The 110,621-nt window shown below is 68.3% G+C and carries 119 protein-coding genes, 1 tRNA gene and 3 pseudogenes (1 of these 123 running past the window's edge); 62 read left to right on the top strand and 61 right to left on the bottom strand.

The features are described from left to right. Positions 1-1,626, bottom strand: the 5' portion of a protein-coding gene (locus E0H75_RS37025) for a bifunctional metallophosphatase/5'-nucleotidase (RefSeq protein ID WP_131518382.1). 153 nt of this gene lie to the left of the window's left edge; only the first 1,626 of its 1,779 coding nucleotides appear in the window; its start codon is at positions 1,624-1,626; its stop codon lies off the left edge, out of view. 117 nt (positions 1,627-1,743) lie between these two features. Between E0H75_RS37025 and mshD the strand changes: the two genes are divergently transcribed. Next, positions 1,744-2,661, top strand: coding sequence for a mycothiol synthase (gene mshD / locus E0H75_RS37020; protein ID WP_131518381.1), 918 nt, complete (start codon positions 1,744-1,746; stop codon positions 2,659-2,661). Positions 2,662-2,790: 129 nt separating this feature from the next. On the opposite strand, the gene E0H75_RS37015 is transcribed toward mshD, so the two are convergent. Further along, on the bottom strand, positions 2,791-3,846 hold the full coding sequence (locus E0H75_RS37015; protein WP_238163501.1) for an alpha/beta hydrolase: 1,056 nt from the start codon (positions 3,844-3,846) through the stop codon (positions 2,791-2,793). A gap of 93 nt (positions 3,847-3,939) precedes the next feature. Here E0H75_RS37015 and E0H75_RS37010 point away from each other — a divergent pair, with 93 nt between their 5' ends. From E0H75_RS37010 to pstB, 7 genes are all read left to right on the top strand, one after another. Continuing rightward, positions 3,940-6,099 (top strand): RNA degradosome polyphosphate kinase, encoded by a 2,160-nt coding sequence (locus tag E0H75_RS37010; protein WP_131518380.1) that lies wholly within the window; start codon positions 3,940-3,942, stop codon positions 6,097-6,099. Positions 6,100-6,108: 9 nt separating this feature from the next. After that, positions 6,109-6,987, top strand: coding sequence for an NUDIX hydrolase (locus tag E0H75_RS37005; RefSeq protein ID WP_131518379.1), 879 nt, complete (start codon positions 6,109-6,111; stop codon positions 6,985-6,987). A 152-nt stretch (positions 6,988-7,139) separates the two neighbouring features. Next, on the top strand, positions 7,140-7,613 hold the full coding sequence (locus E0H75_RS37000; protein WP_131518378.1) for a bifunctional nuclease family protein: 474 nt from the start codon (positions 7,140-7,142) through the stop codon (positions 7,611-7,613). A gap of 255 nt (positions 7,614-7,868) precedes the next feature. After that, positions 7,869-8,981 carry a phosphate ABC transporter substrate-binding protein PstS gene (gene pstS, locus E0H75_RS36995; protein WP_131518377.1) on the top strand — a complete coding sequence of 371 codons (1,113 nt, stop codon included), beginning with the start codon at positions 7,869-7,871 and terminating at the stop codon, positions 8,979-8,981. Positions 8,982-9,142: 161 nt separating this feature from the next. Next, complete coding sequence (gene pstC / locus E0H75_RS36990) at positions 9,143-10,228, top strand: phosphate ABC transporter permease subunit PstC (protein ID WP_131518376.1); 1,086 nt, start codon at positions 9,143-9,145, stop codon at positions 10,226-10,228. Further along, a complete protein-coding gene (pstA, locus tag E0H75_RS36985) occupies positions 10,225-11,145 on the top strand; it encodes a phosphate ABC transporter permease PstA (protein ID WP_131518375.1) in 921 nt (306 codons plus the stop codon). Before pstC ends, pstA begins: the two co-directional genes overlap by 4 nt. 22 nt (positions 11,146-11,167) lie before the next feature. Then, entirely contained in the window at positions 11,168-11,944 is a 777-nt protein-coding gene (pstB, locus tag E0H75_RS36980; RefSeq protein ID WP_131518374.1) for a phosphate ABC transporter ATP-binding protein PstB, read from the top strand. Between the two features lie 52 nt (positions 11,945-11,996). On the opposite strand, the gene E0H75_RS36975 is transcribed toward pstB, so the two are convergent. Beyond that, positions 11,997-12,410 (bottom strand): hypothetical protein, encoded by a 414-nt coding sequence (locus tag E0H75_RS36975; RefSeq protein WP_131518373.1) that lies wholly within the window; start codon positions 12,408-12,410, stop codon positions 11,997-11,999. A 101-nt stretch (positions 12,411-12,511) separates the two neighbouring features. On the opposite strand from E0H75_RS36975, the gene E0H75_RS43785 reads away from it, so the two are divergent. Continuing rightward, positions 12,512-13,156, top strand: a complete 645-nt coding sequence (locus E0H75_RS43785) for a DUF4190 domain-containing protein (RefSeq protein ID WP_202873366.1) — start codon at positions 12,512-12,514, stop codon at positions 13,154-13,156. A 44-nt stretch (positions 13,157-13,200) separates the two neighbouring features. On the opposite strand, the gene E0H75_RS36965 is transcribed toward E0H75_RS43785, so the two are convergent. Further along, positions 13,201-13,641: a DUF2752 domain-containing protein gene (locus E0H75_RS36965; RefSeq protein WP_238163500.1), complete on the bottom strand. Its 441-nt coding sequence runs from the start codon at positions 13,639-13,641 to the stop codon at positions 13,201-13,203. A 105-nt stretch (positions 13,642-13,746) separates the two neighbouring features. Between E0H75_RS36965 and E0H75_RS36960 the strand changes: the two genes are divergently transcribed. Both E0H75_RS36960 and E0H75_RS36955 read left to right on the top strand, forming a co-directional pair. Continuing rightward, positions 13,747-14,448, top strand: a complete 702-nt coding sequence (locus tag E0H75_RS36960) for an RDD family protein (protein WP_131518371.1) — start codon at positions 13,747-13,749, stop codon at positions 14,446-14,448. A gap of 82 nt (positions 14,449-14,530) precedes the next feature. After that, the gene (locus E0H75_RS36955) at positions 14,531-15,154 is read left to right on the top strand and encodes an RDD family protein (protein WP_131518370.1); all 624 of its coding nucleotides are present in this window, start codon (positions 14,531-14,533) and stop codon (positions 15,152-15,154) included. A 3-nt stretch (positions 15,155-15,157) separates the two neighbouring features. On the opposite strand, the gene E0H75_RS36950 is transcribed toward E0H75_RS36955, so the two are convergent. From E0H75_RS36950 to thiC, 3 genes are all read right to left on the bottom strand, one after another. After that, positions 15,158-15,712: a hypothetical protein gene (locus E0H75_RS36950; RefSeq protein WP_131518369.1), complete on the bottom strand. Its 555-nt coding sequence runs from the start codon at positions 15,710-15,712 to the stop codon at positions 15,158-15,160. Beyond that, positions 15,709-16,266, bottom strand: coding sequence for a transposase (locus tag E0H75_RS36945; RefSeq protein WP_165554308.1), 558 nt, complete (start codon positions 16,264-16,266; stop codon positions 15,709-15,711). Before E0H75_RS36945 ends, E0H75_RS36950 begins: the two co-directional genes overlap by 4 nt. Positions 16,267-16,512: 246 nt before the next feature. Continuing rightward, positions 16,513-18,132 (bottom strand): phosphomethylpyrimidine synthase ThiC, encoded by a 1,620-nt coding sequence (thiC, locus tag E0H75_RS36940; RefSeq protein WP_131518367.1) that lies wholly within the window; start codon positions 18,130-18,132, stop codon positions 16,513-16,515. A gap of 160 nt (positions 18,133-18,292) precedes the next feature. Between thiC and E0H75_RS36935 the strand changes: the two genes are divergently transcribed. Next, entirely contained in the window at positions 18,293-19,039 is a 747-nt protein-coding gene (locus tag E0H75_RS36935) for a lysophospholipid acyltransferase family protein (protein ID WP_131518366.1), read from the top strand. Positions 19,040-19,183: 144 nt separating this feature from the next. Next, a complete protein-coding gene (locus E0H75_RS36930) occupies positions 19,184-19,708 on the top strand; it encodes a hypothetical protein (protein WP_131518365.1) in 525 nt (174 codons plus the stop codon). 2 nt (positions 19,709-19,710) lie between these two features. Here the strand turns inward: E0H75_RS36930 and E0H75_RS36925 are convergent, their stop codons facing one another. The 9 genes and pseudogenes from E0H75_RS36925 to E0H75_RS36885 all read right to left on the bottom strand — a co-directional run bounded on the left by E0H75_RS36925 (position 19,711) and on the right by E0H75_RS36885 (position 25,910). Beyond that, positions 19,711-19,944 carry a hypothetical protein gene (locus E0H75_RS36925; protein WP_131518364.1) on the bottom strand — a complete coding sequence of 78 codons (234 nt, stop codon included), beginning with the start codon at positions 19,942-19,944 and terminating at the stop codon, positions 19,711-19,713. Between the two features lie 139 nt (positions 19,945-20,083). After that, a pseudogene (locus E0H75_RS36920) lies at positions 20,084-20,695 on the bottom strand (inorganic phosphate transporter); the annotation flags it as partial. A 149-nt stretch (positions 20,696-20,844) separates the two neighbouring features. Then, positions 20,845-21,843 (bottom strand): inorganic phosphate transporter, encoded by a 999-nt coding sequence (locus tag E0H75_RS36915; RefSeq protein WP_131518362.1) that lies wholly within the window; start codon positions 21,841-21,843, stop codon positions 20,845-20,847. Positions 21,844-21,845: 2 nt separating this feature from the next. After that, positions 21,846-22,478: a DUF47 domain-containing protein gene (locus E0H75_RS36910; RefSeq protein ID WP_131518361.1), complete on the bottom strand. Its 633-nt coding sequence runs from the start codon at positions 22,476-22,478 to the stop codon at positions 21,846-21,848. A 139-nt stretch (positions 22,479-22,617) separates the two neighbouring features. After that, on the bottom strand, positions 22,618-22,926 hold the full coding sequence (locus tag E0H75_RS36905; RefSeq protein WP_165554306.1) for a DUF202 domain-containing protein: 309 nt from the start codon (positions 22,924-22,926) through the stop codon (positions 22,618-22,620). Beyond that, complete coding sequence (locus tag E0H75_RS36900; RefSeq protein WP_131518359.1) at positions 22,923-23,267, bottom strand: YidH family protein; 345 nt, start codon at positions 23,265-23,267, stop codon at positions 22,923-22,925. The genes E0H75_RS36905 and E0H75_RS36900 overlap by 4 nt, the downstream gene beginning before the upstream one ends. Next, on the bottom strand, positions 23,264-24,505 hold the full coding sequence (locus E0H75_RS36895; RefSeq protein WP_131518358.1) for a glycoside hydrolase family 3 N-terminal domain-containing protein: 1,242 nt from the start codon (positions 24,503-24,505) through the stop codon (positions 23,264-23,266). Before E0H75_RS36895 ends, E0H75_RS36900 begins: the two co-directional genes overlap by 4 nt. 2 nt (positions 24,506-24,507) lie before the next feature. Continuing rightward, a complete protein-coding gene (locus tag E0H75_RS36890; RefSeq protein WP_131353177.1) occupies positions 24,508-24,993 on the bottom strand; it encodes a MarR family winged helix-turn-helix transcriptional regulator in 486 nt (161 codons plus the stop codon). Further along, positions 24,972-25,910 (bottom strand): DMT family transporter, encoded by a 939-nt coding sequence (locus E0H75_RS36885; protein ID WP_131518357.1) that lies wholly within the window; start codon positions 25,908-25,910, stop codon positions 24,972-24,974. The genes E0H75_RS36890 and E0H75_RS36885 overlap by 22 nt, the downstream gene beginning before the upstream one ends. 38 nt (positions 25,911-25,948) lie before the next feature. On the opposite strand from E0H75_RS36885, the gene E0H75_RS36880 reads away from it, so the two are divergent. Continuing rightward, positions 25,949-26,380, top strand: a complete 432-nt coding sequence (locus E0H75_RS36880) for a TetR/AcrR family transcriptional regulator (protein ID WP_202873365.1) — start codon at positions 25,949-25,951, stop codon at positions 26,378-26,380. A gap of 3 nt (positions 26,381-26,383) precedes the next feature. Then, complete coding sequence (locus E0H75_RS43780; RefSeq protein ID WP_202873364.1) at positions 26,384-26,569, top strand: hypothetical protein; 186 nt, start codon at positions 26,384-26,386, stop codon at positions 26,567-26,569. On the opposite strand, the gene E0H75_RS36875 is transcribed toward E0H75_RS43780, so the two are convergent. Together E0H75_RS36875 and E0H75_RS36870 are read right to left on the bottom strand one after the other, a co-directional pair. Further along, a complete protein-coding gene (locus tag E0H75_RS36875; RefSeq protein WP_131518356.1) occupies positions 26,566-27,228 on the bottom strand; it encodes a potassium channel family protein in 663 nt (220 codons plus the stop codon). The two genes, E0H75_RS43780 and E0H75_RS36875, sit on opposite strands and share 4 nt — an antisense overlap. Further along, positions 27,225-27,743, bottom strand: coding sequence for an acyl-CoA thioesterase (locus E0H75_RS36870; protein ID WP_131518355.1), 519 nt, complete (start codon positions 27,741-27,743; stop codon positions 27,225-27,227). The genes E0H75_RS36875 and E0H75_RS36870 overlap by 4 nt, the downstream gene beginning before the upstream one ends. 133 nt (positions 27,744-27,876) lie before the next feature. On the opposite strand from E0H75_RS36870, the gene E0H75_RS36865 reads away from it, so the two are divergent. Continuing rightward, positions 27,877-28,839, top strand: coding sequence for a hypothetical protein (locus tag E0H75_RS36865; protein ID WP_131518354.1), 963 nt, complete (start codon positions 27,877-27,879; stop codon positions 28,837-28,839). 196 nt (positions 28,840-29,035) lie between these two features. Further along, entirely contained in the window at positions 29,036-29,503 is a 468-nt protein-coding gene (locus E0H75_RS36860) for a hypothetical protein (protein WP_131518353.1), read from the top strand. Positions 29,504-29,599: 96 nt separating this feature from the next. Here the strand turns inward: E0H75_RS36860 and E0H75_RS36855 are convergent, their stop codons facing one another. Beyond that, on the bottom strand, positions 29,600-30,223 hold the full coding sequence (locus tag E0H75_RS36855) for a flavin reductase family protein (RefSeq protein WP_131518352.1): 624 nt from the start codon (positions 30,221-30,223) through the stop codon (positions 29,600-29,602). Positions 30,224-30,244: 21 nt separating this feature from the next. Here E0H75_RS36855 and E0H75_RS36850 point away from each other — a divergent pair, with 21 nt between their 5' ends. The 3 genes from E0H75_RS36850 to E0H75_RS36840 all read left to right on the top strand — a co-directional run bounded on the left by E0H75_RS36850 (position 30,245) and on the right by E0H75_RS36840 (position 33,070). Further along, positions 30,245-31,189, top strand: a complete 945-nt coding sequence (locus tag E0H75_RS36850; protein WP_337589526.1) for a phosphotransferase family protein — start codon at positions 30,245-30,247, stop codon at positions 31,187-31,189. A 93-nt stretch (positions 31,190-31,282) separates the two neighbouring features. After that, positions 31,283-32,317: an L-glyceraldehyde 3-phosphate reductase gene (mgrA, locus tag E0H75_RS36845; protein WP_131518350.1), complete on the top strand. Its 1,035-nt coding sequence runs from the start codon at positions 31,283-31,285 to the stop codon at positions 32,315-32,317. Between the two features lie 96 nt (positions 32,318-32,413). Then, positions 32,414-33,070, top strand: a complete 657-nt coding sequence (locus tag E0H75_RS36840; protein WP_131518349.1) for a hypothetical protein — start codon at positions 32,414-32,416, stop codon at positions 33,068-33,070. A 181-nt stretch (positions 33,071-33,251) separates the two neighbouring features. Here E0H75_RS36840 and E0H75_RS36835 read toward each other — a convergent pair whose 3' ends face one another. Then, complete coding sequence (locus tag E0H75_RS36835; protein ID WP_131518348.1) at positions 33,252-34,229, bottom strand: TAXI family TRAP transporter solute-binding subunit; 978 nt, start codon at positions 34,227-34,229, stop codon at positions 33,252-33,254. Then, on the bottom strand, positions 34,226-36,289 hold the full coding sequence (locus tag E0H75_RS36830) for a TRAP transporter permease (protein ID WP_131518347.1): 2,064 nt from the start codon (positions 36,287-36,289) through the stop codon (positions 34,226-34,228). The genes E0H75_RS36835 and E0H75_RS36830 overlap by 4 nt, the downstream gene beginning before the upstream one ends. Positions 36,290-36,407: 118 nt before the next feature. On the opposite strand from E0H75_RS36830, the gene E0H75_RS36825 reads away from it, so the two are divergent. Together E0H75_RS36825 and E0H75_RS36820 are read left to right on the top strand one after the other, a co-directional pair. Further along, positions 36,408-37,073, top strand: coding sequence for a response regulator transcription factor (locus E0H75_RS36825; RefSeq protein WP_012918592.1), 666 nt, complete (start codon positions 36,408-36,410; stop codon positions 37,071-37,073). 36 nt (positions 37,074-37,109) lie between these two features. Next, complete coding sequence (locus E0H75_RS36820) at positions 37,110-38,450, top strand: sensor histidine kinase (protein WP_131518346.1); 1,341 nt, start codon at positions 37,110-37,112, stop codon at positions 38,448-38,450. Positions 38,451-38,475: 25 nt separating this feature from the next. Here the strand turns inward: E0H75_RS36820 and E0H75_RS36815 are convergent, their stop codons facing one another. Further along, positions 38,476-39,510 carry a TAXI family TRAP transporter solute-binding subunit gene (locus E0H75_RS36815; RefSeq protein WP_238163499.1) on the bottom strand — a complete coding sequence of 345 codons (1,035 nt, stop codon included), beginning with the start codon at positions 39,508-39,510 and terminating at the stop codon, positions 38,476-38,478. Between the two features lie 188 nt (positions 39,511-39,698). Between E0H75_RS36815 and E0H75_RS36810 the strand changes: the two genes are divergently transcribed. After that, a complete protein-coding gene (locus E0H75_RS36810) occupies positions 39,699-42,719 on the top strand; it encodes an alpha-mannosidase (RefSeq protein WP_131518345.1) in 3,021 nt (1,006 codons plus the stop codon). 55 nt (positions 42,720-42,774) lie between these two features. On the opposite strand, the gene E0H75_RS36805 is transcribed toward E0H75_RS36810, so the two are convergent. The 3 genes from E0H75_RS36805 to E0H75_RS36795 are packed head-to-tail and all read right to left on the bottom strand — an operon-like array spanning position 42,775 to position 45,454. Next, positions 42,775-43,626 (bottom strand): ABC transporter permease, encoded by an 852-nt coding sequence (locus tag E0H75_RS36805; protein ID WP_131518344.1) that lies wholly within the window; start codon positions 43,624-43,626, stop codon positions 42,775-42,777. Then, a complete protein-coding gene (locus tag E0H75_RS36800; RefSeq protein WP_131518343.1) occupies positions 43,623-44,435 on the bottom strand; it encodes an ABC transporter permease in 813 nt (270 codons plus the stop codon). Before E0H75_RS36800 ends, E0H75_RS36805 begins: the two co-directional genes overlap by 4 nt. After that, complete coding sequence (locus E0H75_RS36795) at positions 44,432-45,454, bottom strand: ABC transporter ATP-binding protein (RefSeq protein WP_131518342.1); 1,023 nt, start codon at positions 45,452-45,454, stop codon at positions 44,432-44,434. Before E0H75_RS36795 ends, E0H75_RS36800 begins: the two co-directional genes overlap by 4 nt. A gap of 316 nt (positions 45,455-45,770) precedes the next feature. Between E0H75_RS36795 and E0H75_RS36790 the strand changes: the two genes are divergently transcribed. Then, positions 45,771-47,108, top strand: coding sequence for a cytochrome P450 (locus tag E0H75_RS36790; RefSeq protein WP_131518341.1), 1,338 nt, complete (start codon positions 45,771-45,773; stop codon positions 47,106-47,108). 74 nt (positions 47,109-47,182) lie between these two features. Here E0H75_RS36790 and E0H75_RS36785 read toward each other — a convergent pair whose 3' ends face one another. Continuing rightward, on the bottom strand, positions 47,183-47,686 hold the full coding sequence (locus tag E0H75_RS36785) for a DUF5709 domain-containing protein (RefSeq protein ID WP_131518340.1): 504 nt from the start codon (positions 47,684-47,686) through the stop codon (positions 47,183-47,185). A gap of 67 nt (positions 47,687-47,753) precedes the next feature. Between E0H75_RS36785 and E0H75_RS36780 the strand changes: the two genes are divergently transcribed. Beyond that, positions 47,754-48,908: an FUSC family protein gene (locus tag E0H75_RS36780; protein WP_238163498.1), complete on the top strand. Its 1,155-nt coding sequence runs from the start codon at positions 47,754-47,756 to the stop codon at positions 48,906-48,908. Positions 48,909-48,970: 62 nt separating this feature from the next. Further along, complete coding sequence (locus E0H75_RS44740) at positions 48,971-49,093, top strand: hypothetical protein (RefSeq protein WP_272948959.1); 123 nt, start codon at positions 48,971-48,973, stop codon at positions 49,091-49,093. A gap of 224 nt (positions 49,094-49,317) precedes the next feature. Here the strand turns inward: E0H75_RS44740 and E0H75_RS36775 are convergent, their stop codons facing one another. Both E0H75_RS36775 and E0H75_RS36770 read right to left on the bottom strand, forming a co-directional pair. Continuing rightward, entirely contained in the window at positions 49,318-49,767 is a 450-nt protein-coding gene (locus tag E0H75_RS36775; RefSeq protein WP_131518338.1) for an OsmC family protein, read from the bottom strand. A 7-nt stretch (positions 49,768-49,774) separates the two neighbouring features. Next, positions 49,775-50,944 (bottom strand): phosphatidylinositol-specific phospholipase C1-like protein, encoded by a 1,170-nt coding sequence (locus E0H75_RS36770; protein WP_131518337.1) that lies wholly within the window; start codon positions 50,942-50,944, stop codon positions 49,775-49,777. A gap of 125 nt (positions 50,945-51,069) precedes the next feature. Here E0H75_RS36770 and E0H75_RS36765 point away from each other — a divergent pair, with 125 nt between their 5' ends. Continuing rightward, entirely contained in the window at positions 51,070-51,687 is a 618-nt protein-coding gene (locus E0H75_RS36765; protein WP_131518336.1) for a TetR/AcrR family transcriptional regulator, read from the top strand. Between the two features lie 75 nt (positions 51,688-51,762). Here the strand turns inward: E0H75_RS36765 and E0H75_RS36760 are convergent, their stop codons facing one another. Together E0H75_RS36760 and E0H75_RS36755 are read right to left on the bottom strand one after the other, a co-directional pair. Then, positions 51,763-52,170: a DUF3592 domain-containing protein gene (locus tag E0H75_RS36760; protein ID WP_238163497.1), complete on the bottom strand. Its 408-nt coding sequence runs from the start codon at positions 52,168-52,170 to the stop codon at positions 51,763-51,765. Positions 52,171-52,305: 135 nt separating this feature from the next. After that, positions 52,306-54,198 carry a DUF5107 domain-containing protein gene (locus E0H75_RS36755; RefSeq protein ID WP_131518335.1) on the bottom strand — a complete coding sequence of 631 codons (1,893 nt, stop codon included), beginning with the start codon at positions 54,196-54,198 and terminating at the stop codon, positions 52,306-52,308. Between the two features lie 88 nt (positions 54,199-54,286). On the opposite strand from E0H75_RS36755, the gene E0H75_RS36750 reads away from it, so the two are divergent. After that, positions 54,287-55,942, top strand: a complete 1,656-nt coding sequence (locus E0H75_RS36750; RefSeq protein ID WP_131518334.1) for an FAD-binding dehydrogenase — start codon at positions 54,287-54,289, stop codon at positions 55,940-55,942. Positions 55,943-56,017: 75 nt separating this feature from the next. Further along, entirely contained in the window at positions 56,018-57,181 is a 1,164-nt protein-coding gene (locus E0H75_RS36745) for an alpha/beta hydrolase family protein (protein ID WP_131518333.1), read from the top strand. Here the strand turns inward: E0H75_RS36745 and E0H75_RS36740 are convergent. The 3 genes from E0H75_RS36740 to E0H75_RS36730 all read right to left on the bottom strand — a co-directional run bounded on the left by E0H75_RS36740 (position 57,165) and on the right by E0H75_RS36730 (position 60,444). Beyond that, the gene (locus tag E0H75_RS36740) at positions 57,165-58,103 is read right to left on the bottom strand and encodes a serine protein kinase RIO (protein WP_131518332.1); all 939 of its coding nucleotides are present in this window, start codon (positions 58,101-58,103) and stop codon (positions 57,165-57,167) included. The genes E0H75_RS36745 and E0H75_RS36740 overlap by 17 nt on opposite strands. A 149-nt stretch (positions 58,104-58,252) precedes the next feature. Then, a complete protein-coding gene (locus E0H75_RS36735) occupies positions 58,253-58,978 on the bottom strand; it encodes an NIPSNAP family protein (protein ID WP_165554301.1) in 726 nt (241 codons plus the stop codon). A gap of 35 nt (positions 58,979-59,013) precedes the next feature. After that, positions 59,014-60,444: an aminotransferase-like domain-containing protein gene (locus E0H75_RS36730; RefSeq protein WP_131518331.1), complete on the bottom strand. Its 1,431-nt coding sequence runs from the start codon at positions 60,442-60,444 to the stop codon at positions 59,014-59,016. Between E0H75_RS36730 and E0H75_RS36725 the strand changes: the two genes are divergently transcribed. From E0H75_RS36725 to ku, 4 genes are all read left to right on the top strand, one after another. Then, complete coding sequence (locus E0H75_RS36725; protein ID WP_131518330.1) at positions 60,443-61,345, top strand: DMT family transporter; 903 nt, start codon at positions 60,443-60,445, stop codon at positions 61,343-61,345. The genes E0H75_RS36730 and E0H75_RS36725 overlap by 2 nt on opposite strands. Before the next feature lie 127 nt (positions 61,346-61,472). Further along, entirely contained in the window at positions 61,473-62,273 is an 801-nt protein-coding gene (locus E0H75_RS36720) for a sigma-70 family RNA polymerase sigma factor (RefSeq protein ID WP_238163496.1), read from the top strand. A gap of 20 nt (positions 62,274-62,293) precedes the next feature. Continuing rightward, positions 62,294-63,160, top strand: a complete 867-nt coding sequence (locus E0H75_RS36715; RefSeq protein ID WP_131518328.1) for a hypothetical protein — start codon at positions 62,294-62,296, stop codon at positions 63,158-63,160. Positions 63,161-63,198: 38 nt separating this feature from the next. Then, positions 63,199-64,071, top strand: coding sequence for a non-homologous end joining protein Ku (gene ku / locus E0H75_RS36710; protein ID WP_131518327.1), 873 nt, complete (start codon positions 63,199-63,201; stop codon positions 64,069-64,071). A 1-nt stretch (position 64,072) separates the two neighbouring features. On the opposite strand, the gene E0H75_RS36705 is transcribed toward ku, so the two are convergent. Both E0H75_RS36705 and E0H75_RS36700 read right to left on the bottom strand, forming a co-directional pair. Beyond that, positions 64,073-64,738 (bottom strand): hypothetical protein, encoded by a 666-nt coding sequence (locus tag E0H75_RS36705; RefSeq protein WP_238163495.1) that lies wholly within the window; start codon positions 64,736-64,738, stop codon positions 64,073-64,075. A gap of 114 nt (positions 64,739-64,852) precedes the next feature. Continuing rightward, positions 64,853-65,170, bottom strand: coding sequence for a hypothetical protein (locus tag E0H75_RS36700; protein ID WP_238163494.1), 318 nt, complete (start codon positions 65,168-65,170; stop codon positions 64,853-64,855). A 182-nt stretch (positions 65,171-65,352) separates the two neighbouring features. On the opposite strand from E0H75_RS36700, the gene E0H75_RS44735 reads away from it, so the two are divergent. Both E0H75_RS44735 and E0H75_RS36690 read left to right on the top strand, forming a co-directional pair. After that, the gene (locus E0H75_RS44735) at positions 65,353-65,484 is read left to right on the top strand and encodes a hypothetical protein (RefSeq protein WP_272948958.1); all 132 of its coding nucleotides are present in this window, start codon (positions 65,353-65,355) and stop codon (positions 65,482-65,484) included. A 39-nt stretch (positions 65,485-65,523) separates the two neighbouring features. Next, positions 65,524-67,626: a thiamine pyrophosphate-dependent enzyme gene (locus E0H75_RS36690; protein ID WP_131518326.1), complete on the top strand. Its 2,103-nt coding sequence runs from the start codon at positions 65,524-65,526 to the stop codon at positions 67,624-67,626. On the opposite strand, the gene E0H75_RS36685 is transcribed toward E0H75_RS36690, so the two are convergent. Further along, positions 67,619-68,101 carry a DnaJ family domain-containing protein gene (locus E0H75_RS36685; protein WP_131518325.1) on the bottom strand — a complete coding sequence of 161 codons (483 nt, stop codon included), beginning with the start codon at positions 68,099-68,101 and terminating at the stop codon, positions 67,619-67,621. The genes E0H75_RS36690 and E0H75_RS36685 overlap by 8 nt on opposite strands. Before the next feature lie 86 nt (positions 68,102-68,187). On the opposite strand from E0H75_RS36685, the gene E0H75_RS36680 reads away from it, so the two are divergent. The 3 genes from E0H75_RS36680 to E0H75_RS36670 all read left to right on the top strand — a co-directional run bounded on the left by E0H75_RS36680 (position 68,188) and on the right by E0H75_RS36670 (position 71,672). Next, the gene (locus E0H75_RS36680; protein ID WP_202873363.1) at positions 68,188-68,769 is read left to right on the top strand and encodes a hypothetical protein; all 582 of its coding nucleotides are present in this window, start codon (positions 68,188-68,190) and stop codon (positions 68,767-68,769) included. 201 nt (positions 68,770-68,970) lie between these two features. Beyond that, positions 68,971-70,515, top strand: coding sequence for an aldehyde dehydrogenase family protein (locus tag E0H75_RS36675; protein WP_131518324.1), 1,545 nt, complete (start codon positions 68,971-68,973; stop codon positions 70,513-70,515). Then, complete coding sequence (locus tag E0H75_RS36670; RefSeq protein WP_202873362.1) at positions 70,515-71,672, top strand: NAD(P)/FAD-dependent oxidoreductase; 1,158 nt, start codon at positions 70,515-70,517, stop codon at positions 71,670-71,672. The genes E0H75_RS36675 and E0H75_RS36670 overlap by 1 nt, the downstream gene beginning before the upstream one ends. Here E0H75_RS36670 and E0H75_RS43775 read toward each other — a convergent pair whose 3' ends face one another. From E0H75_RS43775 to E0H75_RS36655, 3 genes are all read right to left on the bottom strand, one after another. Next, positions 71,673-72,323, bottom strand: a complete 651-nt coding sequence (locus E0H75_RS43775) for a hypothetical protein (protein ID WP_202873361.1) — start codon at positions 72,321-72,323, stop codon at positions 71,673-71,675. A gap of 247 nt (positions 72,324-72,570) precedes the next feature. Beyond that, positions 72,571-73,908, bottom strand: coding sequence for an aromatic amino acid lyase (locus tag E0H75_RS36660; protein WP_131518323.1), 1,338 nt, complete (start codon positions 73,906-73,908; stop codon positions 72,571-72,573). A gap of 1 nt (position 73,909) precedes the next feature. Beyond that, the gene (locus tag E0H75_RS36655; RefSeq protein WP_131518322.1) at positions 73,910-74,923 is read right to left on the bottom strand and encodes an ornithine cyclodeaminase family protein; all 1,014 of its coding nucleotides are present in this window, start codon (positions 74,921-74,923) and stop codon (positions 73,910-73,912) included. A 64-nt stretch (positions 74,924-74,987) separates the two neighbouring features. On the opposite strand from E0H75_RS36655, the gene E0H75_RS36650 reads away from it, so the two are divergent. Next, positions 74,988-75,704, top strand: a complete 717-nt coding sequence (locus E0H75_RS36650) for a YqeB family protein (RefSeq protein ID WP_131518321.1) — start codon at positions 74,988-74,990, stop codon at positions 75,702-75,704. A 1-nt stretch (position 75,705) separates the two neighbouring features. On the opposite strand, the gene E0H75_RS36645 is transcribed toward E0H75_RS36650, so the two are convergent. The 3 genes from E0H75_RS36645 to E0H75_RS36635 form a co-directional block, all read right to left on the bottom strand. After that, positions 75,706-76,092: a pilus assembly protein CpaE gene (locus tag E0H75_RS36645; protein WP_131518320.1), complete on the bottom strand. Its 387-nt coding sequence runs from the start codon at positions 76,090-76,092 to the stop codon at positions 75,706-75,708. Between the two features lie 64 nt (positions 76,093-76,156). Beyond that, positions 76,157-76,528 (bottom strand): hypothetical protein, encoded by a 372-nt coding sequence (locus E0H75_RS36640; protein WP_131518319.1) that lies wholly within the window; start codon positions 76,526-76,528, stop codon positions 76,157-76,159. Positions 76,529-76,555: 27 nt separating this feature from the next. After that, positions 76,556-77,272 carry a M15 family metallopeptidase gene (locus E0H75_RS36635; protein WP_131518318.1) on the bottom strand — a complete coding sequence of 239 codons (717 nt, stop codon included), beginning with the start codon at positions 77,270-77,272 and terminating at the stop codon, positions 76,556-76,558. 177 nt (positions 77,273-77,449) lie between these two features. Here E0H75_RS36635 and E0H75_RS36630 point away from each other — a divergent pair, with 177 nt between their 5' ends. Both E0H75_RS36630 and E0H75_RS36625 read left to right on the top strand, forming a co-directional pair. Continuing rightward, entirely contained in the window at positions 77,450-78,811 is a 1,362-nt protein-coding gene (locus tag E0H75_RS36630) for a sensor histidine kinase (protein ID WP_238163493.1), read from the top strand. Next, positions 78,808-79,553 (top strand): annotated as a pseudogene (locus E0H75_RS36625) (response regulator). Before E0H75_RS36630 ends, E0H75_RS36625 begins: the two are co-directional and overlap by 4 nt. 144 nt (positions 79,554-79,697) lie before the next feature. Here E0H75_RS36625 and E0H75_RS36620 read toward each other — a convergent pair. Next, positions 79,698-80,669 (bottom strand): GlxA family transcriptional regulator, encoded by a 972-nt coding sequence (locus E0H75_RS36620; RefSeq protein ID WP_131518316.1) that lies wholly within the window; start codon positions 80,667-80,669, stop codon positions 79,698-79,700. A 92-nt stretch (positions 80,670-80,761) separates the two neighbouring features. On the opposite strand from E0H75_RS36620, the gene E0H75_RS36615 reads away from it, so the two are divergent. The 3 genes from E0H75_RS36615 (at position 80,762) to E0H75_RS36605 (ending at position 82,825) form a co-directional block, all read left to right on the top strand. Further along, positions 80,762-81,574, top strand: a complete 813-nt coding sequence (locus E0H75_RS36615; protein ID WP_131518315.1) for a dienelactone hydrolase family protein — start codon at positions 80,762-80,764, stop codon at positions 81,572-81,574. A 37-nt stretch (positions 81,575-81,611) separates the two neighbouring features. Next, positions 81,612-82,259, top strand: a complete 648-nt coding sequence (locus E0H75_RS36610) for an MSMEG_1061 family FMN-dependent PPOX-type flavoprotein (RefSeq protein WP_131518314.1) — start codon at positions 81,612-81,614, stop codon at positions 82,257-82,259. Between the two features lie 242 nt (positions 82,260-82,501). After that, positions 82,502-82,825 carry a hypothetical protein gene (locus tag E0H75_RS36605; protein WP_131518313.1) on the top strand — a complete coding sequence of 108 codons (324 nt, stop codon included), beginning with the start codon at positions 82,502-82,504 and terminating at the stop codon, positions 82,823-82,825. Positions 82,826-83,398: 573 nt separating this feature from the next. On the opposite strand, the gene E0H75_RS36600 is transcribed toward E0H75_RS36605, so the two are convergent. After that, complete coding sequence (locus E0H75_RS36600) at positions 83,399-83,740, bottom strand: MmcQ/YjbR family DNA-binding protein (RefSeq protein ID WP_131518312.1); 342 nt, start codon at positions 83,738-83,740, stop codon at positions 83,399-83,401. Between the two features lie 78 nt (positions 83,741-83,818). After that, positions 83,819-84,547, bottom strand: coding sequence for a GAF and ANTAR domain-containing protein (locus E0H75_RS36595; RefSeq protein WP_131518311.1), 729 nt, complete (start codon positions 84,545-84,547; stop codon positions 83,819-83,821). Positions 84,548-84,608: 61 nt separating this feature from the next. Here E0H75_RS36595 and E0H75_RS36590 point away from each other — a divergent pair, with 61 nt between their 5' ends. From E0H75_RS36590 to E0H75_RS36580, 3 genes are all read left to right on the top strand, one after another. Then, the gene (locus tag E0H75_RS36590; RefSeq protein ID WP_238163492.1) at positions 84,609-85,733 is read left to right on the top strand and encodes an alpha/beta hydrolase; all 1,125 of its coding nucleotides are present in this window, start codon (positions 84,609-84,611) and stop codon (positions 85,731-85,733) included. Next, on the top strand, positions 85,693-86,439 hold the full coding sequence (locus E0H75_RS36585; RefSeq protein ID WP_131518309.1) for an esterase family protein: 747 nt from the start codon (positions 85,693-85,695) through the stop codon (positions 86,437-86,439). Before E0H75_RS36590 ends, E0H75_RS36585 begins: the two co-directional genes overlap by 41 nt. Positions 86,440-86,501: 62 nt before the next feature. Beyond that, positions 86,502-87,737, top strand: coding sequence for an ATP-grasp domain-containing protein (locus E0H75_RS36580; RefSeq protein ID WP_131518308.1), 1,236 nt, complete (start codon positions 86,502-86,504; stop codon positions 87,735-87,737). Here E0H75_RS36580 and E0H75_RS36575 read toward each other — a convergent pair. Further along, on the bottom strand, positions 87,734-88,144 hold the full coding sequence (locus E0H75_RS36575; RefSeq protein ID WP_238163491.1) for an ArsR/SmtB family transcription factor: 411 nt from the start codon (positions 88,142-88,144) through the stop codon (positions 87,734-87,736). The genes E0H75_RS36580 and E0H75_RS36575 overlap by 4 nt on opposite strands. A 98-nt stretch (positions 88,145-88,242) precedes the next feature. Here E0H75_RS36575 and E0H75_RS36570 point away from each other — a divergent pair, with 98 nt between their 5' ends. From E0H75_RS36570 to E0H75_RS36560, 3 genes are all read left to right on the top strand, one after another. After that, complete coding sequence (locus E0H75_RS36570; RefSeq protein ID WP_131518307.1) at positions 88,243-89,109, top strand: amidohydrolase family protein; 867 nt, start codon at positions 88,243-88,245, stop codon at positions 89,107-89,109. 134 nt (positions 89,110-89,243) lie between these two features. After that, entirely contained in the window at positions 89,244-89,693 is a 450-nt protein-coding gene (locus E0H75_RS36565; protein ID WP_131518306.1) for a MarR family winged helix-turn-helix transcriptional regulator, read from the top strand. A gap of 44 nt (positions 89,694-89,737) precedes the next feature. After that, positions 89,738-91,462: an MFS transporter gene (locus E0H75_RS36560; protein ID WP_131518305.1), complete on the top strand. Its 1,725-nt coding sequence runs from the start codon at positions 89,738-89,740 to the stop codon at positions 91,460-91,462. A 3-nt stretch (positions 91,463-91,465) separates the two neighbouring features. Here E0H75_RS36560 and E0H75_RS36555 read toward each other — a convergent pair whose 3' ends face one another. Continuing rightward, a complete protein-coding gene (locus E0H75_RS36555; protein WP_131518304.1) occupies positions 91,466-92,473 on the bottom strand; it encodes a TRM11 family SAM-dependent methyltransferase in 1,008 nt (335 codons plus the stop codon). A gap of 202 nt (positions 92,474-92,675) precedes the next feature. Between E0H75_RS36555 and E0H75_RS36550 the strand changes: the two genes are divergently transcribed. Further along, the gene (locus tag E0H75_RS36550) at positions 92,676-93,395 is read left to right on the top strand and encodes a class I SAM-dependent methyltransferase (protein ID WP_131518303.1); all 720 of its coding nucleotides are present in this window, start codon (positions 92,676-92,678) and stop codon (positions 93,393-93,395) included. A gap of 108 nt (positions 93,396-93,503) precedes the next feature. On the opposite strand, the gene E0H75_RS36545 is transcribed toward E0H75_RS36550, so the two are convergent. Further along, positions 93,504-93,932, bottom strand: a complete 429-nt coding sequence (locus tag E0H75_RS36545) for a VOC family protein (protein ID WP_202873360.1) — start codon at positions 93,930-93,932, stop codon at positions 93,504-93,506. A gap of 162 nt (positions 93,933-94,094) precedes the next feature. Between E0H75_RS36545 and E0H75_RS36540 the strand changes: the two genes are divergently transcribed. Then, positions 94,095-95,906 (top strand): glycoside hydrolase family 2 protein, encoded by a 1,812-nt coding sequence (locus E0H75_RS36540; protein WP_131518302.1) that lies wholly within the window; start codon positions 94,095-94,097, stop codon positions 95,904-95,906. On the opposite strand, the gene E0H75_RS36535 is transcribed toward E0H75_RS36540, so the two are convergent. Next, the gene (locus E0H75_RS36535) at positions 95,891-96,910 is read right to left on the bottom strand and encodes a YeiH family protein (protein WP_238163490.1); all 1,020 of its coding nucleotides are present in this window, start codon (positions 96,908-96,910) and stop codon (positions 95,891-95,893) included. The two genes, E0H75_RS36540 and E0H75_RS36535, sit on opposite strands and share 16 nt — an antisense overlap. A 227-nt stretch (positions 96,911-97,137) precedes the next feature. On the opposite strand from E0H75_RS36535, the gene E0H75_RS36530 reads away from it, so the two are divergent. After that, positions 97,138-97,911: a GntR family transcriptional regulator gene (locus tag E0H75_RS36530; RefSeq protein ID WP_131518300.1), complete on the top strand. Its 774-nt coding sequence runs from the start codon at positions 97,138-97,140 to the stop codon at positions 97,909-97,911. Here the strand turns inward: E0H75_RS36530 and E0H75_RS36525 are convergent. Further along, complete coding sequence (locus E0H75_RS36525; protein WP_131518299.1) at positions 97,880-98,101, bottom strand: hypothetical protein; 222 nt, start codon at positions 98,099-98,101, stop codon at positions 97,880-97,882. The two genes, E0H75_RS36530 and E0H75_RS36525, sit on opposite strands and share 32 nt — an antisense overlap. A gap of 68 nt (positions 98,102-98,169) precedes the next feature. Between E0H75_RS36525 and E0H75_RS36520 the strand changes: the two genes are divergently transcribed. The 3 genes from E0H75_RS36520 to E0H75_RS36510 are packed head-to-tail and all read left to right on the top strand — an operon-like array spanning position 98,170 to position 99,784. Next, the gene (locus E0H75_RS36520) at positions 98,170-98,568 is read left to right on the top strand and encodes a nuclear transport factor 2 family protein (protein ID WP_131518298.1); all 399 of its coding nucleotides are present in this window, start codon (positions 98,170-98,172) and stop codon (positions 98,566-98,568) included. A 10-nt stretch (positions 98,569-98,578) separates the two neighbouring features. Beyond that, positions 98,579-98,974: a VOC family protein gene (locus E0H75_RS36515; protein ID WP_131518297.1), complete on the top strand. Its 396-nt coding sequence runs from the start codon at positions 98,579-98,581 to the stop codon at positions 98,972-98,974. Positions 98,975-98,998: 24 nt separating this feature from the next. Further along, positions 98,999-99,784 carry an arylamine N-acetyltransferase family protein gene (locus tag E0H75_RS36510; protein WP_131518296.1) on the top strand — a complete coding sequence of 262 codons (786 nt, stop codon included), beginning with the start codon at positions 98,999-99,001 and terminating at the stop codon, positions 99,782-99,784. On the opposite strand, the gene E0H75_RS36505 is transcribed toward E0H75_RS36510, so the two are convergent. Further along, positions 99,747-100,379 carry a flavin reductase family protein gene (locus E0H75_RS36505; protein ID WP_131518295.1) on the bottom strand — a complete coding sequence of 211 codons (633 nt, stop codon included), beginning with the start codon at positions 100,377-100,379 and terminating at the stop codon, positions 99,747-99,749. The two genes, E0H75_RS36510 and E0H75_RS36505, sit on opposite strands and share 38 nt — an antisense overlap. Before the next feature lie 65 nt (positions 100,380-100,444). Here E0H75_RS36505 and E0H75_RS36500 point away from each other — a divergent pair, with 65 nt between their 5' ends. Together E0H75_RS36500 and E0H75_RS36495 are read left to right on the top strand one after the other, a co-directional pair. Next, positions 100,445-101,146, top strand: coding sequence for an ArsR/SmtB family transcription factor (locus E0H75_RS36500; protein ID WP_131518294.1), 702 nt, complete (start codon positions 100,445-100,447; stop codon positions 101,144-101,146). A gap of 62 nt (positions 101,147-101,208) precedes the next feature. Then, positions 101,209-101,448 carry a hypothetical protein gene (locus tag E0H75_RS36495; protein ID WP_131518293.1) on the top strand — a complete coding sequence of 80 codons (240 nt, stop codon included), beginning with the start codon at positions 101,209-101,211 and terminating at the stop codon, positions 101,446-101,448. Positions 101,449-101,850: 402 nt separating this feature from the next. Here the strand turns inward: E0H75_RS36495 and E0H75_RS36490 are convergent, their stop codons facing one another. From E0H75_RS36490 to E0H75_RS36480, 3 genes are all read right to left on the bottom strand, one after another. Beyond that, a complete protein-coding gene (locus E0H75_RS36490) occupies positions 101,851-102,513 on the bottom strand; it encodes an anti-sigma factor family protein (RefSeq protein WP_131518292.1) in 663 nt (220 codons plus the stop codon). Beyond that, positions 102,510-103,019, bottom strand: a complete 510-nt coding sequence (locus tag E0H75_RS36485) for a sigma-70 family RNA polymerase sigma factor (RefSeq protein ID WP_131353244.1) — start codon at positions 103,017-103,019, stop codon at positions 102,510-102,512. Before E0H75_RS36485 ends, E0H75_RS36490 begins: the two co-directional genes overlap by 4 nt. Positions 103,020-103,133: 114 nt before the next feature. Continuing rightward, positions 103,134-103,559 (bottom strand): MarR family winged helix-turn-helix transcriptional regulator, encoded by a 426-nt coding sequence (locus E0H75_RS36480; protein WP_238163489.1) that lies wholly within the window; start codon positions 103,557-103,559, stop codon positions 103,134-103,136. Between the two features lie 52 nt (positions 103,560-103,611). Here E0H75_RS36480 and E0H75_RS36475 point away from each other — a divergent pair, with 52 nt between their 5' ends. The 3 genes from E0H75_RS36475 to E0H75_RS43345 are packed head-to-tail and all read left to right on the top strand — an operon-like array spanning position 103,612 to position 104,850. Continuing rightward, positions 103,612-104,199, top strand: a complete 588-nt coding sequence (locus E0H75_RS36475) for a TIGR03086 family metal-binding protein (protein WP_131518290.1) — start codon at positions 103,612-103,614, stop codon at positions 104,197-104,199. A gap of 54 nt (positions 104,200-104,253) precedes the next feature. Further along, positions 104,254-104,634 (top strand): hypothetical protein, encoded by a 381-nt coding sequence (locus E0H75_RS36470; protein ID WP_131518289.1) that lies wholly within the window; start codon positions 104,254-104,256, stop codon positions 104,632-104,634. Positions 104,635-104,682: 48 nt separating this feature from the next. Next, positions 104,683-104,850: a hypothetical protein gene (locus tag E0H75_RS43345; protein ID WP_165554299.1), complete on the top strand. Its 168-nt coding sequence runs from the start codon at positions 104,683-104,685 to the stop codon at positions 104,848-104,850. Positions 104,851-104,863: 13 nt separating this feature from the next. Here the strand turns inward: E0H75_RS43345 and E0H75_RS43340 are convergent, their stop codons facing one another. The 3 genes from E0H75_RS43340 to E0H75_RS36460 all read right to left on the bottom strand — a co-directional run bounded on the left by E0H75_RS43340 (position 104,864) and on the right by E0H75_RS36460 (position 107,210). Next, complete coding sequence (locus E0H75_RS43340) at positions 104,864-105,520, bottom strand: G5 domain-containing protein (RefSeq protein WP_165554297.1); 657 nt, start codon at positions 105,518-105,520, stop codon at positions 104,864-104,866. A 157-nt stretch (positions 105,521-105,677) separates the two neighbouring features. Further along, complete coding sequence (locus E0H75_RS43335) at positions 105,678-106,448, bottom strand: hypothetical protein (protein ID WP_165554295.1); 771 nt, start codon at positions 106,446-106,448, stop codon at positions 105,678-105,680. Between the two features lie 102 nt (positions 106,449-106,550). Beyond that, complete coding sequence (locus E0H75_RS36460) at positions 106,551-107,210, bottom strand: hypothetical protein (protein WP_131518287.1); 660 nt, start codon at positions 107,208-107,210, stop codon at positions 106,551-106,553. Positions 107,211-107,374: 164 nt separating this feature from the next. Here E0H75_RS36460 and E0H75_RS36455 point away from each other — a divergent pair. Next, positions 107,375-107,447: transfer RNA gene (locus E0H75_RS36455), tRNA-Lys, on the top strand. Between the two features lie 518 nt (positions 107,448-107,965). Here the strand turns inward: E0H75_RS36455 and E0H75_RS45140 are convergent. The 4 genes and pseudogenes from E0H75_RS45140 to E0H75_RS36435 form a co-directional block, all read right to left on the bottom strand. Next, positions 107,966-108,106 (bottom strand): annotated as a pseudogene (locus E0H75_RS45140) (DNA-processing protein DprA); the annotation flags it as partial. 162 nt (positions 108,107-108,268) lie between these two features. Further along, positions 108,269-109,006, bottom strand: a complete 738-nt coding sequence (locus E0H75_RS36445) for a MerR family transcriptional regulator (RefSeq protein ID WP_131518286.1) — start codon at positions 109,004-109,006, stop codon at positions 108,269-108,271. Positions 109,007-109,047: 41 nt separating this feature from the next. Then, entirely contained in the window at positions 109,048-109,968 is a 921-nt protein-coding gene (locus E0H75_RS36440; protein WP_131518285.1) for an alpha/beta fold hydrolase, read from the bottom strand. Between the two features lie 183 nt (positions 109,969-110,151). After that, entirely contained in the window at positions 110,152-110,514 is a 363-nt protein-coding gene (locus E0H75_RS36435) for a winged helix-turn-helix transcriptional regulator (protein ID WP_131518284.1), read from the bottom strand. Positions 110,515-110,621 lie beyond the last annotated feature (107 nt).

Genomic DNA, 110,621 nt, shown 5'->3' with positions numbered 1-110,621 from the left:
GTTGTTCGTGACGATCCGGTACGTCGTCGCGTCCACCAGCGGCTGACCGGCGATCATGATCGATCCGCCCACCACCTTCGAGCCCGCCGCGGCGGCCGGGTTCCAGGTGTAGGTGATGCCGGCGACCTGGAGCACCTTGAACTTGGCCGGCTCCGGACCGTTGACCCCGGAGAACTGCTGCTCCAGCAGGGCCTTGATCTGGGTGCCCGTCATGTCCATCGACACCAGGAAGTTGTTGAACGGCTGCACGGTGAACGCCTGCCCGAAGGTGACCTGACCGCCGGTCGATGCCAGGTCGGCCCGGATGCCGCCCGGGTTCATGAACGCCACCACCGACGTCTTCCCGTCCGTCACCACCGACGGATCGGCCAGTTGCGCGTCCGCGATCAGGTTGCCGAGCGGTGACTCGAGCGAGTCGTCGGGAGTGCGCACCACCGACGGGGTGGTGAGGTGGCCGATCACCTTGTTCGCGATCGGGTCGACCAGCGTCTTGTACTTCGCGATCAGCTCGCTGGTCTTGCGGTCCTGCGGCACGTCCTGGGTGACGATCTGGTTGTTCGCCATCGTGTTCAGCCGGTCGACGTCACCGGTCTTGTTGTCGATGCTCAGCCGGACATCGGTCACCAGCCGCCCGAACGACGAGGCGCTGGTGACGAGCCGCGGCTGCTTGGCGCTGTCCATCAGCGTGCAGTTGTACGCCTGGTGGGTGTGGCCGGAGATGATCGCGTCGATCTCCGGGTCGAGCCCGGCGTTGATGTCGACGATCGGTCCGGAGATGCCCGGGCAGCTGTTGTAGGCGCGCGGGTCGGCCGGGAAGCCACCCTCGTGCAGCAGCACGACGATCGACTCCACGCCCTTCTTCTTCAGCGCCGGGACCAGCGCGTTCGCGGTCTCGACCTCGTCCTTGAAGGTCAGGCCCTCGATCGCGGACCTGGTGACGATGTTCGGCGTGTTCTCCAGCGTCATACCGATGAACCCGACCTTGCGGCCGTCCTTGAAGCTCTTGATCGTGTACGGCGCGAACAGCGTCTTCTGGGTGTTCTCGAAGAACACGTTCGCCGACAGGTACTTGAACTTGGCGCCCTTGAACGGGTGCTTGGCGTCCGGGCAGGAGTTCTGGTTGTTCTGTCCGTCGCCGTCCGGCAGGCAGCCGCCGGTCTGCATCCGGAGCAGCTCGTGCCAGCCCTCGTCGAACTCGTGGTTGCCGACCGAGGCGGCCTCCAGGCCCATCCCGTTCAGAGCCTCGATCGTGGGCTCGTCGTGGAACGCGGCCGACAGCAGCGGCGAGGCGCCGATCAGGTCACCAGCCGCGACCGTGACCGAATCCTGGCCCTTGGCCTCCGCGGCCGCCCGCAGCTGCTTCAGGTGCGTGGCGAGGTAGGCCGCCCCACCGGCCGGCGTGCCGTTGATGTTGCCGCTCGAGCCTGTCGCCGGCTCCAGGTTGCCGTGGAAGTCGTTGACGGCGAGCAGCTGGATCTGGGTGTGCGTCGGCTTGGGCTTCGCCGGCGCCGCCTGGGTCACGGTTCCCCCCGTGGCCAAGCCGAGCGCAGCGACCGCCCCGGCGGCGACCAGCCCGAGGGCCCATCGCTTCCTCGGCCACGTCTTGTCTCGTCCTGTCAAGGCCATGTCTTCTCCGTCGTCGTTGCGATCACCTTTGATGCGCGGTGCCGCGAAATTACCCGACTCGCCCGGCCGCTGAAAGGACTCGAGCATGAACTCGTCCGGACCTTTTACGGTATTCGGGTGACTCTCGAAGCCGTACCCTCACCGTTGCCCTCGGCCACTGCCGCCGCCGTCACAGAGCTCGCCCACGCGGCGGCACAGAGCGACGGAGTCAACCCGTTGTCGGAGCGCACGCTGCTCCATCTCGACGGCGAGCACTCCGGCGACGTCCACGTCCTCGCGTACGAGGGCGAACCCGGCACCATCGAGGTCTCCGGCCTGCAGAGCGCCCGGAACCTGATCGGGTACGGCGCCCTGGCCCCCGACGGCTCCGCCGAACTGGTCGTCACCCCATCGGCACGACGGCAAGGCACGGGTACGGCGCTGCTCCGGATGCTGCTCGACCACGGTGGCGACCGGATCCGGGTCTGGGCCCACGGACGGCTGCCCGGCTCCGACGAGCTCGCCACACGGCTGGGTCTGGAGGTCACCCGGGAGCTCTACTTCCTCCGGCGTACCCGGGCGGCACTGCCCGACCCGGTGTGGGCCGACGGCATCGACGTACGGACGTTTGTGGAGGGGCAGGACGACGCGGCCTGGCTGCAGGTGAACGCGCGGGCGTTCGCGGACCACCCGGAGCAGGGCAGCTGGACGGCGGAGGATCTGGCCGAGCGGCTGCAGCAGCCGTGGTTCGATGCCGCTGGGTTCTTCCTGGCCGTGGATGCCAAGAGCGGCGATCTGGCCGGCTTCCACTGGACGAAGGTGGAGGACGGGGTCGGAGAGGTCTACGTGGTCGGGGTCTCCCCCGACCACCAGGGCGGCGGGCTGGGCAAGGCGCTGACGCTCCAGGGCCTCCACTATCTCCAGGAGGACCGCGGCCTCGATGCGGTCGTCCTGTACGTCGACGGCACGAACACCGCGGCCCGTCGTCTCTACACATCCCTCGGCTTCACGACAGCCGCGCTGGACGTCCAGTACGCACCCTCCGCCACCCTGTGAATGACGTCACAGCGAAGTCGCCGGCTCACATCGCGTCATAAACCGCGGCCGGACACGTCACACCATCAACCAGGAGCCGTCCGTGCCTCTTACCCCCCAGCCGGGCGGCTCCTGGCCCCCAACCATCGATCAGCGGAGCACGGCCCTGAGGTGATCGGTGAGGTGAGCGCGTGCCTCCTGGACCGCGCCGGGGACGGCGAGGAGATTCATGAAGCCGTGGGTCAGCCCTCTGTGGCAGATGTGGGTGACCTCGACGCCGGCTGACTTCAGGGCATCGGCGTACTCGTTGCCGTCATCGCGGAGGGGATCGAAGCCGCCGGTGGCGATGTAGGTGGGGGCCAGACCGGTGAGGTCGGGAGCCAGGATGGGCGAGACCAGCGGGTCCGGCCTGACCCCGGGGTCAGGGGTGTAGTGGTCCCGGTACCAGATGATGTCGTGCTCGGTGATGATGAAGCCGTCCGGGAACAGGTCCCGGCTGGGGCGACGGTGGACGAGGTCGAGCCCCGGATAGAGGAGGACCTGGAGCGCCGGACGTGGGAGGTCGCGGCTGACGCACTGCTGGGCGACCACGGCGGCCAGGTTGCCGCCGGCACTGTCGCCGCCGACAGCGACCAGGGCCGGATCGACTCCGAGGTCCTCGGCGTGGTCGACCGCCCAGGTGAAGGCCGCGATGGCGTCCTCGGCGGCCGTGGGCGCCGGCGCCTCCGGGGCGAGGCGGTAGTCCACCGAGAGGATCCGGATACCGGCCTCGTCGGCCAGCGCCCGGCACAGACAGTCGTGGGTGTCGAGATCGCCGACGACCCAGCCGCCGCCGTGGAGGAACACGAGCAGCCCACGGCCGGCGTCCTTGGGCACATACAGGCGGGCGCCGAGCTGGCCATCGGCACCGCGGACGGTGAGCTCGGTCACACGGTGTAGTTCCCGCGGGTTGCCGGCGACCAGTTTGCACGCCGTACGCAGATGCGCACGGGCCGTGGCCACGTCCGATTTCGTTGTGCTTGGCAACAAACCGTCGGCGCGCAGGAGCAGCTGCACCTCGGGGTCGAGGGTGTTGCCGTCGATCTGGATCGGTGCACCGGCCAGCCGCCTCCGGACGGCCGTCGGCAGCGCGTACAGCGGCTTGACCGCGTTCGCCTGTACGGCGGACACCGCGGAGCCGAGCAGCGAGTCCAGTCGTGGGTTCACAAGGCGAGACGCTAGCAACAGCGGCCGGTCCAGGGCGGTACCGGCTGGGATTCGGACATGCCCGTGGCTACCTCCCGTTCACCAAAGGGTGGGATGCTGGACAACGTGGCAGGAGACTTGCTGGCGTCCCACAACCGGGAGTACGACGTCGAGCCGCCGTACGACATCACGGCGGCCGGCGACCTCCCGGAAGACCGTTTTTCCGATCGCGAGTTGAGCTGGCTCGCGTTCAACCAGCGCGTTCTCGAGCTGGCCGAGAACGACCGGATCCCGCTGCTCGAGCGGGCCAAGTTCCTGGCCATCTTCGCCAACAACCTGGACGAGTTCTACATGGTCCGGATCGCCGGTCTGAAGCGTCGCATCGCGGCGGGTGTCGCGGTGAAGGCGGCCAGTGGCCTGCTCCCGCGCGAGGTGCTCGACCGCAGCCTGGCCCGCAGCCGAGAGCTGATGGACCGGCACGCGGAGACCTGGCGGAAGGCGGTCCAGCCGGCGCTGACCGAGCAGGGCATCGACATCCTGCGCTGGGAGGAGCTCGCGCAAAGTGAGCGCGAGGAGATGACCCAGTTCTTCCGGGAGCGCATCTTCCCGGTGCTGACACCGCTGGCGGTCGACCCGTCGCACCCGTTCCCCTACATCTCCGGCCTGTCGCTGAACCTGGCGGTCGTGGTCCGCAACCCCGACACCGGCGGCGACCACTTCGCCCGGGTCAAGGTGCCGCCGCTGCTGCCGCGGTTCGTGCAGGTCGCCGAGGGCCGGTTCGTCCCGCTCGAGGATGTCATCGCGACCCACCTGGGACAGCTGTTCCCCGGCATGGAGGTCACCCAGCACCACACCTTCCGGGTCACCCGCAACGAGGACCTGGAGGTCGAGGAGGACGACGCCGAGAACCTGCTGGCCGCGCTCGAGAAGGAGCTGCTGCGCCGCCGGTTCGGTCCGCCGGTCCGGCTCGAGGTGGAGGAGTCGATCGACCCGCAGGTGAAGGCGCTGCTGCTGTCGGAGCTTGGCGTCACCGCTGCGGAGGTGTTCGAGCTGCCCGGCCCGCTGGACCTGCGTGGCCTGTTCAACATCGCCGGGCTGGACCGGGCCGAGCTGAAGTACCCCGGTTTCGTGCCCTCCACCCACCCGCACCTGGCGGAGGTGGAGACGGCCAACCCGGCGGACATGTTCGTCGCCCTGAAGCAGCGCGACGTACTGGTGCACCACCCGTACGACTCGTTCTCGACCAGCGTGCAGCGGTTCATCGAGCAGGCCGCCGCGGATCCGCATGTGCTGGCGATCAAGCAAACGCTCTACCGGACGTCGGGTGACTCCCCGATCGTGGACGCGCTGATCGACGCGGCCGAGGCGGGCAAGCAGGTGCTGGTGCTGGTGGAGATCCAGGCCCGCTTCGACGAGCAGGCGAACATCAAGTGGGCCCGTCAGCTCGAGCACGCCGGCTGCCATGTGGTGTACGGCGTGATCGGCCTCAAGACCCACTGCAAGCTGTCGATGGTGGTGCGTGACGAGCCGGACGGCCTGCGCCGCTACGTCCACATCGGCACGGGCAACTACCACCCCAAGACCGCCAGGCTGTACGAGGACCTCGGCCTGCTCACGAGCGACCGCGTGGTCACCGAGGACATCGCCCACCTGTTCAACCACCTGTCCGGCTTCGGCCGCAGCTCGGGCTACCGGCGGATCCTGGTCGCACCCCAGTCGGTGCGGCGGGGCCTGATGGAGCGGATCGAGCGCGAGGTGCAGCACCACCTGGCCGGCCGGCCCGCGAAGGTCCGGATCAAGGTGAACAGCCTGGTCGACGAGGCCCTCTGCGACGCGCTGTACCGGGCGTCGCAGGCCGGCGTACCGATCGAGCTGTGGATCCGCGGCATCTGCACGCTCCGGCCCGGTATCCCCGGCCTGTCCGAGAACATCCAGGTGCGCAGCATCCTGGGCCGGTTCCTCGAGCACAGCCGGGTGTTCTACTTCGAGAACGGCGGTGAACCTGAGGTGTGGATCGGTTCGGCCGACCTGATGCATCGCAACCTGGACCGCCGGGTCGAGGTGCTGGTGCAACTGAAGCAGCAGGACCACATCGCCGAGCTCGACGAGCTCTTCGACCTCGCGCTCGACGAGGACACCCAGTCGTGGTGGCTGCAGGCCGACGACACCTGGCAGGCGAAACTGACCGGACCGGACGGAGAGCCGCTGCGCGACTTGCAGGAAAGACTCATCGCCACGCGTGGCCGACGCAGAACCGCTGACCCGATTACCTAGGCTGACATCATGAGCAACCCGGCGACGGTCATCGCCGCGGGTGGTGTCGTGTGGCGCGAGCGCCGCGACACCCGGCAGGTGCTGCTGGTGCACCGTCCCCGGTACGACGACTGGTCCCTGCCCAAGGGGAAACTGAATCAGCACGAGCATGTCCTGCGTGCGGCCGCCCGCGAGGTCGAGGAGGAGACGGGACTCCGGGTCGTGCTCGGCCCACCGGTCGGCGTGCAGCGCTACACGGTCCGCAAGAACGGCGGGACCGCGCCGAAGCTGGTGCACTACTGGTCCGCCACACCGGTCGACGACGGCGACTTCCGCCCCAACGACGAGGTGGACGAGGTCGCCTGGCTGCCGGTGGACAAGGCCCGCACCAAGCTCAGCTACCCGCGCGACGTGGACATCCTGGACAACCTCGACCGGGTGATCCCGGTCGTCGCCACCCTCGTCCTGGTCCGCCACGCCGAGGCGGTGAAGCGCAAGGACTGGGACGGCAAAGACACCAACAGACCGCTCAACGACACCGGTACGGCGGTTGCCGAGCGGCTGACCGACGTACTGGCCGCCCTGGGAGTGGACCGGGTGATCAGCAGCGATGCGGAGCGGTGCGCCGCGACCCTCACGCCGTACGCCGCTTCGATCGGACGGCACATGCACCTGTGGCCGGAGATCTCCGAGCGTGGGTACGACGCCGATCCGGACGGGATCCGTGGACTGGCGGACCGGGCCTGGAAACAGGGCAAGGTGACGGCCGTCTGCTCGCACCGGCCGGTGCTCCCGGCGCTGGCCCGCGAGCTGGGGCTGAGGGTGGGCAAGTTCTCCCCCGGCGCCTTCGTGGTGGCGCACCAACTGGCCGACGGGCAGCTGGTGCACGAGCGCTTCAGCGCCCCCTGACCGTGATCGTTGACACACCCCGGGCACGGCTCGGTGACGATCCAGGCACAGCGGCTGGGGCATCGGGGTGACACTGGTAGTGCCGGGTATGTTCCTACCGAGGAACCGGCGCCCCACCGGGTGCCGGTCTGAGGAGAGGTTCGGGGCGCACCATGACGATGATGCGAGAACTGACACTGATCGGGATCCGGATGGAATCGCCCAACCGGGCCCCGGTGATGATGCTGCGCGAGACCGAGGGCTACCGCTACCTGCCGATCTCGATCGGCTCGGTCGAGGCGACCGCGATCGCCTACGAGGAGCAGGGCCTGCGCCCGTCGCGTCCGCTCACCCACGACCTGATGCGCGACCTGATCGAGGCCTTCGGCGTGCAGATCGAGGCGGTCGAGATCGTCGAGTTGCGCGACGCGGTCTTCTACGCCGAACTTGTCCTCGGCAACGGTGCCCGGGTCTCCGCGCGGCCGAGCGACTCGGTCGCCCTCGCGGTCCGGCTCGGTACGCCGATCCGTTGTACCGAACAGGTGCTCCGCGAAGCCGGCGTGGCGACGCCGGAGGAGGAGCAGGCCGAGCTCGAACGCTTCCGCCAGTTCCTCGACGGCGTGGCCCCGGAGGATTTCTCCAGCTGAACCAGACGCCGGTTGTTCACCTGCGGCGGTGTGCCCAGCGTCACCGAAATGTGGGCCAACGAGCGTTTGGTTCTACGCAGAGTCACGGCTCTTAACGCAGTTCACCTGCTGGCCGCCTGGCGGCACGCCAACCGTCGCACACGCTATTGGAATCGTTCACCGGTCGTTCACCGGCGACGGACCGGTCGGTCACCTGGTCTCCCTACCGTCTGTGGAAGTTCAGAAGTCTGATTCCCGCAGAAGGGCAACACTCTCGTGTCCGTCAATCGTCTGCTCCGCGTCGGCTCCGTCGCCGTGGCATCCCTCGGTGTGCTCGCTCTGAGCGCCTGTGGCAGTGACCCGGAGCCGTCCGGCTCCTCGAACCCGAGCAGCTCGGATTCCTCGGCCGCCGCCGACTGCCCGCAGGGCACCCTGAACGCCGAGGGTTCCTCGGCGCAGAAGAACGCCATCGACGAGGTCATCAGCAAGTACAACGAGAAGTGCGCCGACGTCACGGTGAACTACAACCCGACCGGTTCCGGTGCGGGCATCAAGCAGTTCAACGCGTCGCAGGTCGACTTCGCCGGCTCCGACTCGGCCCTCAAGCCCGAGGAGATGACCGCGGCCACGAAGCGCTGCGCGAACAACGCGGCCGTCGACCTGCCGATGGTCATCGGCCCGGTCGCGATCGCCTACAACGTCGAGGGCCTGGACAAGCTGGTCCTGGACGGCCCGACCGCCGCCAAGATCTTCCAGGGCACCATCAAGACCTGGAACGACCCGGCGATCGCCAAGCTGAACTCGGGCGCCACTCTGCCGTCGGCTCCGATCTCGGTGTTCTTCCGCTCCGACGAGTCCGGCACCACCGAGAACTTCTCCAAGTACCTGGCCGCCTCCGGCGCCGGTGCCTGGACCGGTGAGCCGGCCAAGAAGTGGACCGGCACGGGTGCCGGCAAGGAGAAGTCCGCGGGTGTGGCCGAGGGCGTGAAGAGCACCAAGAACTCGATCACCTACGTCGAGTGGTCGTACGCCGTCGACAACAAGCTCGGCATCGCCCAGATCGACAACGGCTCGGGCACCCCGATCGAGCTGACGGCCGAGTCCGCCGGCAAGGCGCTGGCCGCCGCGAAGCCGGCCGGTACCGGCTCGGACCTGGCGCTGAAGCTGGACTACGCGACCAAGGAGGCGGGCGCCTACCCGATCATCCTGGTCACCTACGAGATCGCCTGCACCAAGGGTCTGCCGGCCGAGAAGACCGCGCTGGTGAAGAGCTTCCTGACCTACTTCTCGAGCAAGGACGGCCAGGCGTCGCTGACCGACCTGAACTACGCGCCGCTGCCGGAGGAGATCCGGACCAAGGTCGACGCGGCCATCCAGTCGATCAGCTGAGTCAGTCGATCAGCTGACGACGAAGCAGCACTGATGCGAGCCCCGGCCGGTCCGAGTCATCGGAAGCGGCCGGGGCTTCGCCTCGTCGGACCCGGGAGCGGGACCGGCGTGATTCTCAGTCCGGACCCGACCCCACGACCAAGGCGCTTGGAGCACCATCGATGAGTAGTCCAGACGGTACGGAACCGCCCGGCCGGCCGGCGGAACCCGCCGCCGTGGCGGCAACCGGCGACCAGGCGGGACCGAAGCTCGATCTCGGCCCGGTCGGCCACCTCGGCGACCGGCTGTTCAGCAGCCTGGCGCACGGCTCCGGCGCCCTGGTGATCGCGATCGTCTCGTTCGTCGGCATCTTCTTGCTGGCGCTGGCGATCCCGGCACTGGCCGACGACCAGAGCAGCTTCCTCTTCTCCCGGATCTGGGAGCCCGGCGGCGACCAGCCCCGGTTCGGCATCGCGGCGATGTTCTACACCACCGTGATCAGCTCGATCATCGCGATGATCATCGCGGTCCCGATCGCGGTCGGGGTCGCGCTGTTCGTCACGTACTACGCGCCGAAGCGGCTGGCCACGCCGGTCGCGCACGCGGTCGACCTGCTCGCCGCGGTCCCGTCGATCATCTACGGCCTGTGGGGCATCCTGTTCTTCGCACCGATCCTGCGGCCGGTGATCAACGGTCTGGCCGCCGCGCTCGGCTGGCTGCCGCTGTTCGAGAAGCCGCCGGGCGACAACGTCGGCGTGGTGTTCACCGCATCCGTCGTACTGGCCATCATGATCCTGCCGGTCGTCACCGCGATCAGCCGGGAGATCTTCACCCAGACCCCGGTCGCGCATCGCGAGGGCGCACTCGCCCTCGGGGCGACGAAGTGGGAGATGATCCGGATGGCTGTGCTGCCGTACGGCCGGTCCGGCGTGGTGAGTGCCTCGATGCTCGGCCTGGGCCGGGCGCTCGGTGAGACCGTCGCGGTGCTGATCATTCTGTCGGTGCCGAACGCCAACGACCCGTGGAACTCGTCGATCTTCGCCGGTGGCGAGACCTTCGCGTCGAAGATCGCCAACAACGCCGCCGAGTTCGACTCGCCGGAGAAGACCGGCGCCTACATCGCGGCCGGCCTGGTGCTGTTCGTGGTGACGTTCCTGGTCAACTCCGCGGCCCGGCTCATCGTCGCCCGCAGCGGACCGGGCGGGAAGCGGACACGACGCAACCGCAGCGCCGGCGGAGCCGCCGCGAAGGAAGGAGCCGTAGCGTGACCACGCTTGCAGCCAACAAACCGGCGTACGACGGGCAGGCGCTGGACCTGACCGGGAAATCGGGCGCGCGGGCCTTCAAGAACACGCTCGCCACCGTGCTGATCACGCTCGCCTTCGTGCTCGCGATGATCCCGCTGATCTGGATTCTGTGGACCGTCGTCAGCAAGGGCTACCACCTGCTGTTCGACGCCGGCTGGTGGAGCGAGTCGCAGCGCGGGATCACCGTCCGGCGCGAGGGCGGCGGCGCCTACCACGCGATCATGGGCACCCTGATCATGGGCCTGATCACGGCCGTGATCGCGGTCCCGATCGCCATCCTCGGCGCGATCTACCTGGTCGAGTACGGCAAGGGCACCCGGCTGGCCCGGGCGGTCAGCTTCATGATCGACATCCTCACCGGTGTCCCGTCGATCGTCGCCGCGCTGTTCATCTACGCGGTCTGGATCACGATCTTCGGCTTCAACCGGGTCGGGTTCGCGGTGTCGCTGTCGCTGGTACTGCTGATGCTGCCCGTCGTCCTGCGCTCGACCGAGGAGATGCTGAAACTCGTCCCGGACGAGTTACGGGAAGCGTCGTACGCACTCGGCGTACCGAAGTGGAAGACGATCCTCAAGGTGGTCGTGCCGACCGCGTTCGGCGGCATCATCACCGGCGTGATGCTCGGCCTGGCCCGGGTGATGGGTGAGACCGCGCCGCTGCTGATCCTGGTCGGCTACTCCAAGAACATCAACCTGAATCCGTTCGACGGGTTCATGGGCGCGCTGCCGACGATGATCAACCAGGACCGGACCGAACTGGCGCTGCAGCCGGCCGCGGACCGGGTCTGGGCGGCGGCACTCACCCTGATCCTCCTTGTCCTGGCACTCAATCTGCTGGCCCGGTTCGTTGCCCGGTTCAGCGCCGTCAAGTCGAAATAGTCACGAGAGGTTCTGAGTCGATATGGCCAAGCGCATCGAGGTCAGTGGCCTCAACGTCTACTACGGCGACTTCAAGGCCGTCGAGGACGTGTCGATGACGATCGAGCCCCGCTCGGTCACCGCGTTCATCGGTCCGTCCGGGTGCGGCAAGTCCACCTATCTGCGGACCCTGAACCGGATGCACGAGGTGATCCCCGGCGCCCGGGTCGAGGGCAAGGTGCTGCTGGACCAGCAGGACCTGTACGGCTCCGGCATCGACCCGGTCGCCGTCCGCCGGGTGGTCGGCATGGTGTTCCAGCGGCCGAACCCGTTCCCGACGATGTCGATCTTCGACAACGTCGCGTCCGGGCTGAAGCTGAACGGCGTCAAGGACCGCAAGCGGCTCACCGAGACGGTGGAGAAGTCCTTGCACGGCGCGAACCTGTGGAACGAGGTCAAGGACCGCCTGGACAAGCCGGGCGCGGGTCTGTCCGGTGGTCAGCAGCAGCGGCTGTGCATCGCCCGGGCGATCGCGGTCGAGCCCGAGGTGATCTTGATGGACGAGCCGTGCTCGGCGCTGGACCCGATCTCCACGCTGGCGATCGAGGACCTGATCGAGCAGCTGAAGGACCGGTTCACCGTGGTCATCGTCACGCACAACATGCAGCAGGCGGCCCGGGTCTCGGACCAGACCGCGTTCTTCAACCTGGCCGCGACCGGCAAGCCCGGCCGGCTGATCGAGATGGGCGCGACCAAGCAGATCTTCTCCAACCCGACCGAGAAGGCCACCGAGGACTACATCACCGGCCGCTTCGGCTGACCCGTTCCACCCAACGGCACGGCCGCCGCTCTCGCGGCGGCCGTTCGCCGTTTCACAGGCAGACGGTCCGCGCGTAGTTCACGCGAGCAAGCACATCGGCAGCCTGGTGCGCGGAGCTCACCCGGACGTGGGTGGTGTGCGTGCGGCCGCCACTCTGAACGCTGACCTGCACGAACCCGGTCGTCGTACGCTCCTTGCACAACAGGAACAACAAGCCGAGCAGGCAGGCCAACGCGAAGACGATGGCCAACGCGATCGCCCAGCCCGGGATCCGCTCCTCCGTCCGCGACATGTCCATCGCCCACCAGTTCGCCCCACGCGTAGGCAACACCCCCGCCGGGCTGACGATCCGGAACTGCTCCACGGAGATGTCGCCGATGGTCACGAGGACCGGTCCGCCGGGCAGCCGCTGCGAGGACTGCTGATGCGGGACAGGCACTGGGAATGGCATCGGGCTCTCGGTCACCCACTCAGCGTAGGGGGCTGGGGAGCGGCGCGGGGGCGTGACCAGGAACCTGTGGAAAAGATAGCCTGCGAGAATTCCTAGACGTCTCAGAAGGGACTGCGGTGAGTACTCCGACGCCTCCCCCCGGCGATGATCAGAACGACCAGAACAGGCCGCAGGACACTCCCGACGAGAGCGGGAACGACCAGCCGAGCCAGTACGGCGAGCAGCAGCAGGATCCCTACGGCCAGCAGCCCGGCCAGTACGGTCAACAGCCTGGGCAGTACGGGCAGCAGCAGCCAGGGCAGTACGGCCAGCCTGGGCAGTACGGGCAGCCGGGGCAGCAGGGCTATGGGCAGCAGCCGGGATACGGCCAGCAGCAGCCAGGGCAGTACGGCCAGCAGCCCGGCCAGTACGGTCAACAGCAGCCCGGGCAGTACGGGCAGCAGCAGCCAGGGCAGTACGGCCAGCAGCCTGGACAGTACGGTCAGCAGCCCGGTCAGCCGGGTCAGTACGGCCAGTACCCGGGCGGGGCCTACGGGTACGGCGCTCCGGCCGCACCACAGAACAACACCCCGCAGGTGCTGTCGATCATCGGCATCGTCTGCTGGTTCTGCTGCGGTATCGCCTCGGTCGTCCTCGGTCTGGTTGCCCAGGGCAAGTTCCGTGAGCAGGGCAAGCCGGACACGCTGGCGAAGGTCGCCTGGATCGGCGGCATCGTCTCGATCGTGCTCTCGACGATCTACACCATCACGCAGTACAGCTGACGGCTCGTCGCGGGCGGCGGCGGTGGTCCGCCCGCGACGCCCTCTCAGTTCAGGTTGCGGGCGACGCCGTACACGATCAGGATCACGGCCAGCGCCTTGGTCAGCCAGCCGACTGTGCGCGGGCCGATCGTCAGCCGGGGCAGACGGATCAGCCGCAGCGATTCGAGCGCCCAAGCCAGCATTTGGTAGCCGATGGCAACACCGATGAGCGGGCCGATCACCAGCACCACCGGGTTGAAGTGCCAGGCCGCGTCCAGATCCCCACGCAGCAAGGCGGCTGCCATCCGGGTCGAGCCGCAGAACGGGCAGTTCAGACCCGTGGTCGCGTGCAGGATGCAGGGAATGCCGATCCGCTGGCCGGACAACTGGTACACGGCCGCGAGGGCGAATCCGCCCACTCCGACGGCCGCCGCGCCGAGCACTCGGCGGTCCAGCGGGCGGACCGGACCGGTCGGCCGGAGTACGACGCTCAGCGAAAGACTCACCGGACAACGGTAACTCTCATCGCGTGGGATCCGTAGCCGGAGCTGAGCCGTCAGACCGTTAGCCTGCAACTCACTCCTCATCTGTATTCACTAGAAGGGATCGTCGTGAGCAATCCGACGCCACCGCCGGGTTACGGCCCGCAGGACCCCCAGCAGCCGGGTCAGTACGGCCAGCCAGGCCAGTACGGGCAGCCCGGGCAGCAGCCGGGCCAGTACGGGCAGCAGCAGCCCAGCTATGGCGGCCAGCAGCCGGGCTACGGGCAACAGCCTGGGCAGTACGGTCAGCAGCCTGGCCAGTATGGGCAGCAGCCTCAGCAGTACGGGCAGCAGCCGGGTTACCCGCAGTACGGCGGTCAGCCGGGCTACCCGCAGCAGTACGGTCAGCCGGGCGGGTACGGCGTACCCAGCAACCTGGCGGCCTGGCCGAACCGGGTCGGCGGCTGGCTGATCGACGTACTGATCATCGGTGTGCCGTACGGCATCGGCGTGGCGCTTGCGAGCGGCAACAACTCGGGCATGGCCATCCTGGCGCTGCTGTTCTACCTGGTCGGCATCGGCCTGGGGATCTGGAACATCGTGTTCCGGCAGGGCACCACCGGGCAGACGCTCGGCAAGTCGGCGCTGGGCCTCAAGCTGGTGGACGGGATCTCCGGCCAGCCGGTCGGTCCGGGCAAAGCGTTCCTGCGCCAGCTCACCCACATCCTGGACGGCGCCGCCTGCTACATCGGCTACCTGTGGCCGCTGTGGGACGAGAAGCGGCAGACGTTCGCGGACAAGATCAACAACACCTACGTCATCAAGCTCTGACGTTTCAGGCTTCATCCGGACGCCGTGGCCTGTTCAGGCCGCGGCGTTCGGCGTTCCCCGCGCCAGCCAATACGATGCCGCAGTGAGTACACCGATGCCACCGCCGTACGGGCAGGACGGCCGGCCCTACCAGGGTGGTCACCAGCAGCAGGGCTACGGCCCGTACGGTCAGCAGCCGTACGGCCAGCCGCCGCCCTACGGGTACGGGCAGATGTCGCCGCCGTACGGGCAACCGCAGTACGGCTACGGCTACGGACCTCAGGTGCCGTTGGCCGACTGGGGCCCGCGGGCCGGCGCCTTCCTGATCGACTCCCTGATCAGTTCGGTGCCGATCCTGATCGGGTACGGCGTGCTCATCGCGAACATCGCGACCCGCGAGAACAACACCTATCCCGATGACGACCCGCAGGCCTCCGCGATCATCGTCTTCCTGCTCGGGATCGTCGCGAGCATCGGCCTGACCCTGTGGAACCGGGTCTTCCGCCAGGGCCGGACCGGACAGAGCGTCGGCAAGAGCGCGCTGCACCTGCGGCTGGTCGACTCCGCGTACTTCCAGCCGGTCGGCGCCGGCAAGGCGTTCCTGCGCGAGTTCCTCAGCGGGGTCTTCAACAACGCCTGCTTCCTGAACCTGCTGTGGCCACTGTGGGACGACCAGAAGCAGACCTGGCACGACAAGGTCATGTCGACGTACGTCCTCAAGGACTGAGGGTCAGCGCGACAGCAGGAAGCCGGCGCAGGTCACCGCCCACAGCACACTGGTGAAGGTGCCGATGATGAACCGCTCGGCGACCGCCTGCGGCGTGACCGAAGCCGGCTGGTCGGGACTGCGCAGCTCCGGATAGCGAGCCAGACCCTTGATGGCCAGCACGACCGCCAGTCCCTCCGGCCAGCCGGCTACCAGTGCCGCGTAGATGGCCAGGCGCTCGAGCGAACCGATCAGAGCGCCGCCGCGGAGCACCTCACCGGCCTTCTGCGTCGACTGCGCTCTCGTGTTGCCCCGGTCGACGAGAGCCAGCACAGAGGTCGTCAGCGGGCCGCCACCGGTCACTGCGAGCCCGCCGGCCAGCAGGAGCAGCACGTTCCACCAGCGCTCGCGCCAACCCTCGACTCCGTCGCCGGCCAGCAGCAGGACGCCGACGGTGATCAGGCAGGCCAGCATCACGCCGCTGAGCACGATCTCCAGCGTCGACCCGGCCTTGGGGACCCACGCCAGAACCGCGAGGATCAGGCCGGCGGCGGTGAACGACAGGATGAGCGCCGTCACGCGGTGGCCCCAGCGTCGAGTAGCTCGGACGCCAGCACTCGTCCACGTTGTTCCTCGGCGAATCCAGCTGCCTGGGCTCGCTGCGTCACCGCGGACTGACTGATGCCGAGCTTCACACCGATCTCGCGCCGGGTCAGCCCTTCGGCCAGCAGGTCGGCGACAGCCCATCCACGTTCGCTCCGACGCCGCAGCACCGACGCCATCAGCCACAGCACCGTCTCGACCTGCTCGGCGCAGTGCGCGTCGGAGCCGACCACGTTGACGTGGTGCGGGCTCGACTTGGCCCGGTTCACCGCCTCCCGCGCGAACACGAACGCGTCCCCGCTGCCGGCCCGCGTACTGCGAGGCAACGGTTGCGCGACCTCACCGACCCCGAGCCCGACGTACCAGATGTCGGCGCGCAGCAACTCGACGATCACCTCGATCGTGGCGCGCGCCTCCGACAGAACGCCCTGCACCTCGTCGCCGGCCGTCCGCTCGAACTTGCGGAGCAAACCGGTCCGCCGCGGCCGGCGGTTCAGGATGTTCAGTAGCTCGGGTACGAGATCGGTCATGCTTCGGCTGCCGCGCTGATCTACGGTGAGAACGAAGACCACTGTGCTGCACCTCCTTCCCGACGCTGTTAAGGCTACAGTCTTATTCACGTAGAGTGAAGGAAAAAACCTGAATCGGTTCACCCGATCACTCCCCGTGATCGTCCGGCGAGAGCGCCGATCCCCTAATTCTCCGCTGGATCCGGGGGTCGAGGCATCTCGACTCGCCCCCCGGATCTCACCGAGAGTCAGCGTGAAACAGGACGCTCACTCCGCCAGCGGCAGGTACAGCTTCTTGTCGTGGGCCTTGAAGGTCTCCGACATCTCGGCGAAGCCGGCCTCGATCGCCTCGGTGGACGTCAGGCCGTGTTCCTCGGCGTACGCGCGGATGTCGGCGGTGATCCGCATCGAGCAGAACTTCGGGCCGCACATCGAGCAGAAGTGCGCGGTCTTGGCCGGCTCGGCCGGAAGGGTCTGGTCGTGGAAGGACCGCGCGGTGTCAGGATCCAGCGAGAGGTTGAACTGATCCTCCCAGCGGAACTCGAACCTTGCCTTCGACAACGTGTCGTCCCAGGCCTGCGCACCCGGGTGTCCCTTGGCCAGATCCGCCGCGTGGGCAGCGATCTTGTACGTGATCACGCCGGTCTTCACGTCGTCGCGATCGGGCAGGCCGAGGTGCTCCTTCGGCGTGACGTAGCAGAGCATCGCCGTACCCAGCCAGCCGATCTGGGCCGCGCCGATCGCGCTGGTGATGTGGTCGTACGCCGGTGCCACATCAGTTGCCAACGGCCCCAAGGTGTAGAACGGCGCCTCGCCGCACAGCTCCTCCTCGAGCCGGACGTTCTCGGCGATCTTGTCCATCGGCACGTGACCCGGACCCTCGATCATCACCTGCACGTCGTGCTCCCAGGCGACCTTGGTGAGCTCACCCAGGGTCCGCAGCTCGGCGAACTGCGCCGCGTCGTTGGCGTCCGCGATGCATCCGGGCCGCAGACCGTCGCCGAGTGAGAACGTCACGTCGTACTCACGCAGGATCTCGCACAGTTCGCCGAAATGCGTGTACAGGAAGGACTCCTGGTGATGCGCGAGGCACCAGGCGGCCATGATCGACCCGCCGCGCGAGACGATCCCGGTGATCCGCCGCGCCGTCAGCGGGACGTATCGCAACAGCACGCCCGCGTGCACGGTCATGTAGTCGACGCCCTGCTCGCACTGCTCGATCACCGTGTCGCGGTACACCTCCCACGACAGTTCGGCCGGATCGCCCTTCACCTTCTCCAGCGCCTGGTACAGCGGCACGGTCCCGATCGGCACCGGCGAGTTGCGCAGGATCCACTCCCGCGTCTCGTGGATGTTCTTGCCGGTGGACAGGTCCATCACCGTGTCCGCGCCCCACCGGGTGGCCCAGACCAGCTTCTCCACTTCCTCCTCGACCGAGGAGGTCACCGCCGAGTTGCCGATGTTCGCGTTCACCTTCACCAGGAACTTCTTCCCGATGACCATCGGCTCGCTCTCCGGGTGCCGCCGGTTCGCCGGGATCACGGCCCGGCCGCGCGCGACCTCGGACCGGACGAACTCCGGGTCCATGCCCTCCCGCAGGGCGACGTACCTCATCTCCTCGGTGATCGTCCCGGCTCGCGCGTGCGCCAACTGGGTCAGCGGAGCACGCCCGGCGATCCAGTCCCGCCGCAGTGCGGGCAGACCGGCCTGTACGTCGATCCGCGCCGACGCGTCCGTGTACGGACCGGACGTGTCGTACAGGTCGAAGTGTTCGCCGTTCGTGAGGTGGACGCGGCGGGCCGGGACCTCCAACTCGCCGCGATAGATCTTCTCCGAGCCCGAGATCGGGCCGGTGGTGACAGTGGGTCGAATCGTGCTGACAGTCACTGTGCTGCTCCCTACGCCGGAATTACCCGGACAGGTTCGGCGGTCGGCGGCGCCGGTCTCCCAGCCGCCCTCTCAGCCCGCTACGGTGCGAGCTCCCGCGATCTCCAATTGTCACCGTCACTCTAACCTGACGTCTTGACCGGGCCGGTAGCGTCGGGGGATGCGAGACCTCGTGTACCCGCCCGTGATCGGCTTCGCGAAGACCGCGTTCAAGGTGCTGGACCTGAAGATCCGGCTGACCGGGACCGAGAACGTTCCACGGACCGGCGGCGCGGTGATCGCGCTGAACCACATCAGCTACGTCGACTTCATCCTGGGCGGATTCGGTGCGGTGCCGAGCAAGCGGCTGGTCCGCTTCATGGCCAAGGACGTGCTGTTCCGCAATCGGTACTCCGGTCCGCTGATGCGCGGCATGCACCACATCCCGGTGGACCGGTCGGCGGGTACGGCGTCGTACCGGGAGGCGATCCGCTACCTGAGCGACGGCGAGATCGTCGGGGTGTTCCCCGAGGCGACGATCAGCCGGTCGTTCGAGCTGAAGGAGTTCAAGTCCGGCACGGTCCGGATGGCCGCCGAGGCCGGCGTACCGGTGATCCCGCTGATCCTGTGGGGGACGCAGCGGATGCTGACGAAGGATCATCCGCGCGATTTCTCCCGGCACCGCGCGATCGCGATCACCGTCGGCGAACCGACCACGGTCGGCACCGACGACGACCCGGCCGAGGCGACCGCACACCTGCGGACGACGATGGCCGGGATGCTCGATCGGACCATCCGCGACTACCCGGAACAGCCGGCCGGCGCCTGGTGGCTGCCCGCGTCGTACGGCGGCGGTGCGCCGACCCCTGAGGAGGCGGAACGCCTGGACCAGGAGGAGCTCGCCCGGCGGGCGGCCCGCCGCAAGTAAGCACACCGTCAGTAACGCGGACAAGACCTTGACCCCCGGGTGACCGCGAGGGTACGAAAGGCTCTTGTTGACAGTGCAGGAAACCTGGGGGGTCCCTGTGACGCCGGCCGGTCGGCGGCGGTACTCGGGTAGGCGGGGTAGGTTGTGTTCGATTCACCGGAAGAGCTGCATCTCTTCGAACCGGGGATGCTGGCGGTGGCGCCGCATGTGGCAGAGCACATCCCGGACGCCGGCGTCTACTTCGTCGACTGGGCCATCCACGACCTGCCGGCCGACCGCGCCCGCGAGGTCGAGTCCGCGGTGAACGGCAGGCGCTGCCAGAACGGCTGGTTCCCGCTGGAGAGCCTGGACAGCATCGGCAGCCGCGGGTACTGGCGCGGTCCGCTCACCTACCTGGCCCGGATGACGGCCGACGACACGACGATCCTGCAGGAGTGGTCGACCAACGGGCTCACCGGCGACGACCAGAGCCGGATCGAGGCGACCGTGAACCACCTGCTCTACCAGCAGGGTCACGCGGCCGCGGCGACCTGGGCCGTCGCGGTCCGCCCGAAGACCTACCTGGACGCAGAGCTGCTCGGCGACCGGCTGGCCGCCGCCTGGGAGTACAACCTCGGCTCGATCCGCTCCAAGGACGTGGCCAGGTCGGTACGGCGCTGGAACCGCTGACGTCAGTGGAACTGCGGAATGATCAGGTACAGCCCGTAGAACACGGCCGCCAGGCAGGCCGCGAAGCAGAGCCCGGCCACTGACGTGTCGACGATCGACGGCAGCTTCTTCTCGGCGATCGCCACCGCCCTCCGCGCCATCGCTGCCACTCCGAGCGCGAACACGACAGCCACCCCGACCCCGAAGATCAGGCTGACCAGGGCCACCTCACCGAGAGCACTCCAGTCGACGTGCATCGCCGTACTCCTCTCAGGCCGCCGCGGCCGTGGTGGCCGGGTACTCGTTGACGTTGTCCGACGTCACCGGGCGGCGGCGGGACGCGAGGTAGATGCCGCCACCGGCCACGATGGCCAGGAGGGCGATGATGACGACGCCGAGGTTGCCGGAGCAGACCTGGGTGGTGGACAGCGGGAAGCCCAGGTGGGCCGAGATCAGCAAGGTCGCGGTCGAGCTGGTCTCCGCGGAGAAGCCCTGCGGCGACTCGATCTCGGTCAGGCCCTCGCCCATCGTCCGGATGATCCGCCAGCCACCCAGGTAGGTGCCGGCGGCGATGGCCAGACCGGCCGAAAGGATCACCCACACCGGCGGCCCGCTAGGTGATCTTGTAGGCCAGGAACGTGCCAGCAGGGCCACGACGCCGGCCACGATCGGTGCGGCCACGGCAGGGACGATGACCTTCTGCACCACCGTGCCGAAGTGCACCGCGCTGCTGCCGGCCGCGATCCAGGTGGCGCCGCCGCCGAAGATGACCGGGACGGTGATCTTGGTGTCGTCGACGAGTCCGCTGGAGATGGTCTTGGCCACCTCGGTGGAGATGAAGGCGCCGACCAGGTTCAGCACTGCCGAGATGGCCACCGCGATCTTGGGTCTGAGCGCGCCGGTGGCGATGGACGTCGGCATCGCGTTGGCGGTGTCGTGGAATCCGTTGGTGAAGTCGAACACCAGTGCGGTGATGATCACCACGACGACGAGGAACGAGAGGTCCATGCGATCACTTGGGGGCGGACGATCAGCAGCGACGATCGACCGTAGGCCGGGTGAGTGAACGTGGAATGAACCCAGCCTGGGAACTGAGAGGGCGTCTGAGAACTCTGCGCCTACTGCGGGGTACTAGGCGCAGGGTTCTCAGACGCCTCTTACTCCAAGATCAGGTGAGCCAGTCCGTAGCAGGCCGCGGCGACCAGGCCGGCGGCCGGGATGGTCACGATCCAGGCCACAACGATGCCTCTGGCAACGCCCCAGCGGACGGCGGACAGCCGCTTGGTCGCGCCGGCGCCCATCACCGCGGAGGTGATCGTGTGGGTGGTGGAGACCGGCGCGTGCAGGCCGATCGCCATCACGTACAGCACGGTCGCGGCGACCGCCTCGGAGGCGAAGCCCCGGGCCGGGTCCAGGTGGATGATCCGGCGGCCCAGGGTGCGCATGATCCGCCAGCCGCCGGAGTACGTCCCGAGCGAGATCGCGGTCGCGGCGGAGAGCTTGACCCACAGCGGGATCCCGTCGCTCTCGTTGACGTGACCGGTGGTCAGCAGGGCGAGGAAGATGACGCCCATCGTCTTCTGCGCGTCCTGCAGACCGTGGCCGAGCGCCACGGCCGCCGCCGACAGCGACTGCGCCAGCCGGAAGCCGCGGGTGACCTTGCCCGGATTGCTGCGCCGGAACAGCCAGAGGATCGCGAGCATCAGCACGAAGGCGCCGAGGAAGCCGACCGCCGGCGACAGCACCATCGGGATGACGACCTTGTCGAGAATCCCGGACCACAGCACCACGCTGCCCGAGGCGATCCCGGCGCCGACCAGACCACCGATGAGCGCGTGCGAGGAGGAACTGGGCAGGCCGAGGCGCCAGGTGATCAGGTTCCAGGTGATCGCGCCGATCAGCGCCGCGATCACGACGACCAGGCCGTGCTGCCCGCTCGGTGCGCTGATGATGCCCTCGCCGATGGTCTCGGCCACCTCGGTGCCGAGGAACGCCCCGAGGAAGTTCATCACCGCCGCCATGGCGAGCGCGACGCGCGGGGTCAGCGCCCGGGTCGAGACCGAGGTCGCGATCGCGTTCGCCGCGTCGTGGAAGCCGTTGGTGTAGTCGAAGACCAGCGCGATGACGACGACCGCGATGACGAGCGTGAACTCCACGCTCAGCTCTCCTTGACGGCGATCTGCTCGACGGTGTTGGCCACGTGTTCGAAGGCGTCGATCCCGGCCTCCAGCAGGTCCACCACGGTCTTGAACTTCATCACGGTCAGCGCGTCGTACTCGCCGCTGAACAGCTTGGCGATGATCCGGCGGTGCACCGCGTCACCGGTGTTCTCCAGCCGGTTGATCTCGATCCAGTACTCGGCCAGGTCCTTCATCGTGCGCAGCCGGGGCATCGTCTCGGCGGTCAGCTGCGCCATCCGCTGGAGCACCTCGATCTGCTCGGCGACCTCCTCCGGCAATTTCTCCAGGTTGAACAGGTGGACCGAGTCGACGGCCTCCTCCATGAAATCCATCACGTCGTCGAGATCGGAGGCCAGCCGGTAGATGTCCTCGCGGTCGAACGGGGTGACGAAGGTCGAGTTGACCCGGCGGATGATCGAGTGGGTGGTCTCGTCGGCCGCGTGCTCGGCGTCCTTCATCTGGGCGGCGATCTGGTGGCTCGACGACAGCCCGGTTCCGGCGGTGCTGCCGAGCAATTCGGCCAGGATCCGGGATCCGTCCACGAGGTGGTTGGCGGATTCGGTGAAAAGGTCGTAGAACGTCGGGTCGTTCGGACGCAGACGTAACGGCACTTCAAGCTCCGGATGAACGAGGGACAAACCGTGAACATGCTAGGGGGAACTTGCGGTTGACGGCGCATCCGCCCGGTCAAGGTAGCGCGTCGGAATGAACTGCCCCAAGGGGACCTGACCGGAGAGTAACCGAATCGTTTCAACGAGTAATCACGGCGTACAGGTCGAAAAGACCCACCACGAGCACCAGTCCGGCCGCGATCCGGAGCACCCGATCGTGGCCGAGGGCATGAACCGCGGCACCCCCGGTACGCCGGTAGACGGCGCTCACCGCCGCCCAGCAGGACAGGGACAGCACCAGTACGACGATGCCGAGGCCGGTGCGGACGTCCGACGTACCGTGGCCGGAGGCAAGCAACAGGACGCCGTTCGCGATCAGGCCGAGGGCGGTCCGGCGCCAGGCGAGCAGGGTGCGCTCGGGCTGCAGCCCGGGATCGGGTGTGCTCATCGCCACAGTGAGAAGATCAGGCCGATCAGGCCGACCACGGCGATCGTTGCCCCCAGCATCAGCGGCAGGCGGGTCAGCGGGAGCGGCCCACCGCGGCGGATCGCGGCCAGGTTCTGCTGCCAGCGGCGGAAGGCGCCCGCCGTGGTGATGATACCGACAGTGACCAGAACGACACCGATGATGCGGGCCGGCCAGCGGTCCGGACCGAGGTCCAGGAACTGCACCGCGGACAGACCGCCGGCGTAGCAGGCCAGTGAGGTCCGCAGGTAGGCCAGATAGGTGCGTTCGTTCGCCAGGGTGAAGCGGTAGTCGGGTTCGCGCTCTTCGTACTCCTCCGTCATCCGCAGCTCACCAGGCCGTTCTTCTGCTTCAGTGTCAGCACACGCCTCACGCTACTGCTCACCTGTGCGGCGAACGTCTTGTCCTGCTCGGCCTTGGACACCAGCGCGTTCACCATGGTGGCGGTCTGCGACGCCGTGGCGTTGATCACGATGTCCCCGCCGGCCGCCACGAACCGCGTCGCCCGCTGCCCCACCGGCACCGACTTGACCTCCGCGGCCGCTCCGACGTCGTCGGTGATGACCACTCCGGCGAACCCGAGGTCCCCGCGCACCATCCCCTGGATCACGGTCCGCGAGAACACGGCACGGTTCTTCGGATCGATCTTGGCGTAGGTGACGGTGGCGATCATCACCATGTCGCTCCCCGCCCGGACGCCGTCCGCGAACGGCTTGAGGTCGGCATCCCCGCGGACGGTGACGTTGTCGACCACTCCGGACGAGAAGTCCGTGTTGCCGCGCACCCGGCCGAGCCCCGGGAAGTGCTTGACCGAGGTCATCACTCCGGCCGACCGCATGCCGCGTACGAACGCCTGGACCGGCGGGCCGACCTCGGCCGGGGTATTGCCGTACTCACGGTCCAGACTGCCGATCGGCGCGTTCTGACTCTTCAGAGAGCTCGGTACGACGTCAGCCACCGGAGCGAGGTTGAGGTTCACACCGGCCTGCTTGAGCTGGTCGCCCCAGTGGTCCGCGTTGCTGGTGAGCTTGGAGCTGGACCAGGTGCCCTGCACGGTTGCCGCAGGGATGCGGTCGAACCCGGGGCCCTTGAGGCGCTGGATCTGTCCGCCTTCCTGGTCCGCAGCGATCAGCGGCCGAACGCCCTTGACCGTGGCGGCAGTCCTGGCGGCAGCCATCGCCGTACGCGTGTGGGAGAGGCTGCCACCGGTGCCGAGCAGGAGTACGCCGCCGGGCTTCTCCTGCTGGACGATGGAGCGCTGGCTCGAGGTCATGCCGTTGGCGCTGATGCCGGTGAGGATCAGCTGGGCCGCCTTCTCGCTGAGCGTGAGGGCTTTGAGCTTCTGGTCGACGCAGCTCGCCGGTGTTGCTGTCGGCCTGGGAGTCGGGGTTGCTGACGGTGTCGGCGTCGTGGGTGACTCGGTGGTCGGCGGCTGGGTCGTCGGCAGCGGTACCGACGATGAGGGCGCCGTACTCGGACCGGCCGTGGGTGGAGAGTCGGTGTCGCTGCAGCCTGCGAGCAGGAGAGCCGTCAGCAGGACCAGAGCGGCTGGATGCCTCATTGTCAGCGTCGCTCCCAGGCGGCGCGGTCGACCGTGTCGCCGGAGTGCCGGGCGAGCGTCGCGCAGAGGTCGTAGAGGTGCTCGACCTGCTCCTCGCTGAGCGCGTCGAAGATCGACTTGCGGACTTCCTCCACATGACCGGGTGCGGTCTCGACCAGCTTCTGCCGGCCGAGGTCGGTGATGATCGCCACCTGACCACGACGGTCGGACTCGATCGCCTCCCGCCGTACCCATCCGGTCTGCTCCAGCCGGTTCACGGCGTGCGACAGGCGGCTGCGTGAACCAAGGGTGGCGACCGCGAGCTCACTCATCCGCAGCCGGCCGTCAGGTGCGTCGGACAGCCGGACCAGGATCTCGTAGTAGGTGTGCGGGATTCCGGCATCGCGTTGCAGTTGCTGCTCGATCCGGGTGTTCACCACACGCTGGGCCGCGATGAACGCTCGCCATGCCTGCTGCTCTGTCTGGTTCAGCCACCGGGGTTCCGCCATCCCCGCAGCGTAGCCAGTACGGCTCCGTCACGCTCGTTCAGCCTAATCAGCAGTACGGCGGCCGCACAGACCAGCATGCCGATCACCGCCAGCGCACCGATCGTCTCGTCGAACATCAGGTACGCGATCACCATTGTGGTCGGCGGTACGAGGTACAACAGACTGCTGATACGAGTGGCACCGGACAGCTTGAGGTTGACCAGGTAGAGGCCCCAGCCGCCACCTGTTGCCAGCAGCACCAACCAGAACACGGCACCGTAGAAGCCCGGCTCGTTCGGCACAGTCAGTTGGTCGGTGGTCACGGCCAGCGCGACGAACAGCACAGTGGAAACGAGGCTCTGGATGCAGAGCGCGTCGAGCGAACTGGTGGCGGGCTTGCGGCGGCGTTCCAGACACGTGCCGACGACCATGCCGAGCACACCTCCCAGTGGCACCAGGAAGAGCACCGGTGAGAGGTGGCCGGCGTGGAGGTCGTCCGCGACGACGAGAGCGACTCCGGCGAGGCCGAGTGCCAGACCGATCCACTGACGTCGATTGACGGGTTCGTTGAGCAACGGTCCGGCGACTGTGGCGATCAGGATCGGTTGGAGCGAGCCGATGAGGGCAGTGACGCCCGCACTGATGCCATGGTCGATCCCGGTGAAGATGAGGCCCAGATAGACGAACTGGGTGAGTACCGCCATCCCCACTTGGGTCACCAGGTCCCGTTTGGTCACTCGTGGGCGGCGGATGGCGAGGATCACCAGAGCCAACGCGCCCGCAACCACGTAGCGCCAGGCCAGCAGGTCGAAGGCGGTCGTGTACTGCGTCCCCCACCGGGCGCCGATGAACCCGGAACTCCAGAACACGACGAACCCGGTGCCCGCGATCACAGTCACCGCGGGCAGACGTCGTACTGGAAGGGCCTGTGTGGTCATGAGGACACGGTAAACATACAGGTCGGTATACTGTCAGTGTGCTAGCTCAGCAGATGAGACTGCGGGTGGATCGCGGGCTGTCCGAGGAGGCCCGGCTGACGCCGGCCGGGGAGCGGATCCTGGCCGCGGCGTCGACGCTGTTCTACGAGCAGGGGATCCGGACGGTCGGCGTGGACACGATCGCCGCGGCCGCCGACGTGACCAAGAAGACGCTGTACGACCGGTTCGGTTCGAAGGATCGGCTGATCGCGGCGTACCTCGAGCGGCGGAACCGGGTCTGGCACGCGTTCCTCGACGAACAGCTCACGGCGCGCGAGCCCGGTACGCCGGAGGAGGTCATCCTGGCGTTGTTCGGGGCACTGACCGACTGGGTGGCGGGGTCGCGGAACGGGTGCGGGTTCATCAACGCCAGCGTCGAGCTGGCCGCACCGGACCACCCGGCGATGCCGGTGATCGTCGGGCAGAAGTAGTGGATGCGGTCCGAGTTCAAAGCACAGGCCGAGCTGGCGGGGCTTGCGGACGCGGATGAGCTCGCCGATCGTCTGCTCCTGCTGCACGAGGGCGCACTGGTGAGCTATCGGGTGGCGGCGATGGATGACGCGACCGAGGTCGCGAGCCGTGCCGCCGCCGACATGCTGGCCACGTGGCCGCGGATCTAGCCGTTGCTGCGTCTCATGATGGTCAGACCGACCAGGCGGGACACCACCATAGCGACGTACCCGAGCCCGGCGAGCTGCTCGAGCATGACCACCGACCTGGCCCAGGACGTGATTGGGACGATGTCGCTCAGCCCAGTGCTGGACAGCGTGGTGAAGCTCAGGAACAGCAGCTCCATCCAGGTGCGATCGTTGGCCGGGTCAACGGCTGCGGTGAAGCTCCCGGGGACGAGAGCCTGCACGAACACGTACAGGTAGGCGAAACCCCAAGCCACCAAGGTGAACGTGGCACCGGTGGCATACAGCTCGTCGGCACTCACGTCATGGTCGGACAGCATGTACCGGAGCAGGCTGTACGCCGCGTAGAAGTAGAAGGCGGCGTGCAGTAGGCCGGAGATCGCGATCACCGGCTCGGTCGGGTTAGCTGCGTCGACCAGTGACAGGGCGACGGCTGGGATGCCCAGACAGATGCTGACCCAGGTCAGTCCGGGTGTGGCGCGCACCGAGAACACGGCGAGCGCCAGTACGACGATTCCCAGGATCTCGAACGCGACCCGTCCGCCCCGGGATCCCTCCATCGCCGGGTAGACGAGCACGCCGAGCAACTGCACCACAAGCAGAACAGCGGACGGGTGCCGGCGCGCGCTCCCGACGACAGTCATGTCCCGGCCTCCCCCGCCTTGCGGGACTCGATGATCGCCGCGCGGCGTGCCAGCCGGTGGTCCCGCCGGATCTCCGCCTCCCGCAGCCGCCGCCGCTCCTCGTCGGTCTCGGCGATCACCTGTGGGACCTCGCGCGGCTTCCCGTGCTCGTCGACCGCGACGAACACCAGGTACGCCGAGGCGACGTGAACCTCCGGTCCGACGGCGTCCCACCGGTCCGCGGTGATCCGGACACCGACCTCCATCGAGCTTCGGCCGGTCCAGTTGACCTGACCGCTCAGGTGGATGACGTCACCGACCCGGACCGGCACCAGGAACACCATCTCGTCCATCGACGCGGTGACCGCCGCGCCGCCGGAGTGCCGGGCCGCGACGACGCCGGCGACCGAGTCGACCAGGGTCATGATCACGCCACCGTGCACTGTCCCCAGCAGGTTGGTCTCGTTCTGCGCGGTGATGTGCGACAACGACAACCGCGTCACCGACGTCGGCCGTGACGACGGAGTGCTGGCCATGCCGACTCCTTCTGGGTGGGTCCTACCGGTGGGTCTGCGCAGACTATCCCGGGCGGGTTGTCCACAGATTCGAAATCACCGGTCGCGACGGGTGCCGATCCTCGTACTTTCTCTGGGCGAGGAGGTGGTCCCGATGACCATCGACACCTGCACCGACCACCATGCCCAAGGCAACCACTCCGACCGGCCGGATCCGGTCCTGACTCCCCTGACCCGCGGCCAGGCCGCGCGGTTGATCAGCCTCGGCCTGTCCACCGCGGCCCGACTCGGTCTCGACGTCACGTACGAGGGCGGCGCCGCGCTCGTCCCGGTCGAGCCGTCCGCGTCCAGCCCGGTTCTCGGCTTGAGCAACCTGGCCCGCGTCATCGCCCGGTTCGACGAGGACCGCTGGCCGGCCTTGGTCGAGGAGCACTTCGTCCAACTCCAGGAACGGCTCCGCGAAGGCCCACCACTCCCACCGACCGATCCCGAACGGGATCTGATCCAGCGTCTCGTCCCCCGCGACGCCCTGCCGACCGAGTGGACCTCCGGACGCCCCGACTTCCTTCCCGGGCTGCTGTCCGTTCCGTCGACCACGGAGGACGGCGTGGTCACCATGTACCTGGACCCCACCGACTTCGGTCTCACCTGGTCCGAAGCCGAGCGACACGGCCTGACCAACCTGCGTCGCATCACCGACCACGTCGAGTACCTGACCCAGGACGACCTCCGGATCGCGGCCGTCACCGGATCGCCGTACGCCGCCTCCCGGGCCCTTGTCCTCGACACCGTGCTCCGCGAATCCCTCCACACCGAGACGCCGTCCTACGGCGTACTTGCCGCGCTCCCCTCTCGCGACCTCCTGCTGATCCATGTCATCGAGGACCTTTCGGTGATCCCTGCCCTGGGGCTGATGCTCAACCTGACGGCCCGCTCCCACAGCCACGACCCAGGTCCTCTGTCACCTGACGTCTACCTGGTCACCCGGACGGCCGACACCCCATGGACCTGGCATCCCGCCACCACGTCCTCCCCCGACCACACGCCACTCCGTCTCTCCTCGCAACTCCAGTCGCTCACGCAGAATCTGGCCACCCGAGAATCTCCACCGACCTGAGTGCCACGCCGGAGCCTGTCCGGGCGTCCTCAGGAGTGAGGTGAGGTGGATGCGCAGAGTTCGGTTGGGATCGGTCGCCGTGGTCGTTGCGGCTGTCGTTGGTGCCGGTGTTGTGGCCGGCTGCGGGGATGAGGCTGCAGGTGGCTCGCCGGGGATTCCGTATGGGTCTCCGGCGCCGTCCGCCAATGACCCTGCCGTGACGGCTGCCGCGGATGTGCTGAACCCGTTGCTGCTTCGGGATTTCGCAGAGTCGTTCGCCGGACTGGTGCTCGATCACGACAAGCGCGTCGTGATCGTGTACCGGAAGCCTGATGCCGCTCTCGATGCCCGGGTGCGCGAGAAGGTCAAGGGCGTCACCGTGCAACTGCGCGACGCGCGGATGAGCCAGCGCGAGATGGCGGACCTGAGGGATCGAGTGATCGCTGACACCGGCTACTGGAGCGAGCATGGTGTCTCAATCAACGGTGCCGGGCCAAAACCGGACGGCTCCGGCGTCGAGGTGATGACGACATCCGGCAGCACATCGGACCAGAAGCAGCTCAGAGCCCACTACCGAACCAACGCCATCCTCGTAACCCAAGGCCAACCAGCCATCGCAGTCCCAATGACCATCCCAGCCCCCCTCAAACGCCCCATCACCCCAATAACCCCACCACCCCGCTAGCAAGAGTCGGCAAGGTGCGGGATCGGGCTGACGTGGCTGCGGGCCGGTGGGTTGGAAGGGGCAGCCTACGCGGCCTGTCGAACGGAGAGGTTCGCGTCAGGTGGTGGGGGGTTTGAAGTGGCCGGGCCAGTCGGAGTGGCGGATTCGGGTGATGGAGCGGACTTCGCCGAGGGTGGACCATTCATCCTTGCCGAGGCGGGCCAACGGACGCAGGAGGTGGATGTCGGGGCGGTCGTCGACCATCACGGCCTCGTCGATCGCGAGGTGGCGGACCTGACCGATCACCACGGTGGAGTCGCCCAACTCGACGGTGGTGTGCAGGGTGCACTCGATGGCGACCGGTGACTCCGCGACGCGAGGTACGGCGACTGTGCGGGCGGGCTCGGTGGTCAGGCCAACGGCTTCGAACTCGTTGATCTCCGGCGGGAAGTTGGTGCCAGTGGCGTTGACCTGCTCGAACAGCGGCTCGGCGGCGAAGTTGACCACGAACTCGCGGGTGGCCTCGACGTTGTTCAGGCTGTCCTTGCGGCCGACCGAGGTGAACTGGACCATCGGCGGCTGCACGCACGCCACGGTGAAGAACGAGTGCGGCGCCAGGTTGAGAACGCCGTCGGCGGACAGGGTCGAGACCCAGGCGATCGGGCGTGGTACGACGATCGAGTTCAGCATCGCGTAGAACTCACGCCGTCCGAGGGCTTCCGGATCCAGGTCGACACGCACGCTCGCAGTACATCAAATCCGGTGGACGCCGTGGCGCACCGGCTGAAGGATCGAGACGACGGACGCCAGAACGCAACGGAGGTGTGTGTGGGAGATCACCACGATGAGCCCGGAATCCCCGAGGTCGGGCGGCGGCATGGGGTTGGGGCGGGGCAGATTGTTGAGGTTGCGGGTGGGGTGGCCAATCGGGGGTTCGTGCTCGGGGAGGAGTTGTTTCTGCGGGTGTGCCGCGCGGGGTTCGAGGGCGATCTACGTAAGGAGGCCGCGGTCGTGCCGGTCGCCAGGGCGGCGGGCGTGCTGACGCCGGCGATCATCGAGTACGACGACAGCCGGGCGATCATCGACGCGCCGTACGTCGTGATGCAGCGGGTGCACGGCGTCGAGCCGACCGATGGACCACCGAAGGGCCTGGCAGAACAGTTGGCGCGCCTGCACCAGCATGAGCGGACCGAGATCCCCGGGCTGCCGCAGGACGACCGCGACGATCCCTGGCAGACGGTCGACCAACTGGCGGAGCGCGGGACGATCGATCTCGGGACAGCGAAGTGGCTGAGCGACTGGTTCACCCGGCTGTCCGGCCGTTTCGCCCGGAACGAGACCAAGGTGCTGATCCACGGAGATGTTGCCGCACACAACCTTCTGGCCGGCCCGGACGGCGACCTGCGGGCGCTGATCGACTGGGGTGATGCCGCCCGGGCCCCGCGCGGCATGGACTTCGCCAAGCTGCCGCTGGAGCATGTCGCCGCGATCCTGCCGGAGTACGTCCGCCACACGCAGCACGCCGTACGGGAGGAGGAGGTGGCTGCGGCCACGCTGTGGTTCCACCTGGATTGGGGGCTGGGGAAGCTGACCGCCGACCCGTGGCCCGGGCAGCGGCACTGGACCGCACCGCCCGGTAGCCGGGTGCTCGGGTTGCTGCGGTTCTTCGCCGCCGGACCGCCCGAGCCGTGGCGTGACCTGACCTGATCAAGAAGGCGGGGTTCTGGCTCTCAGTGCTGGGGTTTCTGCTGTAAAACAAGGGGTTTGCACCTGTCACGACATGCGGCAGACTGGGTTCTCGTGACTGACTACGTAGCCGCCCAGGACCGGTACGACGACCAGATGGCCTACCGCCGGACGGGGCGCAGCGGCTTACAGCTGCCCGCGATCTCGCTGGGGCTGTGGCACAACTTCGGCGACGACAAGCCGTTCGACACGCAGCGCGACATCCTGCGCCGGGCGTTCGACCTCGGCGTCACGCACTTCGACCTGGCGAACAACTACGGCCCGCCGTACGGCTCGGCCGAGACGAACTTCGGTACGCACTTCGCCCGGGACTTCGCCAAGTACCGCGACGAGCTGATCCTGTCCACCAAGGCCGGTTACGACATGTGGCCGGGTCCCTACGGCCAGGGTGGCGGCTCGCGGAAGTACCTGCTCGCCTCGCTGGACCAGTCGCTGGCCCGGATGGGCGTGGACTACGTCGACATCTTCTACTCGCACCGATTCGACCCGGACACCCCGCTCGAGGAGACGATGGGTGCGCTGGACTCCGCCGTACGTTCGGGCAAGGCGCTGTACGCCGGCATCTCGTCGTACTCGGCGGACCGGACCCGGGAGGCGGCGCGGATCCTGCAGGAGCTGGGTACGCCGCTGCTGATCCACCAGCCGTCGTACTCGATGCTGAACCGCTGGATCGAGGAGGACCTGCTCGACGCCGTCGGCGAGCTGGGCGTCGGCGTGATCGCGTTCTCGCCGCTGGCGCAGGGCGTGCTCACCGACCGCTACCTGAACGGCGTCCCGGCCGACTCCCGCGCCGCGCAGGGCAAGTCGCTGAACCCGGACTCGCTCACCGAGGACACGCTGAAGCACGTCCGCGCGCTGGCCGAGATCGCCAAGGAGCGCGGCCAGTCCGTCGCCCGGCTGGCGCTGGCCTGGACGCTGCGCGACGACCGCGTCACCAGCGCGCTGATCGGCGCCTCCAGCGTCGCCCAGCTCGAGGACAACCTGGCCACCGTCCGGAACCTGAAGTTCAGCGCCGAGGAGCTCGAGGCGATCGACGCCGACGCCGTCGAGGCCGGCATCAACCTGTGGAAGAAGAGCTCGGACGGCTAGCCCCCGGGCGCGAGGGTCACGGTACGGGGTCGGGTGGTTGCGGTGGCCCCGGGTTGGGCACAGGCTGGAGGAGAGACCCTCCTGGAGGTGGTTGTCATGACCGCTTCGACGCTCGAACTGGCCTTGACCTACGAACATGCCCGGATCCGTGAGCTGGCTGACCAGGCTCACCACCCGGCCGCCGCGCACCCCGAGCGCAGACATCAGACCGACTGGTTCTACGCCATCGCCGCGCAGCACCTGGCCGCCGCCGAAGACGTCCTCCTCCCGCACGTACGCCGGCTCCCCGACGGCAGCAGCCTGGTCACCAGGTACGTCGGCAACGCGAAGGAGCTGGAGCGGTCACTGCGCTTCCTGAAAGGACGCCAGTACGGCGACAGCCGGGTGCAGAACCTGACCGACCTGGAGGTGTGGACGTCCGTCGATCGGCTGCTCGCCGAACACGAGCGGCTGGAGACGTCGTACACCCACCAGATCTGTGAGCAACTGGACGACTCGCACGTGAACACGCTGACCGAAGAGATCCTGCAAGCCGAGGAGGTCGCGCCCACGCGGGCGCATCCGTACTCGCCGCACACCGGCATGGCGGGCCGGATGGTGCACCGCATGTGGCGGCTGGCAGACAGCGCCTGGGACAGCGCCGAAGGACGCGTCATCCCGACCAAGTACCACGTGCATCCGAAACGCGACTCCGCCCTGTCCCACTACCTCTACGGCACCGCGATCACGGAGGACCAGGAAGAGCAGCACTAGACGCAAAGTGACCGGGCCCGGGTCCTCGGATGCCTCCGAGGGCCGGGCCCGGTCTGCCTGCTCTCACTGCGCCTGGTTGTGGGAGCCGGCGGGTCCCGCCTCCACTGCGCCTGGTGTGTGGAGGTGGGTCCCAACACCCTCCCCCGCTGCGCCTGGTGTGCGGGGGAGGGCGGTCAAGGGACTACTTCAGACCGTCGATCGCCTTCTTCGCGCCTGGGTGCAGCGGCACCGGGTCGGTCTTCTCGGCGTTGTCGAGCGTGATGTCCTTGGCCGCCGCGTTCACCGCGACCAGGGCGTCCTTGTTGTCGTACAGCACCTTGGTCAACTGCTCGGCCAACTCGTCCTTCATGTCGGAGCGGACCAGCAGCACGTTCGGCACGATGATCGTCGCCACGTCGGCCGGCTGCTTGTACGTCGCCGCCGGGATCGGTGCCTGACTGTAGACCGGACCGTACTTGTCCTGCATCTTCGGCAGCAGGTCGACGATCGGGATCAGCTTCACGCCCTTGCCCATGCTCGTCATCAGGTCGGTGATGCCGCCGGTCGGCAGGCCACCGGACCAGACCAATGCGTCGATCGTGCCGGACTTCATCGCGTCGACCGACTCGGGCAGGCCGAGCCGCTGCGCGGTGACGTCCTTGGCCGGGTCCAGGCCGGCGGCCTCGAGCAGCCGCCGGGCGATCACCTCGGTGCCGGAGTTCGGCGAACCGGTGGAGACCCGCTTGCCCTTCAGGTCCGCGATCGAGTTGATCCCGGCCGACGTACGGACCGCGACCTGCGTGTAGTTGTTGTAGAGCCGGGTCAGGGCGACCACGTCCTGCTTGGACTTGAAGCTGTTCTCGCCCTTCACCGCGTCGGCCGCGGTGTCGCCGAGCGAGAACGCGATGTCGTAGTTGCCGGCCACCAGGCCCTGCACGTTCTGCACCGAGGCGCCGGTCTCACTGGCCGTCGCCCGGTACCCGGACATCTTCTGCGAGATCACCGAGGCCAGCGCGCCACCCAACTGGTAGTACACGCCGGTCGTGTTGCCGGTGGCAATCGTCAGCCGGCCTCCGGCCGCCGTACCGGAGCCGGTCGGTTCACGCTGCCCGCCACAGGCAACCAGCGAGAAGACAGCAGCGAACGCCACCGCGGCGGTGGGCAGGCGACGGAGTCTCATGAGGTGACGGGTCCTTCCTTCGGGGTGGCGGCACCTGACCGGGATGGTGGGGTGGGGTCAGACTTCGAACTGCGTTGCCGCCGGACCAGATTGATGACGACGGCAACAAGTAGCAAACCGATTCCGGCCGTGATGGTTACGGGCGCGAGGTAAAGCAGCAGCACGGCCGCCGGGACACACAGCAACCGCTCGACCCAACTCGTCGCCACCACGATCCAGCCACCGGTCACCACCGCGAGCGCGGCGACCGCGAGCATCGACACCGCCAGCGTCCACAGCATGCCGACGAACGATCCCTGACCGAGCAGGTGTGCACCGTTGTCGGTCAGGACGAACGCGAACGGCACCAGGAAGGCGGGCAGCGTGTACTTCCAGGCCTGCCACATCGTCGGGATCACCTTGCCGCCGGTGATGGCGGACGTCGCGACCGCGGCCAGTGCGGTCGGCGGCGACACCTCGGACAGTACGGCGTAGTAGAAGATGAACATGTACGCCTCGGGCTGCGTCACCCCGAGCTGGGTCAACGCCGGCGCGATGATCACCGCGGCGATGATGAACGAGGCCGTCACCGGCACCGCCAGGCCCAGGATCAGTACGGCGATCGCCGACAGCAGCACGGTGAGCGACAGCACCACGGTGTGGTTCTCGGTCAGGCCGTGTGCCGCGCTGACGATGATCTCGGCCAGGTTCAGCCCGAGTCCGCTCTGCGTGGTGACCGCGACGATGATGCCGGCGGTCGCACAGGTCGCCGCCACCGGCAGCACCGACCGGGTGCCCTGGGCAAGCGCTTTGAACAGCCGCCCGGCGGTCAGCCGGTGCTCGCGATCCAGGAACGACAACCCGAACTGGATGATCACCGCGTAGACCACGGCCTTGAACGGCGGTACGTCGACCGCCATGAAGCCGATGATCACGAACAGCGAGAGGAAGTGGTACCCGAACCGCAGCAACAACCGCAGTGCCGAGTCCGAAGAGGTCTCGGCCGACTTCGTCCCGTGCCGGCGGGCGTCGATCTCGATCGCGAGCAGGATGCCCAGGTAGTACAGGATCGTCGGGATGACGGCGTACCCGAGCACGGTCAGGTAGGAGACGCGCAGGAACTCGGCGATGATGAACGCGGCCGCGCCCAGGGTCGGCGGCGACAGGATCGCGCCGATGCCGGAGGCGGCGAGCATTCCGCCTGCCGGTTCGGGCGGGTAGCCGGCCCGGCGGAGGATCGGCCACGACACCGTGCCGAGCGATACCGCGGTCGCCGTGCCCGAGCCGGACACACTGCCCAGCAGGAAGCCGGCCAAGGTGACCGTGCGACCGGGCGCGGTCCGGCTGCGCTTGAAGGCGGCGAACGACAGGTCGATGAAGAACTTGCCGGCCCCGGAGTAGTCCAGCACCGCGCCGTAGATGGTGAACAGCACGATGTAGCTGGCCGCGACGCTCAACGGTGTGCCGTAGAACCCGGCCGTGCCCATCGTGAACTGCGCGATGATCGCGTCGAAGTTGAAGCCCTGGTGCGCCAGCGACCAGGTGTAGGGCAGGTAGCCGCCGTAGTAGGCGTAGGCGATGAAGACCAGGCTGAAGACCGGCAGCACCCAGCCGGTCGTACGACGGCAGGCCTCGAGCAACAGGATGAGCAGGACGGTCCCGGCGAGGATGTCGAGAGTCGTCGGAGCCTGGCGCCGTTCCAGATAACCGTCGAAGTCGATCAGCGGGTAGACGCAGACCACCAGCGCGACCACGGCCAGGATCCAGTCGGTGATCCCGGGGTCGTCGGTGGCCCGGTTCTTGAACGGGTTGAGGAACGCCGGGACCTTCCAGCCCCGGTAGCACAGCAGCGTGATCGGCAGAACGGCTGCGAGAAAGATCACCAGGTAAAACTGCGTTCCCTGTGGTAAGGGGAAGAACACCTGCCAGAGCACGCCGACGCTGACGATGGCGCACCAGACCGAAATCACCAGGTCGAGGGCAGGCCTCAGCCGCCGAGCCGGGCGTTCCTGCTCGTACTCGGCCAGTTCTTCCTCGGAGGGCGCGGTCAAGCCGCCCCCCGTACCGATACCGACAGTCATCTACCGGTTCCCTCCTGTGGTCGGAAGGCTAATGTTGCCGAACACTGCATGCAGTCGCGTGATTACGTCTTTACCAAGATCTGACACACATGAGCGTCTCCTGGCCTACGATCACCGCATGAGTGGCGCGGTACGGATTCTGCTGGTCGAGGACGATCTCGATATCGCCAATGCCCTGATACCCGCGTTGCGGCGCTACGGCCTGATGGTGACGCACGTCCGGACGGCCGCGGACGCCCTCGCGGCGGACCCCGGCGACCTGGTCCTGCTGGACCTCGGGTTGCCCGACGGGGACGGCATCAACGTGTGCCGGCAGATCAGGACGGTGTCCGACGTACCGGTGATCGCGGTCACCGCGCGCGGTGAGGCCGCCGACCGCGTGCGCGGGTTGCGCAGCGGCGCGGACGACTATGTGGTCAAACCGTTCGCGATATCCGAGCTGCTGGCCCGCATCGATGCTGTACTTCGTCGTACCGGCCTTTTGCAGCCCCGCCCCCGGGTGACCGTCGGCGACCTGACCGTGGACATCGAGGCCCGGACGGTGCAGGTCGCGGACAAGCCGATCAGTCTGACCCGCAAGGAGTTCGACGTGCTAGCTGTGCTGGCCGCCCACCACGGCCGGGTGGTGCCGCGCGAACAGGTCGCCCTGTACGCCTGGCAGTCCGTCTTCGAAGCCTCGTCGCGCACGATGGACGTGCACGTGGCGAGCCTGCGCGCCAAGCTCGGCCGGCCCGAGCTCGTGCAGACCATCCGCGGCGTCGGCTACCGCCTGGGTTCGGACTGACCGTTGCGCCGTCGACTGCTGCAGTCCCTCGTTCCGATGGTCGTCGCACTGGCCATCGTGGCCGTCGTACCGCTGGCCAACTACATCGCCACGAGTACGTCGCGCACCCTCTTCCTGTCCCGCAGCAACGACGCGGACTGGTTCGCCGCCATGGCCGAGGCGCCGCTGCAGTCCGGTGACATCGCCAACCTGCGTGAGATGGCGGTCCGGTACCAGGAGCTCTACAACACGCCCGTGTTCGTCGTCGACGTCGACTCACGGGTCGTGGCTACCTCGGTGTCCGGCGTCGACGTGGACGAGCCTGACCTCGAGGCCGCCCTGCACAGCACCCTGGCCGGCCGCCTGCCGCCCGAGCCGCCGGCCCTGTGGCCGTGGCGGTCCGGCGAGATGGTGGTGGCCCGTCCGGTCGTCAACAACGGCAGCGTGCTGGGTGCAGCGGTCCTGCGGGTTCCGACCGAGGAGGCCCGCGACCAGGTGCAGCGCGGTCTGCTGCTGCTCCTCGGCGGACTGCTGATCAGCATCGGCGCAATCATCATCGGCATCGTCCGCCCAATCACCCGCTGGGTGCTGCGGCCGCTGGGTGACCTGGACAACGCCACCCACCAGATCACCCGCGGCGCACTGGACACCCGGGTGTCCACCGACGGACGCGCACCGGAGCTGCGCCGCCTCGGCGACAGCTTCAACTCGATGGCGCTGAGCCTCCACCAGGCCCGCCAGCGTGAGCGGGAGTTCGTCGCCGACGCCTCGCACCAGCTCCGGACGCCGCTGACCTCGGCGCGGATCCACATCGAGGGCCTGTCCCGGCTGTCGCCGACCGCGCGGTTCGCGCTCAGCGACATCGACCGGCTCGGCCGGATCGTCCAGCGGCTGTCCCGGCTGGCCGGCTCGGACCGCCCCGGAGCCGATGCCGAGGGCAACGAAGAGCCGCTGGACCTGGCCCAGGCGGTGAAGGAGCGGCTGGTCGGTTGGAAGGCCGTGTACGCCGCCGACGACATGGAACTGATCATCGGCGAGATGGTGCCGGGCGGTGTGGGTCCCGAGCTCGAGGTGGACGACATCCTCGACGTACTGCTCGACAACGCCTCCAAGTACGGCGCTCCGCCGGTCGAGGTGTCGGTGACCCGGGACGGCACCGAAGTGGTGCTGTCGGTCCGCGACCACGGGCTCGGCCTCGGTTCGCGGGACCTGAAGAAGGTCGGCGAGCGGTTCTGGCGCAGCGCGCACCACCGGGAGATGCCGGGCACCGGTCTGGGGCTGGCGATCGTCCGCTCCGAGGCCGCCCGGGTCGGCGGCCGCGTCGTCGCCCGTCCGCCGATCGGCGGCGGCCTGGTGATCGAGGTCCGCGTCCCGCTGATCGACGACTACGACGCCTGAGCCGGACGTACGGCGTACGCCGCGCTCAGATGTGGTTCTCGCGGTACCAGCGCTCGGCCGCCGGGTGCAGCGGGATCGGCATCGTCGCGATCGCCGAGCGCGGGTCGAGTGCGCCGGCCTCCGGATGTGCCGCGATCAGATCGTTCTGGCGGCGGAACAGGGTGTTGACCGTCCACCAGGCCCACGAGTCGGACAGGTTCGGCTTGGCCACGATGTAGTTCGGGATCGCCAGCGTCGGCACCGAGCTGGCCAGCTTGTACGCCGACGGCGGGATCGCGGACACCACGTAGCCGCCGAACTCCTTGAGCGCGATCGTCTGAGCGACGTTGCCGATGTCGAGCAGCCGGAAGCCGATCGAGTCCTGCAGCTTGCCGATCGGCTCGGTCGGCACGCCGCCGCTCCAGATCAGCGCGTCGATGCCGCCCCTCGCCTTGGGGTCCTCGGCCTTCGCCTCCAGCGCCTTGACCGAGTCCTCCAGGCTGAGGAACCGCTTCGTCACCTTCACCCCGGCGGTGTTGAGGATCAGGTCGGCGACGATCCTGGTGCCGGAGGTCTGCTGGCCGACACTGACCACCTTGCCCTCGAGCGCCTTCAGCTCCTGGCCCTTGAAGGCCATCGGCACGACCACGTGCACATAGTTGTCGTACGCCCGGGCCAGCGCGCTGAACTTCAGCTTCCCGGAGGCGAACATCCCGGTCGCCTCGTACGCCGCCAGCGCGGTGTCCGACGTACAGAAGCCGATGTCGGCCTTCTGGCTGGACACCTTGATCAGGTTGTCGACCGAACCGCCGGTGACCATCGGCTGCAGCGTGACGCCGGTGACCTCACTGATCAGCTTGGCCAGGTCGATGCCGAACTGGTTGTAGACGCCACCCTTGTTGCCGGTCGCGAAGATGCCCGGCCCGTCCGGTGCGGGCTCGTCGGAGCGGCCGCGGGAGCATCCGGGCACTGCCATCGCGGCGACCGCCGCGGCCCCCAGACCGAGCAGGCTACGCCGGGTCATTCCGTCGGGTCTGAGGAGGCTGTTCCTGTCGGGGGTGAACAGGCGGGGGCGATCCATGCAAGACAACCTAGACAACATCCGGCTCTCCGGGTAGTTACGTACCCCGCCCGCAACCGAACCGCTACCCGCAGGTACCACGGTGAACTGCGTCTGGACGGGTACGGGGTGGGTGTGACAGCGTTGTCAGGCAGCGGTCGCGCGGATCGCGTGAGCAGCCCATTCAGACCTGGCCGGAGGATGATTTCGTGCACGACGACCGTCAACTCATCGAGGAGCGGCTCCAGCGCGCCCTGCGGGAGCGGATCCGCCCCGCGATCTACGGCGCCTCCGTCCCGCTGGACATCGAGGTGTGGCACGCCCCCGGTGAGCCGGTGTCCCCCGCCGAGGCACTCGCCCAGACCTACGAGCCGGCCGCGATCGGCCTGCCGTGGGGCGCGGCCTGGGGCACTGCCTGGTTCAAGTTCAGCGGCCAGGTCCCGGCCGAGTGGGCCGGCAGCGAGATCGAGGCCGTCATCGACCTCGGTTTCGGCGGCGGCCCCGGGTTCTCCGCGGAGGGCCTGGTCCACACCGCGTCCGGCGTACCGCTCAAGGGCCTGCACCCGCGGCAGACCTACGCCCCGCTGTCCATCCTCGGCCCCGACGGTACGCCGGCGCACGCGGGCGACCGGATCGAGTTCTACGTCGAGGCCGCCGCGAACCCCGAGGTCCTCGGGTCGAACGCGTTCGCACCGACCGACGTCGGCGGCAAGCCCGAGCCGGGCGGTACGCCGATCTACCGGCTGGCCCGTGCCGACGTCGCCGTCTTCAACGCCGAGGTCTGGGACCTGATCCTCGATCTGGAGGCCCTGAACGGTCTGCAGGAGCAACTGTCCCTGCAAGAGCCGCGCCGCCGGGAGATCCTGCGGGCGCTGAGCCGTGCGCTGGACGCCCTGGACTACGAGAACGTCGCCGCCACCGCCGCGGACGCCCGCGCGCAACTGACCGACGTACTGAGCCGGCCGGCCCACGCCAGCGCACACCAGTTGTCCGCGGTCGGGCACGCGCACATCGACTCCGCCTGGCTCTGGCCGCTGCGGGAGACCCGCCGCAAGGTCGCCCGGACGGTGTCCAACGTCGCGACGCTGGCCGAGGAGTACCCGGAGCTCGTCTTCGCGTTCTCGCAGGCCCAGCAGCACGCGTGGGTGAAGGAGAACTACCCGGCGGTCTGGGAGCGGCTGAAGAAGGCTGTTGCCGACGGCACCATCGTCCCGGTCGGCGGCATGTGGGTCGAGTCCGACACCAACCTGCCCGGCAGCGAGGCGCTGGCCCGGCAGTTCGTGCACGGCAAGCGGTTCTTCCTGGACGAGTACGGGATCGACACCCAGGAGGTCTGGCTGCCGGACTCCTTCGGCTACACCGCGGCGCTGCCGCAGCTGGTGAAGCTGTCCGGGTCGAAGTGGTTCCTGACCCAGAAGATCTCCTGGAACAAGGAGAACCGGTTCCCGCACCACACCTTCTGGTGGGAGGGCCTGGACGGGACCCGGGTGTTCACCCACTTCCCGCCGATCGACACCTACAACTCCGACCTGTCCGGCCGGGAGCTCGCGCACGCCCAGCGCAACTTCGCCGAGAACGGCGCGGCGACCCGTTCGCTGGTCCCGTTCGGGTACGGCGACGGCGGTGGCGGCCCCACCCGCGAGTTCGTCGCGACCGTGCGCCGGGTGGCGAACCTGGAGTCCTCGCCGCGGGTGACGATCGAGTCCCCGACCGAGTTCTTCAGCGCCGCCGAGGAGGAGTACCACGACCACGCCCCGGTCTGGTCCGGTGAGCTCTACCTGGAAATCCACCGGGCCACGTACACCTCGCAGGCCAAGACCAAGCAGGGCAACCGGCGCAGCGAGCACCTGCTCCGCGAGGCCGAGCTGTGGTCCACCGCGGCCGTGGTCGCGGGCAAGCTGGACGCTTACCCGTACGAGGACCTGGACCGGATCTGGAAGGCCGTGCTGCTGAACCAGTTCCACGACATCCTGCCGGGTTCGTCGATCTCCTGGGTGCACCGCGAGGCCGAGGAGACCTACGCCCGGTTGGCTTCGGAGCTCGAGGCGATCATCGCGACGGCGCAGCAGGCGCTGGCCGGTTCCGGCGATGCGCAGATCGTCTTCAACGCCGCTCCGCACGGCCGCAACGGCATCGCCGGACTCGGCGCGGGTGTCGCGGCCGGCGAAGGCCAGGCCGTGTCGGTGCAGGACGGCGTACTGGACAACGGGCTGATCCGGGTCACGATCGACGACCGCGGCCTGATCACCTCGCTGTACGACGTCGAGGCCGGCCGCGAGGTGATCGCGCCGGGTGCCGTGGGCAACCTTCTGCAGCTGCACGTGGACACCCCGAACAACTGGGACGCCTGGGACGTGGACTCGTTCTACAAGAACAACGTCCGCGACGTGACCGAGGTGGACAGCGTCGACTTCAGCACCGACTCCGGCGTCGCGACGGTCGTCGTGAAGCGCTCGTTCGGCCGGTCGTCGGTCACCCAGACGCTGCGGCTGCGGCCCGGCACGAAGCGGGTCGACATCGAGACCACGATGGACTGGCACGAGGCAGAGAAGTTCCTCAAGGCGGCGTACCCGGTCGACGTGCACGCCGACCGGTCCGCGTCCGAGACGCAGTTCGGGCACATCTTCCGGCCGACCCACCAGAACACCTCGTGGGACGCGGCGAAGTTCGAGATCGCGGCGCACCGCTGGGTGCACGTCGGCGAGCCGGGGTACGGCGTTGCCGTCGTCAACGACTCGACGTACGGCCACGACATCAACCGGACCGCGCGCGAGGACGGTGGCACGACCACCACGATCCGTACCTCGCTGATCCGGGCGCCGCGGTTCCCCGACCCGCAGACCGACCAGGGTGTGCACACCGTCAACCACGCGCTGGTGGTCGGTGCCGGGATCCCGGAGGCGATCGAGGAGGGGTACCGGATCAACCTGCCCGAGCGGGTCGTCACCGGTGCCGACGGCGCCGAGCCGATCGTTGCCGTCGACAACGGCAACGTGATCGTCGAGTCACTCAAGCTGGCCGACGACCGCTCCGGCGACGTCGTCGTCCGCCTCTACGAGTCCTCCGGCGGCCGCTCCCGCGCCACCATCACCCCGTCCTTCGCCGCAACCTCGGCCACCGAGGTAGACCTCCTGGAACGCCACCTGGCCGACCGGGACCTGCAGGACAACGGAGTCACCTTCGAACTCCGTCCGTTCCAAATCCTCACCCTCCGCTTCACCCGCTCCTGACCCCTGCAGGCCCGCCCGTCGATCGCACGGGCGGGCCTGTGTCATGTGCAGGGCACTAGGAGCTGGCACTGGCGTAGGTTCGCAGCCCGCGCCGCCACATCATCCGGACCAGCGTCACCGCCACCGCCGTCAGCGCGAGTCCGCCGACGACCGGCAGCCAGCCGACGTCGCCACTCAGCGCCTGGACTGGGTACGTCGATGCGAAGGCCACCGGGAACGCGAACGTCAGGAACGACCGCACCGCCACCGGGAAGAAGGCCAGCGGATACCGGCCGGCCTCGACCATGTTGAGGTAGATGACCCCGATCGAGTCCACCGACTGCAGCCAGAACGCGAGGAACGACAGCGCCGACCACACGGACGACAGCAGCACGATCCCGCAGGCCACGAGAACCAGCGCCTGGCCGATGTGTACCAGGCTCGGACCGGCGTCGGAACGCACCAGCCCGATCACCAGCACGACGAGCCCGCCGGCGACATTGCTCAGCTCAGCGACGTTGATCCGCCGCAGCGTCAGGTAGAACTGGCTCGACACCGGTCGCAACAGCACCCCGTCGAGCTCGCCCTCGGTGAGGTACGTCGTCATCCGGTTCATGTTCGGCGCGACGAACGTCGCCATCAGCCCGGTCACGATCTGGAACATCCCGGCCAGCGCGATCACCTCGGCCTGGGACCAGCCGTGCACCTCGTCGGTGTAGCCGAACAGCAACAGGATCGGCACGATCCCCAAGCCGAGCTGTACCACTCCGACCAGCAGCGTGGTCACGAGGTGCGCCCGGTAGTGCGTCTCGCGGACCAGCGCCTGGACGAAGAACCGTCGCCAGAGGCGGAGATGCCGCCGCTGCTTGGCCAGCCAGTTCCGGTCGAGGGGTGCCCGGTCGCCGGCGTACCTCCGTTGCCCGCTCATGCGCCCACCGCCGAGTACGAACGGATCCCGGCCGACCACACCAGCCGCGCGAGGACGCCGAACCCGAGGACGTAGCCGAACTGGATCGCCAGGCCGGTGACGAGCTCCGATCCGGTCAGGCTGCCCGCGACGATCTCGACCGGGAACGACACCGTGAACCGGAACGGCTGGTGGTCGATGAATCCGCGCGACCAGTCCGGCATCAGCGCCAGCGGCACGACCGCGCCGGACAGCACACTCGCGATGATCAGCCGGGCCTGCGCGAGCGCCGCCACGTCGTCCATCCAGAACGCGAGCGAGCCGATCAGCAGGTCGATCGTGAACACCAGGATCGCCCCGAGCACGAGACTGACCACGAACACCGCCCAGTGCCCCGGTCCGGCCGGGATGTTCATCGAGTCGCGGAAGATCCACCACAGGATCCCGACCATCGGCACCAGCGCGAACAGCTTGAGGAACTTCTCCGACAGATTGTTGGCGACGAAGCCCAGCAGCAAGGAGGCAGGGCGCACCATCCAGCTGGACAGCTTACCGAGACGGATGTCCGCCGCGAGGAAGCCGGCCATCCACGATGAGGTGGCCATCGTAACCAGGCTGAGCAGCACGAAGTACGTCGTGACATAGCGCTCGTCGATCGGCAGCTGAGCACCACTCGCGATCGCGGTCCGCCAGATCAGCAGGGAGATGATCGGGACGCAGATGTTGGCCGCCATGTAGATCACCCACGCACCGCGGTAGATGGACTGCTGGACGATCTCGGCCACGGTCATCCGCCGCAGCACCCGCAGCTCGCGCGCGAACCCGCTCATGCCTGGTCTCCCACCGTGCTGCGCCGCAGGAACAGGTCGCGCATGATGTCCTCGACGTCCGCGTCCGCGACGTCGAGATCCACCAGCGGGCCAAGCCGCGTGAGTTCACCGAGGACGTCGCCGGTGCGCTCGCGATCCACCTCGAGCCTGATCAGTTGTCCGTCGCAGTCGACGGCACCGACGCCTTCGAGCCCGGCGAGCGCGCCGCCGTCGACATCGGTCGCGTACGTCGCCCGCAGCAGCTTGCGCGGACGGGTCGTCCGGACGAGCTCGTCCAGACTGCCGTCGTACTGCAGCCGTCCGTGGTCGATGATCATCACCCGCGAGCAGAGTGCCTCGATGTCGTCCATGTCGTGGCTGGTGATGAGGATCGTGGTGCCGCGCTGACGGTTCACCTCGGCGAGGAACGTCCGGACCCGGGCCTTCGCCACCACGTCGAGCCCGATCGTCGGCTCGTCGAGGAACAGGATCTCCGGGCCGTGCACGAGCGCCGCCATCAGCTCGAGCTTCATCCGCTCACCCAGCGAGACCTTGCGCACCTGAACGTTGAGCAGATCCTGCACCTCGAGCAGTTCGGCGAGCTCGCTGACGTTGCGCTCGAACTCAGCCGTACCGAGGCCGTACATCTCCTTGTGCAGCAGGAGACTCTCCATCGCCGGCACGTCCCACCAGAGCATCGACTTCTGGCCCATCACCAGCGCGATGCGGCGCAGGTGGTCGTGTTTGCGGTCCGACGGTGTGCAGCCGAGCACGTCGAGCTCGCCGGATGTGATGTACAGCAGGCCGGAGAGCATCTTCAGCGTGGTGGTCTTCCCGGCGCCGTTCGGCCCGAGCAGCCCGACCACCTCGCCGCAGTTGATGCCGAACGTGATCCGGTCGACGGCCAGCCTGGTCTCGTATTTGCGCTTGACCAGGCTCTTGACCGCGCCGCCGAGGCCGGCGCGCTGCTGGTGGAACGTGTAGGTCTTGGTGAGGTCCCGCGCCGCGATGACCGCAGGGACGTTGAGAGAAGCATTCATGAGTGGAGCACCGCTTTCGCGAGTCGGTTGTACTTCGGACCGGGCAGCGTCACCGCGCTGAGCGCAGGAACTGCCGTCACATCGCCAAGCCGACTCGGCCGGGGGTCCTCTCGGCCCCTCCCGGCTGTGCGATCGCTCCGACCGCGAACCGCTACGGAGTTTGCTAAGTCAACGATCGACCGCTGTCTCGACGAAGTGCGGGCATGTCCTCAGGTCCTTCCGACGTACGGCTGCCAGCGACGACGCTAGACCGGCCAGGAAAACGATGTCCAGCGAGTTTTCCCCGTCGTTCACCCGGCTGACGTAGCGTGAAGGTATGGCTTCGACACCCCTGCTCGGTGGCCGGACGCTCGACCGGCAGACGGCGCGCACACTCCCGCCGGGTCCGCGATTGCCGACGCTGGCGCAGACCGTGTTGTTCGCGAGCCATCGCCGGACATTCTTCCCCCGGATGCGGGGGAAGTACGGTGACGTGTTCACGATCCGCCTGGTGCCGTCCAGCCGGGTGTGCGTGGTCCTGAGCCGGCCCGACGACATTCGCGAGGTGTTCGGCAGTGCGCCGTCGGTGATGCACGCGGGCGAGGGCAACACGGTGCTGAAGCCGATCATGGGCGCGCACTCGCTGCTGCTGCTGGACGACGAGGACCATGTGCGGATGCGGCGGCAGCTCATGCCGGCGTTCTCCGGTCAGGCGCTGCGTGGGTACGCCGGGATGGTGCACGAACTGGCCCGCGCCGACGTCGCGACCTGGCCGACCGGCAAGCCGTTCAAGGTGCACCAGCGGATGCGGAACCTGACCCTCGAGATCATCCTCCAGGTCATCTTCGGCGTGACGGACCGCGACCGGCTGAACCAGCTCCGGCCGCTGCTGGACAAGATCGTCTCGGTCTCGCCGGTGATCATGCTCGGCGGGTTCTACCCGGCCCTGCTCCGGGTCCGGCCGTGGCGGACCTACCTGGATGTGCAGCAGCAGGTCGACGAGATCCTGTACGACGAGATCGCCAAGCGCCGCGGGAACCTTGCCGGGCGCAACGACGTACTGTCCCGGTTGCTTGCCGCCGGCACCTGGTCGGACGTGGAGCTGCGGGACCAGCTGGTCACGTTGCTGCTGGCCGGGCACGAGACCACTGCGACGGCGCTGGCCTGGACGTTCCACGAGCTGGCGCGGAGCCGTGAGGACCTGGAGTTCGGTCAGCGGGCGGCGGACACGGGCGCGGACGATGAGCTGGAGGCGATTCTCAAGGAGGCTATGCGGCTGCACCCGGTCGTGTATCAGGTTGGCCGGCGGTTGACCGAGACGGCCGACATCGCCGGTTACCGGCTGCCCCGGGGTACGACGATCATGGCCGCGGTCGGGCTGGTGCATCGCGACGGTGAGCACTTCCCGATGCCGCAGGAGTTCCGGCCGCAGCGGTTCCTGGACGACGACCCGCCGGCCCCGGGGACGTGGATGCCGTTCGGCGGTGGGGCGCGGCGGTGCATCGGAGCCGGCTTCTCCCTGATGGAAGGCACCGAAATCCTCCGCGCCGCCCTGGCCGCCTACGACTTCACCGCCCCCCACCCCAAACCAGAACCAGCCCAATCCAAAAACGTAACCCTGGTCCCCAGCCGAGGCGCCGAGGTCACCGTCACTCGCCGTACCCCACCCCGATAGCGGGTTGTTCCACCGCTGGCGCGCAAACAACCCGCCAGCCGGCGCGCAACCCGCCACCCAGGCTCAGCCTGGGTTCAGTCTTCGGGGTCGGTGATGTCGCCCAGGTCTACGTTTTGGTACGACGGGAGGTCTTCTTCGTCTTCGTCGTCCAGTTCGAAGTTTTCGTCGGCGTCTACTACGTGGACGGCGGCTTCCTCGGCGGAGGCTGCGGCGCCGTCGAAGCCGACGTCCTCGGCGACCAGTTCGTCGTCGCCGTCACTGTGCGCGCCCTCGTCCGGCGCGACGAGGCGGCCGGACCGGACCACGCCGACCTCAGGCCCGCCGACGTCCTCGCCGTCCTCGGCGTACGGGTCGGCGTCCGGCTCCTCCTGGGCGATCCGCTGGTCCAGCGACTCCCCCTGCAGCGCCTCGTCGGGCGTCGTACCGAATCCTTCACCGGCGGACCACTTCTCCGGCGGCGAGTAGCCCTCGTCGAGCAGGTCGTCCACGCCACGGTCGTTCAGGGTGTCCGTGGGTTGCAGCTGGTCCTCGTCGTCGACGCTGTAGCTGCCGTAGTCCTCACGGTTGTTCTCGGTCATGCCTCAACCCTGACCGCATGGGGGCGGTGAAGCAAGCTGGAGCGCGAATGCCTGGACAATGGGGTCCGTGGATCCGGTCAGGCTGACGTTGGACCAGTTGCGGGAGCTGCGCGACGACATCGCGCCGCAGGCCGTCCTCCGCTCGCGCGCGTCGGTCCGGACCCGGGTGGACCGGTTGCGCAGCCGCGTCTTCTTCATCTCCCAGTGCGCGATCGCCGCCGGCGTGGCCTGGGCCCTCGCCCGGTACGTCCTCGGCCACCGGCAGCCGTTCTTCGCACCGGTCGCGGCGATGGTGTGCCTCGGGTTCAGCTTCGGTCAGCGGCTGCGCCGGGTGGCCGAGGTGATGGCCGGCGTGGCGGTCGGGGTCGCGGTCGCCGACCTGTTCGTCCGCGTCTTCGGCACCGGGATCCCGCAGATCGTGTTCGTGATCGCGCTGGCGATGAGCGTCGCGGTCCTGCTCGGCGCCGGCACCCTGATGACCACGCAAGCCGGAGTCCAGGCCGCGATCGTCACCACCCTCCTACCGAACCCAGGCGCCGGCTTCAGCCGCTGGCTCGACGCGGCACTCGGCGGCCTGGTCGCGCTCGCTGCCGCCACCATCGCCCCGGCCACCGCGATCAGACGCCCCCGGCAACAAGCCTCCGGGGTACTGAACGAGCTGGCCGAGATCCTGATCGAGACAGCAGACGGCCTCCGCGCCCGGGACGAGGAGGCCGTCACCGACGCGCTCCGCCGCGCCCGCGCCAGCGAGTCCCAGCTGGACGACCTGCGCAGCGCGGCCGACGAGGGCGTCGCCGTGGTCCGGCTGTCGCCGTTCGTCCGCCGGCACCGCGTCCGGGTCCAGGAGGTCGCCGACCTCGTCGTACCGCTGGACCGGGCGATTCGGAACATCCGCGTCCTGGTACGTCGCTGTGCGGTCTCGGTGTGGCGGGACGAGGCGATGCCGGCCGAGTACCCGATGCTGCTCGAACGCCTCGCCGACGGCACCCGCCTGATCGCCGAGTCGCTGTTCGAGCCCGCCGCCGACGTCGCCGCGCACCGCGTGCTGGGCGAACTCGGCCGCCGTACGGCGGAGATGCCGCTGCCCACCGGTCTGTCGGCCGTGGTGGTCCTCGGCCAGATCCGATCGACCGTCGTCGACCTGCTCGAGCTGACCGGTACGTCGTACGACGAGGCGCGGCGACTGATCCCGCTCCGCCTCGACGGGCTGGATGAGAAGTAGGTCACACGAAGAAGTTCGGGCGGATCGCCGTCATACCCCAGGACCGGCTGCGTCTCACTGGCATGACGATCCACCGACTGATGACCTCGATGGCCAACGAGCAGGTCCGCCGGCTCGAGGACCTGCTGGCCGTCGACTCGACCCAGACCACCGACGACCGGAGCGACGCCGCCGCCGAGCAGTAACTGGCGCGAACCGGACGAACGGATCCAGGCGGCGCCGCCCGCACGGTCTTCCCCACCGAGGTAGACCGCGCGGCGAACGCACCAACGCAGAGGCGCCCCGTGCGAGGCGCCGCCGGATCCGTCCGGGTGCACCACCACAGAGGTGCACCCCACAACCACCCGCCGACTGTCCTGACGCCGCTTGCGCGAGGCTCAGGCCAGTCCGGCGGGTGGTTTCGTCTGTCTCAGCCGATTCCGGCCACGACCACCTCGGTGGTGACCGAGTTGGCGATGAAGCACTCCAGGTGGGCCCGATGGTGGATCCGCTCGAGCGCTTCCGCGTCCGGTTCCGGACCGCCCCAGACGATCTTCGGGTTCAGCGTCACCTGGGTGATCGCGATCCGGCCGGCCTCGTTCTTGGCCATCACGCCGACCGCGTGGTCGTCGTAGGCGTCGACGACCAGCCGCTTGCGGGCCGCGATCGCCAGGAAGGTCAGCATGTGGCAGGACGACAGCGCCGCCACGAACGCCTCCTCCGGGTCGACCGGGCCCGGGTTGCCGAGGTACTGCGGGTTGGCCGACCCGGGCACGGTGACACCGCCGTCGAAGCGCCACTCGTGGTCACGGTTGTAGCTGTCGTAGGTGAACTCGTGCCCACCCCGGCTCCAACTGACATCGACCACGTGCTCCGACATGCTCAGGTCACCTCTCCGCGACGTTCCCCCGGCACCACTGTGGCGCCGACACAGGATTGCATCGTACGGCGGTGTGCCCGGGCAGCTTCGCGACGAAGTCACTGTCGTACCGGGCGGCCATGCCCACGACCGGGAAGTCGGTGGTCACCACCTGCGCGCCACTGGCCAGCGCGATGCCGACCCGGCTGGTCTCGTTGTCCCGGATCGTCGCCAGCGGCTCGTCCGAGCGGGTGCGGATCAGGTAGCCCTTCGACACGAGCCGCTGGATCTCGGCCTGGTTGGCCCCGCGCGGGTCGTTCACCTGGGTGATCGCGGCATCCGGCTGGCCCTCGGGACCCCGGGTGAAGACCGCCCGGCCCTCGAGGTTCGGCTTGCCGGCCAGGTACAGGTCACGGATCGCGCCGGGTCCGCCGTTGTCGAAGTAGAACAGCACCTGGCCGCGGACCGCGTCGAGCTTCGGCCAGCCCTTGGTCAGCACCGACTGCTCCAGCGTCAGACCAGGCTTGCGTACGTCGTCCGCGGTGAGCAGCGTCTTCTCCGGGAAGACCGACCGGATCTCGCGGTCGACACCGTCGAGGGCTGCCGCGTCCCACGGCGGTGACTGCACGCCACCGGCCGCGACCACGTTCGGGTCGGACTGCTTGAGTTCGAGGTTGATCGTGATCGGCACGTGGTCCGGGTGCTTGTCGGACCAGGACTTCACCTGCTGCAGACAGAGCACGAAGGTGTCGCAGTTCGTGTTGTAGTCGAAGTCCGGGATGTGCATGATCTTGATGCCGGGCTGGGCCATCGCCGGGTCGGTCAGCGGCCCCTGTCCGGTCAGCTTCCGGATCAGCGGGTACGTGTACAGGCCGCCGTCCGGGTCCGGGAGCAGGTCGAGCTCGAGGGTCCGGATGTTCTGGTCCTCCAGCTGCGCCGGGATCGACGCGTGCGAGTACCAGAGGTCGACCGAACCGGGGTTCTGCGCCTGCTGGACCTTCTGCTCGGCGGCGCTGAGCTCGCGGTGGTAGGAGTTGTGCGACCCCATCATCTGGATCTGGTTGAGCCGCAGCCCAGAGTTGCCGTCCTGGCCGGCGGACTGCGGAGTCTGGTGGTTGACGATCGCCGTACCGGCCAGGCCGGACGCTGCGATCGCGGCGGAGGCCAGGCCGGCGACGACCGTTCTGCTGATGCGCATGCGGAGACTTCCCCTCCTGTGGCGGGTCCTCAGAGTGTCGATCGGTGGAGCTGACGCCGATCTGACGGCAATCTGTCACAGGAAGGTGGCAACGAAGGTCCCCTCGACGATGGACAATGAGCAACATGGTGACATCGGGGGCGTATCCGCTGCGCCGGACGCCGACGCAGGACCGGGCCAGCAGGCAGGTCGAACGCATCCTGGACGCGGCCTGCGCCGAGGTCGTCGCGCGCGGGTACGACGCCGCGTCGACGAGCGGGATCGCGAAACGGGCCGAGATCGCGGTCGGCAGCGTGTACCGGTATTTCCCGGACAAGCGGAGCCTGATCCTGGCGATCGAGCGGCGGAACCAGGCCCGCTACACCGACGCGGTCCGGGAGCGGCTCGCGGAGGTGTCGACCTGGCGGCAGGCGGTGGACGTCACGCTGGACACGTTCCGCGAGATGCACCGCACCGATCCGGGTTTCCGCGCGGTCGTCCTGAGCGGGCTCGGCGACCCGGACCTGGAGATGCAGCCGGGCGAGTTCGACGACCAGCACGCGGGTGAGTTCGCCGAGCTCCTGTCCGTCCGCTTCGGCGCTCGCGACACCCGGGACTTCCAGCTGGCGGTCACCCTGAGCATCACGATGGGCGAATCACTGGCTCACCTGGCCGACCGGCTGCCGGACGACGAGGCGGAGTACGTCCTGGCCCAGGGCCGGCCGGTCCTCTACAACCTGCTCGCCCCGCACCTGCCGTCCTGAACGGGAAAACCCCCGCTCGAGGCGAGGGAGGCGGTGGTGGGGCGGGAACCAGGAGCCGTACGGCGACTCCTGGTTCTAGGGCAGTGGAACCGGGTCCGAGGACCGCGGTCCGAGCTGGGGCCAGTGGCTGACCCGGCCGGCGATGCGGGCCCGGCGCGGCGTCCGGACGTCGTAGCAGACGATGACCCGGTCGCCCTTGGTGTAAGGAATCTTGCCGCCCACCGGGAACCGGCGGTGGACCTCGAAGGGTCCCTCACCGCGGCGGGTGCAGTACTCGATGGTGACCTCGGTGTACTCCGTCGGTGCGCCACCGTCCAGCTGACCGCGGACCGGGCCACGAACCCGGATGACCTGACCGGCCGTCTTTTCTTCTGTACCCGAAGGGATCTCGTCCCGCCGGACTCCGGCGAGCACATCCAGCACGATGCATGCCGTGATCAGCAGCACCAAGCCGAACCCACCGAGCACAACGATCGTCAACATGGCACTCACCCCCGACGCGTCGCCCACGCGACGCGGTCGTCGTAGTCGAACTGCCTTGTGCGGCCCTTGCCGCACAATCGTGAGACGCCACCCGAACCCGGTCGGTTCCAAGTCAGGACATAAGAATTTGCTGAGTCAGTTTTCGCCCATCCCGAACTGGTACTGCGGGGGCACCGGCCGGTTGGTTCCGAGCGCCTCCTCCGCGGCCAGCCAGTAGTCCGTCAGCGGGTTCGCGCCCTCCCGGACCGTGGCCAACTGGATGCCGTCGGCCAGCAACTCGTGCGCCTGCTGCGCGTCGCCGGTGTCCAGCGCGTACCTGACCCGCAACAACCTGATCCGCGGATCGTCCGGTGCGCCGTCGAGCATGCGGCCGGCCCGGTCCAGGTCGAGATCCAGGGCGAGCGCAACCGCCTCCGCGACCAGCGGTACCAGGTCGGGCCGCAACCCGACCGCTCGCTCGTAGTACGACAACTCCCCGGTCACGAACCCGAGATTGCGCAGCGCGAACGGGTTCTCGCCGGCCCGCGTCCAGGCCTCGATCGCACCGTCCCGATCACCGTCGTAGTGCCGAGCGACACCCCGGTGATACCAGACCAGCCAGTTGTCCTCCGCGTTCTCCAGCAACTCCCGCCAGCTCACCAACGTCCCGTCCGGTACGTCGTCCGCCGCGGGCAACCGCCCGTCGAGCAACGGCAACCACGCACGCTCGCGCGGGGTCATCGTGTCGTCGGCGAACGGCGTACCGGCGGAGATCGACCAGCCGGTTCGCGCGAGCTCGAGCGCACCCCAGCCCGAGCCGACCGCCAGGCTCTCGACCGGTGCCGCGCCTACGACCGTCAGCCAGCTCCGCTCCCGGTCCGCGAGTGCGTCGACCACTGGACGCAGAACCGAGGCGGCCGCGGTGCGGGCCGCTTGCCAGTTGTCGGAGTGTGCGTCAATGGGATCCATCGACAGCCGGCCGTACGCCTCCAGCCAGTGCCATGACGTTGCTACGGGCAACTTCAAGTGCTCCAGCTGGGTCCGCGCCAGCCCGGCCTGGATCTCGGCGTACCCGTGTCCCCCGAGGCCCGGCGCGAGCCACTCCTGCCAGCGCCGGCCGCCGGCACCCTCGCCCCAGACGAACAGCTTCCGCCCGCGCAGCCGATCCGTCGACGCCTGCACCAGACCGTTGCCCTCGGCATCCACTGAGGCGATCCACGGCCGCTCGTCCGGCATCGGCTCGAAGAAGAAGTCGACTGCCCGCGGGTGCCGCATCGGGTACGTCAGGTCGATGCCGTCGAACTCGGGAACGCCGATCAGATCGAGCCGCCGGCCTGGGTCCGGCGCGGCGGCGTACCCAAACCGCCAGGCCTCATCGGCCGGCACCAGCACCCGCGTCTCCGGCGACTGCTCGACCGCGATGTTCGACCACCAGTACGCCGGGACCTCGTGATCGGAGGGGTTCTGCAGTCGTACTCCGACGTAGAGGAACTCCGAGTCGGCCGGCAGCCAGAAGTCGAGCTGGGTGATGAGGTTGCGGGTTCGTTCGAGCTCCCACAGCCGCAGGATCGGCGTACCGTCCGGGCCTTCGACGCGGGCGGCGTGCATCGGGGCGCAGGTGCCGGTCCAGTGGCCGGTGCTGCCGACGTTCCACTCGACGCCGCCGGCGAACCAGGCGTTGCGCAGGGCGAGGTTCGCCGGCTGGAAGACGGGGTTGCGGTACAGCAACTCCTGGCCGCTGGCCTTGTGGACGAGCGAGTAGAGCCGGCCGCCGAGACTGGGCAGGATGGTCGCGCGGACGTGGTCGTTCTCCAGCATCAGCGCCGGGAAAGCCGTGTCAACGAGCTCGCGGTCGTAGCCGTCCTGGTTCAGGCACGGCAGCGTGCTGTGCAACCGGCCGTACTCGATGTTCTCGCGCAGGTCCGCCGGGGCGTCGGCCAGGTTCTGGACCTGATGCAGCTCCTGTTGACTGCGCAGCGGTGCGAGCGGGTTCTCCGCTCCGAGCGAGGCGGCGGGCAGAACGAGATCATGCGCGGAAAGGATCGTCACGAGGCCAATCCTTGCAAGTTTGCGCAGGTCCGTCCATCGCCTTCGGTTGTCCGCTATACATGGACCACCGATCGGTGAGGGGACAGTGATGGACGCGGATGTGATCGTCGTCGGGGCGGGTCTGGCCGGGCTGGCCGCGACCGCGGAACTGGCCGACGCGGGCCGGAAGGTGCTGCTGCTGGACCAGGAGCCGGAGGCCTCACTCGGCGGTCAGGCGTTCTGGTCGTTCGGCGGCCTGCTGTTCGTCGACTCCCCGGAGCAACGCCGGATGGGCATCAAGGACTCGCGCGATCTCGCGCTGCAGGACTGGCTCGGCTCGGCCGGGTTCGACCGGCTCGACGACGAGGACATGTGGGCCCGGCAATGGGCCGAGGCGTACGTCGACTTCGCCGCCGGCGAGAAGCGTCCGTGGCTGCATGCCCAGGGAGTGCGGTTCTTCCCGGTGGTCGGCTGGGCCGAGCGCGGCGGCTACAACGCGGACGGGCACGGGAACTCGGTGCCCCGCTTCCACATCACCTGGGGCACCGGGCCGGGTCTGGTCACGCCGTTCGAGCGCCGGGTCCGCGAAGCCGAGGCCAAGGGCCTGGTGGAGATCCGGTTCCGGCGTCGGGTGGACGAGTTGACCGTCACCAGCGGAGTGGTCGACGGAGTCGCGGGCAAGGTGCTCGAGCCGAGCGGCGTCGCGCGTGGGGTCGCCAGTTCGCGGGTCGAGGTCGGCGACTTCAGCCTGACCGCGCAGGCCGTGATCGTCACGTCCGGTGGCATCGGCGGCAACCATGACCTCGTCCGCTCGCAGTGGCCGCAGCGGATGGGCGAGCCGCCGAAGCGGATGATCAGCGGCGTCCCCGCGCATGTCGACGGCCGGATGCTCGCGATCACCGAGCAGGCCGGCGGCCGGTACGTGAACCGCGACCGGATGTGGCACTACACCGAAGGCATCCAGAACTGGGACCCGATCTGGCCGATGCACGGCATCCGGATCCTGCCCGGACCGTCGTCGCTGTGGTTCGATGCCACCGGCAAGCGACTGCCGGTGCCGCTGTTCCCCGGGTTCGACACTCTCGGCACGCTCGAACACATCATGCGGACCGGGTACGACTACACCTGGTTCGTGCTGACGCAGAAGATCATCGAGAAGGAGTTCGCGCTCTCCGGCCAGGAGCAGAACCCGGACCTGACCGGCAAGGACATCAAGGGTGTGCTCGGCCGGGCCCGTGGCGGCGCGACCGCGCCGGTGCAGGCGTTCATGGACAAGGGCGCAGACTTCATCGTCCGGGACAACCTGCCCGACCTGGTCCGCGGCATGAACGACCTGACCGGCGACAAGCTGATCGATCTCGACGACCTGGAGCGCCAGATCGTCGCCCGCGACCGCGAGTTGACCAACACGTTCACCAAGGACCTGCAGATCACCGCGCTGCGCGGCGCCCGGCACTATCGCGGCGACAAACTGATCCGGGTCGCGTCGCCGCACCGGATCCTCGATCCGAAGGCCGGCCCGCTGATCGCCGTCCGGCTGAACATCCTGACCCGTAAGTCTCTCGGCGGTCTGCAGACCGATCTGGACTCCCGCGTACTGCGCACCGACGGAACGCCGCTGCCCGGTGTGTACGCCGCCGGCGAGGTGGCCGGTTTCGGTGGCGGCGGCATCCACGGCTACCGATCGCTCGAAGGCACGTTCGTCGGCGGCTGCCTCTTCACCGGCCGTACGGCGGGACGCGCGGCAGCCAAGGCGGTGTCGTAGGAGACCATCCGGAGGCGCACGGTTGTGTGCTCCGACCCTCTGTCTGGCGAAGGAGGCGACTTCTAGCGTGACGCCATGCGCCGCCTCGCGTTGTTCTCAGCCGTCCTGCTGCTCACCGGTGTGACCGTGCCGGCCAGCGCCCATCGTCCGGTCCGGGTTCCCGGTGCCCAGCACCAGGAAGTCGCCCGTCTCGCCGACCTGTCCACGACCGGGACCGCGGCCTCCGGTCACACCAACCCGGCCGACTACGCGGGTCTCACGCACGCGGGTCTGCCGACGCCGTCGGGCATTCCCGGCGTCCAGGTCGACGGGTACTTCCCGGACAACTCGCGCACGAACACCAACCACGGCTGGAACCACGACTCCCAGTTCGTCGTCCGGCTGCCGGATCGGTGGAACGGCGGCCTGGTCGTCTCCGGGTCGCCCGGCGTACGAGCGCAGTACGCGAACGACAAGGCGATCTCGGACTACGTGCTCTCGCTGGGTTATGCGTACGCGGCGACGGACAAGGGCAACACCGGCGCCGAGTTCTACACCGACGGGGTGCGGCCGGGCGACGCGATCGTCGAGTGGAACCTGCGGATGACGCAGCTGACCCGAGCCGCCCGGGCGACCGTCGGGCAGTACTACGATCGCGCGCCGCGCGAGGTGGTTGCCGCAGGCATCTCGAACGGCGGCTACCTGGTCCGCTGGCAGCTCGAGAACCACCCGGAGCTCTACACCCGCGGAGTCGACCTCGAAGGAACGCTGTGGACCGCGAACGGGCCGAACCTGTTCACGTTCCTGCCGCCGGCCATCAGGGGCTACGAGCAACAATCTCCGGAGCTGATCACCGGCGCCGGCTTCGATCCGAAGTCCGGCTTCCTCTGGGACTATCACTACACGGTCTACTGGAAGCTGACCCAGCGCATCTACGCCGCCGAGCTCGATCCGTCGTACACCGGCACCGAAGCCGACTACGACTACGCGCGCCGGCCCGAAGCGCACAAGGCGATCCGGCGGATCGCGCTGACCGGCCGGATCGGCAAGCCGCTGGTCACGATCCAGGGCACCTACGACAGCCTGCTCCCGATCACCCAGGACTCGGACGTGTACGCCGCGATGGCTCGACGTACCGGGCTGCACACGTACCTGCGGGTCGAGGCGGGCAACCACGTCGACGGTCTCGTCGACGCCCACCCCGACCAGCTGGTACCACTCGTCCCCCTGCTGCAGCAAGCGATCAGAACACCATCGTGAGCAGGTCGGCGAACAACTCTTGTTCGTCGATCTCCAGCCCTCGGTTGGTGAACCAGGTCGCCATGTTGTGGCAGTCACGCAGCAGGAACTCCATACCCTTCGGATTGCCGACGATGTCGATCACCTGGGGCAGGTCGATCATCACGATCCGGTCCCCCTGGGCCAGCACGTTGTACGGCGACAGGTCTCCGTGGGCCAACCCCGCCCTGGCCAACTCGCGCATCCCGTCGCGGACCTGCTCGAAGTACTGCCCGAGCAGGTCTTTGGACGGCCGGACCTGGGCCAGCCGTGGCGCCGCCCCGCCTTCACCGTCGTCGATGAACTCCATCAGCAACTCGGTGCCGTCCACTTGCACCGGGTACGGGACCGGCACGCCGGCCTTCCACAACTGACACAGCGCGCCCCACTCCGCGCCCGCCCATTGCCCGGCGGCGACGTTGCGACCGTGTGAGGTCTTCTTCGCCATCGCGCGGGTGTCGCGGCTGTTGCGCGTACGGCGCCCTTCGACGTACGCCGTACTGCGGTGGAAGGACCGGTGTTCCTCGGTGCGGTACCGCTTCGCGGCGAGCAGCGAGGAACGGGCCGGGTTGGCGCCGATGGCTTCGACGGCCCGCTCGACCAGGAAGACGTCGGCTTCCTTGCCGGTTTTGAGGACGCCGAGCTCAGTGTCGATCGCCGCCTGTTCCGTCACTACCCACGAGGGGCGTGGTTCCGGGCCGCGAGAACCGCGCTCGACGTCCAGCCAGGTGGACCAGCGCTGATCCGCGCCCAGTTGCTCGTCGACTTCGGTGAAGCGGAAGACGAACGCGTCGGCCGGATCAGGTTGGGACTCGTCGCCGGTGAGTTCGCCCCAGCGGGAGTCGAGGTCGGAAAGGTTATCGGTGAGATCTTGCTCGGTGGTGCGAAAGACGTCGGAAGACATCCGGTGTGCTCCTGAACTGTGAGGTGAGACTGATGCGGACATGCCGCAGCACAGTGATGGCCATCCGTCAGCCCTCCCTAGGTCCAAGCAGCGTTCGTCGCCGCACAGTTGCTTCAGGATGCACGCCCACTCCGGGACGCGCAACGCATTTACCGGAACTGCGATCTGGCGGTCGGACGCAGCCGCAGGTCCTGGGCCGGCGCGACCGAGCGGCAGACCAGTTCCGGCAGCACTTGCCGCTGCCAGACCGTCGACGCCTCGAGCCGCCGGCGATGCTCGTCGTACGCCGCGTCGTCCGGGAAGCGGGCGAACCAGGCCAGCACGATCTCGTCCCGCAACGGCAGCCCAGGAAAGTTGTTCTCGGCAACGAAAGTCTCGAACACGGCGACCGGCTCCGCGCCGGTGGCGGTCAGGGCCGGTACGGCGTGATCGGTGAAGAACTCGACGAAGCCGTCAGTTGCTGCACCCCGGTGGTAGACGGCTCCGGCGACGACCGAGTCGGGGGCGTCCGTCGTACCTCGCGCTGAGCGGGGTGTGTCCGGCCTGGGATAGGCGGCGCCGAGCTGCACGGGCTTGAGAAGCAGTGCGTTGTCGGAGTCGATCATGGTCCGGTTCGCGGTGGCGGCGTGTTCGCGCCAGATCGGCCCGTAGTAGAAGGCGTTCAGCGCGTCGGCGCGAGTCGGCATGTCGGGGAAGCCGCGGATCCAGACGAACCGGTCCGGCTCGTCGAGGTCGCGGAACTGGCCGACGACGTGCATCCCCGTCGCTTCCTGCCCTTCGACGAAGTGCCGGTCGAAGACGTCGATCAGGGTGTCGCGCTCGCCGGGATGCAGGGTGTACTGCCGCAGGTCCACCACGGCGCAACAGTCGTCCATGGGTCCAGTCCAGCACCGAAACCTGACAGATCCTGTCAGGCTTCGGCACTCGCCCGTACTGCGGCGTCGAGCCGCTCGGCACCGCGCACGATCTCGTCGACGGATGCCGTGCCCGCATAGCTGAGCCGAAGGTGCCCCGTCGGCCCGCCTGGCAGGTAGAAGTTGCGCCCCGGACTGACCGACACGCCCTGGCGAAGCGCTTCGGCCACGACCAGGTCGTCCCGCAAGCCGTCGGGCAAGGAGGTCCAAACGTGATACCCGCCGGGCCGGACCGCGTGAACCGTGAGGTGCGGACACCGATCAACCAGGCTCTGCGTCAGCGTCTCCCGCCGATCCCGCAAGGCTGCAGCCAGCCGGCGCAGATGCGTCGCATAGGAAGGCGAGGTCATCAACTCGAGCGCCGCCTCCTGCATCGGGCGAGGCACGAAGAAACTGTTGACCACATGACTGTCCCGCAGCCGTGCGTACGCCGGGCCACGCGCGGTCACGGCCGAGACCCGCAGGCTCGGTGACGTGGGTTTGGTCAACGACCGGATGTGTACGACGTGACCGTCCGGGTCGTCCGCCGCCAGCGGTTGCGGCAGATCGGGAGCATCGTCGTGCACCAACCGCCGGGTGAAGTCGTCCTCGATCACAAAGGCTCCAGCCGCCCGTACGGCGTCCATCAGCCGGGCACGCCGAGCCGGGGCGAGGACAGCGCCAGTCGGATTCTGGAACAGCGGCTGACACACCAGCACCCGCGCACTGGAACTCGCGAACGCCTCCGCGAGCAACTCGACCCGCAGACCATCCACATCGAGCGGCACCGGCACGCACCGCAGCCCCGCCGCCTCAGCAGCAGCCAGAGTCCCCGGGTACGTCGGTGCTTCCACCAGCACTGCCTGACCCGGCTCGGTCAGCGCCCTGAGTGCGGTCACCAACGCGGTCTGGCCACCCGAACTGATCAGCACGTCATTGGCACTGATCGGCCCCTCGCGTCCACCGATGTCGGCGGCGAACCAGGCTCGCAGCTCGGGAATCCCCTCAGCCGGCGAGCGTGTCCAGGTGCCAGGTCGACGGCCCGCGCGACCCATCGCATCGGCCAGAGCCTTGCTCGGCTGCAGCGACTCGTGCAGGTAACCGACCGAAAGATCCACCACCCCATCCGGCGGCGTCGACAACATTCCCAGCATCGCAGTGGTCTTGGGACGCCGATGGTCATCGAGAGCGCTGTCCTGCCAAGAGACATCCGCCTGAGCGACCCTCCGGCGTAGAGCACGATCGCTGACGAAGACCCCGGATCCCGGACGCGAACTGACGAGCCCCTCGGCCGTCAACACAGTCACGGCCCGCGAGAGGGTGACCGGGCTGACCCCCCAACGCCGGACCAGCGTGCGGCTGGACGGCAGCCGACCGCCCGAGCCGGCCGCGGTCACCTCGGCCCGCAGCCGCCCGACGACAACAGCCAGACTGCTATCGTTGTCCATGACGGCACACGATAGCGCTACTGTCCCGAGTCGAGAAGCGATACCGACCAGAGCCGGGACCATCGCAGCCCTCGTCGCCGTCGCGTCCTTCTCCTTGAGCTTCCCGGCCACAGTGTGGACGACCAGAGGCATGGGTCCGTGGACGGCCACCGGTGCTCGCGGCCTCCTGGCCGGCATCCTCGCCGCCGTACTGCTCGCCGCTCTCCGCGTCCGCCGACCCGAACGCAAGGACCTTCCTGGTCTGCTGATCGTTGCGGGTGGGTGCGTTATCGGCTTTCCGTTGCTGACCACGCTGGCCTTGCAGACCTCGACCACCGCCCACTCCGCCGTCGTTGTCGGTCTTCTGCCGATAGCGACGGCCTCGGCATCGGGCCTGCTGACCAGGCGCCGGCTGCCGGCGACGTTCTGGCTTGCTGCGTGTGCGGGCGCGGCGGCCGTGGTGGTCTTCACCCTCAGCCAGCATCACGGGTCCGTTTCAGTCGCAGACCTGTATCTGCTGGCCGCTCTGGTCGTCTGTGCGCTCGGCTATGCCGAAGGCGGCCGGCTCGCCGGGCATCTGCCCGGCTGGCACGTGATCGCCTGGGCCGTCGTACTTGCCTCACCAGTCAGCATCGCGATCACGCTGATCGCCGTACCGCGGGAGCCGTTGCATCCGTCGGCGTCGAGTCTGCTCGGACTTGCTTACATTGCTGGGATTTCGCAACTCGGCGGGTTCGTCGTCTGGTACCGCGGCATGGGCATCATCGGTGTCGCGAAGGCCAGTCAGTTGCAACTCGCCCAGCCGCTGCTGACGCTGGTGTGGTCGGTGCTGCTGATGAACGAGCGGCTGCCGGTGACCGCGCCGATCACCGCGGTCGTCGTACTGCTGTGCATCGTCGCGACCCAGCGAGCGCGGACCTGAGGTGTTTCAAACACCTGTAACACCTCGCTACTTGAAACCAGCCGCTGAGTTTGATCTGGTGGAGCTAGTGGTTCAGCCCTGATGCCACCCGACCTGCACGATACGACGACACGACGAGGTCCCTCCCGTGACGATCGCAGCTGTCAGCGTTGAGGATTCCAAGCAGCGCATTGCCGAAACCACCCACGAGCTCCTGCTCGAAGCCCATGAGGTGCCGGATCCGCGGCACCAGGAACTGCTCGACGAGGTTGTGATTCTGAACGCACCCGTCGCCCGCTCGATCGCCTCGCGGTACCGCAGCAAGGGCGTGGACCCCGACGATCTCGAGCAGGTCGCCTACCTCGGTCTGGTGAAGGCCGCGAACGGCTACCGGCCGGACGCGTCCACCGCCTTCCTCTCGTACGCCGTACCGACGATCAGGGGCGAGCTGAAGCGGTACTTCCGCGACTGCGCCTGGACTGTCCGGCCGCCGCGCCGCGTGCAGGAGATGCAGGGCAGCATCGCGGCCGCGGAGCCTGAGCTGATCCAGCGCCTCGGACACGTGCCCAGCGCCGAGGAGACTGCGGAAGCGCTCGGCACCGACCCGGCCGAGATCGCCGAGGCCAGTTCGGTCCGCGGCTGCTTCAGCACGCTGTCGCTGGACGCGCCCGGCACGGTCGACGGCACGATCAGCCTGCTCGACACGGTCGCCGACGACGAGGGCGGCTACGACCTGGTCGAGGACGTCCACACCCTCACGCCGGCCGTGGCGAACCTCGGCGACCGGGACAAGCGGATCCTCGAACTCCGGTTCCGCAACGGGCTCACGCAGGAGGAGATCGGCCACGAGCTGGGTGTCAGCCAGATGCAGGTGTCCCGGTTGCTCCGCGGCATCCTGGAGCGGCTGCGCGCCGAACTGGTCGTGCGTCCCGGCCCCACCAAGGGGTAATTCCGGGTAGCGTCGCCGCCATGGACTTCGAGGAGGCGGCGGATGCGCTCTACGCGGCGCCGGCTGCGGATTTCATTGCTACTCGCAACGAGCTGGCCAAGCAGCTGAAGGCGGACGGCGACCAGCTCGGGTCGACCCGGTTGAAGGCGATGCGCAAGCCGACGGTCGCGGCCTGGGTGACGAACCTGATCGCCCGCAAGCTGCCCGACGAGCTCGATGACTTGCTCGCGCTCGGCGACGAGTTCCGCGAGGCGACCGCCGATCTGGACGGCGACCGGCTGCGCGAGCTGACACCGCGACGGCACCAGTTGCTGGACAAGCTGGCCAAAGAGGCCGCCCAGGTCGCCAGTGACGAAGGTCAGAAGGTGAGCGCTGACGTCGGGCAGAAGCTTCGCGAGACGCTCGATGCCGCGCTGGTGGATCCGGCCGCGGGTGACGCCGTACGGGAAGGCCGGTTGAGCAGCGCGCTGCGGCACGTCGGTTTCGGTGTCGTCGACGAAGCGGGCGAACCGACCAACGTCACCCCGCTCACCGACGAGCGCCGCCAGGCCGCCCGCGACCGGCGTAAGGCGCAGCAGGCCGAGGCCGACGAGGAAACGGCTGCTGCCCGGAAGAAGCGCGAGGCCGCGGACCGCAAGGAGGAGGAACGCGAGGCCGCCGAGAAGGCGAAGGCCAAGAAGGCGTTCGAGGACGCCGTCGCCGCGGCCCAGGAGGCCGAATCCACGGTCGAGGATCTCGACACCCAGCTCGACAACGCGCGCGAGGCCCTGGCCGAGGCCCAGGAGCTGGTACGGCGGCTGGGCGGGGAGCTGGACGACGCCCGCCGGGCCGCCCGCGACGCGCAGAAGGAGAGCCGGGAGGCGCGCAAGCGGTACAACCGGCTCTGAACTGGGTACCGGCGGGGGCGGTACGAGAGGAGAGACGGATGGCGCGGTCGATCTGGAGTGGATTCATCACGTTCGGACTGGTCTCGGTGCCGGTCGGGCTCTACAGCGCCACCGACGAGCACCAGCTCGACTTCCACCAGTTCCAGAAGGGCACCTCGGACCGGATCCGCTACAAGCGGGTGAACGAGCGCACCGGCCGGGAAGTGGACTTCGACAAGATCGTCAAGGGTCACGACGTCGGCGGCGGCGAGTTCGTCATCGTCGAGCCGGACGAGCTGGACGAGATCGCGCCGGGCAAGTCCCGGGCGCTGGAGATCTCCACCTTCGTCGACCTGGACGACATCGACCCGATCCACTTCCAGAAGAGCTACTACCTGGGTCCCAAGGACGGCGACAACGCGTCGTCGTACGCACTGCTGCGGGACGCGCTGGCGAAGACGAACCGGGCCGGGATCGCGAAGTTCGTGATGCGCGGCAAGGAGTACCTGGCCACGATCCGGGCCAAGGACAAGGTCCTGGTGCTGGAGACGATGTTCTTCGCCGACGAGATCCGCGATCCGGCCGACGAGCTGGACGACCTGCCGGGCAAGTCGTCGGCGGGCAAGCAGTTGTCGATGGCGACCGACCTGATCGAGGCGATGAGTGGCGAGTGGAAACCGTCCGCCTACAAGGACACCTACACCGAGCGGGTGAAGGAACTGGTCGTGTCCAAGCACAAGGGCAAGGAGGTCGTCTTCGCGGAGGAGGAGCCGCAGGCCACCAACCCGACCGACCTGGTCGCCGCGCTGCGCGCCAGCGTCGAGTCCGCACGCAAGTCCCGCGGCACGCGGAAGACCACCGCGAAGAAGAAGACCACGGCGAAGAAGGCGACCGCCAAGAAGGCCGCGAGGAGCAAGAAGAAGGCGGCCTGACTCACAGGGCGGTCGGGCCGTCTCCTGGAGTCGGGAGCAGGTAGCTGCTCGGATTCGCGGGCGCGCCGGCCTCCAGCCAACGGTGGAAGCCGTCGGGGTTGCGGCGCTCGAATTCGTCGAGGCAGATCCGGCGTACCTCGGCGACTGCCTGGCGGTCGCGTGGGCCGGCACCTTGGGCGAGCTGGGTGGCGGTCTCGGTCCAGACACCGCACAATTCCTCGATGCTGAGCGGGCACTGCAGCGACGCGATCAGCGCCTCGTCCTCGAACCCCTGCTTCTCGGTCAACCGCTCGAGCTTCCGCTGCCGCCGCGACGGACGGTGCCGCCGTTCTGGCAGGACCAGGTCGAGCAGCACGAACAGCGTCGCCGCGACCAGCGCCACCGCGAACCCGACCGCACCCCAGGCCAGCAGACGTGCCAGCCCTGGCAGGCACAGCACAGCAGCGGCCGCAGTGGCCGCGACCGTCGCCGACGACTGGTACGGCGCTTCGTCCGACACGTGCCGGATCACCGCGGCCAGCGGCCAGACCAGTGCGAACACAACGGTCAGCAGGATCACGGCCGCGAGCGGACCCAGCAGCAGGATGCCCGCGAGCACCCCGGCTGTCCCCACACCGAGTCCGGCAGCGATCGCCATCCGCCGCATCAACGCGGAATGACCCCTCACCGGAACTCACTCGTCGCCACAGAACACCTCACGTGTCACCCACCCCGTAACCACACCTCTACCCCAGAGAACGAACAGCCCCTCTGCACCGTTCCCCACCCGGGGGCCGCGCAATCAGGCGGCAGTGGGCGAGTCGGCCGGCGTGACGGGATGGTCCAGCGGATGAGCGATCTCGTCCGACGGCATCCGGCCGAAGTACACGACCAACAGTGACACCACTGCCGGGCCGACACCAGCGACGACGAACACCGCGGTCAGTCCGAACACAGCACCTGCCGGTCCGGCCAGCGCCATCGACAACGGCAGCAGCAAGACGAAGAAGTCCAGGCTGGCGATGCGTCCGCGCAAGCGGTCCGGCACCCGGCGCTGCAGCAACGTCCCTTCGAGTCCGTTCGCCGCGAGCAGCTCGTCGGCAGGCAGCAGCTTCGGCACCAGCGCCGTGTACGCCGGGATCAGGAACGCCTCCCCGGCACCGCAGCGGCGCGACCCGGCTGGTCGGGAAGCTCGAGGACAAGGACGGCTGGCCGGTCCGCCGGAACACGCCCGAGGACCGCCGGGCCACCTGGGCCGAGCTCACGCCGGCCGGGCGGGAGGCGCTCGCGGCTGCCCAACCCGTGGTCGAAGCTGTGGTCTCGACGTTCTTCGCCGATCATGTATCAGATGAGGACCTTCGACGCGCGAGTCGCATCCTGGACGTCCTGGCCGACGCCAACCCGAACGACGACGGCTTCGACTGCGGACTCTGACCGCGCCCACCCCGCCCCGGCCGACGCAGGATCCGCGCAGTGACCGCCGTCGACGAGCGGTACGCCGAGCGCGTCCGCGCCCTCAAGCCCGTCCCGAGTGACTACACGGCCGACCAGCTCAGGACCCTGTACGACGCTCAGCTCGGCAGCCGGCATGCGGACCTGGCAGCCCGCTGGATGCAGTCTCGGGGTCAGGGCTACTACACGATCGGATCCGCCGGCCACGAGGGGAACGCCGCGGTCGCCGCCGCGCTCCGGCCCACCGATCCGGCGCTGCTGCACTACCGCTCCGGCGCGTTCTACCTCGCCCGCGCCGACCAGGCCGGATCGAAGGAAGGGCTGCGCGACATCCTGCTCGGGGTCGCGGCCGCGACCAGTGAGCCGATCGCCGGCGGCCGGCACAAGGTGTTCGGCCGGCACGACCTTGCCATCATCCCGCAGACGTCGACGATCGCGTCCCACCTGCCGCGGGCGATGGGTGTCGCGTTCTCGCTGGCCCGCGCGGCGAAGCTCGGCGTACCGTCGCCGTGGCCGTCCGACGCGATCGTGGTGACCAGCTTCGGCGACGCGTCGGCGAACCACTCGACCGCGACCGGCGCGATCAACGCCGCGCTGCACGCGTCGTACCAGGGCCTGCCGATGCCGTTGCTGCTGGTCTGTGAGGACAACGGGATCGGGATCAGCGTGCGGACCCCGGATGGCTGGATTCGGCAGGCCTACGGGTCGCGACCCGGCCTGCGGTACTTCGATGCCGACGGCACCGATGTCGCCGCGGCACTGACGATGGCGACCGAGGCGGCGACGTTCGTCCGGCGGAACCGGCGGCCTGCCTTCCTCCGCCTGCGGACCGTCCGGCTGCTCGGCCACGCCGGCTCCGACGTGGAAGCGGCGTACCGTTCACCGGCCGAACTGGTCGCCGACGAGGAACTGGACCCGCTGCTCGGTACGGCGCGACTCCTGCTGGGCGCCGGTCTGGACGCGGCCGACGTGATCGAGCTGTATGAGGACAAGCGGTCAGAGGTGATGCGGATCGCGGCCGAGGTCTCCGGCCTGCCGCAACTGTCGTCCGCCGAGGCCGTCGCCTCCCCACTGCGGTTCCCCGACCCCGAGGCGGTCGCGGAGTCGTTGCCCCAGCCCAGCCGTACGACGGAACGGTTGACGCTGAGCCAGTCGATCAACCGCGCCCTGGCCGACGTACTGGCGTCGTACCCGGAGGCGATGGTGTTCGGTGAGGACGTCGGCCGCAAGGGCGGCGTGTACGGCGTCACCCGCGGACTGCAGAAGTCGTTCGGACCGGCCCGGGTGTTCGACACGCTGCTGGACGAGCAGTCGATCCTCGGTCTCGGACTCGGCGCCGGCGTCTCGGGGTTGCTGCCGATCCCGGAGATCCAGTACCTGGCGTATCTGCACAATGCCGAGGACCAGTTGCGCGGCGAGGCGGCGTCGCTGAAGTTCTTCTCGCAGGAGCAGTACTCGAATCCGCTGGTGCTGCGGGTCGCGGGCTACGGCTACCAGAAGGGGTTCGGCGGCCACTTCCACAACGACGACGCGATCGCCGTACTGCGGGACATCCCGGGACTCGTGATCGCGTCACCCTCCCGGCCGGACGACGCGGCCGCGATGCTGCATGCTTGCGCCGCGGCGGGGCGATCGTGCGGCACGGTCAGCGTGTTCCTCGAGCCGATCGCGCTCTATCACCGGCGCGATCTGTACGAGGACGGCGACGACCAGTGGCTGACGCCGTACCCGAGCGAACCGGTGCCGATCGGACGCGGCCGGACGTACGGCGAAGGGACGGAGTTGACTCTGATCACCTTCGGCAACGGTCTGCCGATGAGTCTGCGGGTGGCTGCGCGGGTGCCCGGTCTCCGAGTGCTCGACCTGCGCTGGCTGGCGCCGCTGCCGGTCGAGGATTTGTTGCGCGAGGCAACCGCCACCGGACGCGTGCTCGTCGTCGACGAGACCCGGCGATCCGGTGGCGTATCCGAAGGCGTCCTGGCCGCGCTGATCGACCACGGCTACACCGGCCGGCTGGCCCGGGTGGCATCGGAGGACTCGTTCGTCCCGCTCGGCGATGCGTCCCGTCAGGTGCTGCTCAGCGAGCGGACGATCGAGATCGCGGTTCGCGAACTGCTCAGGTGAACAGCCGCTGCCAGAGCGACTTCTTCGGCGGGGCGTCCGCAGACTGGGCGCCTGACGGCTTGCGCACCGGCTCGGGCCGATCCGCCTTCCACTGCGCCAGGACCGCCTCCTCGTCGACAGTTCCGACCGGGACGACCGGGCCGGTGGTGTCGCGGATGCTGACCAGGATGCGCTTGTTCAGATCCGCGAGGTAGTCGCGCACCTCGGACTCCTTGCGCATCCGGGCGACGGTCTGCTGGACCTTCTGCTTCTCCTTGCGCAGCAGAACCGCGGGCGGCAGCAGGGCTTCGGAGTCGATCTGTTCCCGGCGGATGAAGTCCTTGACCCACCAGTCCGGGTCGTGCGGATTGGCCAACTTGGTCAGCGGTTTGCCCTGACCCGCGAGGTCGTCGAACTCGCCCCGCTTCTGGGCCTGCTGGATCTGGGCCTCGACCCAGTCCTGCTGCGACATGTTGGCTGGCTTGCGCTCGGTCATGCCCACACCTCATCTGTCTCATCGACAGTTGCTTCCGGGCGTCAGCCTACCGGCTTGTGAATGCAATCACAAGACATACTGGGGAGGTGGACCTGACCGACGAACAGATCGCGGCGATGACTCCGGCCGAGCGGCGGGACCTGATCCTGCGGCTGGCGCCGAGGGAACCGGCGGGGCTGCCGTCGCTGCGGACGATCGAGCGGATCCGCAAGTGGCGGACCGTGCTGATGCTGCTCTGCGCGCTCGCGCTGATCCCCTGGACCGTCTATCTGGGCATGACCCTGCCCAGCCACTACGTCGCCCGGAACTGGGTCGCCACCTGGGTCGGCTTCGACATCCTGCTGCTGACCATGCTGGTGCTGACCGCGCTGGCCGGCTGGAAGCGCAAGCAACTGGTCTTCCCGACCGCGTTCGCGACCGGCGTCCTGCTGATCTGCGACGCCTGGTTCGACACGATGACGAGCCATCGCGGCGCCGACCTCACCCAGGCGCTGCTGAGCGCCTTCCTGGTCGAGCTCCCGCTGGCCTTCATCCTGATCGCCGGCCCGCTCCGCCTGCTCCGGTACGTCGCGATCCGGCACGGCATGATCAGCCCGAAGTCGCACCTGTGGCGAATGCCGATCCCGGATCTCTACCCCGGCCAGAAGATGCCACCCGACCACCCCTGACCACCCCACCCCGGCCCGTCCCGCACCGGCCCGTCCCGCACCGGCCCGTCTGGTGGGTTGACCCACCAGACGGTGGGTTCGCCCACCGGAACCCACGTGGCCAACCCACCGCCTCATGGGCCAACCCATGAGGCGCGGTTGGCAGGGGTGGAGTCGGTGAGTGAGGGTGGTGGCAGGCGTACGAGTGACGAAGGAGTGCGAATGGCCGTTGAGGTGCTGTCCGTTGTCGGTGGCGAGCGAGTGGCGGAAGCGGTACGGCGTACTCCGTCGACCAACCCGGCCCAGCTGAGCGATGTGGTGGGGAGGGTCGGCAGCGCGGGGCCCGAGGTTCTCGTCCGGGCCGCCCAGGCTGCCCGGGACGCCCAGGTCGCGTGGGCCGCGACGCCCGCTCCGCAGCGCGGTCAGGTGATCGCGAACGTGGGCCGGCTGATGACCGCCAACAAGGAGCGGCTGGCCGCGCTCGTCACCCGCGAGATCGGCAAGCCGATCGCGGAGGCGCGCGGTGAGGTGCAGGAGATCATCGACACCTGCGACTTCTTCGTCGGCGAGGGGCGACGGCTGTACGGCCAGACGGTTCCGTCGGAGATGCCCGACAAACAGTTGTTCACATTCCGCCGTCCGGTCGGCACTGTGGTCGTGATCACGGCCGGCAACTTCCCGGTCGCCGTACCGTCCTGGTACATCGTGCCGGCGCTGTTGTGCGGCAACACGGTCGTGTGGAAGCCAGCGGAGTACTCCGCCGTGGTGTCCGACGCGTTCTACGAGATCTTCGCGCATTCCGGCGTACCGGCCGGAGTCTTCAACGTCGTGTACGCCGATGGGCCGGACACGTTCACCGGACTCGAGCAGGCGCTGCAGGCCGGGCTGGTCAACAAGGTCGGCTTCACCGGATCCAGCGCCGTCGGCAGCCGGATCGGCGAGCTGTGCGGCCGCCATCTGCAGACGCCGTGCCTCGAGCTCGGCGGCAAGAACCCGATGGTGATCACCGAGGACGCCGACCTCGACCTGGCCGTCGAGGGCGCGCTGTTCTCCGGCTTCGGTACGGCGGGTCAGCGGTGCACCTCGCTCGGTACGGTCATCGTGCACGAGTCGGTGCACGATGACTTCGTCGCGCGCTTCAGCCGTGCGGTCGCGGACGCCGCGATGGGTGATCCGGCGCGGGACGTGCTGTTCGGTCCGTTGCTGGACGAGAAGTTCGCCGCCGGGTTCGAGAAGTCGCTGGGCTGGATCGCGGCTCACCACCAGGTGATCGGCGCGACCGGCCGGGTCACGGCGGACAGCCCGCGGTCCGGATTCGTCGGGGACCCCGCGGCCGGGCTGTTCTACCACCCGGTGATCGTCGACGGCGTCCGTGCGGACGACGAGTTGTTCATGAACGAGACGTTCGGTCCGGTCGTCGGCATCACGACGTACTCGGCCCTCGACGAGGCGATTGCCCTCGGCAACAAATCGAGGTACGGCCTGTCCAGTTCGATCTACACCACCGATCCGAACAAGGCGTTCCGGTTCGCGCAGGGCATCTCGGCCGGCATGGTGAGCGTGAACAACTCGACCTCCGGTGCTGAGGCGCACCTGCCGTTCGGCGGCAACGGGAAGTCGGGCAACGGCTCCCGGCAGAGCGGCATCTGGGTGCTCGACCAGTTCACCCGGTGGCAGTCGCTGAACTGGGACTACTCGGGCAAGCTGCAGAAGGCGCAGATGGATACCGAGACGGTCGAGGCCGACCTCTCCTTCCTGTTGCCCTGATGGCCGCGGTCCTGCCGGACGCCGCCGACGTGGTGATCGTCGGCGGCGGCGTGATGGGCGCGAGCATCGCGTTCCATCTCGCCGAGGCCGGGGTGGAACGCGTGCTGCTGCTGGAGCGGAACGAGCTCGGTTCCGGTTCCACGTCCAAGGCGGCCGGCGGGGTCCGCGCCAACTTCTCGGACGAGCTCAACATCGCGTTGGGAGCACGCAGCCTGGAGGCCTTCGCGCGATTCGGCGAGCGACCCGGTCAGGAGATCGACCTGCACCGGGTCGGCTATCTGTTCCTGCTGGAGACCGCCGACCAGCTCGAGTTGTTCCGCGAGAGCACCCGCCTGCAGAACGCCGCCGGTCAACCGACCCGGATGATCGACGTCGACGAAGCCGTGCGGCTCGCGCCGATCGTCGCCCCGGACGGCCTGGCCGGCGCGTGCTTCTCCCCGGCTGACGGGCACTGTACGCCGGAGTCCGTCGTACTCGGGTATGCGACGGCCGCCCGTCGGCTCGGCGCGACGCTCGTCACCGGTTGCGAAGTACTCGGCATCGAGGCGAACGGCAACGCCATCCGCGCGGTCCGCACCAGCCGTGGCGACGTACGGACCGGCACAGTGATCTGCGCGGCGGGTGCGTGGTCCGCGGAGCTCGCCGTACCGCTCGGGGTCGACCTGCCGGTCACGCCGCTGCGCCGGCAGATCGTCGTGACCGAGGCGATCCCGAAGCTGCCGCCGAGCATGCCGATGACGATCGACTTCAGCAGCACCTTCTACTTCCACTGCGAGGGACCCGGTCTGCTGGTCGGAATGTCGGATCCGGACGAGGAGCCGGGCTTCCATCTGGACCGCACCGAGACCTGGCTGCCGCGGCTGACCGCCGCGATGGAACGCCGCGCGCCGTCCCTGCTCGACGTCGGCCTGACCGGCGGCTGGGCCGGACTCTACGAAGTGACTCCGGACCACAACGCGCTGATCGGCGAGGCCGGCACCGTGTCCCGGTTCCTCTACGCCACCGGCTTCTCCGGTCACGGCTTCCTGCAGGGACCTGCGGTCGGCGAGATCATCCGCGACCTCTACCTGGGCCGCGAGCCGTTCGTCGACATCAGCCCGCTGGACGCGCGCCGGTTCCGGTACGACGGCCCCCGCGCTGAGTGGAACGTGGTCTGATCAGGGCTCGTTGCGCGGATCGTCGGCCGGGTCGTCCGGCCAGTTGTCCGGGTCGCACCACTCCGGGTCCCAGCCGCGCTGGATGCAGTACTGCCGGAGGATTTCCTCGCGGGTCGGTGTGGTGGTGCTCGGCTGCGGCGGCTTCGTGGTCCTGGTCGTCCGGGTCGGCTTCGGAACCGGCTTGTCCTCCGCCTTCTCGGTGGTCCGGGTCTTCGTCGGCCGCTGGGTCGGCTGGGTCGTCTTCGTGGTCGGCGGCACGGTCGTCTTCTGGACCCGCGGTGGGACCGAGGTGGGCTGCGTCGTCCGCGGCGGCACGACCGGAGTCGCCGAGGGCGTCGCCGAACGGTCGTCGACCGCCGGGACCGCCTGCGAGTCACCGGAGTCTCCGCTGAACAGGCCGATCGCGGACAACGCCCAGAAGTTGACACCGAGGAACAGCACCGCGGCGCCGATCCCGGCGTACAGCACTCGGCGGGACGGGCCGGCGTACCGGCCGATCGGACCGCGGACCGGGTTGCCCTTGCCGTCGATCCAGAACCGCCAGCCTTCCGGCGGCGGTGGCCAGGACGGGTCGGGACGCCAGGTCTTCGGTGGGACCCAACTACGGCGGGGCGGCGACGGCCAGGTCGGAGGGACCACGAACCGCTTCAACGAACTCCTCCATCTCCGCCCGGACCACGTCAGGCTAGTGGATCGGCCGGTGCGGCCGACAGCCCGGCCAGGTCAGCTCTTCGTTCAGAATCCCCGCCCGCACCCAGACCAACGACACAAACCCACCGCAAGCTACTTGCGGCTTGCGAACCGCCCGCGTGTCGCACTGGCTTTTTCGATCAACCCATGGCTGTGGTCGCTGAGAAGTCAGATTAGGTTTGCCTACTTCAACCGTTCCGAGGAAGAGCTAGAGCACGGAGACCAGCAGTCTGGTCAGGTCCTGGCCGAAGGGGCGATCCGCCTCGATCGGCGGTACGACGTCCGCGACCGCCTGATGGAAGTCACGAAGGCCGACCGGGATCGGGCGCTTCGACAGAGCGAAGGCCTGATGGACGGCCAGGAGCTCGCAGGCGGTGACCTCGCGGGTCAGCCGGATGGCTTCCGCGAGGGTGCCGACGGCCTCCCAGGAGAAGGTCTGCACGTCCTCCTGTCCGTTCGACGTCTCCGCCGTACTGATTGCCGAGGGCAACGTCAGGCGGTGGAGCAGGTGGGTGGTGGCGACGGCGCGTTTGTGAACGGCGACCAGGCCCGCCTGTGGTCCCGGCTCGTGCGCAAGCTGGGCCTGGAGCCCGGTGACGGCCGGATCGAGCAGGCGGTGCAGCCGCGCCGCGGAGACTTCGGCCGCGTGGGCGAGCGCCGCGGTCAGGTGGTCGGAGTACGCCGTGAGGTCGATCCCGTGGAAGCCCGCCGTACCGATGAATTCGCCGTCCAGGTACGCCGGTGAGTCGGTGACGCCGGCGAACGCACGGTCGACCGCTTCGTCCAACTGGCCGATAGACCGACGGACGTGCGCGACAACATGTCCTGCAACCCGGAATGACACCGGTGCTTGGAGCGCACGCGGTTCGGGCTCCGGACCGGCCAGCTCACGAATCCGAGCGAGCTGGCCTGCCAGGACGTCATCACCCCGACCCACCGCCGGATCGTACGGCGCACGGTTCGCACCGATCACCGCAATCGCACCCGCGCCGACCGCAGTCAGGTGATCGGCGAGACGGTGTGCACGCTTGACCTGCAGAGCAGCCCGCCCGGTCGCACCCGGCACGCCCGCAAGCAAGGAGATCCCCTCCTTGGGACCCACCTCGACCGAACTGAAAGCGTGCGCCAGCGGAATGATCTCGCCGGCCGAGCCCGCTCCCTCGGCGGGGATGTCGGGAACCTGTCCGCTGTTGATCATGGCAACCAACTGCTGGATCAGCTCGACCGAGACCCCGGCGTCACCGGTGAGGAACGTGCGCAGCCGGCCGATCAGGACCGCGCGGGCCTCGTCGGGCGGGAGCCAAGGAGGTCCGCCGACCGCCCGGCCGAGCAACAGGTTGCGTTGGTGCACGCGTTGCTCGTCCTCGGTGAGCCGGCGCTTGCTCATGTTGCCCATGCCCGTGTTGACGCCGTACACGGCTCCACCGGAGGCCAGCGCGGCGAGGAGGTCTGCGCGGATCGCGGCCAGGCGATCGAGCAGCGGCTGCGCGATGGTGATCGGTTCGGGGCTGGCGGGGTCGAGATCCGACGGCTGGTTGATCAGCATGTCAGTGGAACCGGAGCATCGTGCCGACGTCGTCGGCTTCGGCCTTGCGCAGAATCAGGTGTGCGATCGCGACGTCCAGCAGGGACAGGCCGCGGTGCCAGAAAAGATTGCGCTCGGCATCGTTCTCCCGGCCCGGCTTCTGACCCGCGACGATCTGCCCGAGCTCGGCGTACAGGGTCTCCGGTGACAGCCGGCCGGTGTCCACGTGCCGGCGCAGCGCCCCGAACCGGCCGGACTGGGCCTCGCGCCAGTCGTCGACGACGACCTTGTCCATCACGTCGAGCAGGTCGAGCTCGACCGCGCTGATCGTCCCGTACGGTACGACGAACGCACCGGGCTTCACGGCGACCGTACGAAGCAAGGGCTCGGGCTCGGTCAGCCGAGTCGCCTCAACCAGTACGTCGGCCCCGTCGAACGCCTCCTCGGCCGTCGCCACCACCCGCACCGGCGTGCTCAGCTCCGCGGACAGCTCGGCCGCGAACTTCTCCCGCGATTCCGGGCGGCGCGACGTCACCCGGATCTCGTCCAGATGAAAGAGGTCGTCGAGCATGGTGACGTTCCACCACGCGGTCCCGCGGGCGCCGGCGTGGGCGAGGATCTTGCTGTCCCGCCGAGCCAGGTGGCGCGCGCCGACCGTGGTCATCGCGCCGGTCCGCGCCGCGGTGATCATCGTCGCGTCCAGGACCGCGAGCGGTACGCCGGTCGTCGGGTCGAACAGCGTCGCCATCGCCAGCTCGCTGGGCAGACCCTTCTGGTAGTTCGGTACGAAATCGCCGACCACCTTCACGCCGCTGATGCCGCGCTCGCCGAGGCCGTCCAGATGCCCGCGCAGGATGTTGAAGTGGCCGATCCCGCCGTTGTCCGGCATCAGGTGCACGCGCGGTTCGAAACTGGTCCGGCCCTCGCCGTGCTCGCGGACCGCCTCCTCGACCGCGTCCACGATCTCCAGCCTGGTCAGCCCGAGCGAGTCGATCTCCGGACCACTCAGAAACCGCAACCAGATCCCGTCAGCCACCCGGCCTCCTTCGGTCGTTGTGATTCGATACTAAAGTTCCGGATCGCTGCGTTACGTTCGGGCCATGGAGTCGACCACACGGACGCCGGACCGGACGGTGATCGGGCACTCGACCACCGACAAGGTGGTGCTGTTCGGTGGACTGCCGCTGATCGGGCTGGTGCTCGGCTTCTTCCTGCCGCGGATCGCCGACTGGGCGGCGCGGCAGGACTGGGTGCCGTTCCAGGGGCCGCTGAAGCTGATCTCGGGGTGGGACGGCTGGTGGGTGATCGCGATCTGCATCGTGATCGGCCTGGTGGCCGGCGTGATCCTGGCCGGGATGGCGCTCGAGGACACGCTGAAGGTCACCGTCACGAACCGGTCGGTGGAGTTCGGTAAGAACCAGAAGACGGTGACCGTGCCGCGGGAGAAGGTGACGGTCGCGTTCCTGGACGGCAAGGAGATCGTGCTGCAGGACTCGACGTCGCGCGAACTGGCCCGGGAGAAGCACGATCACCTGAAGTCCGACGCACGGCAGATCCCGGCCGCGTTCCGCGCCCACGGCTACCCGTGGTCCGAGGCCGGCGATCCGCACGCGGACCGGTTCCGCCGCTGGGTCGAGGACGAGCCCGACCTGCCGCCGGCAGTGAACGCCGTACTGAAGGTGCGGGCCAAGGCGTTCGGTCAGGGCGACAAGGGCACGGCGGATCTGCGCGAGCTGCGCGCCGAGGTGGCCAAGCTCGGCTACACGGTGAAGGACAGCGACAAGAAGCAGTACTGGCGGCCGACCACGCCGCGGTGATTCAGGCGCCGAGGAGGTGGATGACGGCGGCGGCGTACGCCTGCTCGGCGTCGTCCGCGCGGTGGATGCTGTCGGTCAACTCGACGGCGTACCCGTCGGGGACCGCCTCGAGCTTGCGGAAGTGGTTGCCCAGGAGAGCGCGCAACTGTTCCTCGCGCGGCAGCCAGACGACCTCACGCTGCTCGATGCTGTCCAGGGCCCACTCGGTGGTGCCGTTGAAGCCGATCACCTTGCTGCCCTGGTAGTCGTGCACCTCGACGGTCATGTCGCTCACCACGAACACATCCTCGTCCATGTCCCGGTCCGGTACGACGAAACGATCCCCTGCCGCGGGTGCCCACAGCACCCCGGCCTTGCGCAGTCGCCCGGCCTGCTCAATCGTGATCACCCCTCCATCCTCCCCACGCCACGCAAACCCCGCAGGTTCGCGCGAGCCGCCCGACTGGCGCGGGTCAGCGGTTCAGGGCAGTACGCAGTTCGGCGGCACGGTGGGAAATGCGGTCCCGGCACTCGTTCGTGAGCGGCAGATCGAGCAGCGCGGTCGCCTGCAGGTGACTCAGCCCGAACTCCTCCCGCAGCCGCTGGACGGCGATCACGCGGTCAGCGGAGGCCTTCAGTACGCCGGCCACCTCGTCCCGGCGCTCGAACGCGGCCAGTACGCCGTCGTAGATCTCCAACTGCGTGTACGCCGACCGATCCGGTTCCGGCACGATCGCCACATCTTCCTTCTCACTGGCACGGATCACCTGCCGCCAGAGCGCGGGGACAGCGAGCCGGGCCCGGGTGTAGCGCCGGGGCATCGGCTGGGCGTAAGTCATGGCCATGGTCGGCTCCTGTTCGGGGTTGTCGAATCAGTCGGATTTCGGCAGCGCGTACGGTTCGCGCGGCGGGCACTTCCGCCCCGGCGCGGTCAGCGCCTCGAAGTGCCAGGCTTCGTTGTCGTAGCGACGGCAGACGCCGTAGCGCCAGCCGTTCCGGTTCAGCCAGGTCATCGCGGCGGCCGGAGCGATGTCGACGGCCTTGCCCTGGACGTGTGCGGAGTACTTCGGCGGCAGCACCCAGCGGGTCGCCGCCGTGTACGACCCGTACTTCTTCAGCGCCGCGGTGAACAGCCGCTGCTGCTTGGCCGCGCTCCGGCGACCGGAGTTGATCCGCAGCGTCACGCCGTCGCGCTTCGCGGCCGCCATCGCCTTCTTCAGCCGTGACTTCAGCGTCGGCGAGAGTCCGTTGATGCTCTCCTCGCCGTACTCCGGCGTGGTCGTGCTCTTCTTCGTCGGCTTCGGGGTCTTCCTGGGCGGCTTGCTCGGGGTTGTTGTGGGGGTCGACGGGCGGCTGGGCGGTGGCGTCGGCGTCTCGGTGACCAGCGTGGTCGGCGGAGCGGAGTTCGCCGGAGCGTTCACGGTCGAGATGACCGGTTCCTTGTCCGCCGCCAGGCCGAGCATCTCCCCCAACTGCGCGTGCCAGAGCAGTAGGGATCCGACCGCCAGCACCGCCACGCCTGCACCCGTCACGGACAGCAACCGCAGCCGTACCGAGCCGGTCCGGCGCGGTGGCACGTCGTTCGTCATGGGGTACAGCCTCTCGGATCAGGCGCGGTCGCCACATCGGCCCCAGGGACCGTCCTGACATCCCGGAAGTAGCCCTTGAGTATCAATTCGGACGCCGAGCCTCCTCCAAAAGTTGGAGAGGGTGCCCCTCCGGGCAGATGAAGCTTCGGCGAACACGAGCTGACTACGCTGGGCGACATGTGGAGTGTCTGGCGTCGGATGTCGCAGTTGCAGCAGGATGTGCTGCTCGCTGCGATCATCGGCGTGGTCTGGTTCGGGGTACTGAACCTGATCAACGACAGCGGCCTGCGCCCGCAGAACCCGGCCGTCTCCGTCGTCACCGGCGTCTTCCTGGTCGCCACGGTCGCCTGCGTACGGCGGATTCCGCGGACGATGCTCGTGGTCGTCTCGGTGCTCTACCCGTTCCTGTACGCCGCTGTCGGCACCGGCCTGGCCGCGCAGATCGGGCTCAGGGTCTTCGGCCAGCCCGAGATCAGCGACGCCGCACTGCAGTCCGAGATCCACCTGGTCCCGCTGCTCGTGGTCGGGTACCTGGCCGCGTCGAGCGGCGTACGGCGGTTCACCTGTCTGTTCTTCACCATGGGCAGCCTGGCCGGGCTGATGATCGGCCTGCCGACCGTGGTCGCGATCGTCCTCAGCCACGCCAACCGGGCGATCCTGTACGGCGATCGGTACGAGAAGCTGCCGAGGGATCTCTCGAGCCTCTACAGCTACATCGACGTGTCGCTGTTCGTGTTCGCCGAGGCACTGATCTGCGGCATGGTGCTGCTCGGTGCGGACGCCCGGCGTCGGCGCAAGAACGTCGCCCTGCTGCAGCAGCGGAACGCCGAGCTGATCCGGCTGCGCGCGGTCGAGGCCGAGCGGGCCGCGGTCGCCGAGCGGACCCGGATCGCCCGCGACCTGCACGATGTCATCTCCCACCACGTCAGTGCGGTGGTGATCCGGGCCCAGGCCGCCGAACGAGTGGCCGACCAGCGACCCGAAGTACTGCGGGAGGCGATTCGCTGGATCATTGCCAGCGGCAAGGAAGCGCTGACCGCGATGCGGGAGACGGTCCGGGTACTCAACACAGCCTCGCCGAACGCCGTCGGAGCGTCGCCCGATTCGGGTGGCGGGACCGCGCCCGTACCCGATCTGTCCGACGTCGCGCGGATGGGCGAGCGGTTGAAGGCGGTCGGAATCGACGTGTCGATGAGCCTGCCGCCGCGGCAACGGCAGCTGACCTCGGCCACCGACCTGACTGCGGTACGGATCATCCAGGAGGCGTTGACCAACGTCATGGTGCACGCGAAGGCGACCGCGGCCCGGGTCACCTGGCAGAGTGGACCGCAGGGCGAGCTGCTGACCATCGACGACAACGGCAGCGGCGGACCGCCGCCGGTGAACGTGCTGGAGTCCGCCCGGCGGAGCGAAAGCGGCCGCGGCAACGGACTGATCGGGATGCGGGAACGGGCCACAGCGGTCGGCGGCACACTGGCCGTCGCGGCCGGCCCACTGGGTGGATGGAGGGTGCAGGCATGGCTGCCGCCACAGAACTGACCGGTCCGGACGCCGGTTCGATCCGGATCCTGGTCGCCGACGACCAGGGCGTGATCCGGATGGGTCTGGCGATGATCCTCGACCACGAACCGGACCTGACCACGGTCGCCCAGGCCGGGGATGGCGAGGAGGCGCTACGGCTGATCGAGCAGTACGACCCTGACGTCGTACTCATGGACATCCGGATGCCGGTGATGGACGGGCTCGTCGCGACAGAGCGGATCACGACTGCGAACAAGGCTGCTGGGCGGTCGCGTCCTGCTGTGCTGGTGCTGACTACCTTTGACGATGAGGCGTATGTGCTGAGCGCCGTTCGGGCTGGGGCGTCTGGGTTCCTGTTGAAGGACACTGATCCTGATCTGTTGGTGTCGGCTGTGCGGGCTGTGCACCGCGGGGACTCGCTGGTCGACCCGGCGTCGACGCGGGTGCTGCTGGAGCGGTGCATGGAGCTCGAGCGTCAGGTCGGGGTACGGCGGAGCCGGCGCCGGCGCAGCCCGATGGGCGGTGGACTGGGTTGCTCGGGCAGCTCAGCGAGCGGGAGCGGGAGATCCTGGTGTGGATGGCGCGCGGTCTGTCGAACCGCGACCTCGCCACCAAACTCTTCGTCAGCGAGACCACGGTGAAGACCCACGTCAGCAGCGTCCTCTCCAAACTAGGCCTCTCCAGCCGAGTCCAGGCGGTAGTCGTCGCCTACGAAGCCGGCGTAGTCCGCCCAGGCGAGGCCGAAGTCCGCTGGGACTAATCCCACGCATGTGGACGTGGTGCTGGCGTGTGCACCCCGGGGGCGAATGCACTTGGGCACCGAAGACACGGGTGCTGCTTCGTTGGCTGTTGAGGTGGGATCGGGGAGCTCGTACAACCTGGGGGCACATCCGCCGGCGCGGGGTCAGGGGGTGGGGCGGCGGAACGAGGTTCGGTAGGTGTTGGGTGGGTGGCCTGTGTGTTTGGTGAAGAGGGCGGCGAAGGTGCTGGGGTTCTTGTAGCCGACTGTGGTGGAGATGCTGGCGATGGTTCGGTCGGTGGTTTCCAGGAGGTGGCGGGCGCGGGAGACGCGGGACGCGTGGAGGTAGTCGAGGGGGCTCTGGTTGGTTTCGTCTGCGAAGCGCCTGAGCAGAGTGCGGGTGCTGACCTTGAAGGCGGCCGCCAGGGCGGTGAGGTTGTAGCGGTCGGCCAGGTTCTGGTCGAGGTGGCGCATGACTTCTCGCGAGAATTCGCTTCCGGCCTGTGGCAGCAGCCGGGCGTCGACGTACGGCGTCTGTGAGGACCGCGCATCGTCGACGAGCGCGAGTCTCGCGGTCGCCCTCGCCACGGACGTACCGCTGTGTTCGCGGATCAGGCCGAGCGCGAAGTCGTACATAGCGCTGAACGACCCGGTCGTCGTCACCCCACTGTCGGTGATGACCAACTGCTCGGCGCAGACATCGGCGTCCGGGCAGCGGCGGGCGAGTACGTCCGCGAAGACCCAGGAGGTCGTCGCCCGGCGGCCGGCCAGCAGGCCCGCCTCCGCGAGCAGGAACGCCCCGACACAGATCGAGACGATCGCGTTGCCGGTGGCAACATGTGAGCGGATCACGGCGAGTTCCGGGGCGAGCGGCTTGAGCGTCGTGTCCAGCACAAGGTCCGGCGAGAGCTCGAATCCCGGTACGACGAGGACGTCGACATCACGGACCGCGGACACCGCCAGCCTCGTACCACCCGACGCAGTGACGTGACGACGCGGCGACATGACCGACACCTCGTATCCGGTCCCGTCCGGCCCGTCGAGGTGCGTGGCCATCGTCAGCAGATCAGGTACGCCGTACACCTCGGACGCGAAGCATCGCGGATACGCCAGCACACCGACCCGCAGTACACCCATCTCCAGGCTCCTCACTCTGATGGCGAGATTACCTCCAACTATGGCGATCTGGCCGCTCGTCGTACGCTGGTTCTGCACAGCACGCTGTCGGGATGAGCACACGTGACGACGAGATCGCGGACTTCTTCCGTCAACTCATCGAGGTCGACGGGGTGGTGAAGACGGTGTACGTCGCGGGCTCCGGGCCGGCCGTGGTCGTGATGCCGGAGATGCCCGGCATCAGCCCTGACGTACTCCGGTTGGCTCGGTGGGTCCGGGATGCCGGCTTCACCGTCTTCGTCCCGTCGCTCTTCGGCGTCGACGGCGCCTACCCGACCGCCGACGGCGGCTCGGAGGTTGTCCGTCGCGCCTGCGTCAGTGCCGAATTCCGCGCGTTCGCCGGAGGTGGGACGAGCCCGGTCACCGCCTGGCTGCGTGGGCTCGCGCGGCAGGCCCATGCCGAGTGCGGCGGTCCGGGGGTCGGCGCGATCGGCCTGTGCTTCACCGGCAACTTCGCGCTCACCATGGCGCTCGAGCCGGCCGTCATCGCGCCGGTGGTCAACCACCCGTCGCTGCCGCTCGACGACCCAGCCGGGCTCGAGCTGAGCGACGAGGACGCGCGCGCGATCCGGGATCGCGTCGATCGGGATGGGCTGAGCGTTCTGGCGTACCGCTTCGACAATGACCGCTGGTGCACCGGCCAACGCTTCGCGGCGTACCGGGCGCTCCTCGGCGACGCCTTCGACGGTCGCGTCCTTCCCGGCAGCTGCGCGAGGACCGACCCGCCGCCGTTCTTCGGCGAGGTCGTCGAGACACCCCACAGCGTGGTGACCGCGCACCTCGTCGACGAGGACGGGCACCCGACCGTCAAGGCCAGGGACGAGATCCTCAGCTACCTGACCGAACGCTTGCTGCCGGCCAGTTGAGTGTCACACCTTCGCGGCCTCGATCGTCTGGGATGTCATGGAACCCTTCACACCGATCACCTCGGTCGAACAGCTGGAGGCGTACGGCGTACCCACACCGATGGTCCGCGACAAGGTCATCGACACACTCGAGGACGTTCACCGCTTGTGGATCGCCGCCACCAGCCTGGTCTTCGTGGCCACCTCCTCGGCCGACGGACGGTGTGATGTCTCGCCGAAGGGCGATCCGCCCGGGTTCGTACGCGTCCTCAGCCCGACGCGGCTCGCGATCCCCGAGCGTCCCGGCAACCGGCGGATGGACGGATTCCACAACATCCTGGAGAACCCTCACGTCGGCCTCGTCCTGGTCATTCCGGGCCGCGGTGACACCCTGCGCATCAACGGCCGGGCCCAACTGGTCACCGATCTACCCGACTTCGACGACCTGGTCGTCAAGGGCCACCGCCCATCGCTGGCCCTCCTCGTCGACGTCGAAGAGGCCTTCTTCCACTGCCCCAAGGCCTTCCGCCGCTCCCGCACCTGGACCCCCGACACCTGGCAACCAACGGCCGCCCCACCCCCAGCCGAAATAGCCCTCTCCCTCTGGCGCAAAGGCCAACCCCCAGCCGAAGTCCACCGCATCTACACCGCCCTAGCCCACGAGAACCTGTACGCCACCGACGGCGAGATCCCGGAGCCGACCTAGTTCCCGGCCGCCGGCCTGGCGCCCCACCACCGGGACGACCTGGGGCTGCCGCAACAGCTCGGCGTACACCGTGCTCACGCCGTACGACGCGCACAACGACCCGTCTACGCGGGCGCACCGCCCAAGGACCAGGCCGTGTGTTGCTAAGGGGTTCGATCGTGTTCCTGTGGTGTGCTGGACGGTCGCGCCGTGCTGGTGGATGCGCACTGATGGTTATGCCGTTCGACCCGAAGGACTGAGCCGTGCCCGACCGACCTGAGATTGTGTGCATCTGCGGTTCGACCCGGTTCATGGAAGAGATGCTCGCGGCGAACCGCGACCTGACCTTCGCGGGTGTCATCGTCGTCGCACCCGGCGTCTTCAGCCGCCCCGAGGATCGCGAGACAGACGAGAAGATCACCAACGAGCAGAAGACCGCGCTGGGCGCACTCCACCTGCGCAAGATCGACCTGGCCGACCGAGTTCTGGTCATCAACCCCGGCGGATATATCGGCGAGTCCACAAGCCGCGAGATCGCCTACGCCCACGCCACCGGCAAACCAGTCTCATTCACCGATCCCGTCTGACCAGTCGACCCCGCACGGACTTCCCCGCCGGACTCAGCCTTGCCGCAACCCTCCTATGGGTCTAGCAACACGTCCTCGTGCCGCCCCGGCCCACTGGCGGGTTGTTTCACCGCTGACGCGCAACAACCTGCCAGCCAGCACACAACCGGCCATCCGCAGAAGCGCGGACACTCGCTCGAAGACATTCACCGCTGTGGATCCCCGCGACGAGTGCGCTTCATGGTGGCCGTCGGGCCGCCGCCCAGCCAGATCACGCCGCGGGTGACCGCCAACCCACAACCACACCAGGCAGTCGACAGAGCAGCACGCTGAGGACAGCTGGATGGACTTCCTATGTGAACAGGTAGAGGCCGAGTCCGGCGACGGTGATCACGATGAGGATGGCTAGTAGCTGGGCTCGGGCCGAGGCTTGGCGGCGGTGGGGCAGGAAGTCTCCGGTCATGCTTCCAGGCTGCCGGGACGAACCGCGCCACCCATCGGCCGTCGGGACGGTTCTAGAGCGACGTCAGTAGGCCCACGGGAGCAACCAGCTCCTACCAGAGGATGAGATGGTTGCCGTAGGCCCCTGAGTGACTACCGTGCGAAGTATTCGGCCTGCACTTTCTTCGGGACGACCATGGCCCAGGCGTCCAGGATCAGTTCGCGAAGTTCGTCGTACTCGAGGGCTTCGAGGCGGACCTGGATCCACCGGAAGCGTTCGTCGGACGGACGGGGAGGGAAGAACTTGTGCGGTTCCGCCTCCAGCGCCGCCTGGCGTTCCTCGCGGGGAAACGCGATCCCGATCGTCTGTTCGTCCGGCGCGACCGCCAGGTAGACGATCTGCCCGACCCGGTACTTGATCGAGTCCCGCACCAGCACCTCGTAGCTGCGCGGCAGATCCGCCGTCACCGCCCGGATGTCCTCCAGTCCCACCATGAGCCCCTCCAGAAGCTGCAGTACTGAGAACCGACCGTACCGAGGAAAGCTTTCACCGAGCTTTCAGCTCTTCCGGGATCAGGCTGTGGAGGGCGGAACCTCGTCCTTGGCCGGGCCGGTCGGTAGGCGCCGGGTCTGGATGAGGTGCTGGGCGACGTCGCGCAGCTTGGTGTGGGTGTCCTGGGAGTAGCGCTTCAGCACTTCGAACGCGCGATCGCCGTCCAGTCCGTACCGTTCCATCAGGATGCCCATGGCCTGCCCGACCAGCTTCCGGGCGTCGACCGCCTGGGCCAGGTTCTGCTGACGCCGCGCGGTCGCCACTGCCACCGAGGCATGCCGGGCGAGGATGTGCGTGACAGCGACGTCGTCGGCACTGAACGCGTTCGGCAGCGCGGCGTAGACGCTGAGGATCCCCGCGCCGCGGCCGCCGAGCACCATCGGAACGTGGATCACGCTGCGTAGGCCAAGTCCGGCGAGTACTTCGCTCCAGCGCGGCCAGCGCGGATCGGTCGTCACGTCCCGGACGTGCAGCGGGCTGCCCGCCGCGGCCGCGGCCAGCAGGGCGCCCTCGCCGGTTTCCAGCTGATGCCGGTAGATCGTCTCGACGACCGGATCGGTCACGGCCGCGATCTCGAGGCGCCCGCCCCGGTGGCTCAGGACCAGTCCGGCTGCGTCGCCCCCGACTGCCTGCACGGCGGATCGGACGACGGACTCGATGGTCTCGTCGACATGTTCCGCGTCGTGGAGGCTCAGCGCGAGTTGCGCGAATTCCACGGCCAGCGAGTAGTCCGCCGGGTCGTGCTGCACGGTCCCCTCCCAAGAATCGCGCCAACCCACATCGCACCAGCGACACCTCGATTATGCCTCCGTGTCCACCGTTTCCACCACGGCCGGCCGGTCGGCGTACGGTGGTCTGATGCCTGCTGTGGTGAGTGGTGTCGAAGGGGCCGAGGTGGTGTTCCGCCTCGGCGATCCCTCGCATGCGTTCACCGGGGTGAAGTTGTGGCAGGAGCTCGGGCTGGCGGCCGAACTGCTCGAGTTCAAGCAGGTGGACTACGGCTGGGAGCTGCGGTTGCCTCGACCGTCCGTCCACCGGATGGAGTACCTGTTCGACATCGCCGACCTGGGCATGCGGACCGACCCGACCAACCCGCGCATCGTCGGCGGGGCGTTCGGAGAACACTCCTGGCTGCCACTGCCCGGGTACGTCGAGCCCGCGTGGATCTCCGTCCCGCCGATTGCGTCAGCGCTGACCCCGCTCGGCGTGGAGACCCCGGTCGGCGAGGTCGACGTCCACGTCTGGGCGCCGGAAGGCATCGCACCGACGTTCGAGCTGCCGCTCCTCCTCTCCCACGACGGTCCCGAGTTCGCCGCGTACGCCGGTCTGACGCACTACGCCGGCGCGATGGTCGCCGAGTCCGCGCTGCCGCCGTTCCGGCTCGCGCTGATCCGGCCGACCACCCGCAACCTTTGGTACGCCGCGAATCCGCAGTACGCCGAGGCCCTGACGCAGTACGTACTGCCCGCGATCGCGGCGCAGTACCGGAGCCGGCGGCCCGTGCTGATGGGGGCGAGCCTGGGTGCGCTGGCCGCGCTGTTCACGGAATGGCACCATCCGGGCACTTTCGACGGGCTGTTCCTGCAGTCGGGGTCGTTCTTCACCGCCGACACGGATCCACAGGAGTCGCGGTTCGAGTTCTACGCCCAGGTCACCGGCTTCGTCGGGCAGGTGCTGACGGCAACCACGCCGCCCAGTACGCCGCTGATCGGGATGACCGCGGGGACGACGGAGGAGAACGTCCACAACAACCGGGTGATGGCCGCGAAGCTGGCCGAGCTCGGGCTGGAGGTGAGGTTCGACGAAACGCCGGACATGCACAACTTCACAGCATGGCGTGATGTGCTGGATCCTGAGCTGACGGAGCTACTGCAACGGTGCTGGGGTGGGGCAGATGGAGCGGGAGCAGGTCGAGTTGGAGGCGCCGGGGCTTGACCGGCGGGGCACGCTGATCCGGTACGGCCATTTCGGCCGCCCGGTGCTGGTGTTCCCGAGCGAGCAGGGCCGCGCCTGGGACTACGAGAACAACGGCATGGTCGACGCGGTCGCGGACCTGATCGAGGCCGGCCGGGTGAAGCTGTACTGCGTCGACTCCTTCGACCATGTCAGCTGGTCGGATCGCAGCATCCAGCTCGAGGACCGGGCCCGGCGGCACGGGTTCTACGAGTCCTGGATCCTGGATCAGGTGGTCCCGGCGATCGGCGCGGACTCCCCCGGCACCGCCGACATCATCACCACCGGCTGCAGCCTGGGCGCCTTCCATGCGCTCAACTTCGCGTTCAAACGGGCCGATCTGTTCCCGATCGCGATCTGCCAGTCCGGCAACTACGACGCGGCCAGTTGGCACGCGTGGGGTGAGCGCGGCGACGCGACGTACTTCAACAATCCGGCGGACTACCTGCCGAATCTGGACGGTGACCACCTGGAGTGGTTGCGCACCCGGATCTTCATCCTGCTCACGGTCGGTCAGGGCGACTGGGAGACGAACCCGACCGGGTCGCTGCCGTCCGCCCACGCGACCGCCGCCGTACTGAAGGCCAAAGGCATCCCGCACGAGCTGGATCTGTGGGGGTACGACGTAGCCCATGACTGGCCCTGGTGGCGCCAGCAACTCGCCCACCACCTGCCCCGATTCTGTTAGGAGTCTGATCCCCTCCTCCTCTTCTTTCCTTCCCTTGCCCACACCGACCTGTAGGAGATTCAGTGGCTGATCGTTCAAGGCATTTGATCGGGTTGTTGCTGGGGGCCGAGGAGGACTGGCCGCGGGCGTTCGAGGCGCTGCTGCAGCGGGTCGGGCCGGTCACCATCGACGGGACCGAGCACGAGTTCGGCTCCCGGCGGCTGACCATCGAGCCGTTCGACCTGAACGACCCGGTCCGGGTCGGGCTGGTGATCGACCGGCTCGCGTACTGGTACTACCACCCGCGCGAGTGGCTGAAGAAGGCCGCGCTGATGAACGGGACCTACCTGCTGAACTCGCCGTTCACGTTCCAGTCGATGGAGAAGCATTCGGCGTACTGCGCGATGCTCCGGCTCGGGCTGAAGATCCCGCGGACCGTGCTGGTGCCGTACAAGAACCCGGTCGACAACGTGCGCTGGGCGTACACGTCGGCGCAGTACAACAAGGCGTTCGACCTGGACGCGATCGCCGAGGACCTCGGCTATCCGCTGTACATGAAGCCGTTCGACGGCGGCGGCTGGCGGGGTGTGTCCCGGATCAACGACAAGGTCGATCTGCATCGCGCGTACGACCAGTCCGGCGAGATGCTGATGCACCTGCAGGCGACGATCGAGTACGACAAGTTCGCCCGGGCGCTGTCGATCGGCGCCGAGACGATGGTGATGGACTTCCGCCCGGACGAACCGATGCACAACCGGTACGCCGTCTCGCACGACTTCCTCAACCCGTCCGCCGGGCACGAGGCGGTGGCGATCAGCCGGATCGTGAACGCGTTCTTCAGCTGGGAGTTCAACTCCTGCGAGATGCTGGTGAAGGGCGACTCGGTCCACCCGATCGACTACGCCAACGCCTGCCCGGACGTCGCGGTCACCTCGCTGCACTACTACTTCCCGTGGGCGATCAGCGCGCTGGTCAAGTGGTCGGTGTTCTCGCTCGCGACCGGCCGGCGCACCACGGTCGACCTGCACACCGAGCGGTACTTCGCGATCGCCGACGACGAATCGCTCGACTACGAGGCGAAACTCGACGCCTATCTGGCGCTGGCCGACGAGCACTTCGAGACCACGAAGTACCACGAGTGGTGCGCCGAGCACCTCGCCGACTTCGACGCCCGCGTCCGCGACTGGGTCGCCGGGCCCGACTTCGACCGCCTCCTGACCTCGACCGTCGCCACCACCTACCCCGAGCACGAGCAGGACCAGTTCATGGCCCACTTCCGCGGCCTCACCAGCCTCTGGCTCTCCGACCAGGCCGGCTAGCTCCCCTCCAGGGCGGAAAGGATCGTTTGTAGCGCGGTGACCCGGTGCGACGGGATCGCGAAGGTGCCGCGCGTGGGTGTGTGCAGCCAGCCTTCCGCGGTCAGCTGGCGGAGGTGGTGGTAGATCTGACCGCTTGTGCCAAGGCCGTCGACCTGACTCAGAGCGCTGACTGTGGCGCGCCCGCGCACGATCTCGCGGAGCAGCGTCAGCCGGACGGGATTGCCCAGCGCCGCCAGAGCCGGCGCGACATCTGACCAGTCACGCCACGCCCGGAGCTCGCTGAGCGCCCGGGTCGCTTCGGCCTGCCCGGCGGCGGTCCGCCGCCTGGCCCCTCCCCGCGCGTCCGCTGCGGATTCCAGCGCGGCGATCCGCCGTTCCAGCTCCGTGAGCCGGTTATCCACAGCCATATCCACACTGTGGATAGTACGTAGATACGTAGTTCTTGCAAAGCCTGCACGTGAGGTACGTCGCTTCCCGGCAGCGCTGAGCGGCCTAGGCTGGGCGGGTGCGAGACAGCGACGTACCAGCGTGGTGGCGGCGGCTGGGGCTGGACGGGCTGGTCGATGTGCACGTCCACTTCCTGCCGGATCAGGTGATGAACGCGGTCTGGGCGTACTTCGACCAAGCACCGCAGCACTACGGCACCGAGTGGCCGGTCACTTACCGGACCTCGATCGAGGAGCGGCTGAAAACCCTGGAAACGTTGGGCGTTCGCGCGTTCCCGGCGCTGGTGTATCCGCACAAGCCGGGGATGGCTCAGTGGCTCAACGCGTGGGCCCGGGACTTCGCCGCGGCGACGCCCGGATGCGTGTCGAGCGCGACCTTCTACCCCGAGCCAGGTGCGGCAGACTATGTGCGCGAGGCGCTCGAACTGGGGGCGCGGATCTTCAAGGTCCACGTCCAGGTGGGTGACTACGACCCACGCGAGGACGAACTCGACGACGTGTGGGGTCAGCTCGCGGAGGCCGGCGTACCTGTGGTTGTGCACTGTGGATCCGGCCCGATCCCCGGCCGGCACACCGGTCCCGGGCCGTTCGGCGACGTACTGCGGAAGCACCCGCGCCTGACCGCGGTCATCGCCCACCTCGGCATGCCCGAGTACGCCGGGCACCTGGCCCTCACGTCGTACCCGAACGTCCATCTGGACACGACGATGGCCTTCACGCCCTTCACCGAGTCGCTCATGCCGTTCCCCCGCGAACTCACGTCCCGCCTGGCCGACCTCCAGGACCGCATCGTCCTCGGCTCGGACTTCCCCAACATCCCCTACGAGTACGCCGTACAACTCTCGGCACTCGAGTCGCTGGACCTCGGCGACGACTGGCTACGCGCCGTCTGCCGGCACAACGGCGCCCGCCTACTCGGCCGCTGACCCCTCCTTGGTGCGGCGCCCGAGCCTTCTACCGCGCCTACCGCCGGGCGCCCGGAGTTGACTGAGCCTCAAATCACTTTGTGGTTCCGCCCGGGCAGATACATAATGAGGTTATGCAGATACATAATCCCATTATGTATCGTGAGGGCTCCGGTATGGAGCTCCTCGTGGTGCTCGAGCAGCTCGTGCAGCTCATTCGTCCCGTCGGAGGCTTGAGCAGCGCTGCTTCGTCCACGCTGAGCCGCCTCGGGCGGGCGGGACCCCAGCGTATGACGGAGCTGGCGCAAGCCCAGCGCATCTCCCAACCCGGCATGACCCAACTGGTCACCCGGATGGAACGCGAGGGCCTGGTACGGCGTACGACGAGCACCAGCGATCGACGCGGCGTCCTCGTGGAAGCGACCGAGGCCGGGCTGGACCTCTGGGCGCGGATGCGAGCCGAACGCGCCGACGTCCTGCAGGAGCTCATCGACCGGCTCGACCCGCGGGACCGGACCACCATCTCCGCCGCGCTCCCCGTGCTCACCCAGCTCGTCGAATCGGCGTACGACGACCAGCCGACCACATCGGCGACTCCACGCTAGACGCCACTCACGTCATACGGCACTCACGTCAGGAAGGGCCATTCATGGCTTCACCCCACGGGACGACCTCCACCCCGTTCAAGCAGCCACGGGCGGTCTGGGCCGTCGCGTTCGCCTGCGTCATCTCGTTCATGGGCATCGGTCTGGTCGATCCGATCCTGCCCGCGCTGGCCTCCAGCCTGCAGGCCACCCCGAGCCAGGTGTCGCTGTTGTTCACCAGCTACCTGGTCGTGACCGCGGTCGCGATGCTCGTGGTCGGCTGGTTCTCCAGCCGGTTCGGCGCCAAGCGGACTCTGATCATCGGACTGGCTCTCATCGTGGTGTTCGCCGCGCTCGCCGGTGCGTCCGGCTCGATCGGTGGCATCGTCGGCTTCCGGGCCGGCTGGGGCCTGGGCAACGCCCTGTTCATCTCCACCAGCCTCGCGGTCATCGTGGCCTCGGCCAGCGGCGGCTTCGCCGGCGCGATCATCCTGTACGAGACCGCGCTCGGTCTCGGGATCGCGGTCGGGCCGCTGCTCGGCGGTGAGCTGGGCAGCATCAGTTGGCGTGGGCCGTTCTTCGGCGTAGCGGTGCTGATGGCCATCGCGCTGGTGGCCACCGCGGTGTTCGTGCCTTCGCTTCCGAAGCCCGAGCACAAGACATCGCTCGCGGCGCCGCTCAAGGCCCTTCGCCATCGGGGTCTGCTGACGATGGGTCTGATGGCGCTGCTGTACAACTGGGGCTTCTTCACGATGCTCGGCTACGCGCCGTACCCGATGGAGATCGACGCCCACCGGCTCGGCCTGGTGTTCACCGGCTGGGGGCTGCTGGTCGCCGCCTTCTCGGTGTTCGTCGCCCCGCGCCTGCAGGCGCGATTCGGTACGGCGCCGGTGCTGTACGTCAACCTGTTCGCGCTCGGCATCGTGATGGCTGCCATCGCGGCGGGCGTCCACACACCGACCGTGGTCATCGTCGCGGTCATCGTCAGCGGCGCGTTCATCGGCATCAACAACACGCTGACCACGCAGGCGGTCATGCTCGTCTCGCCGGTCGAGCGGCCGGTCGCCTCGTCGGCGTACGGCTTCGTCCGGTTCATCGGCGGCGGCCTGGCGCCGTTCGCTGCCGGGAAGCTTGCCGACGCCACCAACCTCAGCGTCCCGTTCTATCTCGGCGGCCTTGCCTTCCTGCTCGCCATCGCCGTACTCGCCACCGGTCATCGGCTGGTCAAGGCGGCGGAGCAGAACCCGGCCGAAGGGGACACTGTGCTCCCGTCGCTGCAACGGGTCGGAGCCGCGCCATCAGCGCAGTACCGGCCGGTCATCGTTGCCGTCGGCGCCACTGAGGACGCGGCCGCGGTCGTCGATGCCGCCGCCTTGGTCGCTCGCAACGCCGGCACCACGCTGGAGGTCGTCCACGTCCGCGAGACCGCGGTTGTCGAGGAACTCGCTCTCGATGCCGAGGACGCCGAGCAGGCCCACGCGGCCGTCGTCGGTCACCTCGACCGGCTCGCCGCACACCACATCGCCGCGACCGGCCAGGTACTCACCAGCGTCGGCGACCATGCCGCCGCCGGCCGCGCGCTGGCCCGGCATGCCACGGACGTCGGCGCCCGCGCCATCGCACTCGGCCGGTCGCCACGCGGACCAGTCGCACAGTTCAGCGACGGCAGCATCACCTCCGCCGTGACGCATGCCGCAACCTGCACAGTGATCCTGCTGGAGCCCGACAAAGACCCGGACACGCTGACCGAATCCAGGCTGCGAGAGCTGAGAGACACGGCCGCCGCCTAAGCTTCAGCGTCGCTGCCGAGGCCGGGTGAGGACGTACGCGGTGGGCGTGGCGCCGTTGTATTTGAGGAGACGTTGGCGGATGAGCTTGAGGCCTTTCTGGTGCTCGATCGCCTTGTGGAGCAGGCGTTTGTCCTCAGTGAGGAGTACGGCGCGACCGTCGGCGGTGAGGACCCGATCGATCTCGGTGAGGGCGGCTGGGTAGAGGGTGCGGTTGGCATCATGCGTGCCGACCTGCTTGCCGAACGGGAGGTTGGTGATGATCCGATCGACGGTGCCGGCGGCGTACGGGAGGGCTTCTGCTGTCGCCTGTACGAGGCCACATAGCTGTTGTCGGTTGCGGTCCGCGATTGCGAGTGCCTGCGGATCGTGGTCGGTGCCGAGGACGCGGGCGGTTGGTTCTCGGCGAAGTGCTGCGAGCAGGATGGTGCCCGTCCCACAGAACGGGTCGATGATGCGTTGGCCTGGTTGGAGTTTCGCCAAGCGCACAAGGACTTCTGCGACGAGTGGAGTGGTTGACCACGGCAACCGTTTCAACTGTCCGAACCGACGCATCCAGGACAACGGGCCGATCTCCGCGATCCAGCCGTCTGCCGTTTGGGTCAGGTTGACGTCCCACCTGCCGGGCTGATTGATCCAGCCGAGCTCGCGCTCGACTGCGGCGATCACGGCGTACCTGACTTGCGGATCCTCGCAGCCGACTCGGAAGCCGATCGGGGTTGGCAGGGTTGCGAGTACGCCGGTCTGCGCCGACCGCTCGAGTGAGTCGCCGTGGAAGGCGATCGCCACCGTGGAGTAGAGGGAACAGGCAGCGATCTCGCTCAGCCGGCCGTCGACCGTGCATTCGACGGCGACAGTGGACAGTTGACGGATCGAGTGGACCGACGGCAGCGCGCGAAGCTCCTCCATGAGGAGATCCGCGGCGCCATCGAGGGTACGGAGTACGAGACGGTCGGTGACGTGCTGATCAAGACCGGGCGTGATGATGCGCCCCGGCGAGGAAGTGCCGGACATGCGGAAGCTCCTGAAGAGTCGCGATCGACAGAACAGTCGAAGCGCGGCGCACCCACCTCACGGCAACTCAAAGAGACGGCACGACAGACAAGTCGATGCCGGAGTGCCACACCGTGGCGCGCGCCTTCAGAAACGCATCATCACCACGACCCTAAGCGATCGCAGCCGCTCCGATCATCTGCTTTTTCAGTAGGATTCCGGGGTGGTCAACGGAGCGCGCATACACACGACCGAACAGTTGCTCAGCATCCTCGACCAGGTCGTGGCGGCGAGCGCCCGCGGAGATCGATCACAGTCGTCGGCGGCCGCATTCTGGACCACCATCCTGACGACACCGGGCCACCCGCTCGCCACACACCTACCGGACGAACCACTGGTCGACTGGCACGAGCGTGGGTTGCTCGGACAGCTGGACGGGGCCCGAGTGCTCGACATCGGGTGTGGCTCAGGACGCAACAGCAGATGGTTCGCCGAGCAAGGCGCGACGGTCGAAGGCGTCGACCTGGCAGCACCGCTGCTGGACAGCGTCCGCGCGACCATGCCGGCCACGGTCACCCTCACGGCGTCCGACGTACTGCGCGAGCCGCTGCCGGACGGCCAGTTCGACCTCGTCTACGACTCCGGCTGTTTCCACCATCTCGCACCGCATCGCCGGATCACCTATCTGCACCGCGTCCTGCCGGCCGTCCGCCCCGGTGGGCGCTTCGGCATCGTCACCTTCGCCGCGGACCGGGTGGAAGCCCCGACCGACCTGGACGTCGTCCTCAGCGGCGACACCCAAGGCGGCATGGCCTTCTCCCACGACGGCCTCCGCACGATCTTCGCGCCGCTCACCCCACTCGAGATCCGCAGCGTCGTCCCGGACCGCGAGGGCACCTTCGGCGCCGACTTCCTCAACGCCGCCCTCTTCAGCAACGCTTGAGGCGTGCGGCTGGACAGGTAGTACACCGGCGAGACGGTGTACACACCAAGCGCTCCACGCGTAGGTGCACTACCCCGCGACGCGCTACCTCTTGTCCTTCCGCACCACCTAGGGCCAGGAGGTCATGAATTCACCGGCCAGCGCGACATGCCAGACGTGACCGTCCGGATCGGCGAAGGCGCCGTCATAGCCCCAGTCCTGCTCGCCGGCCGGCCGGACGATTTCCGCGCCGGCTTTCTCGGCGCGCTCGAGCAGGTCGTCCACGTCGGCCCGCGTCGGCAGGCTGAGGGACACGACGCACTCGCTCCGACCGGCCGTCGCCTGCTTGCGTCCGCTGAGCACCCACCCGAAACCGACCTTCGGGATCAGCATGACCCGGACGCGGTCGCCGAGCGTGAGGCGCAGCGGCTCGGGTACGCCGTCGCGGTCCGGCTCACCGGGTGTGGTGAATCCGAGCCCGGAGCGGTAGAACTCGTACGACCTCCGCCGGTTCGCGATCGGCAGGGCAATGGTCACGATTGTCGGCTCGACCTGCATGTGGAGTCTCCCTTTCCGCTTGTCCTTCACCAACCCGACGAACCAGGGTGCCCGAATCCGACAGTCACCCTCGAACCAACACCTGGAAGACCCATTGCTGAGCGCATTCCAACGTTGTAGTGTCGTGCCGACCCCCTCAGAAACCACGTCACGGGAGTGCTCATGACTCAACCTCGTGCGGAGTACCCGCGCCCGCAGTTCGTTCGTCCGGAGTGGGTGAACCTGAACGGCGAGTGGCAGTTCGAGATCGACCGGTCCGACTCCGGTCTCGAGCGCGGGGTCCGGGAGCGAGAGCTGGCGCAGCGGATCACGGTGCCGTTCGCGCCGGAGACGCAGCTGTCCGGGATCGAGGACGTCGACTTCATGGAGGCCGTCTGGTACCGGACGACCGTCACGATCCCGGCCGACTGGTCCGGCAAGGACGCCGTACTGCACTTCCAGGCGGTCGATCACGACGCGACCGTGTGGGTGAACGACGTCGAGGTGGTGCGGCACCGCGGTGGGTTCACGCCGTTCAGCGCCAACCTCCGCCAGGTCGCCAAGCCCGGCGAGGAGGCAACGATCGTCGTCCGCGCGCGGGACAGCCGGTACGGCGCGCAGGCCCGCGGCAAACAGACGACGAAGTACTTCAACTACGGCTGCCACTACACCCGGACGACCGGGATCTGGCAGACCGTCTGGCTCGAGGCGGTGCCGACCGTGCACCTCGGCCGTCCGCGGATCACCCCGGACGTGGCCGGCTCGAGCTTCCACCTCGCCGTACCGGTGTCGGCGAACAAGCCGGGCTGGAAGGTCCGCGCGATCCTGAAGGACGCGGACGGCGAGGTCACCACCCAGGAGGTCCGCGCCGATCTCGACTTCGCGCCGCGGCTGACGCTGCAGGTCCCCGCGGACCGCGTCCGTCTCTGGGACACCACCGATCCGCACCTGTACGACGTCCGCATCGAGCTGATCGATGCCGATGGCAACGTTGTGGACGGCGCGGACAGCTACGCCGGACTGCGGTCGGTGTCGGTCAGCGGCCAGGCCATCCTGATCAACGGCAAGCATGTGTTCCAGCGGCTGGTGCTTGACCAGGGGTACTGGCCGGAGAGCCTGATGACTGCTCCTTCCGACGAGGCGCTGGTTGCGGACATCGAGCTCGGCCTGGCGGCCGGGTTCAACGGCGCGCGGCTGCACCAGAAGGTGTTCGAGGAGCGGTTCCTGTACCACGCGGACCGGCTCGGCTACCTGGTCTGGGGCGAGTTCGGCGACTGGGGCGAGAACCTTGCCGACGGCACCCAAGAGGACAACCAGCAGCCGACGGCGTCGTTCGTGTCGCAGTGGCTGGAAGCGGTCGAGCGGGACTACAGCCACCCGTCGATCATCGGCTGGTGCCCGCTGAACGAGACGCATCAATTCCTGCACGACCGGATCACCCAGCTGGACGACGTGACCCGGGCGATGTTCCTGGCCACGAAGGCGGCCGACACGACCCGGCCGGTGCTCGATGCGTCCGGATACTCGCACCGCGTGCCAGAGACCGACGTCTGGGACTCGCACAACTACGAGCAGGACCCGGCCGAGTTCGCCCGGCAGATGGCCGGCCTCGCGGACGGAGCGCCGTACGGGAACACGGGTGGGCGCGAGAAGCGGCCGATCTCCCAGCCGTACGCCGGTCAGCCGTACTTCTGCAGTGAGTTCGGCGGCATCTGGTGGAACCCGGAGGAGGCCGCGAAGTCGGCCGGCGACAACCGCACCGAGTCGTGGGGCTACGGCCAGCGGGTCGTCGACGAGGAGGCGTTCTACACGCGCTTCACCGGTCTGGTCGACGCGCTGCTCGACGACCCGCTGATGTTCGGCTACTGCTACACGCAGCTGACCGATGTGTTCCAGGAAGAGAACGGCATTTACCGCTTCGACCGCAGCAACAAGCTGGACGTGCCGCGGATCAAGACGGTTCAGACCCGCCCGGCGGCCTACGAGAAGGACTGAAGTCCGAGGCTTCCCAACGCGACCAGGGCCCACAGGATCGCTCCGAGCAGGAGCGGCCGGGGCCCTGCGTCGCGTAGTTCACGCGGTCGCAGCGACAGGCCGATCGCTACCAGAGCCGAGGTGATCAGGCACGTGCCGATCAGGCTGAGCGTCGGGAGCCATCCGTCCGGCACGAGCCCGGCCGAACGCAGGCCCGCCGCGACGACGAAGCCGATCAGGAACACCGGCACGAGCCGGCGCCACGGGAGACGCGTCCGCGGGCGGTCCGGGTTCTCGCGGTCCGGGTTCTCGCGGTCGGCGGTCCGCGCGTCACGGCGGGACTTGAGCACGACCAGAGTCAGGACGATCGGGACGAGCATCAGCGAGCGGGTCAGCTTCACCACGAGGGCTTGGTCGCCGGCGTCGGCGCTGTAGGCGTAGCCGGCAGCGACTACTGATGACGTGTCGTTGATCGCAGTGCCTGCCCACAGACCGAAGGCTTCTGGGCTGAGGCCCATGAGGTGGCCGAGGGGCGGGAAGGCGAGGACGGCTACGACGTTGAAGGTGAAGATCGTGGCGAGAGCGTAGGCGACTGAGGATCGCTTGGCCCCGATGGCGGCGGTTGCTGCCGCGATCGCGGAGCCGCCGCAGATCGCCGTACCGACTCCGATCAGGGTCTGGGTGTCGCCGCGTACGCCGAGCAGGCGGCCGAAGACCCATGCGCCGCCCAGTGCGAGCGCCAGCGTGCCGAGCATGACGGGGAGTGAGGAGGCGCCGACCTGTGCCACTTGCTGGAGGGACAAGCCGGTGCCGAGTACGACGATCGATACTTGCAGCAGGTTCTTCGCGGCGAAGTCGTACCCGGGGCGGCACTGCTCTGAGCGCAGTGCCGGGATCACCAGGCCTGCGAGCACCCCAAGCACGATTCCGAAAACCGGCCCACCAACCACAGGAACCAGTCGTCCCAGCGGGACGGCGACGGCTGTCAGAAGAAGTACGACGGCGAGCCCGGGCAACCGCGACACGGCGGAGCCGAGGCGACGGTGAAGACGGAGTGGCCCCGAGGAGCCGGGGCGGGGGTGAAGGGCGCCGGCGAGGCGGGGGTGGCGTGAGACGGGGGGATCCGAGGGGTTGGGTGGCCTAATCTCGACCTGCACCATCGGATGGTTCCTCCCCGCTGAAAATGTACGCACATTTAAGCTAGGAGATGACCGGACATTTGGCAAGCCCACTCCCGGGAGGCAGGACCCTGATGATCCAGCGCAGGCTCGACCGCACCGGCGGCCAGCCGCTGTGGAAGCAGCTGCAGCAGGACCTTGTACGGCGGCTGCGGTCCGGGGAGTTCGACGACACGTTCCCCGGTGAGCTCGCGCTGGTCGACGACTACCAGGTCAGCCGGCACACGGTCCGGCAGGCACTCGGGAAACTGCGCGCGGACGGCCTGATCGTGGCCGAACGCGGCCGTCAGCCCCGGGTCGCGACCACGCCGGAGATCCGCCAGCCGATGGGTGCGCTGTACAGCCTGTTCTCCTCGGTCGAGGCGTCCGGCCTGACCCAGCACAGCATCGTCCGCGCGCTCGACATCCGGGCCGACGGCGTCATCGCGAGCCGCCTCGACCTGGAGGCGTCGAGCCCACTGCTCTACCTGGAGCGGCTCCGCTTCGCCGGCGACGAGCCCCTCGCACTCGACCGCGTCTGGCTGCCCGCCTCCCTCGCCGAACCGCTCCTCGACGCCGACTTCACCCACACCAGCGTCTACAACGAGCTCGCCACCCGCATCGGCGTACGACTGGACCACGGCCGCGAGGACATCCGCGCCGTCGTACCCACCCCGGCCGAGCGCGCCGTACTCCGCTGCCCGCCCGAGGCGGCCGCGTTCTCCATCAACCGCCAGGGCACGTCACAGAGCCGTCCGGTCGAATGGCGTCACACCCTCGTCCGCGGCGACCGCTTCGCCCTGTCCGCCGAGTTCTCCGAGAACCTCGGCTATCGGCTCACTCCGGCAGCGGTGCAGCACCAGGCCTGAACGGATCGTCCGCCGGCAGCCAGGCGCGCTCGGGCTGTCGTCGCCGTACCGGATCCTCGAGCACCGGCGGCTGAGCGAGGACCTGGTCCTCGGGTACGTCGCTGTGGACTTCGCGTTCACCGACCGGGCGGCACTGTCGGTCTACCTGAGCGTCGTACTGCGGCGGACCGGCGAAACCTGGCTGATCCACCACAATCAGGTTTCTCGGCTATAGTTGGTGTGGCCAACGTTGGCCAGCCCAATGAAAGAGGATTGACGATGACGACACAGCGGTGGGAGATCGAGGATCTGTTCGCGCGACTGGCGCGGGTCCTGGACGAAGGGACGCCGGACGACATCCGGCAGGTCTACACGAAGGACATCCTGGTGCGGTCTCCGCGCGGCGGTGAACTGCGGGGCATCGACGAGGTGCTGGAGTACCTGCGCAGTACGGCGGTCGACGGCGAACTGACCCAGCACGTCCACAGCGACATCCTGGTCAGTGTCGACGGGGACCGGGCCGAGACGTCGGCCAACCAACTGACCTTCTTCTATCGCGACGGCGAGGCGCCGCACCGGCGGGCCGGGCTCCGGCTGAAGTACACGGCCGTCCGGACCGATCAGGGCTGGCGTTTCGAGGAGGCGAATATCGGCCGCGCCTGGGTGCAGGAGGACTGATACTGAGGTCATGACGGTCAAAGAGTTGCGGTTGGTCGTGACAGCGGACGACTACGACGAGGCGGTGGCGTTCTACCGGGACGTCCTGGGCCTGGCCGAACGCGAGTCGTACGAGTCGGACGACGGCCGGGTGACGATTCTCGAGGTCGAGCGGGCGACGCTGGAGATCGCGGATCCGAACCAGGCCGACTTCATCGACCGGGTCGAGGTCGGCCGGCGAGTGGCCGGGAAGTACCGGGTCGCGTTCGAGGTCGACGATTCCGCGGAGACGACCAGGACTCTGGCCGCGGCGGGCGCCACGGTGCTTGCGGAGCCGACCCGCACACCGTGGAACTCGCTGAACGCCCGGCTGGAGGCGCCAGGCGGACTGCAGCTCACCCTGTTCACCGAACTTGACCTCAAGTGAACTGGAAGTGTTGAGGTAGGCGTCATGTGGCAGATCGAAGAACTTGACCTGGATGCCTACCTCAACCGGATCGGGCATCCCCGGGTGGCGGCGTCGGCGGACAGCCTCCGCAGCCTGCACCGCGCCCACGTCCTGGCGATCCCGTTCGAGAACATCGACGTGATCCTCGGCACGCACCCCGGCATCGGCCTGGACGCCATCCAGACCAAGCTCGTCGGCCGGCAACGCGGCGGCTATTGCTACGAACACGCTCTGCTGTTCGGCGCCGCCCTGGAGCGGCTCGGCTTCACGGTGGATCGACGGGTCGCGCGAGTACAACCGCACAAGGCCGGACCGCGCACCCACGCGCTTCTCAAGGTGGGAGTGGACGGACAGGAATTCCTCGCCGATGTCGGATTCGGGGCTGGTCAGCTCTACCCGACCCCGCTCAAGGACGGCGTGATCGTCGACCAGGGCGGTTGGGACCACCGCCTGACCCTCGACGGTGACGTGTGGACGCTGGCGAAGAAGACCGCGGACGGCTGGACCCCGCAGCACGCGTCGAACGAAGAGCCGGTGCGCCCGATCGACTACCGGGTCTACCACCATTACGTCTCGACCCACCCGGACTCCCCGTTCACCGGCCGGCCGGTGGTGATGCGCGTTGCCGACGGCATCGTCCGTCGCCTGGTCGGTGACGACCTCACGACGGAGTACGCCGACGGCCGCACCACTCACCGCGCCGTACCGGCGGACGAGCTTCCCGAGGTGCTGGCCGGTCTGGACGTCGTCCTCAGCGACGAAGAAGTCGATCGGCTCCGGCTGCTCTAGGCGTCTCGGTGCGGAAGGACTCGCCGAGCTCTCCGGCGAGGCCGAAGTAGTGCCGGAAGTTGTAGATCAACGGCGACCACGCGCCCGGATCGACGTACGACGTCCCCGGTACGACGATCCGGCGGTCGGCGTGGACCCGCAGTACCTTGGCCTGGATGATCAAGAAGTTGCCGTCGGCATCGAACTGTACATCGGCGGCAGATGCCTCGAACTGCAACGGGCATTCGGCGACGCGGGGTGGGCCGACCAGCTCGGACTCGATCGGAGTCAGGCCGGCCGCGGCGAACTTCTCGCGCTCGAAGCGGAACCGGGCGCGCTTGTGCTCCGGCACCGGGTTGCGTCCGGTCAGCCCGGCGATCCGCTCGACCGCCTGCCACTGCTCAGGCGACGGGAAGTTGATCACCAGTTCCGGCCGCTCTTGCAGGTTGGCGGCGGTCTGACCGGAGGCGCCGACGCCGAGGACGACGACATCCCCGAGTGACCACGCCGAGGACATCGGCGCGAGGTTGAAGGTGTCGTCGTCGTTGACCGTGCTCAGCAGCGCGACCGGCGTACCGATGTACAGGATGGACGGTTCGATGGTCAGATGCGTCATGGTTCCGACGCTAGGCGGCGGTCGGTTAGGCCGGCACCGAACTGTCGGAGCGGCATGATGGGGTCATGAGTACGCAGACGGAAGGGCAGGAGCTGGCCTCCTGGGCCCGGATGCTGGCCGACGCCACCCGGGCGACGGTCTGCCTCGCGTTGCTCGACGGGCGTGCGTGGACGGCGACCGAACTGGCGCGGCTCGCGAAGGTCTCGCGACCGACGATCAGCGAACATCTCAACCTGCTCGTCGACGGCGGCCTGCTGAGAGAGGTCCGGCAGGGGCGGCACCGGTACGTGCAGCTCGCCGGTCCGGACACGGCCGAGTTGATCGAGGGCCTCGCCGCGCTCGCGCCACGCCGCACCGAGGTCGCGAACAGCTTGTCCGCGGTCAGCAAGCGGGACGCGTTCGCGCGGGCACGGACCTGTTACGACCATCTCGCCGGCAAGCTCGGCGTCGCGCTGGCGGATGCGATGACCGAGCGCGGCCTGCTCGACTGGTCGGACGGGATCACGCTGACGCCGGAAGGCTCTGCCTGGCTGGACGATCTCGGCATCGTGCTCGAGGGGCGCAACGGCCGGCCCGCCGTACGGTCGTGCCTCGACGTCACCGAACGCCGCCCGCACATCGCCGGCGCGGTCGGTGCGGCGTTGTGCAGTCACGCACTGCGAGAGGGCTGGGTCACCCACATCCCTGGCGGACGGGCACTGAAGGTCACCGGATCGGTACGTGAGTTCGGTCTCGGCGTCGGCGTGATCCGCGAGCTACAGCCCTGAGGGGGCGTGAGAAACACGCGGCGGGGGAGGCGCCTGGCGCCGAAACCACTTAGCCTTCGGCCATGACTGAGTTCGAGCCCGACACCGACCTGGTGTCCCGCCTCCCGCTACCCAGCCATGTGGTCGTCCACGCGGACGACCAGTGGCGTCACGGCTGGTTGATCGGCCGTGAGCACGAGGAGACGGGATGGACCGGTCTGGTGCAGTACAAGGGCGACGACGGGACAGAGCGGACGGAACGCCTGCCGGCGGACCGGATCGCACTGCCGGAGTCGGACGGCCCAACCGAACGAGCGTCATAGCACGCCGCGCAGTCCGCGGAGGCGCTGGAATTCCGAGGAGGGGATAACAGCGCGAAGGCCCCCGGGGTGGTTCACCGGGGGCCTTCGTGCGTAACGCTGCCGGGGCGCCTAACGGCGAAGAAAACCCCGCCCCAGGCCCTTCGGGCGGTTGACCTGGGACGGGATCCTCAGTGGCGTTACACACGGTGTATCGCTGGTGACGTGCTGAGTGTTACAGGAATCCGGCGAAATTCTTCCAGACCGCTCACGATCCGGCGCTGCGGCCGGCCGCGGCGCCGCAACCGCCGCGACCCCGGTGCACGTCCCTGAACACCGGGGTCTCGATTCGGCGGCCTCTCGAGCGACCGTCGCTCGTGACTTTCAGGTGCCCCGTCGCCGGAGGCTCATTCGTGCCGACAGTGATCAGAAGTGCACAGCGAGCAGAACCCGCCCGGTCTCGGAGCTGCGGATGTCCAGGGCCCGGATCTCGTCGCGCTGCAACTTCGTGGTCGCGGCCGGTTTGACCGTCGTCCCCGGGGACGCGGTCCAGCTCGCGAGCAGCTGGGCCTTGCCGGAGGAGTCGGTGACGTACAACTCGTAGCCCCGAGCCCGTTCGCTGGGCGTGGCCAATTCGTCGTACCGGCAGCTGATCTCGATCGTCGTACCCCAGCGCTCCGGCACCAGCCGCGCGTCGGCGGACAGCTTGCTGGCCACGGTCTGTGCGAGTACGACGTAGTCCCCCCGCGGCTCCTCGTGGGTGAGCGGGATCGCGATCACCGCGCCGATCACCGCGGCGACGACGGCGACTCCGGTCACCACCGCACCGAGCCGAATGCGCTGCCTGCGGCGATCGCGCTGGACCGTGCGCACCAGGTCGGGCAAGAGGTTCGGCGGCGCCTCGGTGATGGTCGCGAGCGCGCGCTCGTCCGGCAGCGCGGCCATCGCGCTCGGCACGCCGGCGAGCGACGCGACCTCGGCCGAGCACTCGTCACACGTGCGCAGATGTTCCTCGTACGCGCGCTGGTCCTTCGCCGACAACGACCCCAGCAGGTACGCCGCATCCCACTCGCGGTACGGATCGCTCACTGGCTCGTCACCCCCCTCTCCTGCAACGCGAGCTTCAGCGCCCGCAATCCGTAGTGCAGCCGCGACTTCACGGTGCCTGACGGAATGTTCAGCTCCGCGGCGATGTCGGTGACGGTACGACGGCCGTAGTACGCGCGAACGATCACCTGCCGATGTTCCTCGGACAGCTGTGCCAGCGACTCGGCCACCAGCCAGGCGTCCAGTACGGCGTTCGCGTGGTCGGCGCTCGGGTTCTCCGGCAGGTCGTCGCTGGCCACCTCGCGGCTGACCCGGGCACTGCGCCGGTCGTCGATGACGAGATTGCGCGCCACCGTGAACAGCCAGGCTCGGGCCCCCGCTTCGTCCTCGGTCAGGATCTGCGGCCGGCGCCACGCCCGCAACAGGGTCTCCTGGACGACGTCCTCGGCCAGCCGGTCGTCGCCGGTCAGCCGGACCACGAACCGCCACAGCGCCGGAGCATGCACGTCGTGCAGCTCACGCAACAGCGCCGCGCGGTCATCGGCCATCGGCGCTCCTGCTCTGTCGTGTTCTCGCCACCATTCTGCACAGGCAACCTGGTGAACGGTGAAGTAGGCGTACGGACCGGTCGCACTTGAGCTTCAGGCTTGGTCAGTGGAACCTTACTTGTCGCGGTGCAAGGCGCGGAGGGCACGGAGGAAGCCCTGGCGATCGGCGGCCGGGAGCTTGGCCAGCAGCCGCTCCTCGCGAACCCGGATGCCCTTGCGGACAGCGCGTCGTACCCGGCGGCCCTTGGCGGTGATCGACAACAGGCGGACCCGACGGTCGTCGGGATCCGGCGTCCGCTCGATCAGGCCGGCATCCTGCAGCTCGTCGAGAGTGCCGATGATGCGGGACTTGTCGGCGCCGATCGCCTCCGCGAGCGCGGACTGCGTGCGCACCGGAGTCTCGTCCAGGGCGACGAGCACGGAGTAGCCCCACATCGAGACGTCATGCTCGGCGAGCACCGGCATTTCCTCCGCGATGAGCGTCCGCACCAACGGATACAGCATCGCGGCGAGATCGGGGCGCTCGTCCGCAGCGGTCACGCTCCAGAAGATAGCACTGGCGCAATCATATGCTTGCGCATATGATATGTGCATGCCTACTGTTGATTACGTATCCCTTGACGCCGCGGCGGTCCAGGCCAGCATCGACCTCGCCACGCAGATCACCGACGCCGACCTGTCCAAGCCGACGCCCTGCCGGGCCTGGACTCTGTACGGCCTGCTCGCCCACATGGCGACGCAGCACTACGGCTTCGCCGCCGCCTCCCGAGGCGAGGCCGGCGAAGCTGTTTGGAAGGTTCGCGATCTGGGCGACGAGCCGGCCAAGGCTTACATCGCGTCGGCCGAGCAGGTGCTGGCCGCGTTCGCCGAGGACGGCGTGACCGAGCGGACGTTCCCGCTGACCGAGTTCGGGGCGGACTTCCCCGGCCACCAGGCGATCAGCTTCCACTTCATCGACTACGTCGTGCACTCCTGGGATGTCGCCGCGACCCTCGGCACCACCGTCACCTTCACCCCCGAGGTCCTGGCAGCAGCTCAGACCGTCGCGAACGTCGTACCCACCGGCGACGTCCGCCTGGCCCCGGGCACGGCCTTCTCCCCCGCGCTGCCGTGGAACGGCGACAACCCTCTCGACCAGATCCTCGCCCACCTCGGCCGCAACCCCTCCTGGCCCAACTGATCTCACCGGTTCCAGCCTGCTGCGCCGGAGGACCCGCCGTGTCACGATCGGGCCATGGACCTGCTGTTGAACCGCGGAGAGATCCTCCCGATCAAGGGCCGGAACGTCACCGTCACCACGGCCGACGTCGAGTGGCTACCCCGGATGCGCTCCTACCTCATCGGGGTAGCCACCACCGGCGGCACGGCAACCTACGGCTCCATGAAGGCCGACCTCGGCATCCCGCACGCCATCAACGGCTTGGGGCGCCTCCTCGACCTGCTCTCCGAGGACTGCCTCCGCCGTGACGAGCCTTCACTGGCCAGCCTGGTGGTCAGTAGCACCACCGGTGAGGTCGGTCCGAGCTACTCCGGCAACGCACCGTCGGAGCGGACCCTCGTCTACAAACACTGGCGCGGACCCCGATTCTCCTGGGAGCCTATTGATAGTCGATAGGATTCGGGTGATACTCGATGAATTCCTGTCGGGTGTCGGGAGGTCTTGATGAAGTACGTCGTTGCCGTCGTGGCGGTTGCGCTCGGCGCCGCCGGTGTCATCTACGGGGCGTCGGACGACTCGCCGGGGCTGCAGTTGATCGGGGTGCTGCTGATCATGGGAGCGATCGCGGCGAGCATTCTCAGCGCCCGCCGCGACCACAACCAGACGACCTAGACGTCTTGTCCCTTCAGTCCTCGCAGCCGAGGCCGTCGTGGTCCGCGTCCAGGCGGTAGATATCGCTGCCGATCACGCGGACCGGGCCGGCGACGTACTCCGGTCCGTTGCCGCTGCCACCTGAGCAGTCGACGTCACTGGCGATCGGGACGCAGCCGCTGTAGTTCGGGTCGCAGCCTGATGACTCCGGCTGCTCGACCTTCGTGCCGACCGCGGTCACCTGCGAGCGCGGCTCCTTCGACACCTGGTCCCGCAGCAGATCCTTGTCCGTCTGGATGCCGTTCACGTAGGTGATCTGATAGGTCAGCTTGCGGGTCCCGTTCACACCCTTGGTCCGGATCGTCTTCTCGCCCTTCGGCATCGACGAGTCCGTGACGGTCTTCTTCTTGAACGGGATGGTGCGCACCTCGACGACAGTCTTCTTGGTCGTCGTCGTCGGTGTCTTCGTGCTGGCGGTCACCGGCTTCGGTGCCGTCGGCGTGGGCGTTGCTGTTGGTGTCGGTGTGGCCGTGATCTCCGGTGTTGGTGTCGCTTCCGTGCTCACTTCGGTGCTCACGACTACAGGTGGTTCGGCGACCTCCGTCGTACTCGAGGCCGGTCCACAACCAGTGGCGAGTACGCCGATCGCCAGCACGCTGCCGGCTGCCAGCGCAGCACGATACAAATGCACGATTCCCCCCAACCCGCCGTCGGTTCCCCCCGCGGCGGGATTGTCAGCGCCCGGACTTCCCGGGCGAAGACTGATCCATACCACTGCGATGGATCGCGCCGCGAGGGGCAGCGGCCGAACCGACTCGGTTTTGTGACGTGACCGTCCGGTAGCAGGCTCAGGCCTGGGTGCCGGTGAGGATGTGGGTGCCGATCGGGCTGATCGTGTGCCGGACCGCGTTGCCGGCCCGGCGCGTGGTGACGAGGCCGGTGCGATGCAGGACTCGTGCGGGCATGATCGGGTGCGGCCAGCAGGAGAACGACGGGACCAGGCGCAGGCCGCGGCCGCGCAGGTACAGATCCCGGTTGATGTGGCGCATGTCGACGTGCAGCACCGGCGGACCCCACTGCATTGCGGGATGCAACGTCTTCGCGCGTTTCTCGAAGCCGCCGGTCGTCACGGTGTCGCTGTGCAGCTTCACGTCGCGCGCGATCGTCGGCGACATCGACGGCAACTGCGGCGCGATCTTGGTCCGGTGGAAGTGCCTCAGTCCTTCACACACCTTCTTGAGTACGCCGGGATCCCCGGCCGCGAGGCGACGCGTCCAGCCCGGCAAGCAGACCTCGCCCGACAACCGCCGCAGCTCGTTCTCCAATTGGTGCTGCGGTGTCGCCGCCACAGCGGCGAGACCGGCGTCGAGACCGTTCACCGACGCGGCCGGAGTGAGGAAGTCGGGCGAGTACCCGACCGGTGGTGCGAGGACGAGCAACTCACGCTCGAGCTCGGTGAGCTTCGCCCTGGCCCGCTGCCGCCATGCACCGAAGACCGACGGCTCGTCCTCGGTCTGCAGCATGTGCATGCCGAGCAGCACTTCCCACAATGGATCGGGCGTGCGGCCGATCGTCGTACGCGCCAGGTCGGCGCAGCCGAAGTGGATCCGGAAACCCATCGTCTTCCTCCCCCGAGGAAGCGAGCACGCCAGTCGACACCCCCAGCGCGACCGCTCTGACTACTGTGCAATACACGGCGTAATCGGCTCGGGGGCCATCCGTCAGATCGTCGGCGCGCCGACGCCGGTCATCGCCGCGAACAGTACGCCGGCGAGCAGCCCGACGACTCCCAGCACGATCAACGGCGCCGCGGTGATCGGCGGCTCCGGTACCCGCTGGTGGAACACGGCGAACAAGCGTTCCTCCGCGGGCCGCACCTCACGCAACAACTCCGCCGACGGATGCTCCTTCGCGCTGAAGTCGTCGAGTGTCTGCAAGGCCGCCCGCGCCGCGATCACCGCGGCCCGCACCACAGCAACGATCACGACTCCCGACGCCACCGTCAGTACGCCGATCAACGCCGCGGTCGTCTGCGCCATACCGCCCTCGGTGTCGGACCACGCAGCCCGCAACGCTTCGAACGACCACCAACCGAAGAACCCCAGCACCCCAGAGGCCAGCCCTGTCCCCCAGACCACGCCGGTCAGCGGATTCTGCATCTTCACCGCCGTCGCGAACGCCCGTACGTCAGTGGCCAGGTCCCCCGCGTCCCGGACCAGCCCTTCGTACGCCGCCAACGCGTCCGCCCGCGCCTTCAGCTTCTCCGCGATCACGATCCGGTCCGCCAGCCCGAGCGTGCTCGCCTCGCTGACGATCCCCTTCCAGGCATTCACCACTTCCGAATGCAACCCGGCGATCGCCGCCCGCTCCACAACCCCCATCGAGTCCCCCTGACCCCAGCGCACGCCCCACGCACGCCCTTCCCCTAGGCCGAGAGTACGCCCACCACTCCCACCCGAACAGTCACCAGCCGTAACCACCTCAGCCCCCACCGAGCAACCACCTGGACAAACCTGACACACTGTTCCCCTCACCCCTCGTGAGAGGGCCTCTAGCTCAACTGGCAGAGCAGCGGACTTTTAATCCGCGGGTTGTGGGTTCGAGTCCCACGGGGCCTACCGAAGCGAACCGCCCTCGACGATTCCGGCTCACAGAGATAACCGGCTGGCCCCGGGGCTTCAGCGTGGATCAGACGTGGTGCGAGTGGGCAGCCCGGAGCCATGGCAACGGTCCGAGGAGGTGCCACCACGCCCGCGGCTCTGCGGAACCGCCGCCCGGCGGGCGCCGTCAGGGTGCGGGTGGAGTTGGCATGGGCGGGGACTGGCTAGAACTCACAGCCGCTCGCCGGGAGTGGCTCCGTAAGGGTCGCCGACTGGCCAGCCTGGTCAAACAGCCACTGTGGCGCCGGTCCTCGTGCTGGCGCTGGACATCGGCGAGCCGCACGGCAGCGGACTCCTGAACGGCGCACTCATGGGCAGCCCCCGGTCACTGGGCAGGTCGCGCTCATGTACGGCGGCTGGCTCTGGACTGCTCTTCTGCGGCCACGAATCAGCGTGCGCATCCCGTACGCCGACATCGTCGCGTTGCGCATCGGGAACGATGCCTTGGTCGACCCACTCCCTGGCCGGTACTGCGACTACACCAGACCCTCGCGCTCGATGCGCTGCTGTGGTTGCCTGTTGACGACCGGGTGAACCTGATCGATTCCGGTACCGACCACCGCCACCGTGCGACCCCTGGATTCGAGGGCCGCCTGGTGGGCAGCAGTGTCGATGCCCTCGGCAACGCCGGCCCCCCGGCGCGACTCTCATGCTCACGAGTGCGCGAGCGACTTCACCCGCGACCGCAATGGCTCCGGTGACGCGGCTCGAGACTCTCTACATCGGCATGGCCGGCGAGCGCCGCATCCGAATATCGCCGGGACGTCAGGGGCCTGCGGTCAGCCGTTGGGCTTGGCGGTTCGGCGCCGCTCGGCGCGGCAGGCGAGCGTATCGAGGATGCGTTGCCATGCCGGTGATTCCCGAAGGATCAGGGAAAAGATCGGCGTCGGGTTCTCTGGCCTGCTGCTGTTGCCTTCGTGTTCGATCTCCCATGTTTCCAGGTCGTTGATGAGCCGATCCACGCGCGGATCGTGCGGGTCCCAGTCGACTGATTGATCACATGCGAGATACAGGCGCATCTTCTCGGGGTCGTCGAATCCCGCGTTCTTGTCCCGAATCCAGTGCGGCACCGCGTGCGGGTCCGATGCCTGCATCAGGATCGACCAGTCGCGCTCGAGCTGGATCGTCCGTTCGCTGACTCCAAGACTGCGCAGCCGGTTCAGTATGGCGACCATCTCGGGGGGCAGGACAAGCTCTTCGCCGCTTGCCAATTCGGCAATGCGGTGGCGATGCTCGGTGAGCTGGTCGATCTTGGCCCGCAGTCCGGTGTCGATGTCGGTGATGGCAGCCGCGAATTCGGTTGGTTGTGCGTGCAGCAGCGCGCCGATGCGGGCCAGTGGCACTCCGGCATCGGCAAGAGTCCTGATCCGGACGAGATCCACCGCCGATTGCGCGCTGTAGCGGCGGTAGCCGGAGGCATCACGCTCAGGCTCGGGCAACAGGCCGATCTGGTGGTAATGGCGGACGGTGCGCACGGTTACTCGGGCGGTCGCCGCGAGCTGGCCGATCGTGAGCACTGTCTGCCTCCGGCCTTCGGTGAAACGTGGTCAAGCCGAGTCTAGGCGCGAGTCGCCCGGTCAACGACGTCGCGGATCGCCTGGACCACGACGCCGGGGCGCCTGAAGCACAGCTGGTGGTGGCCGACGTCGGGGACGATGCGATGTTCTCCGAACGACACCGTGCTCACAACGGCCGCTGCCATCCTCCTCATGCCCTCGTGGATCGCACGTATCGCCTGCTCCGGCATCGCCGCCTGCACGCCGGGGTCGGTGCCGTCGGCGGTGAGCGCGACCACCGGTACGTCGGGAATATCCGGACCCGCACGAAGCTCGTCGGCGAGCGCAACCAAGCTGCGCCGCTCGGCGATGCCGACCCGGAGCCATTCGTCGCTGACGTGGGCGTCGATCAGCGGCTGCCGCAGGTGGTGCGGGTAGTCCGCCAGCAGTTCGGCGAACATCTCGTGCAGGGCTGGGCGCATCTGCGCGATCTGCTCGGGGCGGGGTGCCATCTGCTGGTCGGCAGCGGGGCTCGCCGCCGCGGGCATGAAGTCCTCCCAGTCTCGGTGGAAGCCATCCAACCAGACCAGCCCGGCCACCTCCTGCGGGTACAACTGCGTGAACCTCTGCGCGTGGGCGCCGCCGAGGGAGTGCGCGACCAGGACGTATGGGGCGGCGATGTCCTGGGCGTGCAACAACTCGTACAGTTCCGTCGAGACTGCGGCGGCGGTGCGCGGCAGCGGGAGCGGGAGCGGATCGCTGTACCCGGTGCCGCCACGGTCATACACCACTGCGGTGCGGAACTGCGAAACCCCTTGCTGAACAGCGAAATAGTCCAGACCGACCGCGCCCGCGCCGGGCAGGAACACGACGGCCGGCCCGCCACTGCCCAACCGATGCACGAAAACGCGCCGGCCGTCGACCTCCTGGAACCCTCCGATCGGCGGAGCGGGCCGAGCTGCGGAAGCGATGTTCTTCGTCATAGGGCAAGGTTGCAACCCCGACGCAGCGTCAGGGTCAAGCTTTCCCCCGCCACCCTCCGACACACACGGCAGTTCGACGGCTGCGACGGCGTCTTGACATGAGGGTCCGGCGCGGTGCCCGCGATAGTACGCCGGGTGGTCTCGTCCAACTCGGGATTCGCCGGGCGTGGGCTTCTTGGGTTGTTAGGGGTGGGGTTGGTGGTGGGAGCGGGCTGCTTGGATTTCGGGGACGTGTTGTTCGGCCCAGAGGCGGATGGCTCGGAGGGGGATGAGGAGGGAGCGGCCTAGTGGGGTGAGGGCGTACTCGACTCGGGGTGGGTTCTCGTCGTACTCGTGGCGGGCGACCAGGCCGTCGGCTTCTAGGGAACGCAGGGTCTCGGTCAGGACCTTGGCGGTGATGCCCTGGATGTGGGCCTTCAGTTCGGTGAAGCGGCGAGGGCCGTCGTCCAAGGCGTTGACGACGAACACGGTCCAGCGGGCTCCGATGCGGTGCAGCACGGTGCGGCTCGGGCAGGTCGCTGCCATCACGTTGTACGCCTTGCCCATGGGGTGCTCCCAGTTCCGTTGAAGATACCGGTATCAAATCCATACCGTTGCACTCGATCCTACGAGAGGGAGCGATACACATGGAGCGGATCCTGGTCATCGGCGGT

The organism is Kribbella capetownensis, from assembly GCF_004331485.1.
GTDB lineage: Bacteria > Actinomycetota > Actinomycetes > Propionibacteriales > Kribbellaceae > Kribbella > Kribbella capetownensis.
The sequence above is the reverse complement of the archived record's forward strand: the minus strand, read 5'-3'. Positions and strand labels throughout refer to the sequence as shown.

Coding starts and splice junctions, on each gene's coding strand:
- E0H75_RS36835 (WP_131518348.1), bottom strand. CDS start 34,229: ATGAGACTCCGTCGCCTGCCCACCGCCGCGGTGGCGTTCGCTGCTGTC.
- E0H75_RS43345 (WP_165554299.1), top strand. CDS start 104,683: ATGAAGTACGTCGTTGCCGTCGTGGCGGTTGCGCTCGGCGCCGCCGGT.
- E0H75_RS36630 (WP_238163493.1), top strand. CDS start 77,450: ATGTGGAGTGTCTGGCGTCGGATGTCGCAGTTGCAGCAGGATGTGCTG.
- E0H75_RS36865 (WP_131518354.1), top strand. CDS start 27,877: ATGACCATCGACACCTGCACCGACCACCATGCCCAAGGCAACCACTCC.
- E0H75_RS36800 (WP_131518343.1), bottom strand. CDS start 44,435: ATGAGCGGGTTCGCGCGCGAGCTGCGGGTGCTGCGGCGGATGACCGTG.
- E0H75_RS36530 (WP_131518300.1), top strand. CDS start 97,138: ATGATCCAGCGCAGGCTCGACCGCACCGGCGGCCAGCCGCTGTGGAAG.
- E0H75_RS36900 (WP_131518359.1), bottom strand. CDS start 23,267: ATGACGGAGGAGTACGAAGAGCGCGAACCCGACTACCGCTTCACCCTG.
- E0H75_RS36945 (WP_165554308.1), bottom strand. CDS start 16,266: ATGACCGATCTCGTACCCGAGCTACTGAACATCCTGAACCGCCGGCCG.
- E0H75_RS37000 (WP_131518378.1), top strand. CDS start 7,140: ATGACGATGATGCGAGAACTGACACTGATCGGGATCCGGATGGAATCG.
- E0H75_RS36820 (WP_131518346.1), top strand. CDS start 37,110: ATGGTCGTCGCACTGGCCATCGTGGCCGTCGTACCGCTGGCCAACTAC.
- E0H75_RS36775 (WP_131518338.1), bottom strand. CDS start 49,767: ATGTCGGAGCACGTGGTCGATGTCAGTTGGAGCCGGGGTGGGCACGAG.
- E0H75_RS36790 (WP_131518341.1), top strand. CDS start 45,771: ATGGCTTCGACACCCCTGCTCGGTGGCCGGACGCTCGACCGGCAGACG.
- E0H75_RS36870 (WP_131518355.1), bottom strand. CDS start 27,743: ATGGCCAGCACTCCGTCGTCACGGCCGACGTCGGTGACGCGGTTGTCG.
- pstB (WP_131518374.1), top strand. CDS start 11,168: ATGGCCAAGCGCATCGAGGTCAGTGGCCTCAACGTCTACTACGGCGAC.
- E0H75_RS36460 (WP_131518287.1), bottom strand. CDS start 107,210: ATGGGGGTTGTGGAGCGGGCGGCGATCGCCGGGTTGCATTCGGAAGTG.
- E0H75_RS36475 (WP_131518290.1), top strand. CDS start 103,612: ATGCCTACTGTTGATTACGTATCCCTTGACGCCGCGGCGGTCCAGGCC.
- E0H75_RS36520 (WP_131518298.1), top strand. CDS start 98,170: ATGACGACACAGCGGTGGGAGATCGAGGATCTGTTCGCGCGACTGGCG.
- E0H75_RS36875 (WP_131518356.1), bottom strand. CDS start 27,228: ATGACTGTCGTCGGGAGCGCGCGCCGGCACCCGTCCGCTGTTCTGCTT.
- E0H75_RS36545 (WP_202873360.1), bottom strand. CDS start 93,932: ATGCAGGTCGAGCCGACAATCGTGACCATTGCCCTGCCGATCGCGAAC.
- E0H75_RS36600 (WP_131518312.1), bottom strand. CDS start 83,740: ATGGTGGGACTGGAGGACATCCGGGCGGTGACGGCGGATCTGCCGCGC.
- E0H75_RS37005 (WP_131518379.1), top strand. CDS start 6,109: ATGAGCAACCCGGCGACGGTCATCGCCGCGGGTGGTGTCGTGTGGCGC.
- E0H75_RS36685 (WP_131518325.1), bottom strand. CDS start 68,101: ATGACCGAGCGCAAGCCAGCCAACATGTCGCAGCAGGACTGGGTCGAG.
- E0H75_RS36485 (WP_131353244.1), bottom strand. CDS start 103,019: ATGGCCGATGACCGCGCGGCGCTGTTGCGTGAGCTGCACGACGTGCAT.
- E0H75_RS36740 (WP_131518332.1), bottom strand. CDS start 58,103: ATGTCTTCCGACGTCTTTCGCACCACCGAGCAAGATCTCACCGATAAC.
- E0H75_RS36785 (WP_131518340.1), bottom strand. CDS start 47,686: ATGACCGAGAACAACCGTGAGGACTACGGCAGCTACAGCGTCGACGAC.
- E0H75_RS36575 (WP_238163491.1), bottom strand. CDS start 88,144: ATGGCTGTGGATAACCGGCTCACGGAGCTGGAACGGCGGATCGCCGCG.
- E0H75_RS36750 (WP_131518334.1), top strand. CDS start 54,287: ATGGACGCGGATGTGATCGTCGTCGGGGCGGGTCTGGCCGGGCTGGCC.
- E0H75_RS36830 (WP_131518347.1), bottom strand. CDS start 36,289: ATGACTGTCGGTATCGGTACGGGGGGCGGCTTGACCGCGCCCTCCGAG.
- E0H75_RS44740 (WP_272948959.1), top strand. CDS start 48,971: ATGACGATCCACCGACTGATGACCTCGATGGCCAACGAGCAGGTCCGC.
- E0H75_RS36735 (WP_165554301.1), bottom strand. CDS start 58,978: ATGGACGACTGTTGCGCCGTGGTGGACCTGCGGCAGTACACCCTGCAT.
- E0H75_RS36610 (WP_131518314.1), top strand. CDS start 81,612: ATGGAACCCTTCACACCGATCACCTCGGTCGAACAGCTGGAGGCGTAC.
- E0H75_RS36815 (WP_238163499.1), bottom strand. CDS start 39,510: ATGGATCGCCCCCGCCTGTTCACCCCCGACAGGAACAGCCTCCTCAGA.
- E0H75_RS36795 (WP_131518342.1), bottom strand. CDS start 45,454: ATGAATGCTTCTCTCAACGTCCCTGCGGTCATCGCGGCGCGGGACCTC.
- E0H75_RS36765 (WP_131518336.1), top strand. CDS start 51,070: ATGGTGACATCGGGGGCGTATCCGCTGCGCCGGACGCCGACGCAGGAC.
- E0H75_RS36670 (WP_202873362.1), top strand. CDS start 70,515: ATGGCCGCGGTCCTGCCGGACGCCGCCGACGTGGTGATCGTCGGCGGC.
- E0H75_RS36510 (WP_131518296.1), top strand. CDS start 98,999: ATGTGGCAGATCGAAGAACTTGACCTGGATGCCTACCTCAACCGGATC.
- E0H75_RS36730 (WP_131518331.1), bottom strand. CDS start 60,444: ATGGACAACGATAGCAGTCTGGCTGTTGTCGTCGGGCGGCTGCGGGCC.
- E0H75_RS37010 (WP_131518380.1), top strand. CDS start 3,940: ATGCTGGACAACGTGGCAGGAGACTTGCTGGCGTCCCACAACCGGGAG.
- E0H75_RS36615 (WP_131518315.1), top strand. CDS start 80,762: ATGAGCACACGTGACGACGAGATCGCGGACTTCTTCCGTCAACTCATC.
- E0H75_RS36620 (WP_131518316.1), bottom strand. CDS start 80,669: ATGGGTGTACTGCGGGTCGGTGTGCTGGCGTATCCGCGATGCTTCGCG.
- E0H75_RS36905 (WP_165554306.1), bottom strand. CDS start 22,926: ATGAGCACACCCGATCCCGGGCTGCAGCCCGAGCGCACCCTGCTCGCC.
- E0H75_RS36725 (WP_131518330.1), top strand. CDS start 60,443: ATGACGGCACACGATAGCGCTACTGTCCCGAGTCGAGAAGCGATACCG.
- E0H75_RS36515 (WP_131518297.1), top strand. CDS start 98,579: ATGACGGTCAAAGAGTTGCGGTTGGTCGTGACAGCGGACGACTACGAC.
- E0H75_RS36660 (WP_131518323.1), bottom strand. CDS start 73,908: ATGCTGATCAACCAGCCGTCGGATCTCGACCCCGCCAGCCCCGAACCG.
- E0H75_RS36760 (WP_238163497.1), bottom strand. CDS start 52,170: ATGTTGACGATCGTTGTGCTCGGTGGGTTCGGCTTGGTGCTGCTGATC.
- E0H75_RS36565 (WP_131518306.1), top strand. CDS start 89,244: ATGTATCGTGAGGGCTCCGGTATGGAGCTCCTCGTGGTGCTCGAGCAG.
- E0H75_RS36895 (WP_131518358.1), bottom strand. CDS start 24,505: ATGAGGCATCCAGCCGCTCTGGTCCTGCTGACGGCTCTCCTGCTCGCA.
- E0H75_RS36470 (WP_131518289.1), top strand. CDS start 104,254: ATGGACCTGCTGTTGAACCGCGGAGAGATCCTCCCGATCAAGGGCCGG.
- E0H75_RS36435 (WP_131518284.1), bottom strand. CDS start 110,514: ATGGGCAAGGCGTACAACGTGATGGCAGCGACCTGCCCGAGCCGCACC.
- E0H75_RS36555 (WP_131518304.1), bottom strand. CDS start 92,473: ATGTCCGGCACTTCCTCGCCGGGGCGCATCATCACGCCCGGTCTTGAT.
- E0H75_RS36640 (WP_131518319.1), bottom strand. CDS start 76,528: ATGGCCATGACTTACGCCCAGCCGATGCCCCGGCGCTACACCCGGGCC.
- ku (WP_131518327.1), top strand. CDS start 63,199: ATGGCGCGGTCGATCTGGAGTGGATTCATCACGTTCGGACTGGTCTCG.
- E0H75_RS36805 (WP_131518344.1), bottom strand. CDS start 43,626: ATGAGCGGGCAACGGAGGTACGCCGGCGACCGGGCACCCCTCGACCGG.
- E0H75_RS36505 (WP_131518295.1), bottom strand. CDS start 100,379: ATGACGCATCTGACCATCGAACCGTCCATCCTGTACATCGGTACGCCG.
- E0H75_RS36675 (WP_131518324.1), top strand. CDS start 68,971: ATGGCCGTTGAGGTGCTGTCCGTTGTCGGTGGCGAGCGAGTGGCGGAA.
- E0H75_RS36885 (WP_131518357.1), bottom strand. CDS start 25,910: ATGACCACACAGGCCCTTCCAGTACGACGTCTGCCCGCGGTGACTGTG.
- E0H75_RS36715 (WP_131518328.1), top strand. CDS start 62,294: ATGGACTTCGAGGAGGCGGCGGATGCGCTCTACGCGGCGCCGGCTGCG.
- E0H75_RS36650 (WP_131518321.1), top strand. CDS start 74,988: ATGGAGTCGACCACACGGACGCCGGACCGGACGGTGATCGGGCACTCG.
- E0H75_RS36890 (WP_131353177.1), bottom strand. CDS start 24,993: ATGGCGGAACCCCGGTGGCTGAACCAGACAGAGCAGCAGGCATGGCGA.
- E0H75_RS36770 (WP_131518337.1), bottom strand. CDS start 50,944: ATGCGCATCAGCAGAACGGTCGTCGCCGGCCTGGCCTCCGCCGCGATC.
- E0H75_RS36440 (WP_131518285.1), bottom strand. CDS start 109,968: ATGACGAAGAACATCGCTTCCGCAGCTCGGCCCGCTCCGCCGATCGGA.
- E0H75_RS36925 (WP_131518364.1), bottom strand. CDS start 19,944: ATGCACGTCGACTGGAGTGCTCTCGGTGAGGTGGCCCTGGTCAGCCTG.
- E0H75_RS43780 (WP_202873364.1), top strand. CDS start 26,384: ATGCGGTCCGAGTTCAAAGCACAGGCCGAGCTGGCGGGGCTTGCGGAC.
- E0H75_RS43335 (WP_165554295.1), bottom strand. CDS start 106,448: ATGGGTTTCCGGATCCACTTCGGCTGCGCCGACCTGGCGCGTACGACG.
- E0H75_RS36635 (WP_131518318.1), bottom strand. CDS start 77,272: ATGACGAACGACGTGCCACCGCGCCGGACCGGCTCGGTACGGCTGCGG.
- E0H75_RS36840 (WP_131518349.1), top strand. CDS start 32,414: ATGACCGCTTCGACGCTCGAACTGGCCTTGACCTACGAACATGCCCGG.
- E0H75_RS36745 (WP_131518333.1), top strand. CDS start 56,018: ATGCGCCGCCTCGCGTTGTTCTCAGCCGTCCTGCTGCTCACCGGTGTG.
- E0H75_RS36585 (WP_131518309.1), top strand. CDS start 85,693: ATGGAGCGGGAGCAGGTCGAGTTGGAGGCGCCGGGGCTTGACCGGCGG.
- pstC (WP_131518376.1), top strand. CDS start 9,143: ATGAGTAGTCCAGACGGTACGGAACCGCCCGGCCGGCCGGCGGAACCC.
- E0H75_RS36540 (WP_131518302.1), top strand. CDS start 94,095: ATGACTCAACCTCGTGCGGAGTACCCGCGCCCGCAGTTCGTTCGTCCG.
- E0H75_RS36825 (WP_012918592.1), top strand. CDS start 36,408: ATGAGTGGCGCGGTACGGATTCTGCTGGTCGAGGACGATCTCGATATC.
- E0H75_RS36495 (WP_131518293.1), top strand. CDS start 101,209: ATGACTGAGTTCGAGCCCGACACCGACCTGGTGTCCCGCCTCCCGCTA.
- E0H75_RS36500 (WP_131518294.1), top strand. CDS start 100,445: ATGAGTACGCAGACGGAAGGGCAGGAGCTGGCCTCCTGGGCCCGGATG.
- E0H75_RS36935 (WP_131518366.1), top strand. CDS start 18,293: ATGCGAGACCTCGTGTACCCGCCCGTGATCGGCTTCGCGAAGACCGCG.
- E0H75_RS36560 (WP_131518305.1), top strand. CDS start 89,738: ATGGCTTCACCCCACGGGACGACCTCCACCCCGTTCAAGCAGCCACGG.